The organism is Micromonospora palomenae (assembly GCF_007829925.1).
In the GTDB taxonomy this organism is placed as follows: domain Bacteria; phylum Actinomycetota; class Actinomycetes; order Mycobacteriales; family Micromonosporaceae; genus Micromonospora; species Micromonospora purpureochromogenes.
The window spans coordinates 169,621-284,963 of the sequence record NZ_VIXA01000005.1; the positions used below are offsets into that span (position 1 = coordinate 169,621).

Below are 115,343 nucleotides of genomic sequence, written 5' to 3' on the forward strand. Positions count from 1 at the left end.
CAGGCCGAGGGGTACACCGGGCCGGTGAAGATCCAGGCGGCCGGACCGTTCACCCTGGCGGCCTCGCTGGAGCTGCCGATCGGCGGGCGGCTGCTGCGTGACCCGGGCGCGGTGCGCGACCTGGCCGGTTCCCTGGCCGAGGGGTTGCGGCTGCACGTCGAGGCGGTGGCCCGCCGGCTGCCCGGGGCGTCGGTGCTGCTCCAGCTCGACGAGCCGTCCCTGCCGGTGGTGCTCGCCGGACGGGTGCCCACCGAGAGCGGCTTCGGCGCCCACCGGCCGGTCGGGTCCGAGGTGGCCCGCGACCTGCTGCGCACCGTGATCGAGGCGGCCGGGGTGCCGACCGTGGTGCACTGCTGCGCGCCGGACGTGCCGCTGGAGCTGATCCGCACGGCCGGGGCGGTCGCCGTGGCGCTGGACCTTGGCCTGATCACCGACCTGGACCCGCTCGGCGAGGCGCTCGACGCCGGGCTCGGGCTGTTCGCCGGCGCCGCGCCCACCCAGCCGCCGTCCGCCGGTCGCGCGCCGACCTCGGCCGAGGTCGCCGACCGGGTACGCGTGCTCTGGGACCGCCTCGGCTTCCCGCGCCGGCAGCTCGCCGAGCAGGTGGTGGTCACCCCGGCCTGCGGCCTGGCCAACGCCACCCCGGGGTACGCCCGGGCGGTGCTGGCCGCCTGCCGGGACGCCGGCCGGCGACTGCACGAGGAGTGAGGTTTTCCGTCGTACCCGGTGGGCAGGATGGCCGTCATGATTGGACAGCTGCGTTCCACGGTGATCGACTGCCCGGATCCCCGGGCCCTGGCCGGCTTCTACGCCGAGCTGCTCGGCCTGCCGCTGGTGGAGGAGAACTCCGACGGCGACGACTGGGTGGTGCTCGGCGGCTCGCCGGGGCACCAGCCGCGGCTCGCCTTCCAGAAGGCGCTCAACCTGCGGGCCCCGGCCTGGCCGGACCCGGAGCGGCCCCAGCAGTTCCACCTCGACGTCACCGTCGACGACATCGAGGCGGCGGAGAAGGCGGTGCTCGCCCTCGGCGCGCGGCGGCTGCCGGGCGAGGGGGACGGCTGGCGGGTCTACGCCGACCCGTCCGGTCACCCGTTCTGCCTCTGCTGGGACTGAGCCGGCGGCGGCCGGCCGGGGGTTGCGGCCGGGCGGCATGATCGCGGGCGTGATCGACTCCTCGCCCCGCCGTGCCTCCGGTTCGCTCTTCGGCCTCGCCTACGGCGACGCCCTCGGCAAGCCGACCGAGTTCCTGACCGTCGCCGAGATCACCCGTCGCTACGGCCCGGGCGGCCCGCGTGCGCTGGTCGGCGATCCGGCGCTGGTCACCGACGACACGCAGATGGCCCTGGCCGTGGCGTGGGCGCTGCACGACGCGTCCGCGTACACCCCGGAGGTGGTCGAGCCGCTGCTGCGGCAGCGCTTCGGCGAGTGGGCGGTCAGTCCGGACAACAACCGCGCCCCGGGTATGACCTGCCTGCGGGCCTGCGCCGAGCTGGGTCGTGGGCTGCGCTGGCAGGAGGCGACCGTGGCCGACTCGAAGGGCTGCGGCGCGAACATGCGGGTCACCCCGGTCGGGCTGCTCGACGTCGACCTGGACACCCTGGCCGGGCTGGCCCAGCTCCAGGCCGGTCTCACCCACGGTCATCCGACCGGCCTGGCGGCCAGCGAGCTGACCGCGTACGCGGTGTGGCTGCTGCGCGGCGGCGCGGGCCTGGCCGACCTGCCCGGCCTGCTGATCGCGCGGGCGGGGGAGCAGCGGCGGGTCTACCGCGCCGACTGGCTCGGCGACCTGTGGCAGCGGTGCGGCGCGACGTCCCCGGAGCAGTTCGTCGCCCGGGGCTGGGACGAGTGCCGGCAGGTGCTGGACCGGCTGGTCGCCGCGCTGGGCCGACCCGACGACGGCGGCGACCCGTGCCGGGACACCGGCGAGGGGTGGATCGCCGAGGAGGCCCTGGCCACGGCCCTGCTCTGCGCGCTGCGCCACCCCGACGACCCGGTCGCCGCGATCGCCCGGGGCGCGACCACCGCCGGCGACTCCGACTCGATCGCCGCCCTGGCCGGCGCCTTCGTCGGCGCCGCCCACGGCATGGCCGCCTGGCCGCAGGACTGGTCCACCCGGATCGAGTACGCCGACCAGCTCACCACCCTCGCCACCCGCTGGGACTGACCGGGCGGCCAGGATCGACCACCGCGGTCAACCTCATGGTCGACGCGGTGGGTGGGTCAGGTCGGGAGGTGGGGGAGGGACCGGAGGCGGTGCCAGAGGGACTGGTCGCAGGTGCCGGCGCGGTGGGTGAAGGCGCTGCTCGGAACGTGGACCGACTCGGCCAGGTCGAGCCAACTGTCGTGGTCGGCGTCGGGGTCCCACTCCCGGGTGGGGATGCGGACGTGGTCGTCGCGGTTGCTCTTGTCCTGACTGGTGATCTTCAGTACGTCGGCGCCCCGGTCGTCGGCGCGGAGCACCAGGCAGGGGCGCACCTTCGAGCCGGTCCCGTCGTGGAACGGGACGTCGGCCCACCAGATCTCGCCCGGCCGGGGCGTACCCGTCGGGGTGCGCGGGCGGGGCGGCGCGGTGGGGCGGGCCCGGTCGCGCGGCGGCGTGCCCCGCTCGGGCCGGGTGCGTTCGCCCCCCGCCGGGCGGCCGCCGCGCCGTCGCCACTCGTTCCAGGCCCAACCGGCGGCCACGGCCAGCACGACCAGCACCGCCCACCACACCCACTCGGGCATTATCACCCCTGCCTCTCCGGCGCCGATGCCGCCGACGTCCGGCGATCGTCGCACGGTCGGCGGGTCGCCGCCCGTCGGGCGCGGCGGGGGTGGCGGGGGTGGCGGGGGATTGTCCCACCGGCCCGATACGGTGCGGAGGTAGCGTGATCACGGGGAGATCCCACTGGTGTCCGGAGGCGGCAGGGTGTCCGAAGAAGCGATCCCTCAGCAGGTCAGCCCCGCGCAGGAGGCGGCGGCCGGCGGCGAGCCGACCCCCGAGGCGCGGGAACGGCACGCCACGCTGAGCCAGGAGCTCACCGAACACCAGTACCGCTACTACGTCCTCGACGCGCCGACCATCTCCGACGCCGAGTTCGACCGGCGGCTGCGCGAGCTGGAGGCGCTGGAGGCCGAGTTCCCGGCGCTGCGCAGCCCCGAGTCGCCCACCCAGCGGGTCGGCGGCACCTTCTCCACCGACTTCACCCCGGTCACCCACGCCGAGCGGATGCTCTCCCTCGACAACGCCTTCGCCGACGAGGAGCTGGCCGCCTGGGCCGAGCGGGTCGAGCGGGACGCCGGCGGCCCGGTTCCCTACCTCTGCGAGCTGAAGGTCGACGGCCTGGCCATCAACCTCACCTACGAGAAGGGCCGCCTGGTCCGGGCCGCCACCCGGGGCGACGGGCGGACCGGCGAGGACGTGACGGCCAACGTCCGCAGCATCCGCGACGTGCCCGGCCGGCTGACCCCGTCCGACGAGTTCGGCGACCTGCCCGAGCTGCTGGAGGTGCGCGGCGAGATCTACTTCCCGGTGGCCGCCTTCGCCGACCTCAACGCCGGCCTGGTCGAGCAGGGCAAGGCCCCGTTCGCCAACCCGCGCAACGCCGCCGCCGGCAGCCTGCGGCAGAAGGACCCCCGGATCACCGCCTCCCGGCCGCTGCGCCTGGTGGTGCACGGCATCGGCGCCCGGCGCGGTTTCCGGCCCACCGCCCAGTCCGAGTCGTACGCGGCGCTGAAGGCGTGGGGCCTGCCGACCAGCGACCGCTGGCGGGTGGTGCCCGACCTGGCTGGCGTGGCGGACTACATCGCCTACTACGCCGAGCACCGGCACGACGTCGAGCACGAGATCGACGGCGTGGTGGTGAAGGTCGACCCGGTCTCCATCCAGGGCCGGCTCGGCTCGACCAGCCGGGCGCCACGCTGGGCGATCGCCTTCAAGTACCCGCCGGAGGAGGTGACCACCAAGCTGCTCGACATCGACGTCAACGTCGGGCGCACCGGGCGGGTCACCCCGTTCGCCGTGCTCGAACCGGTGCGGGTGGCCGGCTCCACGGTCGCCCTGGCGACCCTGCACAACGCCCGCGAGGTCGAGCGCAAGGGGGTGCTGATCGGCGACACGGTGGTGCTGCGCAAGGCCGGCGACGTGATCCCCGAGGTGCTCGGCCCGGTGGTCGACCTGCGGCCCGCCGACGCCCGCCCGTTCGTCATGCCCACCACCTGCCCGGCCTGCGGCACCCCGCTGGCGCCGGCCAAGGAGGGCGACGTCGACATCCGCTGCCCCAACAGCCGCAGTTGCCCGGCGCAGCTGCGCGAGCGGGTGTTCCACCTGGCCGGGCGGGGCGCCTTCGACATCGAGGTGCTCGGCTACAAGGGCGCCGCCGCGCTGCTCGACGCCGAGATCATCACCGACGAGGGTGACCTGTTCCAGCTCGACGCCGAGCAGCTCGCCCGCTCGCCGTTCTTCGTCAACAAGGACGGCACCCTCGGCAGCAACGCCACCAAGCTGCTGGACAACCTCGCCGTCGCCCGTGAGCGCGACCTGTGGCGGGTGCTGGTCGCGCTCTCCATCCGGCACGTCGGCCCCACCGCCGCGCAGGCCCTCGCCCGGCACTTCCGCTCGATCGAGGCGATCGACGCGGCCAGCGAGGAGGAACTCTCCTCGGTGGACGGTGTCGGCCCGACCATCGCCGCCAGCATCAAGGAATGGTTCGCCGTCGACTGGCACCGCGAGGTCGTGCAGAAGTGGGCCCGGGCCGGCGTACGGATGGCCGAGGAGGCCGGCGAGGAGGGGCCACGCCCGCTGGAGGGCGTCACCGTGGTGGTGACCGGCACCCTCGCCGGGTTCAGCCGGGACCAGGCCTCCGAGGCGATCCAGAGCCTCGGTGGCAAGGTCAGCGGCTCGGTCTCCAAGAAGACCGGCTTCGTGGTGGTCGGCGACAACCCCGGTTCCAAGGCCGACAAGGCGGCCAGCCTCAAGGTGCCGGTCCTCGACGAGGACGGTTTCCGGGTGCTGCTCGACCGGGGGCCGGACGCGGCCCGGGAGGTCGCCCGCGTCGAGGGGTGAACGCGCGGCGGGGATCTTGGGGTCGTATACCAACTTAATTACGACTACGACCGATTCGTGACTGTCGCCTCGGGCCACGGCCACTCAGGGCGTTTCATTGGGGCACGGTGCGCGACCGGCGCGCGCTGTGGACCGCATGCCCGGGAGGTGCGATGGAGACCGCCGACCCCCGCAACTCCATCCCACCCGGGCGGGAGGCGCGGTTCGCCGGCTTCGTCGCCGCGGTGGTCGGGCTGGCGCTGCTGGTCTCCGTCCTGCCGCTGATCGGGCTTCCCGACCGCCTGCCCCGGCTGCCGGCGGCGTTCTGGGCGATGGCGGCGCTCGCCGTCGCCTGTGACGCGCGGCCCTTCGTCCCGCCGGGCCGGCGGCACACCTCGGCCGTCTTCCCGTCCACCTGCTTCACCTTCGCGATCCTGCTCGGCTGGGGGCTGGGCCCGGCCGTGGCGGTGCAGGCCGTCGCGGTCGCCGTCTCCGGCTGGCGGCTGCGCCACGCCCTCTGGCGGACCACCTTCAACGCCGCCCAGTACGCCTGCGCGCTCGGCGCCGCGTACCTGGTGCTCCGGCTCGGGCCGGGTGGACTCTTCGACGGCGGCCGGCTGGGCTGGACGGACGTGGCCGCCGTCGGTGGCGCCACCCTCACCTGGTTCGCCGTCAACTACGGCCTGGTCAGCGGTGCGCTGCGGCTGCGCTTCGGCGGCCGGTGGTGGCCGAGCGTGCGCCAGGCGCTGCCGTACGAGCTGCTCTCCACCGGCTCGCTGCTGCTGCTCGCCCCGGTGCTGGTCACCGCCGCCCGGGCCAGCGCCGCGCTGATCCCGCTGGTGCTGGTGCCGCTCTTCGCCGTCTACCGGATGTCCCGGCTCTCCACCGAGCAGGAACACCTCGCCGCGCTGGACCCGCTCACCGGCCTGCCCAACCGCAAGGCGCTGCTCGCCGAGGTGGCCGAGCAGGTGCACCTGCACGCCGAGCGGGTCGCCAAGGGCGACCGGGACGCCCACCTGGCGCTGCTCCTGATCGACCTGGACCGGTTCAAGAACGTCAACGACGCGCTCGGCCACGCCGTCGGCGACCGGCTGCTGGTCGAGGTGAGCGCCCGGCTGGTGGACGTCGTCGGCGGCCGGGACATGCTGGCCCGCCTCGGCGGGGACGAGTTCGCCATCGTCGCCGGCCGGCTCGACGGCGTCGACGAGGCCCGCGAGCTGGCCGACCGGGTGGTCACGGCGCTCACCGAACCGGTGTCGCTGGACGGGCTGCCGCTGGACGTCGGCGCCTCGATCGGCATCGCGCTCTTCCCCGAGCACGGCGAGGACTTCGCCACCCTGATGCGCCACGCCGACGTGGCGATGTACGACGCCAAGCACCGCAACGACACCGTCGCCGTCTACGCCGCCGAGTCGGACCACAACTCGGCCGAGCGTCTGGGGCTCCTGGCCGACCTGCGCCGCGTACTCGAGGCGGGGCCGCCCGCCGGGCGCACCGTGCGGGGCGGCGACGGCGCCGCGCTGCCCGCCCGGCTCGCCGCCGGGACGGACGCCGCGGGCACCGACGGCGCCGGGACGAACGGCGCGGGCGGGCGGTGGTGGCCCCGGCGCCGGCGTACGCGAATCGCGGTGGACGGCTCCGACGAGCTGCTGAACCAGATCCTGACCGGCGCCGACCCGACCCGCCGCCGCGCCGGGCAGCCCGCCGCCGAGCCCGAGCCGCCCGAGCTGCCGGCCGTTCCCGCCCCGGCGGAACGGGCCGAGGATGCGGCGGCCGACGTCGGCGTCATCACGATGTACTACCAACCGCAGATCGCCATCGCGACCGGCGAGGTCGTCGGGGTGGAGGCGCTGCTGCGCTGGCGGCACCCGCGCCGGGGCATGGTGGACCCGGAGGAGCTGATCCGGGTCGCCGAGCAGAGCGCGGTGATGCGGCTGCTCACCCAGCGGGTGGTCGACGACGTGGTGGAACAGCTGGCCAAGTGGTCGGCGGCCGGCATCCACCTGCGGGCGGCGCTCAACGTCAGCGTCCGCGACCTGCACACCGGCGAGATCGCCGACCGGATCGCCGACCGGCTGGCCGCCTTCGGGGTGGCCCCCGAACGCCTGCAACTGGAGATCACCGAGGGCGCGCTGATGGCCGACCCCCGCCGGGTGCTCACCACCATCTCCCGGCTGCACCGGATCGGGGTGGCCATCTCCCTGGACGACTTCGGCACCGGGTACTCGTCGTTGCAGCACCTGCGCCGGCTGCCGCTGGCCGAGGTGAAGGTGGACCGCTCGTTCGTCCTCGGGATGGCCGACGACGCCGACGACGCCGCGATCGTCCGGTCGATGATCGAGCTGGCCGGCGCGCTCGGCCTGCGGGTGGTCGCCGAGGGCGTGGAGGACGAGCGCACCTGGCGGATGCTGCACGCGGCCGGCTGCGACGTGGCGCAGGGCTGGTTCCACGCCCGGCCGATGCCGGCCGACGAGCTGGTGACCTGGCTGGCCCGGTACCGGCCGGTGCACCCGACCGGCGGCCCGGACGCCGAGGCGCCCCGCCGCCCCACCCGCTGACTTCGCCGTGGCGGGCCGACCGCCGGGACGGCCGTGGCGGGCCGACCGGCCGAGCCGGCGCAGGCGACGGACCGTCCCGCCGGGCGGCCGCAGGGGGAGTCGGAGGCGTCGGCGTGACCGCAGGACAATAGACTCGCTCCGGTCACCGCGCGTCATCTCCGATCGCGCGGCCGGCACACCGCAGACGCAGCAGGACAGCCACGAAGGGGGCACCGATGGCCGCCATCTCCCGCGAGGAGGTCGCGCACCTGGCGCGACTGTCGCGGCTCGCCGTCACCGAGGAGGAGTTGGACGTCTTCGCCGGCCAGCTCGACGTGATCCTCCAGTCGGTGGCCCAGGTCGGTGAGGTCGCCGCGGCGGACATCCCGCCGACCTCCCACTCGGTGCCGCTGACCAACGTGCTCCGCGAGGACGTGGTGACGCCGTGCCTGACCCCGGAGGAGGCGCTGTCCGGCGCGCCGGACGCCGACCAGCAGCGGTTCCGCGTCCCGCGGATCCTGGACGAGGATGTGGCCTCATGAGCGAGCGCAGCGAGCGAATCATCAGGCTCAGTGCGATGGTGCCTCATGACGGCACGGAGCGAAGCGGAGTGCCGGCATGAGTGACCTGACGAAGCTGACCGCGACGGAGATCGCCGGTCTCGTCGCCAGCGGGGAGACCTCCGCCGTCGAGGTGACGCAGGCCCACCTGGGCCGGATCGCCGCCGTCGACGACCGGGTGCACGCCTTCCTGCACGTCGACACCGAGGGCGCGCTGGCCGCCGCCCGCGCGGTCGACGAGCGTCGGGCCGCCGGTGAGGAGCTGGGACCGCTGGCCGGCGTGCCGGTCGCCGTCAAGGACGTGCTCACCACCAAGGGCGTGCCGACCACCGTCGGGTCGAAGATCCTCGAGGGGTGGCGCCCGCCGTACGACGCGACGATCGTGCAGCGGCTGCGCGCCGCCGGCACGGTGATGCTCGGCAAGACCAACATGGACGAGTTCGCGATGGGCTCCTCCACCGAGTACTCCGCGTACGGCCCGACCCACAACCCGTGGGACCTGGACCGGATCCCGGGCGGCTCCGGTGGCGGCAGCGCCGCCGCGCTGGCCGCGTACGAGGCGCCGCTGGCGATCGGTTCGGACACCGGCGGCTCGATCCGCCAGCCCGGCGCGGTCACCGGCACCGTCGGCGCGAAGCCCACCTACGGCGGCACCTCCCGCTACGGCCTGGTGGCGTTCTCCTCGTCGCTGGACACCCCCGGCCCGTGTGCCCGTACGGTGCTCGACGCCGCGCTGCTGCACCAGGTGATCGGCGGGCACGACCCGCGCGACTCGACCTCCATCCCGGCCCCGGTGCCGGACGTGGTGGCCGCCGCGAAGCTCGGCGCCACCGGCGACCTGACCGGCGTGAAGCTCGGCATCGTCACCGAGTTCACCGGCGAGGGCGCGGAGCCGGGCGTGATGGCCGCCTTCCGCGAGTCGGTCGACACCCTGGCCAAGCTGGGCGCCGAGATCGTCGAGGTGTCCTGCCCGCACTTCCGGTACGCGCTGCCGGCGTACTACCTGATCGCGCCCAGCGAGTGCTCCTCCAACCTGGCCCGGTTCGACGGCGTCCGGTTCGGCCTGCGGGTCGGCGACGACGGCAACCGGTCGCTGGAGGAGGTCATGTCGCTGACCCGGGAGGCCGGCTTCGGCGCCGAGGTCAAGCGGCGCATCATGATCGGCACGTACGCCCTCTCCTCGGGCTACTACGACGCCTACTACGGCCAGGCGCAGAAGGTCCGCACCCTGATCACCCGGGACTTCACCGCGGCCTTCGAGCGGGTCGACGCGCTGATCTCGCCGACCACCCCGTTCGTGGCGTTCCCGATCGGCGCGCGCACCTCGGACCCCTACCAGATGTACCTGGCGGACCTGTTCACCATCCCGACCAACCTGTACGGCGGCCCGGGCATCTCGGTGCCCTGCGGCCTCTCCGACGGGCTCCCCGTCGGCCTGCAGGTGATGGCCCCGACGATGGCCGACGACCGGATGTACCGGGTCGCCGCCGCGCTGGAGTCCGTGGTCGGCACGTTCACCCCACCGGCGCTGTGAGGCAGGAGCTCAGATGACCACGACACTGCCCGCGTACGACGAGGTCGTCGCGCGCTACGAACCGGTGATCGGCCTGGAGACCCACGTCGAGCTGGGCACGAACACCAAGATGTTCTGCGGCTGCCCGACCGACTTCGGCGGCGAGCCGAACACCCGGGTCTGCCCGGTCTGCCTGGGCCTGCCCGGCTCGCTGCCGGTGGCCAACAAGGCGGCCATCGAGGCGACCATCCGGATCGGCCTGGCGCTGAACTGCTCCATCGCCGAGTGGTGCCGGTTCGCCCGGAAGAACTACTTCTACCCGGACATGCCGAAGGACTTCCAGATCAGCCAGTACGACGAGCCGCTGTGCTTCGACGGCTACCTGGACGTCGAGGTCGGCGGCGAGCTGGTGCGGATCGGCATCGAGCGGGTGCACCTGGAGGAGGACACCGGCAAGACGCTGCACGTCGGCGGCGCCACCGGCCGCATCCACGGCGCGACCGAGTCGCTGGTCGACTACAACCGCGCCGGCATCCCGCTGGTGGAGATCGTCACCAAGCCGGTGCCGGGCACCGGCGCGCTGGCGCCGGAGGTGGCCCGCGCGTACGTCACCGAGCTGCGCGACGTGCTCCGCTCGCTGGGCGTCTCCGACGTGCGGATGGAGGAGGGCTCGCTGCGCTGCGACGTGAACACCTCCCTCAACCTGCCCGGCGAGGAGTGGGGCACCCGCACCGAGACCAAGAACGTCAACTCGCTGCGCTCGGTGGAGCGGGCGGTCCGCTCGGAGATGCTGCGGCAGGCCGCCGTGCTCGACGCCGGCGGGAAGATCACCCAGGAGACCCGGCACTTCCACGAGGACACCGGCGACACCACGCCGGGCCGGTCCAAGGAGACCGCCACCGACTACCGGTACTTCCCGGAGCCGGACCTGGTGCCGCTCGCCCCGGACACCGCCTGGGTGGCCGAGCTGAAGGCCGCCCTGCCGGAGCTGCCCCGGCTGCACCGCCGCCGGCTCCAGCAGGAGTGGGGCCTGTCCGACCTGGACATGCAGTCGGTGCTCAACGCCGGCGCGGTCGAGCTGATCGAGGCCACCATCGCCGCCGGCGCGACCCCGGCCGCCGCCCGCAAGTGGTGGCTGGGTGAGCTGTCCCGGCGGGCCAACGAGGCCGGCATCGAGCTGGCCGACGTCGGCGCCACCCCGGCGCAGGTCGCCGAGCTCCAGGGCCTGGTCGACGCGGGCAAGCTCAACGACAAGCTGGCCCGTACCGTCCTGGAGGGCGTGGTGGCCGGCGAGGGCTCGCCGACCGAGATCATGGCCAACCGGAACCTGGAGGTCGTCTCCGACACCGGCGCGCTCACCGCCGCCGTGGACGAGGCCATCGCCGCCAACCCGGAGGTCGCGGACAAGATCCGCAGCGGCAAGGTCGCTGCGGCCGGCGCGCTGGTCGGCGCGGTCATGAAGACCACCCGCGGCCAGGCCGACGCCAAGACCGTCCGCGAGCTGATCCTGGAGCGCCTCGGCGCCCAGGGCTGAGCCCGACCCGTCGAAGGCCGCCGTCGCAACCCGGCGGCGGCCTTCCCGCTTCCCCCGAGTACGCGCGATCCGCGCCACCCCTCGCGAGGGCGTCAACGGCGACGCCCGGATGGAGTCACCGTGAACCAGCACGACCTCGACGTCCTCGACGAGATCCAGCGGCGGGTGCTCTGGCTCGCCACCCGGATCGTGGACGCGGCCAACCACGACCGGGACACCGGCGACGGGGTGAAGGTCGGCGGCCACCAGGCCTCCAGCGCCTCCCTGGTCACCGCGATGACCGCGCTCTGGTTCGCCCACCTCGACGCCGAGGACCGGGTCGCCGTCAAGCCGCACGCCTCGCCGGTGTTCCACGCCATCCAGTACCTGCTGGGCAACCTGGACCGGTCGTACCTGCCGAAGCTGCGGGCGCGGGGCGGGCTCCAGTCGTACCCGTCGCGGACCAAGGACCCGGACGAGGTGGACTTCTCCACCGGCTCCGTCGGGCTCGGCGCCGCCGCGCCGCTGTTCGCCGCGGTCACCCGCCGCTACGTCGACGCGCACTTCGGGGCGCGTCCGCACTCCCGGTTCGTCGCCCTGATCGGCGACGCCGAGCTGGACGAGGGGAACATCTGGGAGGCCGTCGCCGACCCGGCCACCACCGGGCTGGGCAACGTGATGTGGCTGGTCGACTTCAACCGCCAGTCGCTGGACCGGGTCGTCCCCGGCATCCGGATCAACCAGTGGCGGGGCCAGTTCGAGGCCGCCGGCTGGCACGTCGTGGAGGTCAAGTACGGCCGCAAGCTCGCCGAGGCGTACGCCCGGCCGGGCGGCGCGGCGCTGCGCGACTGGATCGACATCATGCCCAACGAGCAGTACCAGTCGCTGTTCGGGCTGGCGGGGCCGGCCCTGCGCAAGCAGTTCCTCGACGGCGCGCCGGCCGAGGTGGGCGCCTTCGTCGCGGACATCTCCGACGACGAGCTGGGCCCGCTGGTGACCGACCTGGGTGGGCACGACCTGGAAGCCATGCTCGACGCGTACGCCCAGTGCGACGCGGTGACCGACCGGCCCAGCGTGGTCTTCGCGTACACCGTCAAGGGGTGGGGGCTGCCGATCGCCGGCAACCCGCGCAACCACTCCGCGCTGCTCAGCACGGAGCAGGTCGACGCGCTGCGCGCCGCCAACGGCCTGACCGCCGAGACCGAGTGGGACCGCCTTGACCCGGCGTCGCCGGCCGGCATCCGGGCCGGCGAGCGCCGGGAGGCGCTGTCCCGCGCGCCCCGCGAGCGGTCGCTGGGGGTCACCGTTCCGGAGACCACCCGGGTACGCGCCAACAAGCCCGTCTCCACCCAGGAGGTCTTCGGCCGGGTGCTGGTCGACCTGGCCCGGGATCCCGCCGTCGCGCCGTACCTGGTGACCACCGCGCCGGACGTGGCCACCTCCACCAACCTCGCCGGGTTCATCAACAAGACCGGCGTCTTCGCCCCCACCGAGCAGCGCTCGTGGACCGAGGACCGGATGCTGCGCTGGACGGAGAGCCCCGCCGGCCAGCACATCGAGCTGGGCATCTCGGAGATGAACCTGTTCCTGCTGCTCGGGCAGCTCGGCCTGTCGTGGGACCTGTCGGGGCAGCCGCTGCTGCCGATCGGCACCGTCTACGACCCGTTCGTGCTGCGCGGCCTGGACGCGTTCCTCTACGGCACCTACTCCGGCTCCCGGTTCGTGGTCGCCGGCACCCCGTCTGGCATCACCCTCGCTCCCGAGGGCGGCGCCCACCAGTCGACCATCACCGCCTCCGTCGGCCTGGAACTGCCCGGCGTCACCTTCCTCGAGCCGGCGTACGCGGCCAGCCTGGACTGGCTGCTCTGCGACGCGCTCGGGCAGATCGCCGGCGGGTCGACGCCGGCCGCCACCGCCGCGCCGGCCGAGGACGGGGCGTACTACTTCCGGCTGAGCACCCGGCCGATCGACCAGGCGCCGTTCGAGGCGGCCCGGGCCCGGATCTCCGACGCGGTGCTGCGGCGGCAGGTGGTCGCCGGGGCGTACCGGCTGGTCGACGCGCACCAGGCGTACCCGCAGCTGGCGGACGCCCCGGTGGTCACCCTGGCCGGCTCCGGCGCGGTGCTGCCGGAGGTGCTCGCGGCGGCCGCGGAGCTGGCGGAGGAGGGCATCGCCGCGCACGTGGTGGACGTGACCTCGCTGGACCGGCTCTACCGGGCCTGGCAGCGGACCCTGCGCCAGGGTGTGCGGACCGCGACCGTGCCGAGCGTGCCCGGCGCGCTGCGGGCGGCGTTCGGCGACCGGACCCCGGTGGTGACCGTGCACGACGCGGCCTCGCACGCGATGGCCTGGCTGGGCTCGGCGCTCGGCGTGCCGGCGGTGCCGCTCGGGGTGGACGAGTTCGGCCAGTCCGGCAGTGTCCGCGAGCTGTACGAGCTGCACGACCTGCTGCCCGGCAGCATCGTCAACGCCGCCCTGGCCGCCCTGTCCCTGCGCTGAGGTCAGCGGGTCGGGGTGGGGGTGACGGGGGCCGGGGCGCCCTGCGCCGGCTCCTTGACCACGTGGCGTTCCAGGTTGACCTGCGCCTGCCCGGTGCCGCCGACGGTGATGTCGTCGTAGGCCTGGAGCAGTTTCCGCTGGTCGAAGTAGAGCACGGTCATCGACAGCGGGGTCGGCTTCTCGCCCTCCAGGCCGCGCAGCCCCGCCCCGCCGGTGGAGCCCTCCACCATCAACTGGGTGGGTTGCTTGCCGGGCTGCTGCGGCAGCTTGGACACCTGGCGGGCGTGGGTGTGCCCGGCGAGCACCAGGGGGCAGGTCCCGGAGAGCGGGCCGGCGGAGGCCGGGTCGTGCACCAGCGCGATGTTCACCGGTCGGGGTGAGCGCTGCACGGTGGCCGCGAGCTGCTCACCGGCCCCGATCACCTGCTCGGCGACCTGCTTGGTCAGACCGCTGCCGGCCGGCGAGGTCTCCTTGTCGGGGGTGAACCGGGGGTCGCCGATCCCGGCGATGGTCAGCCCGGCGACCGTGGTGGTCGAGTTGTTGAGCACGATCGCGTTGGGTTGCCGGGCCACCGCCGCGGCGGTGCGCGAGGAGTCGTGGTTGCCCCGGATGTAGACGTACGGCTTCTTGAGCAGGCCGATCGAACCCACGAAGGAGGCCTCCGGCTCGCTGCCCCAGTCGGTGATGTCGCCGGTGTCGATCACCACGTCGATGTCGAACTGCTCCACCACGGTGCGGATCAGCTGCCAGCCGGTCGGGTTGAGGTGCATGTCCGAGACGTGCAGCACCCGGGTGGTGCCGGGCGCCGGCTCGTACACCGGCAGCGCCGAGACCGTGGTGTAGAGCTGACTCACGTTGCCGACGATGCGCTGCAGCTGCTCGGCGTAGCGCGAGTAGTCGTTGGCGATGCGGCGGGCGTCGCCGACGATCGCCGGGGCGTTGACCAGCAGCCCCTCGTACCGTGGCTCCTCGATCGCCTGGGGGCGCAGGGTGCCCGCGGCGAGTCCCAGGCTGCCGGCGGTGACCGCCAGCGCGAGCCCGGTGGACCACGCGGTGCGGCGGACGTCCCGGAAGACCAGCCCGGCCAGCAGCAGCGTGGCCAGCACGGCCGACCCGGCGGTACGCAGCCCGAGCCGCATCACGCCGTCGCGGACGTCCTCGACCGCCGACAGGCTGGCCCGGTTGATGCTGGCGGGGTCGTCGATCAGCGCCTCGGTCTTGCGCTGGTCCAGCGCGCCCAGCCGGACGGTCAGGTGGGTCGGCCCGTCGTGGCTGTCGAGCTGGAGCGCGCCCAGCGGCGGGACGTCGACGGTGGTGCTGCCCTTGACCGCCGGGGCGAGGGTGAGGTTGGCCCGGAACGGGCCGATGTCGGTGTTCACCCGGCCGCCGGCCAGCACCCCGATCACGGCCCCGGCCAGCGCGACCGTCAGGACGGCGAGCACCACGCCCACCCGCCGGACCCACCCCGACCGGCCCGCCCGGCCGGCCCGGTCCCGCCGGGGCCGCCAGCGTCGCTCACGCCGGGCCGGGGGAGTGTCCTCGTCCCCGGGCCCGCGCTGCTCGTTCTCCCCACCGTCCATGCTGAGATTCTGACCTGCCCAATGATGGATCTTGGCAAACCCCACGGACGGCGGCGCGTTCCGCGCCGAAACTCCCGGTGTGTCGCGCCTCCCGGCGGCTCGTGACAGCCGTTCGGCCGGTGCTCAGCTACGCCCGGCGCCACCGTCGGCGAAGACCAGCCGCAGCAGGCGGTCGTCCTCCGGCGCCGGCTCACCCCGCCCGTCGTGGTTGGACGTGGAGACCCAGAGCGAGCCGTCCGGGGCGGCGGCCACCGCGCGCAGCCGACCGTACCGGCCGGTCAGCAGCTGGCGGGGCTGCCCGAGCACGGTGCCGGTGTCGGTCAGCTCGAGCAGCCACAGCCGCTCGCCGCGCAGGCAGGCGGTGACCAGCAGCCGGCCCGTCGCGGCCAGCCCCGAGCAGGACGCCTCCGCGGTGCGCCACTGCACGATCGGATCGGCGTACCGCTTGTCGCCGGCCTGCCCCTCGACGGTGGGCCAGCCGTGGTTGGCGCCCTTGTCGATCCGGTTGACCTCGTCCCAGGTGTTCTGGCCGAACTCGGTGGCGTACATCCGCTTGCCGGCGTCCCAGGCCATGCCCTGCACGTTGCGGTGCCCCAGCGACCACACCGGCGAGCCGGGGAACGGGTTGCCGGGCGCCGGCCTGCCGTCCGCGGTGATCCGCAGGATCTTGCCGCCGAGGCTCTTCCGGTCCTGCGCGAAGTCCCGGTTGCCGGCGTCACCGGTGCTCACGTAGAGCTGCCCGTCCGGGCCGAAGGCCAGCCCGCCGCCGTCGTGGTTGCCCGCCTTCGGGATGCCGGTGAGGATCGGCGTCGGCGTGCCGCCGAGCTTCAGCCGGGCGACCCGGTTGTCCCGCTCGGTGGTGTAGTAGACGAAGACGGTCCCGTCCTTGGCGTACGCGGGGGAGACCGCGATGCCGAGCAGCCCCGCCTCGCCGCCGGCCGCCACGTCCGGCACGGTCTGCACCGGCGTGACCCGCAGCCCCTCCGAGCCGGACTCCGGGCCAACCTTGAGGATCCGCCCGCTGTCCCGCTCGGTGACCAGGGCGCCGCCGTCCGGCAGGAACGCGATGCCCCACGGCACCCGCAACCCCTTGGCCAGGACCGTGGCGACCACCTCCTGACCGGCGCCGCCGGCGCTCGCCGACGCGGACGGGGTGGGCAGGTTGGGGGGCTCACCGGCCGGGTCCGGCTCCGGCGGGCCGAAGCTGCACCCGGAGGTGGCCAGCAGCAGCGCCGCGCAGGACGCCACCAGCGCCGCGCGACGGCGGCCGGTGCGGGGGTACGGGGGACGGGCGCTCACCCGGCCCAGCCTAGCCCGCGAATCCGGACTCCCCGGCCCACCGGCGACGGTCGAGGACCTCGCGAGCCGCTCAGCGGGCCCGGACGGCGAGCAGCGCGACGTCGTCCTCGCGCCGGTCTGAGGAGGTGAGCAGCAGGTCGCACAGCTCGGCGAGGGGGAGCGGACCGGCGCCGGAGAGTCGGCTCAGCAGCTCGGCCAGCCCCTCGTCGATGGAGCGGTCCCGGCGCTCGATCAGGCCGTCGGTGTAGAGCAGCAGGGTGTCCCCCGCCGCCAGGATGGTCTCCTGGCTGCTGCGGGCGATCGGCCGGGCGAAGCCGAGCAGCGGCTCGCGCCGGCCGCCGAGGACCCGGACCACGCCCTCGGCGTCGACCAGCAGCGGCGGTGGATGCCCGGCGTTGCACCAGCTCACCGTCAGGCCCCCGGCCGCGCGGGGACGCAGCCGGGCCAGGGTGGCCGTGGCGGCGGCCGGGATGCGCAGCCCGGAGATGGCGCGGTCCAGCCGGGTCATCAGCTCGTCCACCGGGTCGGTCCGGCCGAAGGCGTTGCCCCGGACCAGGTTGCGCAGCTGGCCCATGGTCGCGGCGGCCTCGATGTCGTGGCCGGCGACGTCACCGATCGCCACGACCAGGTCGCCGTCGGGCTGGACGAAGGCGTCGTACCAGTCCCCGCCCACCTCGACCCGGTCCGCCACCGGCTGGTAGCGGGCGGCCAGCTCGACCCGGGGGCTCTCCGGCAGGACCGGCAGCATGCTGTGCTGGAGCACCTCGGCCACGTGCCGCTGTTCGTCGTACATCCAGCTGTTGCCGAGCGCCTGGCCGGCCCGACGGCCGATCTCCAGGGCGATGTGCAGGTCGCTGTCGTCGAAGGGCCGCCGCCCCGGGGCGTTGATCAGCGTCACGCAGCCGACCACCGCCCGGCGCCCGGGCGCCGGCACCGGCACCGACAGGTGCGACGCGAAGCCGAGCCGGTCGGCGAGCGACACCATCTCCGGGTCGGTGGTGGCCCGCCGGACGTCGTCCAGGGTGGCCGCGCTGCCCAGCACGGGCTGGCCGGTGCGCAGCACCGTACGGGTGATCGACTGCGGGCCGAGGCCGGTCGTCATCAGCTCGGCGAAGCGGTCGACCTGGGCGGCCCGCCCCGGGTCCCGGTGCAGGGCGGTGACCCGGCGCGGCGCACCCGCCCGGTCGACCAGCGTCACCAGCGCCCAGTCGGCCAGCAGCGGCACCACCGCCGCGGTCAGCCGGTCCACCGCGGTGGCCACGTCGAGGGTGCCCGTCAGGGTCTCGCTCAGCGCGGAGAGCAGCTTGAGCCGCTCGTGCGCCTCCTCGGCCCGCCGCCGGGCCTCCTCCGCGCCGTCGAGCGCGATCCGCAGCCGCAGCTCCGACGAGCACGCGGCGGCGAGGTCGGCCAGGGTACGCAGCTGGTCGGCGGTCCAGGCCCGGGGCTTGCTGTCGATGGCGCAGAGCGAGCCGAGCACCCGGCCGTCCAGGTCGGTCAGCGGCATCCCCGCGTACGCGACCACGCCCAGTTCCGCGATGGCCAGGTTGTTCCACACCCGGGGGTAGAGCCGGGCGTCGGGCAGCACCATCGGGATCTCGATGTCCACCACGTGCTGGCAGAACGAGTGGCTCAGCGGGGTCTGCCGACGGGCGGCCCACGGCTCCGGCAGGCCGACCGCGCCCGGGAAGAACTGCCGTTCGCCGGTGACCAGCGACACCAGCGCGACCGGCACCTCCAGCAGGTCGCTCACCAGCCGGGCGAAGCGGTCGAACGCCTCGTCGGGTTCGGCGTCCAGGCCCGTCTCGGCGAGCGCGCGCAGCCGCGCCGGGTCCGTCAGCGCGGGGATGTCCACCGCGGGCAGCGGACCGCGACGGTGCGGGGAGCGCTCGGTCATCGGCCACCTGTCTGCGGACGTGCGGGGCACCGGGTTGCGCTCCGACCCTCGGTTATACCCGGCAGGCGGCGGTGACGCCCACGGACGGTGACGCCCGCCGCCCGCCCCCGGTGAGCCGGTCCGCCGGACCGGGGCGGGTCGTGGTCGCTATCGTCGGCGGACGTGAAGGTATGGATTCCGCACGAGGCCGGGGTCGGGTTGCTCGGCGAGGCGCCCGCGGGCGTCACCGTCCAGGCGTGGACGGACCCGGGACGCCCGCCGTCGGACCCGGCCGGGGTCCGGTTCTGGGTGCCGCCGTTCCTGGCCGCCGGGGACACCGCCGGGATGCTGGCGCGGCTGCCGGACCTGGCGGTGATCCAACTCCTCTCCGCCGGGGCGGACGCCTGGGTCGGCCAGGTGCCGGACGGGGTGACCCTCTGCGACGCGCGGGGCGTGCACGACGCCGGCACCGCCGAGTGGGTGCTCACCGCGATCCTGGCCCAGCTGCGCGGCTTCCCCGCGATGGCCCGGGCCCAGGCCCGCCGGGAGTGGGCGTACGACGAGGTCGCGCCGACCGACGAGCTGACCGGCAAGCGGGTGCTGATCGTCGGCGCCGGCTCGATCGGCGCGGCGGTGCACGCCCGGCTGGCCCCGTTCGACGTCACCGTCACGCTGGTCGCCCGCACCGCCCGCCCGGCCGACGGCGTGCACGGGGTGGACGAGCTGCCCCGGCTGCTGCCCAAGGCGGAGGTGGTGGTGCTGCTCGTGCCGCTGACCGAGCAGACCAGGGGCATGGTGGACGCGGCCTTCCTCGCCGCGATGCCCGACGGCGCGTTGCTGGTGAACGCGGCCCGGGGCCCGGTGGCCCGGACGGAGGCGCTGGTGGCGGAGCTGTCCAGCGGCCGGCTGCGGGCCGCGCTGGACGTCACCGATCCCGAGCCGCTGCCCGCCGACCATCCGCTGTGGGAGCTGCCCAACGTGCTGCTCACCCCGCACGTCGCCGGCTCGGTACGCGGCCTGCTGCCGCGGGCGTACCGGCTGGTGGGTGCGCAGCTGCGGCGGTTCGCCGCGGGGGAGCCGCTGGTCAACACGGTGACCGACGGCTACTGACCGGGCTCAGCGCTCGCCGGGCAGGTGCTGCCCGGTGGCGGAGACCAGCCGGGGCAGGTCGGTGCCGCGCACCGCGGGCAGCATGACCTCCTGCCCGTCGTCGAGGCGGGCGACGGCGCGGCCGCGGGGGTCGGCGGTCAGCTCGACGACCCGGTCCCAGGCGATCCGGCGGCTGCCGGCCAGGGCCCGCAGCCGCAGCTCCCGCCCGTTGGCGTCGGTGCCCGCCCGCCACGCCCAGACCGCGACGGCCAGCGGGATCAGCAGCACCGGCAGCAGGTACCACTCGGCGGTGGCCAGCGGCAGGGCGCCGATGAAGGCGACGATCGCCGCGACCAGGATGGCCTGGTTGTACCGGAAGCGGATGGTGTCGGCGCTACTCACCCTCCGATGATCCCACCCCGGCACGGCCCCGCTCCGCCCGGGCGGTGGACGGTGACCGGCGCCATCCGGCAGTGACATGAGTCACTGCGTACGGCCGTAACCGACCCTCCGATCCGTCGTTGGCGGGGGTGGTGGGTGTCGGATATCTGTCCTGTGTCCCGTCCCACCCGCATCGCCGCACCGCCCCGTGTCCCCCTCACGAAGGCGACCGTCGTGCCTCACGCGTACCTGGTCCACCGCCCCGCGCCCGCGGTGGCCGCCCTGCTGGCGGCGGCCGCACTGCTGGCCACCGCCGCCCTGGCCGGCGTGCTGCCACCGCTGGCCGCCACGACGCTGGCCGGCGCGGCCGGCTGCGCCCTGGCCGGTGTCCGACTCTCCCGGGAGGCCGCCGCCGGTGGCGGCCGGGACCGGCGGGCGCCGCGTCGCCGGCGGGCCGCCGCGCTGCTCGACGCCGCCGTGCTGGTGGTCGGCCTGACCGTCGGCGTCCTGCCGCTGGCCGCCGCGGAGCAGCGCGCGAACGTCGCGGCCCACGGGCTGGCCGCCGCGACCGTGCTGTACGCCGGCGGCCTGCTCCTGCTCCCCGGCCACTCCCGGCTGGCGCCCCGGGTCCGGCTGCGCCGGACCGTCGACGTGCTCGGGCTCGGCACCGCCCTGCTGTTCGCCGGTTGGGTGCTGTTGCCGCCGGGTGACGTCCCCCCGCTGGCCCGCGCCGTCACGGTGCTCGGCGCGGGCGGGCTCGCCGCCCTGCTGGTGAGCGCGCTGGCCGAGCGGCGCCGCCGGCCCGGCGCGGCGCTCTGTCGGGCCGGGGCGGCGACCGCCCTGCTCGGCCTGGCCGACCTGGTGGTGCTGCTGGCCTACCGGGCGCCGGCCGTGGCGACGCTGACCGCGGTCGCGCCGCTGCTGGCGGGTGCCCTGTTCACCGCCGCCGGGATGGCGCGGGTGTCGGCCGGGGATCCGGCCCTGGGCACCGGTCCGCCGCCGGCCTGGCCCCGGGTGACCGCGCCGGCCGCGGTGGCCACCCTCGCCGCCGGGTACCACCTCTGGGCGGTCGGCAGCTTCACGCCGACCGCCGTCCTGCTCGGACTCGCGGTGATCCCGCCGCTGGTCGGCCGGGAGCTGATCACCGCCGCCGACAACCGGCACTGGGCCAGCCGGCTGGCCGCCCGGGAGGCGCACTTCCGGGCGCTGGTCTCCGGTGGCCGCGACCTGATCCTGCTGCTCGACGACGAGCTGCGGGTGCGCTGGCTCTCCGCGGCCGGCGCCCGCTGGTTCGGGCTGCGCGACGACGAGGTCCGCGGCCGGCGGCTGATCGAACTGCTGCACCCCGACGACGCGCCGGGCGCGCTCGGCCGGCTCGCCGCGCCCCGGGGCGGCCAGGAGCCGCTGCTGCTGGTGGCCCGGATGGCCACCGGCGACGGTGGCTGGCGGGAGACCGAGTCGACCGTGAGCGACCTGCGCGGGGTGCCCGAGGTCGACGCGGTGGTGCTGCACGTGCGCGACATCGGCGAGCGGCGCCGGTTGGAACGCGAACTGCACCGGCTGGCCGCCACCGACCAGCTCACCGGCCTGGCCAACCGGCGTGAGCTGATGCGGGCGCTCAGCGCGCGGGGCGACGGCCCGGGCGCGCTGCTGCTGGTGGAGGTGCACGGCCTCGGCGCGGTGACCGACGGAGCGGGGCCGTCGGCGGCGGACGGCCTGCTGCTCACGGCCGCCCGCCGGCTGCGCGACGTGGTGGGCCCGCACGACCTGGTCGCCCGGGTGGCCGGCGAGGAGTTCGCCGTGCTCACCGACGCCGGTCCGGTGCCGGCGTACGCGCTGGGTGGCCGCCTGGTCGCCGCGCTCGCCGAGCCCTGCCCGACGCCCGGGTCGATGGTGCGGCTGCGGGTGAGCGTCGGCCTGGCCGAGCTGGCCGGCACCGGGCCGGAGGACGCGCTGCGCCAGGCGGACCTGGCCCGGCGGCGCGCCGTCCAGCTCGGCCGCAACCGGGTCGAGTGGTACGACGCCTACCTGGAGGAGCAACTGGTCCGCCGGCTGGACCTGGAGCGGGAGCTGCCCGGCGCGGCGACCCGGGGTGAGCTGGACCTGGTCTACCAGCCGGTGCTGGGGCTGGCCGACCGGCAGCCGGTCGGCACGGAGGCGTTGCTGCGCTGGCGCAGCCCGGTGCTGGGTACCGTGCTCCCGGCCGAGCTGCTGCCGGTGGCCGAGGACCTGGACCTCGTCGGCGAGCTGGGACGCTGGGTGCTGGACCGCGCCTGCCGGCAGCTCCTCAGCTGGTCGACGGGGGGCCGGGAGCTCTGGATGGCGGTCAACGTGACCCCCCGGGAGCTGCTGGCCCCGGATTTCCTGCCCGGGGTGGCCGCCACGCTGGCCGGGCACGGGGTGCCGGCGCACCGGCTGGTGGTCGAGGTGGCGGAGCCCCGGATCGGCCGGGACCTGCCGACCGTGGTGGCCCGGCTGGCCGGCCTGCGGTCGCTGGGGGTGCGCACCGCGTTGGACGACTTCCGCGCCGAGCACGCCTCCCTGGCCCAGCTGCGCCGGCTCCCGATCGACCTGCTCAAGGTCCGGCCGCAGCTGGTGCGATCGGCGCACGACCCGCAGCGACCGCTGATCGACGTGGTGGTCAGCCTCGGCGAACGGCTCGGCCTGTCGGTGGTGGTGCAGGAGCTGGAGTCCGACGCCGACGTCGACCGGGCGCAGCGGGCCGGCTGCCCGTACGGGCAGGGCTTCGCGCTGGCCCGGCCGGCCACGGCGGAGCGGGTGGAGGCGTACTTCGAGGAGTTCCCGTCCGCCTCCCGCTGACCGCCCCGTTCAGGAAATGCTGAACCGGTTCATCTGATCCGGGGCGGTGCGGTGCTGCCGCGCGGGGTCAGGTGGGCGGTCTCGTCCTGCAGGCCGCTCACCGCCTCGCCGGCGATGACCGCCAGCAGCTGCCGCGCGGCGTGCGCGCCGTACGCCGGGATGTCCCGGCCGAGCGCGGTCAGCGGCGGGTGCACCAGCTGGCAGAGCGGCGAGTCGTCCCAGGCCACGATCGAGAGGTCGCCGGGGACGGTCAGCCCCATCTCCTGCGCGACCGAGAGCCCGGCGATCGCCATGACGTCGTTGTCGTAGATCACCGCGGTGGGGCGGTTGGCGGAGCTGAGCAGGCGGCGGGTGGCGCGGGCGCCCTCCTCGCCGGTGTAGTCGGACCAGACGGTGACGGCGTCGGCCAGCCCGAGCCGCCGGCACACCTCGGCGAAGGCGTCGGTACGGATCTCGGTGTGCAGCAGCGAGGGCAGGCCACCCACCCGGGCGATCCGCCGGTGCCCGAGGGCGACCAGGTATTCGACCGTCTCCACCAGCGCCGCCGCGTCGTCCGACCAGACGCTGGCCAGGCTGCCGGTGTGGCCGGGTCCGCCGATCACCACGGCCGGCAGTTGCAGCTCCTCCAGGGCCGGCACCCGCCGGTCGTCGGTGCGCAGGTCGCAGACGAAGACGCCGTCGACGCGCCGCTCCGCCCACCAGCGGCGGTAGACCGCGATCTCGGCCTCCTGGTCGGCCACCACCTGGAGGGTGAGCGCGTACGACCGGGCGGAGAGTTCCGCCTCGACGCCGCTGATCAGCTCCATGAAGAACGGCTCGATGCCCAGTATCCGGGCGGGCCGGCACAGAGCCAGGCCGACGGCGTTGGCGGTGGCGCCGGAGAGCGCGCGGGCGGCGCTGCTCGGGCTGAACCCGATCTCGGTGGCGATGGCCAGGATCCGTTGACGGGTGGCCTCCGAGACGCCCGGCTGCCCGTTGAGCGCGTACGACACCGCGCCCTTGGACACCCCGGCACGTCGCGCGACGTCGGCGATGGTCGGCCGCTTCACCGGCGTGCTCCTCAATCCTCGCGGCCCCCCGGGCCGGTCCCACGGCGCCGGGATCACCGGCGGCCCTCACGCTACCCCGACCCGGTCGGGCGAACGCCCCGCCGGATCGGCGGCCAGCGGACCTGCTGAACGATCACTTGTCCGGTTAAGCGTACGGCCTGACCCGCCCGTCTCCGCCACCCCGAGGCGCGTCCAGATGCGTGAGAGAGCGCTTAACCACGCATGGTCGCGCTCCCAAAGGCGCCCTTCGGATACCGGACAAGCACCCCGTTAACCGGCCGTTGACACTGCTGGACCCGGACCGTACGGTGGCCTCACTTATCCGGTTCAGTCAACGTCTCTCGATACCGGGAGCGTTCCCATTTGGCGCGGAGGATGACATGAAACGGTCCTGGTCCCACTGGGCCCGCGCGGCGGTGGCCGGCGCCGTCGGCCTGGTCATGGTCGCTGGCTGCAGCGGCAAGAGCACCACCGACTCCGACGCCGGGGACGGCGTCGTCACGCTGAAGATCAACTTCTGGGGCGACTTCGGTCTCCAGGACCTGAAGACCCGCTACGAGGCCGACCACCCGAACGTCCGGATCCAGCTCAACTCGGGCGAGTACAACGCCCAGCACGAGGACCTGCAGAAGAAACTGGTGGCGGGCTCGGGCGCGGCCGACATCGCCGCGATCGACGAGGGCTTCATGGTCCAGTTCCGCAGCCAGTCCGACAAGTTCGTCAACCTGCTCGACAAGGGCGCCGGCTCCTACGAGACCAAGTACCTGCCCTGGAAGTGGAAGCAGTCGCTGTCGGCCGACGGCAAGACCCAGATCGGCCTCGGCACCGACGTCGGCGGCCTGGCGATGTGCTACCGGACCGACCTGTTCAAGGCCGCCGGGCTGCCCACCGAGCGGGACCAGGTCTCCGCCCTCTGGCCCACCTGGGACACGTTCATCGAGGTCGGTCAGCGGTACACCGGCAAGACCAACAAGAAGTTCATCGACTCCGGCACCAACCTGTTCAACCCGATCCTCGGCCAGCAGCCGGTCGGGTTCTACAACGAGCAGGACCAGCTCCAGATGGAGCAGGGGCCGAAGGTCGCCTTCGACTACACGGTCAAGGCCATCCAGGCCGGGCTGTCGGCCAACCTGGCCAGCTTCCAGGCCGACTGGGACAAGGGCTTCACCAGCGGCTCGTTCGCCGTGCTCGCCTGCCCGGCGTGGATGCTCGGCCACATCAAGGACACCGCGCCCGGCACCCAGGGCAAGTGGGACATCGCGGCGGTGCCCGGTGGTGGCGGCAACTGGGGCGGCTCGTTCCTGACCATCCCCAAGCAGGGCAAGCACGTCGACGAGGCGTACAAGCTGCTCGAGTGGCTGGTCCAGCCGGAGCAGCAGATCGAGATCTTCAAGAAGGTCGGCAACCTGCCCTCGCAGCCGGCGCTCTACGCCGACCCGGCGATCGCCGACTTCAAGAACCCGTTCTTCAACGACGCCCCGGTCGGGCAGATCTTCCCCAGGATGGCGCAGGGCCTGACCCCGCAGTACCTGGGCCGGAAGAACGGCCCGACCCGGGTCGCCGTGGAGAACGTCATCACCCGGGTGCAGAACAAGACCTTGAAGCCGGAGGCCGCCTGGGCCGAGGCGGTCAAGGAGGCCGAGCAGGCCGGCACCTCCTGACGGGCCGGTGACCGGTGACGGAGCGGGCACGACCGGCCGCTCCGTCACCGCCCCGCACCGCCCGTACCCCCGTCACCTCTTCGGCCCTGGAGCGTGTCCCATGTCCACCACCCGTGCCGCGCCCGCGCCGTCGGGCCACCGAGCCGCGCCGGGCCGCGGCGGCTCCGGACCCGGCGAGCGGCGGCTCACCTGGCGCAACCGGCTGTACCGCTTCGACATGCGCTACATGCCGTACCTGATGATCGCCCCGTTCTTCCTGCTCTTCATCGTCTTCGGGCTCTTCCCGCTGGTCTTCAACGGCGTGGTCTCGCTGCGCAACTACCGGTTGGACGACCCGACGCTGCCGCCCTGGGCCGGCGTCGACAACTTCACCCGGCTGGTCGGCGACGACGACTTCTGGAACGCGCTGTACAACACCTTCGGCATCTTCCTGCTCTCGTCGGTGCCGCAACTGCTGCTGGCGCTGGTGGTGGCCGCCCTGCTCAACCGCCGGCTGCGCGCGCAGACCTGGTGGCGGGTGGGCGTCCTGCTGCCGTACGTCACCCCGATCGTCGCCTCGACGATGGTGTTCAGCGTCTTCTTCTCCCGCGACTTCGGCATGGCCAACTGGATGCTGGGCCTCTTCGGTCTCGGTGGGGACGAGCCGATCGACTGGCGGGCCGACAAGCTGCACTCCTGGATCGCCATCGCCACGATGGTCAACTGGAAGTGGATCGGCTACAACGCCCTGCTCTACCTGGCCGCCATGCAGTCGATCCCGCGCGACGTGTACGAGGCCGCGGCGATCGACGGCGCCGGCCCCTGGCGCCAGCTCTGGCGGATCACCGTGCCGATGATCCAGCCGGTCATCGTCTTCACCGTGGTGCTCTCCACCATCGGCGGTCTCCAACTCTTCACCGAGCCGATGCTGTTCGACCTGAACTCGCAGGCCGCCACGGGCGGGCCGAACGGCGAGTGGCAGACCATCGCCCAGCTCATCTACAAGGTCGGCTGGAAGGACCTCAACCTCGGCTACGCCGCCGCGATGTCCTGGGCGCTCTTCCTGATCATCCTGCTGGTGGCCGGCCTCAACACCCTGCTGACGAACCGACTCTCCGGAGGCCGTCGGTGAGCACGAACGAAAGGAGGCTCGGATGAGCGCGCTCGACACCGCGCCGTCCCGGCCCGGGGCGGTCCGGCGGAACCGGCCCACCCTGATGGGCCGGGCGCCGCAGGACACTCCGGCCTCGGTGTGGACCTATCTGCTGCTGGCGGTGACCATCCTGTTCGCCGCGTTCCCGCTGTACTGGATGTTCGTCATCGCCACCAGCGACGACGAGGCGCTGGCGAAGATCCCGCCCGCGGTCGTCCCCGGCGACCAGTTCGTGGTCAACGTGCGGGAGGTCTTCTCCCTTCAGGACGTCTACTTCGCCGCCTCGCTGGTCAACAGCGTCATCGTCTCCACCGTGGTGACCGCGTCGGTGCTGTTCTTCTGCTCGCTGGCCGGCTTCGCCTTCGCCAAGCTGCGCTTCAAGGGCAGCCGGGCGCTGATGCTCTTCGTGGTGCTCACCCTCACCGTGCCCAACCAGCTCGGCATCGTGGCGCTCTACATCGTGATGGGCAAGCTCGGCTGGAACGGCACCCTGCTGGCCGTCATCGCGCCGGGCCTGGTCACCGCGTTCGGGGTGTTCTACATGCGCCAGTTCATCGTCAACACCGTGCCGGACGAGCTGGTCGAGTCCGCCCGGGTCGACGGCGCCACCACCATGCGCGTCTACTGGAACATCGTGCTGCCGGCGATCCGCCCGGCCCTGGCGGTGCTCGGCCTGCTCACCTTCGTCGCCACCTGGAACGACTTCCAGTGGCCGCTGATCACGCTCAGCGGCACCGACTACCCCACCTCGATGGTGGCCGTCTCCGACCTGGCCAGCGGAAACTACGTCATCTACCGTCGGGTGCTGGCTGGCGCGTTCATCGCCACGGTGCCCCTGCTGGTCATGTTGTTCATCGGCGGCCGGCAGATCGTCCGCGGAATCATGGAAGGCGCGGTGAAGTCGTGACCCGGCAGACCTTGCACGAGGGCTGGACGCTGCGGGCCCTACCGGGGCCGCAGGTGCCGGCCGGGATCGCCGGCCGGGCGGTGCCCGCCACCGTGCCCGGCTGTGTGCACACCGATCTGCTGGCCGCCGGGCTGATCCCCGACCCGTTCGTCGACGACAACGAGACGGCGCTGGCCTGGATCGGGCGCACCGACTGGGTCTACGAGACCACCTTCGACCGGCGGGCCGGCGACGACGAGCGGGTCGACCTGGTCTGCGCCGGCCTCGACACGGTCGCCACGCTCACCCTCAACGGCGTCGAGGTCGGCCGCACCGAGAACATGCACCGCGGCCACCGGTTCGCCGTCGGCGCGCTGCTGCGCCCGGGGGCGAACACCCTGACCGTCCGGTTCGACTCCGCGTACCGCTACGCGCAGGGGCACCGGGACGCCCTCGGCGACCGGCCGAACGCCTACCCGGAGCCGTTCCAGTTCATCCGCAAGATGGCCTGCAACTTCGGCTGGGACTGGGGACCGACCCTGGTCACCGCCGGCATCTGGCAGGAGATCGGCCTGCACGCCTGGTCCACCGCCCGGCTCGCCACCGTCCGTCCGCTGGTCACCGTCGCCGACGGGGTGGGACGGGTCGAACTGCACGTCGAGGTGGAGCGGGTCGCGGCCACCCCGTTGACCGTCCGGGCCGCCGTCGCCGGCGCGGCCGTCGAGGCAGTCGTCCCGGCGGGGGAGCGCACGGCGGTGGCGACCCTCACCGTCCGCGACCCCGAGCTGTGGTGGCCCCGGGGGTACGGCGAGCAGGCGCTGCACCGGCTCGACGTCACGCTCTGCGCGCCGGACGGCCGGACCCTGGACGCCTGGTCCCGCCGGATCGGCTTCCGGTCGGTACGTCTCGACACCACCCCGGACGCCCACGGCACCCCCTTCGCCCTGCACGTCAACGACACCCCGGTCTTCGTCCGCGGGATCAACTGGATCCCCGACGACCCGTTCCCCAGCCGGATCACCCGGGACCGGCTGGCGCACCGGCTCGGCCAGGCCGCCGGAGCCGGGGTGAACCTGCTGCGGGTCTGGGGCGGCGGCCGGTACGAGTCGGAGGACTTCTACGACCTCGCCGACGAGCTGGGGATCCTCGTGCAGCAGGACTTCCTCTTCGCCTGCGCGGCGTACCCGGAGGAGGAGCCGTTCGGCACCGAGGTGGCCGCCGAGGCCACCGAACAGGTCACCCGGCTGGCCGGCCACCCGTCGCTGGTGCTCTGGACGGGCAACAACGAGAACATCTGGGGCTGGCACGACTGGGACTGGCAGGAGCCGCTGGCCGGGCGTACCTGGGGGCGGGGCTACTACCTCGACCTGCTGCCCCGGATCGTCAGGGAGTTGGACCCGACCCGGCCGTACTGGCCGGGCAGCCCGTGGTCGGGCAGCGAGGAGCTCCACCCCAACGACCCGGCGCACGGCACCATGCACATCTGGGACGTCTGGAACACCGACGACTACACGAAGTACCGCGAGTACGTGCCCCGCTTCGTCGCCGAGTTCGGCTACCAGGCGCCCGCGGCGTACGCGACGCTGCGCCGGGCGCTGACCGACGAGCCCCTCGCGCCCGACTCGCCCGGCATGGCGCACCACCAGAAGGCCACCGACGGCGACGCCAAGCTCCAGCGTGGACTCGACGCCCACCTGCCCGAGCCGGCCGACTTCGACGACTGGCACTTCCTCACCCAGCTCAACCAGGCGCGGGCCATCCAGCTCGGGGTGGAGCACTTCCGTTCACACCGGGACGTCTGCGCCGGCACCATCGTCTGGCAGCTCAACGACTGCTGGCCGGTGACCTCGTGGTCGGCGATCGACGGCGACGGCCGCCGCAAGCCACTCTGGTACGCGCTGCGCCGGGCGTACGCCGACCGGCTGCTCACCGTCCAGCCCCGCGACGGCGGGCTGGCCCTGGTGGCGGTCAACGAGACCGGCGAGCCGTGGCGGGCCCCGGCGACCGTCACCCGGCTGACCCTGGCCGGTGAACCGAGGGCGAAGACGGCGTACCCGCTGGACGTCCCGGCGTACTCGGCGGTGGTGCTGGCGTTGCCCGCGGACCTGGCCGGGCCGGAGGAGGCCCGCCGCGAGCTGCTGGTCGCCGAGGCCGGCGACACGGCCGAGCGGGCCCTCTGGTTCTTCGCCGAGGACCGGGAGGTCGACTGGCCGGCGGCCCGCTTCGACACGACGGTCGCGTCGGGCGAGGACGGCCAGCGGGTCCGGGTGACCGCCCGGACGGTGCTGCGCGACCTGACCCTCTTCCCGGACCGGCTCGACCCGTCCGCCGAGGTCGACCGGGCGCTGGTCACCCTGCTGCCGGGGGAGTCGGCGACCTTCACCGTGCGGGCCGACACGGCGCTGGACCCGGTGGCGTTGACCGCCCGCCCGGTGCTGCGCTGCGTCAACGACATCGACGCCGCGACGCGGGCGGTCCCGGCCGCCGCCACGGAAGGAGCCACGGCGTAGGGCGCGACGGGCGGCGGCTGGTCGGCATCCTCCGACCAACCGCTACCCAGCGTGGTCCGGGCGGAACCGGACCCGGCGGTGAGCGATATACCGCTGAGTCATATTTATGCCTCCCAGGTATATCGCTCATCGGGCATACGCCCTCCCCGCCGCGACACGCCTGCTGGCGTTCACCCGATCGCGGGCGTGGCGCGACCGCAGTCACCCGAAAGAGGTCACCGCTGCGCCGGGGGCGCCGCTTACTCCGGCACCCGCCGATACGCGCCGTCGCTGGCCGACGTCGCCATCGAGGCGTACGCGCGCAGCGCCGCCGACACCGGCCGCTGCCGGTCGACCGGGGTGTACGGCCGCTCCCGCTTCTCCTCGGCGACCCGGCGCGCCTGGAGCACGTCGTCGGGCACGTTGAGCTCGATGGACCGGCCGGGGATGTCGATGACGATCTCGTCGCCCTCGGCGACCAGCGCGATCAGGCCGCCCGAGGCCGCCTCGGGGGAGACGTGCCCGATGGAGAGCCCGGAGGTGCCGCCGGAGAAGCGGCCGTCGGTGAGCAGCGCGCAGGCCCGGCCCAGTCCCCGGCCCTTGAGGAACGAGGTGGGGTAGAGCATCTCCTGCATGCCGGGGCCACCCTTCGGGCCCTCGTAGCGGATCACCACGACGTCCCCGGCGACGACCTGCTTGGCCAGGATCGCCGAGACCGCGTCGTCCTGCGACTCGTAGACCTTCGCCGGACCGCGGAAGGTCAGGCACTCCTCGGGCACCCCGGCGGTCTTCACGACGCAGCCGTCCGGGGCGAGGTTGCCGTACAGGATGGCCAGCCCACCGTCGGCCGAGTACGCGTGCTCCCGGTCCCGGACGCAGCCGCCGGCCGCGTCGGTGTCCAGCGACGACCAGCGGTTGGTGGTGGAGAACGGCTCGGTGGTGCGCACCCCGCCCGGGGCGGCGTGGAACAGCTCGACCGCCTCCGGCGTCGGCGAACCGCCCCGCACGTCCCAGTCGGCCAGCCAGCGCTCCAGCGAGGGGGAGTGCACGGCGTGCACGTCCCGGTGGAGCAGGCCGGCCCGGTCCAGCTCGCCGAGGATGGCGGGGATGCCGCCGGCCCGGTGCACGTCCTCCATGTGGTACTGCGGCGAGTTCGGCGCGACCTTGGCCAGGCAGGGCACCCGGCGGGAGATCGCGTCGATGTCGGCCACCTGGAAGTCCAGCTCGGCCTCGCGGGCGGCGGCGAGCAGGTGCAGGATCGTGTTGGTCGACCCGCCCATCGCCACGTCCAGGGCGACCGCGTTCTCGAAGGCGGCCCGGCTGGCGACGGCACGGGGCAGCACCGAGGCGTCGTCGCCGTCGTACCACCGCTTGGCGATCTCCACGGCGGTGCGGCCGGCCTCGACGAAGAGCGACCGGCGCGCGGCGTGGGTGGCCAGCGTCGAGCCGTTGCCCGGCAGCGCCAGGCCGATCGCCTCGGTGAGGCAGTTCATCGAGTTGGCGGTGAACATCCCGGAGCAGGAGCCGCAGGTCGGGCAGGCGGAGCGCTCGATCTCGCCGAGCTGGTCGTCGGTGACCGCCTCGTTGGAGGAGGCGATCATGGCGTCGATCAGGTCGATCTTGGAGTGCACGACTCCCTCGATCGCCACCGTCTTGCCGGCCTCCATCGGCCCGCCGGAGACGAAGACGGTCGGGATGTTCAGCCGCAGGGCGGCCAGCAGCATCCCCGGGGTGATCTTGTCGCAGTTGGAGATGCAGACCAGGGCGTCCGCGCAGTGCGCGTTGACCATGTACTCGACCGCGTCGGCGATCAGCTCCCGGCTGGGCAGCGAGTAGAGCATGCCGCCGTGGCCCATGGCGATGCCGTCGTCGACGGCGATGGTGTTGAACTCGCGACCCACCCCGCCGGCCTCGGCCACCGCGTCGGCGACCAGGCCGCCGAGGTCCTTCAGGTGTACGTGACCCGGGACGAACTGGGTGAAGCTGTTGGCGATGGCGACGATCGGCTTGCCGAAGTCGTCGTCGGTCATCCCGGTGGCCCGCCAGAGGGCCCGGGCACCGGCCATCATCCGACCGTGGGTGGAGGTCCTCGACCGCAGCTCAGGCATGGATACCAGTCTTGCACCGTCCCGGCGGTGGGCCCCGGCGGTCCGAGCGTGTCCCAACAGATGCACACCCGGTTCCCCGCGCGGGGCGCGGATCCGGCACAGTTGAGGACGTGCGTTTCCCCCCGGGCATGGTCGCCGTCGCGCTCCCCAGCGCCCTGGTCGCCGTGACCGCCACCCTGCTGCTCGTCGGGTCGGTCCGGCGGCGCAGCGGCCCGGACCGCCGGCCGTACGCGCTGCTGGCCGCCGCCGGCGGGTTCGCCCTGGTCGGCCTGCTGGTCGGGGTGGGACTGGTGCTCGGTGACCCGCACCACCCGCCCCACCCGGCGCGACTCACCGGGTGGCCCGTCCTGATCTCCGTCGCGGTGACGCTGAGCGGCCTGGCCGCCGCCGCCGGGCTGCTCCGGCTGCCGGGGGCGGTGGTGTCCCGGCCGGCGACCGCCCGGCTGCTGCTGGACGCGCTGATCGTCGCGACGGCCCTCTGGTTCGTCGGCTGGGTGCTCTTCTCCGCGCCGACCCGGCTGCTCGGGTCGGCCACCCCGGTGGCCTGCCCGGCGATCCTGCTGGCCACGGTCAACGCCGCGCTGACCGTCGGGGTGACCCTGACCGTGCTGCTGCGCGCCGCTCCGCCCCGGGGCCGGTTCGGGCTGCTCGGCGCCGGCATCACCGGCAACGCCGCCGGCGGCCTGGGCGTCGCCGGCGGGGTCTGCCAGGGCGGCGCGGGGATGACCCTGACCAGCGCCGCGCTGCTCGCCGTGGGCCTGCTGGCGGTCGCGCTGGCGGTGCACCGGGTGGAGGCGCCGGGGCAGGTCGACGTCGACCTGATCCGCCGGGACGGCGCGTACGCCTTCGTCCCGATGTTCGCGATGGCGGCCTCGGCGATGTACCACCTGGCCCAGGGTGGGCGCTTCGACGCGCTCGCCATCGTCGCCGGCAGCGTCGAGGGATTCGCGCTGGTGGCCCGGCAGTACCTCACCCTCAACGACATGCGCGGGTACGCCGGCCGGCTGGCCGAGCGCGAGAAGCACTTCCGCGAGCTGGCCCACACCGACCCGCTGACCGGGCTGGCCAACCGGCGGGGCCTGCTGCGGGAGTTGCAGCGCTGCGCCGACGAGGGCGTCGGGTGCGTGCTGCTCGGGCTCGACCTGGACGGCTTCAAGAACGTCAACGACATGCGCGGCCACGACGTGGGCGACATGGTGCTGGCCGAGGTGGGCCGGCGGCTGCGGGGCAACCTGCGCCCCGGCGACCTGGCCGCCCGGCTCGGCGGCGACGAGTTCGCCGTGCTGATGCGCGGCCGGCCGGCCGACGCCGACGTGGTCGCCGAGCGGCTGCTCGGGGTCCTCGGCCGGGCGTACGAGCAGTCGGACGGGCCGGTCTTCCTCTCGGTGAGCATCGGGGTGGCCGGGCAGTGCGGCGAGCCCGACTCGGTGGCCCTGCTGCGCCACGCCGACCTGGCCCTGCGGTACGCCAAGCAGCGCGGCAAGAACCGCATCGAGCGCTACGACGGCACCCACGACCAGCTCCTGCTGCGGCGGACTCGGCTGGAGCACGAGATGCGCGGCGCCATCGAGCGCGACGAGCTGCGGCTGGTCTTCCAGCCGGTCGCCTCGCTGCCCTCGGTCCGCCCGGTCGGCGCCGAGGCGCTGCTGCGCTGGCACCACCCGGAGCTGGGCAACGTCCGCCCCGACGAGTTCATCCCGCTCGCCGAGGAGTGCGGGATGATCGCCAAGCTGGGCGCCTGGGTGCTGCACCAGGCCTGCTGGCAGCTCTCCCGCTGGCTGGCCGACGGCCACGACGTCTGGGTCTCGGTCAACGTCTCCCCGCGGGAGCTGCACGCCCCGGAGTACGTCGTCCAGGTGGCCGAGGCGCTGCGCGCCCACCACGTGCCGCCGCAGCGGCTGGTGCTGGAGGTCACCGAGCACGCCGTCGCCACCGACCTCGACGAGCTGATCCGGCGGCTGACCGCGCTGCGACGCACCGGGGTGCGGATCGCGCTGGACGACTTCGGCGCGGGTTACTCGTCCCTCGGCCAGCTGCGCCGGCTGCCGATCGACATCCTCAAGATCGACCACAGCCTGGTCGCCGAGCACGAGCCGGTCCGCCCGGTGGACGCCGACGGGCCGGCCTTCGCCCCGATGGTCGACATCGTCATGCGCCTCGGGCACCAGCTCGGGCTGGAGGTGATCGCCGAGGGCGTCACCACCCCGACGGAGCTGGCCGCGGTGGTCGCCGCCGGCTGCCGGTTCGGCCAGGGCGCGCTCTTCGGCTGGGGCGTGCCGGCCGAGCACCTGGAGGCGATGCTCGACGCCGCCACCTCGCCCGGCGCCCGCCCGGGGCCGCTGCCGGCCACCCCGTTCGCCGGTGGGCGGTCGGTGCCGGCGCCGCGCGTCGGTGGGAGCGGATCCGCGCAGGTCGGGCCGGTCGCCAAGCCCGCGACGGGAGACGGTGTCCCCCGTTCGTGAACCAACATGTGGGATCAGTTGACTCATCGCGTGAGATGCGTCAGGCTGGTCCACATGTCGTCGATCCCGTCGCAGCGAGTACTTACCTGAGCGCACTCTCCTCCACCGAGAGTGCGCTGGCCCCGTGCATCTGCACGAGGGCCGTTTTTATTGCCGTCGGACTCCACCGGGCGGGCCCCGCCCGCGTCGCACGTGTCGAAAGCCTCCACCCTCCAGCCGAAGGCCTGAACCGCCATGACGAGACCCACGCCAGAGACCCTCGCCCACTCCGCCCGGCGGGCGCGCACGGCCACCGAGCCGGCCGCCGACGCCGACCACACCCCCGCGCCGCGCGGGGCCGCCGCGGCCACCCCGGCCGTACGGCAGCCCGCCCCCGCCCAGGTCTCCGGGGCCGGCTCGCTCGTGCGGTCCCTCGAGGCGCTCGGCGTCGACGTCGTCTTCGGCATCCCCGGCGGGGCGATCCTGCCCGCGTACGACCCGCTCTACGACTCGACCGTGCGCCACATCCTGGTCCGCCACGAGCAGGGCGCCGGGCACGCCGCCACCGGGTACGCGCAGGCCACCGGCCGGGTCGGCGTCTGCATCGCCACCTCCGGCCCGGGCGCGACCAACCTGGTCACCCCGATCGCCGACGCGTACATGGACTCGGTCCCGATGGTCGCGATCACCGGTCAGGTCGCGCGGCCCTCGATCGGCACGGACGCCTTCCAGGAGGCGGACATCCAGGGCATCACGCTGCCGATCACCAAGCACAACTTCCTGGTCCAGACCCCGGAGGAGATCCCGCAGGTGCTGGCCGAGGCCTTCCACCTGGCCTCCACCGGGCGGCCCGGGCCGGTGCTGGTCGACATCCCCAAGGACGTCCTGCAGGCGCCGACCACCTTCGCCTGGCCGCCCACCCTGGACCTGCCCGGCTACCGGCCGACCCTCCACCCGCACGGCAAGCAGATCCGCGAGGCGGCCCGGCTGATGGCCATGGCCCGCCGGCCGGTGCTCTACGTCGGCGGCGGCGTGCTCAAGGCCGGCGCCACCGAGGGCCTGCGCAAGCTGGCCGAGCTGACCGGCATCCCGGTGGTCACCACGCTGATGGCGCTGGGCGCGTTCCCCGACTCGCACCCCCAGCACCTGGGCATGCCCGGCATGCACGGCACCGTCGCCGCGGTGTACGGCCTGCAGAAGTCCGACCTGATCGTGGCGCTGGGCGCCCGGTTCGACGACCGGGTCACCGGCCAGCTGGACTCGTTCGCCCCGGACGCCACGGTGGTGCACGCCGACATCGACCCGGCCGAGATCGGCAAGAACCGGCACGCGGACGTGCCGATCGTCGGTGACGCCAAGCACGTCATCGACGAGCTGATCGCCGCGGTCACTGCCGAGCGCAAGGCCGGCCACCGGTCCGACCTGGCCGACTGGTGGACCCAGCTGGACGACCTGCGCCAGCGTTACCCGCTGGGCTACGAGGAGCCGGGCGACGGCACCCTCTCCCCGCAGTACGTGATCAAGCGGCTGGGCGAGATCGCCGGCCCGGACACGGTCTACGTGGCCGGCGTGGGCCAGCACCAGATGTGGGCCAGCCAGTTCATCTCGTACGAGAAGCCGGGCACCTGGCTCAACTCCGGCGGCCTCGGCACCATGGGGTACGCCGTGCCGGCGGCGATGGGCGCCAAGGTCGGCCGGCCGGACACGGTGGTCTGGGCGGTGGACGGCGACGGCTGCTTCCAGATGACCAACCAGGAGCTGGCCACCTGCGCGCTGGAGGGCATCCCGATCAAGGTCGCCGTGATCAACAACGGCAACCTCGGCATGGTCCGGCAGTGGCAGACCCTCTTCTACGGTGAGCGGTACTCCAACACCGAGCTGGGCACCCACAAGCACCGCATCCCGGACTTCGTCAAGCTCGCCGAGGCGCTCGGCTGCGTCGGCCTGCGCTGCGAGACCCCCGAGGACGTCGACAAGACGATCGAGGCGGCGATGGCGATCACCGACGCGCCCGTCGTGATCGACTTCGTGGTCGGCAAGGACGCGATGGTCTGGCCGATGGTGGCCGCCGGCACCAGCAACGACGAGATCATGTTCGCCCGTGGCGTCCGCCCGGCCTTCGACGAGGACGAGATCTGATGACTCTGCACACCCTTTCGGTCCTGGTGGAGAACAAGCCGGGCGTCCTGGCCCGGGTCTCCGGCCTGTTCTCCCGGCGCGGGTTCAACATCGACAGCCTCGCCGTCGGCGAGACCGAGAACCCGGACGTCTCCCGGATCACCATCGTGGTCAACGCCGAGTCGTCCCCGTTGGAGCAGGTCACCAAGCAGCTCAACAAGCTGGTCAACGTACTGAAGATCGTGGAGCTGGACCCGCAGGTCTCGGTGGCCCGGGAGCTGCTGCTGGTCAAGGTCCGCGCGGACCGCAACGCCCGGGCGCAGGTGCTGGAGACGGTCAACCTGTTCCGGGCCCGGGTGGTCGACGTCGCGCCGGACACGCTGACCATCGAGGCCACCGGCACCCCCGACAAGCTGGACGCGCTGCTGCGCGACCTCGAACCGTTCGGCATCAAGGAGATGGTCCAGTCCGGCACGGTGGCGATCGGGCGCGGCTCGCGCTCCATCACCGCCGGGCCCGCGCTGCGCGCCGCCTGACCACCGCACAAGTCCACGACGGGCCGCTCGGACCGCCGTACGAAAGGGAAGTCAATGAGCGTTGAGGTGTACTACGACGACGACGCCGACCTGGGCCTGATCCAGGGCCGCAAGGTCGCGGTGATCGGGTACGGCAGCCAGGGCCACGCCCACGCGCTGTCGCTGCGCGACTCCGGCGTCGACGTGGTGATCGGCCTGCCGGCGGGCTCGAAGAGCCGGCCGAAGGCCGAGGAGCAGGGCCTGCGGGTGCTCACGCCGGCCGAGGCGGCCGCCGAGGCCGACGTGATCATGATCCTGGCGCCGGACACCGCGCAGCGCGGCCTGTACGCCGAGGCGATCGCCCCCAACCTCGCCCCCGGCAAGGCGCTCTTCTTCGGCCACGGCTTCAACATCCGGTACGACCTGATCAAGCCGCCGGCCGACGTGGACGTGGCGATGGTCGCCCCGAAGGGCCCCGGTCACCTGGTCCGCCGCCAGTACGTCGACGGCAAGGGCGTGCCCTGCCTGGTCGCCGTCGAGCAGGACGCCAGCGGCACCGCGTTCCAGCTCGCCCTGTCGTACGCCAAGGGCATCGGCGGCACCCGGGCCGGCGCGATCCGGACCACCTTCACCGAGGAGACCGAGACCGACCTCTTCGGCGAGCAGGCGGTGCTCTGCGGTGGCGCGGCGGCGCTGGTGCAGACCGGGTTCGAGGTGCTCACCGAGGCCGGCTACGCCCCCGAGGTGGCCTACTTCGAGTGCCTGCACGAGCTGAAGCTGATCGTCGACCTGATGTACGAGGGCGGCATCGCCCGGATGCGCTACAGCGTCTCCGACACCGCCGAGTACGGCGACCTCTCCCGTGGCCCACGGGTCATCGACTCCCGGGTCAAGGACGAGATGCGCAAGATCCTCGGTGAGATCCAGTCCGGCGAGTTCGCCCGCGAGTGGGTGGCCGAGGACGAGGCCGGCCGGCCGAACTTCGCCAAGTGGCGGGCCGAGGGCGCGGCCCACCCGATCGAGGAGACCGGCCAGAAGCTGCGCGCGATGATGAGCTGGGTCGACCGGCCCATCACCGAGACCGCCTGACGCGCGGCCCCGCCCCGGCGGGGCCACCGCGACGCGGCCCGCGACCCGACGCTCTCCCCGGCGTCGGGTCGCGGGCCGCGTTGGTCCGCGACCGTCGGAAAGGGAACCGCGTCGCCGCCGGGCCGGCGTGTCACCCCGGAAACCCCGATGCCCGTCGAGCCGTATGCCGCACAGTCATATTCATGCCGCTGAGGCATATCGCTCACACTGTGTCCCGCGTCGGCGGCCGTCCCGCTGCGGTCTCATGCGGGGGGAGTCGGTCCGGGTCGGGCGGAGCGAACCGCCTCGGCCTCGGCGGCCGTCCGGTCCGCCTCGTGCTGGCGGCCGAGGTGCGCCAGGATCGCGGCGAGGTCGCCCAGCGCCCGGGCCAGCGGCAGCCGGTGGGTGTCGGGGTCCACGGCGAACAGGTCGCGGCGGACCGTCACGCCCTCCCGCAGCAGGTCACTCGCGCCGAGCGGGTCGCCGGCGGCGCCGACCGCCCGGCCCAGCTCCACGAGAGAGTCGGCGAGCAGGTCGCGATACCGGGGGTCGGCCCCGGCCAGCTTCCGGGCCAGCGCCACCGCCTCCCGGCCGGCGGCCAGGCCCGCCTCCGCCTCCGCCACCTCACGGGTCGCCGCCAGGGCGCGGACCAGCCGGGGCCACCACACCTCCGGCAGCTCCTCGGCGTACGCCCGGCAGACCGCGACCGCCTCCGCGACCGGCGCGCCGGCCGACGCCCGCTCGCCGGCGGCGAACCGCAGCTCCGCCAGGTCGAGCAGGGCCCGGACGAACACCTCGTCGTCGACGTCGCGGGCCAGCTCGACCGCCTCGGTGAGCCGGTCGGCCGCCTCGTCCCGCCGGCCCGCCCGGGCGAGCAGCGCCGCGAGGGTGAGCAGCGCGTCGGCCAACCCAGGTCGGCCGCGCGGGCCGGCCGCCACCGTCGTCCGCCAGTGGGCGACCGCCTCCTCGGCGGTCCGGCAGGCCTGTCCGGGGTCGCCCAGGGCGTCCTGACAGCACGCCAGCAAGCTCAACACCCGGGCCAGTCGCGGCCGGGACGGCGGGTGCAGCCGGAGCCAGAGCGGCGACGCCAGCTCGGTACGGACCTCGGTGACCAGCTCCGACGCCTCGCCGTGCCGTCCCGCCGCGACCAGCGACTCGGCCAGGCCGATCGCCAGCTGGTGGCCGGCCGGGGCGTACCGGGCCCGGCGCAGCAGGGGCAGCGCCCGATGCCGCGCCAGCGCCTCCCGCCGGACGGCCAGCGCCTCCTCCTGCCGGCCCAGCCTCGCCCGGCAGTCCCCGATCACGCCCAGCGTCAACGCCGAACGCACCTGCTCGTCGGCGCCCCGGGTGCCGATCCGCCGCCAGATCGCCCGGGCGCCCACCGCCAGCGGCAGCGCCTCGCGCACCGCGCCGCAGGTGTGCAGGTGCACGGCCGCCAGCCGGCGGGCCTCGGCGAGCACGAGCAGCGCGGCGCGGTCGGTGGCGTCCTCGACGTACCCGATCGCCTCCCGGCACTGCGCGGCGGCCGACGCCGCGGTGCGGTCGTCCGGGACGGCGGCCTGCGCGACCAGGGCCCGGGCGAGGCCGGTGCGGTGCCGGCCGGGCTGCTGCCGGTCCAGCCGGCGGTAGAGCGCCACCGCCTCGTCGGCGGCCGCCGTGCGCCGGGCCGTGGCGGCGGCGCTGGGCCGGCTGCCCACGTGCTGGGACCGGGTGACCAACGCCTCGGCCAGCGGCGGGCCGAACCGGAGCGGCGCCCGCCGGGCGAGCCGGCGCAGCAGGGCGATGCGGACGGTGGGCGACACGGCCGGCTCCCTCCCTCAGAAGGTGCTGCGCTCCGTTGTAACCGGGCCGCGCCACCGGGCGCGCCGGGTGAACGCGGGATGACGGGCGGGCGACGACGCTGTGTGAGGGCCCTCACCCCGCCGTCCGGGACACGTCGGGCATCGGGCCACCTACGATCCCTGGTAGGTGCGTAGCCGGCACCTGACCCGGCCATGGCACGGATCAGCGCAGGGCGCAGCGCGGCGTCCCGACGCCCCAGGCCGACCGCATACGACGTCTACGAGGACCGATGAATCCTGTCGTACTGATCGCCGAAGAACTCGCCCCCGCCGCCATCGAGGTGCTCGCCCACGACTTCGACGTACGCCACGTCGACGGCACCGATCGCCCGGCCCTGCTCTCCGCGCTCTCCGAGGCCGACGCGGTGATCGTGCGCAGCGCCACCCAGATCGACGCCGAGGCGATCGCGGCCGCGCCGCGGCTCAAGGTGGTCGCCCGGGCCGGCGTCGGGCTGGACAACGTCGAGGTGCCGGCCGCCACCGCGCGGGGCGTCATGGTCGTCAACGCTCCCACCTCCAACATCGTCTCCGCCGCCGAGCAGGCGGTCGCGCTGCTGCTCGCCGTCGCGCGCAACACCGCCGCGGCCAGCGCCGCGCTCAAGGCGGGAGAGTGGAAGCGGTCCAAGTACACCGGCGTCGAGCTGCAGGGCAAGACCGTCGGCGTGGTCGGCCTGGGCCGCATCGGCGTGCTCTTCGCCCAGCGCATCGCCGCCTTCGGCACCCGGCTCATCGCGTACGACCCCTACATCCAGCCGGCCCGGGCCGCCCAGCTCGGCGTCCGCCTGGTGGGCCTGGAGGAGCTGCTGCGGGAGAGCGACTTCATCTCCATCCACCTGCCGAAGACCCCGGAGACCGTGGGCCTGATCGGTGAGAAGGAGCTGGCGGTCGTCAAGCCCGGCGTCCGGATCGTCAACGCTGCCCGCGGCGGCCTGGTCGACGAGCAGGCCCTGGCCGACGCGATCGCCGAGGGCCGGGTCGCCGGCGCCGGCGTCGACGTGTACGCCAAGGAGCCCTGCACCTCCTCGCCGCTGTTCGCCTTCGACAACGTGGTGGCCACCCCGCACCTGGGCGCCTCCACCCACGAGGCGCAGGACAAGGCCGGGCTGGCCGTGGCGAAGAGCGTCAAGCTGGCGTTGCAGGGCGAGTTCGTGCCGGACGCGGTCAACGTGCAGGCCGGCGGCGTGGTCGCCGAGGACGTCCGCCCGCTGCTGCCGCTGGCCGAGAAGCTGGGCCGGGCCTTCACCGCCGTCGCCGGCGGGGTGGCCGCCAGCGTCACCGTCGAGGTGCGCGGCGAGATCGTCAACCACGACGTGTCGGTCCTCAAGCTCGCCGCCACCAAGGGGCTGTTCAGCTCGGTGGTGGAGGAGCAGGTCACCTACGTCAACGCGCCGCACCTGGCCGCCGAGCGGGGCGTCGAGGTGACCCTCGCGACGCAGGCCGAGACGGTCGACCACCCCAACCTGGTCACCGTCCGTGGGGCGCTGCCCGACGGACGCACGGTCAGCGTCTCCGGCACCGTCACCAACACCGGCACCCGTGACGTCATCAAGCTGACCGAGGTGGACGGTTTCGACGTGGAGATCGGCGCGGAGGGCATCCTGCTCTTCCTGCGCTACGTCGACCGGCCCGGCGTGGTCGGCACCGTCGGCACGCTGCTCGGCGAGGCCGGCGTCAACATCGCCGCCATGCAGGTGGCCCGTCGGGAGGCCGGCGGCGAGACGCTGATGACCCTCACCGTCGACCAGGCGCTCGGGGCGGACCTGCTCACCTCGGCGGCCGACTCGATCGGCGCGACCTCGGCCAGCGCCGCCGACCTGCGCGACGAGTAGTACCGGTAGGCACGACGCAGGGGGGCCCGGCCGTCTCGGCCGGGCCCCTCGCCGTACGGCCGGTCAGCCTGCGACGCGGGACGGCGGCGGGTAGACCGAGCCGTCCTGGGCGTCGAAGAGCATCAGGTCGTGCTGGCCGGCCAGCCGCTCGATGTCGAGCAGCACCTGGTCCTCGCAGGTCGGGACGAGGTTCAGCTCGATGTGGTCGTTGGCCGCGTGCAGCGGTGCGACCTCCCACGGCGTACCCGGCCCGGCGTGCCGATCCGGGTAGCTGGCGGTGATGGCCCGGTAGAAGCCGACGACGCGCGGGTCGGGGTGCCGGTCATCGTGGCGTCCCTCGCGGCACCGCCGCACCGCCGCCCGGACGTCCTCCGGTGTGGCCCCGGCAGGCAGGGCCCACACGCTCAGATCGAAACTCACGGCGGACAGCGTGCCATCCGCCGTTCACCTTCCTGCAGCGGACCCGCCGACGAGCGACTCCGAGGTGACGCGAGGTCCGTCCAAGAGGGTCCGCTGTGGAGACTCTTGCGTCGAGTTGCGTCGATTCGCTAGCGTACCGGTGCGGTCGCCGGCCGAGTGGAGCGTTCGGCCCGTCTTCGGGTGACGAGGTCAGGCGTTCCGGCCGACCGGTCCGCACCCCTCGATTGCGCGAGCCACGCGCACTCGTCGCTGACCGGCCCCCACGGTCGTTGCCGAGACCGTGGGGGCCGATCGCGGGCCCGCCGACCGCGCCACCCGATGGACCCCCTCCACCGGTCGGCCGACGTGCCCCCGCCGTGCTCAGCGACGCCGGTGGGCGAAGAGCGCCTGATATCCCGAGCCGTTGCGGAACCAGGCCAGCCCGGTCGGGCCGGCCGCGTACAGCGCGGTGGCGTAGGCGTCCGCCACCGCCAGGTCGGGCCCGACGACGGTGGCGGCGACCAGCTGCTCGGCCGGTTCGCCGGTGTGCGGGTCGACCACGTGGTCCCGGCGGCCCGTCACCCCGGAGGTGCCGACCGCGCCGGCCGTCATCTCCAGGACCAGCGGCGGGCGACGCCCGTCGGTCGGGTGGTGCACCGCGACCCGCCAGGGCCCGCCGTGCGCGGCGTGACCCCGGACGGTGAGGTCCGCGCCGGAGAGCACGGCGTAGTCGTGGATGCCGGCGGCGCGCAGCCGGGCCGCCGCCCGCTCCACCGCCCAGCCGTTGAGCAGGCCGCCGGGATCGAAACCGCCGGGTACGGCCCAGGCGTCGAACCAGCCGTCGGTGGCGGCGCGCATCGCCGCGCAGCGGTCCACCAGGTCCGCCAGCGGCGGGTACGACTCGGGTGCGATCTCGCCGCGGCGCAGCCGGGAGACCAGGCTGTCCGGCCGGCCGGGGCCGTAGGTGAGGTCGATGGCGCGCAGTTCGGCGACGGCGTCACGCAGCGCGTCCCCGACCAGCCGGCGCCCGACGTGCTCGGGGGCGTTGAGCAGGAGCGAGTACTCGGCGGTGCTGGTGCGTACGGTGTGCCGGACGGCGATCCGGTCGACGGCGGCCTCGCCGGCGCGGTCGACCCGGTGGCTGCTGGTGCCGAGCCGCAGGTCCGCCCGGCGCCGGCCGAACGCCGCCTGGTCCACCCACCGGGTGCGGGGCTGCTCGTTCGTCCCGGCCGGTCGGTACCGCTGGTCGATCCGCATGACACCGCTCCTTCACCGACGGCGCCGCGGCACCGCGGCGAATCCCGTCACGGGCCCCCGTGACCCGTTCGCCATCGACCATAGGCAGCGGACATGACCGCACCATGAATGTCACCTGGGAGCCTCCTGAGCATCCGTATGTCCCGAATGTTGGAAGACGCGTACCGGGAGGCGGGACGGCGACGTACCGTGCACGAGAACGACGAGGTGAGGAGCGCCAGGTGGCACGGATCGCGGTGGTGGCCGGGGACGGTATCGGACCCGAGGTGGTCGCCCAGGCCCTCAAGGTCCTCGACGCCGTGCACCCCGGGATCGAGACCACCCGCTACGACCTCGGCGCGGCGCGGTACCACCGCACCGGCGAGGTGCTGCCCGACGCGGTGCTGACCGAGCTGGCCGGCCACGACGCCATCCTGCTCGGCGCCGTCGGCGACCCCTCGGTCCCGCCGGGCGTGCTGGAGCGCGGCCTGCTGCTCAAGCTCCGCTTCGCCTTCGACCAGTACGTCAACCTGCGCCCGTCGCGGCTCTGGCCCGGCGTGCCGGGCCCGCTGGCGAACGTCAAGCCCGGCGAGGTCGACCTGGTGGTCGTCCGGGAGGGCACCGAGGGGCTCTACGCGGGCGCCGGCGGCGTGCTGCACCGGGACACCCCGGCCGAGGTGGCCACCGAGGAGAGCCTGAACACCCGGCACGGGGTCGAGCGGGTCGTCCGGGACGCCTTCGCCCGGGCCGCCCGTCGCGAGCGCCGCAAGGTCACCCTGGTGCACAAGACCAACGTGCTGACCCACGCCGGCTCGCTGTGGGCGCGCGCCTTCGAAGCCGTGGCCGCCGAGCACCCGGACGTGACCACCGAGTACCAGCACGTCGACGCCGCCGCGATGTTCCTGGTGACCCAGCCCCAGCGCTACGACGTGGTGGTCACCGACAACCTCTTCGGCGACATCCTCACCGACATCGCCGCCGCCGTCACCGGCGGGATCGGGCTCGCCGCCAGCGGCAGCATCAACCCCGACGGGACGTACCCGTCGATGTTCGAGCCGGTACACGGCTCGGCGCCGGACATCGCCGGCAAGGGGCTCGCCGACCCGGTGGCCGCGGTGCTCTCCGCCGCGCTCCTGCTCGACCAGCTCGGCGACGCCGACGCCGCCGCGCGGGTGACCGCCGCGGTCGCCGTGGAGCTGGCCAACCGCACCCCGGGCGTACCGCTGCGCACCGAGGAGGTCGGCGACCGGCTCGCCGCCCACGCCGTGGCCTGACCGGCCGCCGGCACGCTGAACCGGTCCGCCTCCCGGGTCCGCCGGGCCCGGGGCGGACCTTCTCAGGCCCCGCCGTCGTCGCTGCTCCGCAGGCCCCCGCGGCGTCCCATCCGGGGCGTTCGATCCGCCGGGGCGGAGCTATCCGCTGAACGACCGTTCGGGGTAAGTTTCTGGCACCAGTGATTCGGTGTGCGATCCCGCACGCCGTCGACCCGCAGGGAGGTCAGCGCGATGAGCGGTGGTGACAAGCTCGATTTCGAGATCCGTCCGAATCCCGCACCGGTATCCGCCGCCGACCGGGCCGCCCTGCTGGCCAACCCGGGTTTCGGCCGGGTCTTCACCGACCACATGGTCACCATTCGCTACGCCGAGGGCAAGGGCTGGTACGACGCCCGGGTGGAGGCGCGCGCGCCGATCCCGATGGATCCGGCCAGCGCCGTGCTGCACTACGCGCAGGAGATCTTCGAGGGGCTCAAGGCGTACCGGACGGCGGACGGTGCGGTCACCATGTTCCGCCCCGAGGCCAACGCCGACCGGTTCATCGCCTCCGCCCAGCGGCTGGCCATGCCGGAGCTGCCGGCGGAGACGTTCGTCGAGTCGCTGCACCGGCTGGTCGAGATCGACCGGGAGTGGATCCCGGACGGGCCGGACGCCAGCCTCTACCTGCGGCCCTTCATGTTCGCCAGCGAGGTCTTCCTCGGCGTCCGCCCGGCCAACGAGTACCTCTACTGCGTGATCGCCTCGCCGGCCGGGGCGTACTTCGCCGGCGGGGTCAAGCCGGTCACCGTCTGGGTCTCCCCGGACTACACCCGCGCGGCGCCCGGTGGCACCGGCGCGGCGAAGTGCGGCGGCAACTACGCCGCCTCGCTGGCCGCCCAGGCCGAGGCGATCGAGGCCGGCTGCGACCAGGTGGTCTTCCTCGACGCGGTGGAGCGCCGGTTCGTCGACGAGCTGGGCGGCATGAACGTCTTCTTCGTCTACGACGACAACACCCTGGTCACCCCGCCGCTGACCGGCACGATCCTGCCCGGTATCACCCGCGACGCGGTGCTCACCCTGGCCGCCGCGGCCGGGCACCGGGTGGAGGAGCGGCCGGTCAGCTTCGCCGACTGGCAGGCGGACGCCGCCAGCGGCCGGCTGCGTGAGGTCTTCGCCTGCGGCACCGCCGCGGTGATCACCCCGATCGGCCGGGTGCGTTTCCCCGACGGGGAGTTCCTGATCGGCGGGGGCGAGCCGGGCCGGTCGACCATGGCGCTGCGGGAGCAGCTGGTGTCGATCCAGCGCGGCGAGGCCGAGGACCCGCACGGCTGGGTGCAGCGCGTCCTCTGACCACTCGTGTCGACCGCCGGCCCGCCGCCGTCACGCGGCGCGGCCGGCGGTCGGGCATCGGGGCGCGACGCTCCGTCGGCTGGCTAGTCGAGCAGGTGGTCGCGGAGGGCGGTGAGCTGGTCGTCCGTCACTCCGGCGTGGCGCAGGTAGTCCTCCACCGAGCCGTGCCCCTCCCGCAGCTCGGTCAGGAAGAGCGCCATCGCCTCGGCCGGCGAGGCCAGGAACGGCGGGGGCGGTTCCTCCGTCTGCGGGGCGGTGGCCGCCAGCCAGGCGCTGAACCGGGCCGACGCCTCGCTGCTCAGCGCGTAGTCCTCGGCGATGTCGGCGTCGCTCACGCCGAGCACCGAGAGGGTGAGCGCGCAGACGATACCGGTGCGGTCCTTGCCGGCGACGCAGTGCACGACCACCGGGGCGGTCGCGCTGTCGGCGATCAGCCCGATCGCCTCGGCCAGCCCGGCGGTGCCGGTCTGGGCGAGGTCGGCGTACCGGTCGGCGAGGTAGCGGGCCAGGCTGGCCCCCGGCTCGTACCGGCGCTGTGCCCAGTCCGCGTGCTCCGGGTGGATGTGCCGGTAGGTGAGCCCGTCCAGCTCCGGCACCCGGCCGTCCCGTTCCACCTCGGACGGTCGCCGCAGGTCGATCACGGTCCGGATGCCGAGGGCGACGAAGGCGTCCCGGTCGGCCCCGTCGAGCCGGTGCGGTGAGTCGGAGCGGTAGAGCCGGCCCCAGCGGACGGTACGGCCGTCGTGGCCGGGGTAGCCGCCGACGTCGCGGAAGTTGAACATGGCGGAGAAGGGGATCCTGCGGTTGACCTCGATGGCGTCCACCCTGACACGGTAACGGCCGGTGGGTCACCCCACCGGCCGTCAGTTTCTCGCCTCGGTCAGCGTGCGGTGCCCGGGGGGAGGTTGCCGTAGCTCTCGTCGTAGTAGCCGCCCAGCTTGTCCCGGTAGGCCGGGTCGCTGTGGCTGGTCTCGTCGTACTCCGGCGCGGCCTTGATCTGGTCCTTGCTGCGGTCGACGTAGACCTTGCGGTCGTCGTGGTCGACCTGGTTGACCATGCCGGCCGGCAGCATGACCTTCTTGCCGAAGATCCACGGCCCGGTGTCGACGACCAGGTAGCTGCCGCCGACCTCGTGACTCGCGCTGTCGATCTTGCCGATGCCGCCGTCGGTGGCCTCGACCTTGTAGCCGACCAGGTCGGCCTCGGCCACTCCGGCCTCGTCGCGGTAGCTCCACGGGTTGAAGGCGCCCGTGGGCGCACCCCCGGCGAAGGCTCCCTGACCGCCGTCGAGCACCGGCTCGGTGGTGCCGTGCGTGCTGTGCGGGTCGAGCCTGTCCATGGGTAACTCCTGTCCCGACTGTTTCCGTCGTTGTGGAGGGATCGTCTTCCGTGTCCAGAAAACAGGTACCCGGACCGGACCCCTCCCACACCACGGGACCCGCAACGCCGGTGGGCCGGCACCGCGGTCGCGGCACCGGCCCACCGGGGCGGACCAGGTCAGGCCAGCGCGGCCTGCGCGTCGAGGGCCACCGCGGCGGCGTGCACGACGGCGGCGATGCGCAGCCCCTCGTGCACCTGCTCCCGGGTGAACCCGGCACCACGCAGCGCCTTCTCGTGCGACTCCAGGCAGACGCCGCAGCCGGTGATCGCCGAGACGGCGAGGCACCACAGCTCGAAGTCGCCCTTGTCCACGCCCGGCCGGGCGATGATCTGCATCCGCAGCCGGGCCGGCATCGAGGCGTACTGGTCGTCGCCGATCAGGTGCTTGGCGCGGTAGTAGACGTTGTTCATCGCCATGATGGTGGCGGCGCCCTTGGCGGCCTCGATCGCCTCCGGCGTGAGGTGGGCGGTCGCCTCGTCGGCGATCTCCTTCAGCACGACCGGGTTACGCGCCGCGACCGCGCAGGCCAGGGCGGTGCCCCAGGCCTGCTCCGGCTTGAGGGTCGAGGTGCCGACGGTCGACCCGAGGTTGAGCTTGATGTCCTTGGCGTACTCGGGCAGAGCCGCCTTGACCGCGTCCAGACCCATCTCAGGCACCGGCGCCGGCGAGCAGCGCGTTGGCGTCCAGGGTCTCGCCGCCCTTGTTCCAGTTGCACGGGCACAGCTCGTCGGTCTGCAGGGCGTCGAGCACCCGCAGCACCTCGGAGACGTTGCGGCCGACCGAGCCGGCGGTGACCATGGCGAACTGGATCTCGTTGTCCGGGTCGACGATGAAGGTGGCCCGCTGCGCCACGCCGTCCTCGCCGAGCACGCCGCAGGCGGCGGTCAGCTCGCGCTTGATGTCGCTGAGCATCGGGAAGGGCAGCTCGCGCAGGTCCGGGTGGTCCTTGCGCCAGGCGTAGTGGACGAACTCGTTGTCCACCGAGACGCCGAGCACCTGGGCGTCGCGGTCGGCGAACTCGCCGTTGAGGCGGCCGAACTCGGCGATCTCCGTCGGGCAGATGAAGGTGAAGTCCTTCGGCCAGAAGAAGACCACCCGCCACTTGCCCTCGTGGGACTTGTGGTGGATGGTCTCGAACGCCTTGTCGGCGTCCAGCGAGACGCAGGCGGTGAGTTCGTACTCAGGGAAGCGGTCACCGACAGTGAGCACGGGTCCTCCTTGGCAAGCGGTTGTCAACGGCGCGGGGCCGGTAACTGGATCGGTTCCAGATACTTCCGCAGCGTTGTTCGCGCCTGGTGGCGGCCGGGTGACTTGTGAAGTCGATCACGAGCGGCGTGTTCCGCCCCGGTCATGGTGATTGCTCGGGTATCACCACCCTGAGTCACCGTCCCGAGATGTGGATTGTGCCTCCCAAAACCGGGGGTGGGGTGGCAGAGTGGCGATCGTGACCAGCACCGTCCTGATTATTGGCAGCTAGCGCGCCGGCTTCCCCTCCGCCGAGCGCGCAGACCTCCCGCATCCGCGGGGGGTCTTTTTGTTGCTCCCCAGCTCCGAGGTTCGTGAGGAAGGCACTCCCATGACGTTCCAGGTGTACGACACGACGCTGCGCGACGGTGCCCAGCGTGAGGGGCTCAGCTACTCGGTGGTCGACAAGCTGGCCGTGGCGCGGCTGCTCGACGAGTTCGGGGTGGGCTTCATCGAGGGCGGGTGGCCGGGCGCGGTGCCGAAGGACACCGAGTTCTTCCGCCGGGCGCGGACCGAGCTGGACCTGCGGCACGCCGTCCTGGTCGCCTTCGGCGCCACCCGCCGGGCCGGGGTGCCGGTGGCGGCCGACCCGCAGGTGCGCGGGCTGCTCGACGCCGAGACCCCGGCGGTGGCCCTGGTCGCCAAGGCCGACCTCCGCCACGTTGAGCGGGCGCTGCGCACCACCGGCCCGGAGAACCTGGCGATGATCCGCGACACCGTCGCCCACCTGGTCGCCGAGGGCCGGCGGGTCTTCGTCGACGGCGAGCACTTCTTCGACGGCTACCGGCACGACCCGGCGTACGGCGCCGCGGTGGTGGAGACCGCGCTCGCCGCCGGCGCCGAGCGGTTCGTGCTCTGCGACACCAACGGCGGGATGCTGCCGTCCATGGTGACGGCCGCGATCGCCGACCTGACCGCGCGCACCGGCATCGCCCCGGAGCTGTTCGGCATGCACGCCCAGAACGACACCGCCTGCGCGGTGGCCAACACCGTCGCCGCCGTCGAGGCCGGGGTCCGCCACGTCCAGGGCACCGCCAACGGGTACGGCGAGCGCCCCGGCAACGCCGACATCTTCGCGGTCGTCGCCAACCTCCAGCTCAAGCTCGGGCTGCCCGTCCTACCCGAGGGCTGCCTGGAGCAGATGGTGCGGGTCGCGCACGCCATCGCCGAGATCGCCAACATCGCCCCCGACACCCACCAGGCGTACGCCGGGGCCGCCGCCTTCGCCCACAAGGCCGGGCTGCACGCGAGCGCGATCAAGGTCGACCCGTTGCTCTACAACCACGTGGACCCGTCGGTGGTGGGCAACGACATGCGGATCCTGGTGACCGAGATGGCCGGCCGGGCCAGCGTCGAGCTCAAGAGCCGTGAGCTGGGCCTGGACCTGGCCGGCCATCCGGAGGCGTTGTCGAAGGTCACCAGCCGGGTCAAGGAGCTGGAGGCGGGCGGCTGGTCGTTCGAGGCGGCGGACGCGTCGTTCGAGCTGCTGGTCCGCTCGGAGCTGCCGGACGCCGCGCCGCCCCGGCCGTTCGCGCTGGAGTCCTACCGGGTGCTGGTCGAGCACCGCGAGGACGGCGCGGTGGTCTCCGAGGCCACCGTGAAGATCCGGGTACGCGGCGAGCGGGTGATCGCCACCGCCGAGGGGAACGGCCCGATCAACGCCCTCGACGAGGCGCTGCGGGTCGGCCTGTCCCGGCACTACCCGGAGCTGCGCGACTTCGAGCTGGCCGACTACAAGGTGCGCATCCTGGAGGGCAGCCACGGCACCGGCGCGGTGACCCGGGTGCTGGTGGAGACCGCGGACGGCCGCGGCCGGGACTGGACCACCGTCGGCGTGCACCCCAACGTGGTCGAGGCGAGCTGGCACGCCCTGGTCGACGCGCTCACCTTCGGCCTGGACCGCGCCCGGGTCTGAGCCGCCCGTCGGCGCGGTCGGGCCGGGTCGGGGCCCGCCGGGGTCAGGCCGTCGGCAGGCGCAGCTCGGCCAGCACCGCGCGGTGGTCGCTGCCGGGCACCGGGTGCACGGCGACGGACCGGACGGCGATCCGCCGGTCGACCAGCACGTGGTCGATGGTGACCGGTGGGATGAGGTCGCCGTCGTACGGGCCCCAGGTGCCGGCGAGCCCCGCCCCGGCGGCGTCGGCCGCGTCGACGTACCCGGTGGCCAGCAGCGCGCGCAGCGGGGCGTGGTCGAGGGTGGCGTTGAAGTCGCCGGCGAGGATGCGCAGCGGCCCGTCCGGCGTGGCCGGGGGCTGCGCCCGCAGGTCGGTGAACCACTCGTCGACCACGGCGACCGCGTAGGGCGCGGCCGGGTGCGCCGACTCGACCCGCACCGGGGGCGCCCCCGGCACCGCCACGACGGCGTACGCCTGGGTGAACTGGAAGCCGGCGTTGCGCCGGAAGCCGCCCTCGGCGAGCGGGAGCCGGGAGTAGAGGGCGGAGCCGGTGGTGCCGACCTCCGGGTTGAGCTGCCGGTGGGGCAGCAGCCCGGCCAGGCCCTGCCGGTCGAGCGCGTCGCGGGCCTCCGGGGTGAACTCCTGCACGGCCAGCAGGTCCACCCGGTGCCGGCGCACCAGCTCCACCAACGTCCGCGCGTCGGCACCGCCCTTGAGCAGGTTGGCGGTGAGCACCCGCAGCATCGGCCCGCCGGCCGCCGGCTGGTCGGCGGCGACCGCCCGGGGGGCCACCACGCCGAGCAGCGCCAGCGCCACCACCGCCGCGGCCACCGCCGGCCCGCGGCGCCGCAGGGCGAGCGCCAGCACCAGCGCGACCAGGCTCCCGCCCGCGACGTACGGGGTGAAGGCGACCGCCTGCACCAGCGGCCCGCGCTCCAGCCCGGCGAGGCGGACCAGCGCCCAGGCGGCACCGGGCACGACCGCCAGCCAGCAGAGCAGGGCGCGTACCGGCGGCCGGGTCCGGGCCGGCGGCTCCGTGGTGATCATGGACGTCAGACTAGCGCTCACGCCCGCGCCGCAGGCTCCCCGACCCGTTTCATGAATGGTGCAGCCCACGCCTCTCACAATTATGTAAATCATCCGGAAAGAATGCCGAACGCCTTGATCGACTATTGACGCTCAGCTTTTTCCGGTGCTACCTTCCTGCTGGTTGTGGCGCCACAACACAGCGTAGTAACCCCAGCTCAAGCCGGGTAGGAAGCGTTGAGGAGTCAGCGTTTCAGGTGCGGTCGAAAGCGTAATGCTTTCGTCAACCCGGCTCGCCCGCAACAATCACCCGGCTCGCTGAAAATGCGGGTCGGCCGTATCACCACGGTCAGAAAAAGGGGAGACCTGTCATGACCACATTCTTCAGGCGCAAGGCGGCGGCGGTGACGCTCGGCGTCCTGGCGCTCACCCTGGCCGGCGGGGGAATCGCCGCCGCCCAGCCGACGACCAGGGCCGGGGCGGAGGTCGGCCAGCCCGGCGTCCGGCAGCCCGGCGGCAACACCCAGCCGCCGGTCTCGGCCGCCGACGCGCGTGCGGCCAAGGCGGCGATGCGGCAGGGCGCGACCCTGGCCGCGCCGCCGGCCGCCGGCGCCGTCGCCTTCGCCGTCGTGGCCGCCAACGGCACGCTGCTCCACCACTCCGCCAACGTCGTGTCCGTCACGAAGTACGGGGCCGGGCAGTACCAGGTGCTGCTGGACTACAACGTCGTGCTGAAGGCGCACGTGGCGACGATCGGCACCAGCGACCCGGGTAACGTCCCGCCCGGTGGTGAGGTGGCCGTGGCGCCGCGCTACCTGACTCCGAACGCGGTCTTCGTCCAGACCCGGACCTCCGGTGGCTCGGCGGCCGACCGCCCGTTCCACCTGGTCGTCGCCAACTGAGCACCGCCCGCTACGGTGCCGGCCCTCACGTGGGGGTCGGCACCGTCTGGTGTGGAACGCGCCGTCGTCGCCTGCTAACGAGGTAACGACTGCCTCGTCCCGCTCCGGGTGGGAAAGTGCCTGCCAGGGGGTGATATTCCGACGTTTGTCCGCCCGGTACCCCGGGAAGCAAGCACCGTGACGGACATCTCGGACACCCTGGCCAGCCTGCCCAGCCCGGCCGATCCCGACGCGGCGGCCACCGAGCTGGAACAGACCCTCTTCGAGGTCAGACGCGTGATCGTCGGGCAGGATCGGCTCGTCGAGCGCCTGCTCACCGCACTGATCGCCGACGGGCACTGCCTGCTGGAGGGCGTACCCGGCGTGGCGAAGACCCTCGCCGCGCAGACCCTCGCCACCGTCGTCGGCGGCACCTTCTCCCGGATCCAGTTCACCCCCGACCTGGTCCCCTCCGACATCGTCGGCACCCGCATCTACCGGGCGTCGAAGGAGAGCTTCGACGTCGAGCTGGGCCCGATCATGGCCAACCTGGTGCTGGCCGACGAGATCAACCGGGCCCCGGCCAAGGTGCAGTCCGCCCTGCTGGAGGCGATGGCCGAGCGGCAGGTCTCCATCGGCGGCCGGAGCTGGCCGGTGCCGGTGCCGTTCCTGGTGCTCGCCACCCAGAACCCGATCGAGTCCGAGGGGGTCTACCAGCTCCCCGAGGCGCAGCGCGACCGGTTCCTCATGAAGATCGTCGTGGACTACCCGAGCGACGCCGACGAGCTGGCCATCCTCTACCGGATGAGCACCGACCGGCCCCGCGCCCACCAGGTGCTCGACCCGGGTCGGCTGCGCGGGCTGCAACAGCGTGCCGAGCACGTCTTCGTGCACCACGCGCTCGCCGAGTACGTCGTCCGCCTCATCCTCGCCACCCGCGACCCGGGCCGCTTCGGGCTGCCGGAGATCGCCCCGATGCTGGCGTACGGGGCGAGCCCTCGGGCCACCCTCGGCCTGGTCGCCGCGGCCCGCGCCCAGGCGCTGCTGCGCGGCCGGGAGTACGTGCTGCCGGAGGACGTCCGCGATCTCGCCGTGGACGTGCTGGCCCACCGGCTGGTGCTCTCCTTCGACGCGGTCGCCGACGGGGTCTCGCCCGAGGCGCTGGTGCACCGGCTGGTGCAGGCGGTACCCCCGCCCGTGCTGGCCACCGGGCAGCCCGAGCACGCCGCCGACCTGGCTGCCGCATGAGGCGCCGCACCGCGCCGGCCCCCGCCGGACCGGGCCTGGCCGACCTCGCCGGGGACCAGCGGCTGCGCCGGCTGGAACTGACCGTCACCCGTCGGCTGGACGGGCTGCTCCAGGGCCAGCACCGGGGTCTGCTGCCCGGGCCGGGCAGCGAGATCGCCGGCAGCCGGGAGTACCGCCCCGGCGAGGACGAGGTGCGCCGGATGGACTGGGCGGTGACCGCCCGGACCACCGTGCCGCACGTGCGCGAGGTCGACGCCGACCGGGAACTGAGCACCTGGCTGCTGGTGGATGCCAGCCCCAGCATGGAGTTCGGCACCGCCGAACTGGACAAGCGGGAGCTGTCGGTGGCCGCCGTCGCGGCGATCGGCTTCCTCACCGCCGGCACCGGCAACCGGCTCGGCGCGCAGTTGCTCACCCCGACCGGGCTGCGCCGCTTCCCGGCCCGCAGCGGCCGTACCCATCTGCTGGGCGTGCTCCGCACGCTGCTGGCCGCGCCGCGTACCGGTGACCACGACGAGCGGACGGTCCCGCCCGACCCACCCGACCTGGCGGAGGCGCTCGCGGCCGTGCAGCGGGTCGCCACCCGGCGCGGCCTGGTGGTGGTGGTCTCCGACTTCCTCGACGGCCTGCCGGAGCACCACGACGAGCCCACGCCCTGGGAGCCGGCGCTGCGCCGCCTCGCCGCCCGGCACCAGGTGCTCGCGGTCGAGATCACCGACCCGCGCGAGCTGGAACTGCCCGACGTCGGCCTGATCACGCTCGTCTGCCCGGAGACCGGCCGGCGGCGGGAGGTCTGGACCGGCGACGAGGCGCTGCGCCGGCGCTACGCCAGCGCGGCGGCCGCCCAGCGCGAGCAGGTACGCCGGGCGCTGCGCCGCTCCGGCGCCACCCACCTGCCGCTGCGCACCGACCGGGACTGGACCGCCGACGTGGTACGGCACGTGCACGCGCAACGCCGCCTGGCCGCCGCGCCGGCCGCCGCCCGGGGAGGTGTCGCGTGACCTGGCAGTCGCCCGTCCGGCTCCTGCTGCTGCTCGGCGTGTTCGCGCTGGCGGGCGGCTACCTGCTCGCCCAGCGCCGGCGCAGCCGGTACGCGGTGCGGTTCACCAACCTCCGGCTGCTCGACCGGGTCGCGCCGAGCCGGCCCGCCTGGCGGCGGCACGTGCCGGCCGGTCTCTTCCTGGCCATGCTGGCGCTGCTGGTGGTCGGCTTCGCCCGGCCGACGGCCGAGGTGCGGGTGCCTCGCGAACGGGCCACCGTCATGGTCGCCGTCGACGTCTCCACCTCGATGCTCGCCACCGACGTGGAACCGGACCGGCTCGCCGCCGCCAAGCAGGCGGCCCGGCGGTTCGTCGACGGCCTGCCCGACGAGTTCAACGTCGGCCTGGTCGCGTTCGCCGGCAGCGCGGCGGTGGTGGTGCCGCCCGGCACCGACCGGGAGGCGCTGCACGAGGGGATCGACCGGCTCGCCGAGGGCATCACCGGGGTGCAGGGCACCGCGATCGGCGAGGCGATCAGCGCCTCGCTCGGCGCGGTCAAGAGCCTGGACTCCACGGCGGCGAAGCAGCCACCGCCGGCCCGGGTCATCCTGCTCTCCGACGGGGCGAACACCTCCGGCATGGACCCGATGGAGGCCGCTGCGGCGGCCGTGGCGGCCAAGGTGCCGGTGCACACCATCTCCTTCGGCACCCCCGGCGGATTCGTCGACCGGGGCGGCCGGCCGATCCAGGTGCCGGTCGACGGGCACACCCTCAAGGCGGTGGCCGAGGACACCGGAGGCGGCTTCCACGCCGCCGGCAGCAGCGAGGAGCTGCGCGACGTCTACGAGGACATCGGCTCGTCGGTCGGCTACCGCACCGAACGCCAGGACATCTCCGCCCGGTTCATCGGCCTCGGGCTGATGTTCGCGATGGGTGCCGCAGCCGGGTCGATGCGGTGGTTCTCCCGCCTGCCCTGAGCCCGCCGAAGCGACAGTGAGGAGCGCACGCATGGCAGTGCAGACCGGACTGGGCGAGCCCCGGGGACCGTGGTTCGTCTCGCCCGAGCTGGGGCCGGACGGGCGGCCCCGGTGGGACGTACCGGGGGCGGGGGAGGGCTCGTCGCGGCGGCGCTGGCGTGGTCGGCTGCTGACGGCGGCGGCGGTGGTGGCGCTCTCCACCGTCTCCGGCGCGGCGGCCGGGGGCTGGGTGGCCGGCCGGGACGGCGGCGCGGGGCCCTCGGCGGCGTCCGCCGCGCCGGTGCCGGCCGAGCTGGTGACCGCGGCGCAGAAGACCGTGCCGGGCGTGGTGTCGGTGATGGTCGGCGGCGGCGCGGCCAGTTCGGCGTCCGGCTCCGGGTTCGCCATCGACAACCAGCAGCACATCGTCACCAACGACCACATCCTGGCCAAGGGCGGTGGCGGCGAGGTGACCGTGGAGACCTCCGACGGCCGTCGGTACGCCGCCGAGGTGGTCGGCCGGGAGCCGGGCAGCGACCTGGCGGTGCTGCGGGTGCCGGCGGTGGCCGGGCTGGCGCCGCTGCCGCTGGCCAAGCCGCGCTCCACCAAGGTCGGTGAGCCGGTGCTGGCGGTCGGTTCGCCGCTCGGCCTGGCCGGGACGGTCACCGCCGGCATCGTCAGCGCCCTCGACCGCCAGGTACGCCTCGGCACCACGCGGCGCAGCGCGGTGCAGACCGACGCCTCGATCAACCCGGGCAACTCGGGAGGGCCGCTGGTCAACGCCCGGGGGGAGGTGGTCGGGGTGAACACCGCGATCGCCACCATCGACGGCAACGGCTCGATCGGCATCGGGTTCGCCATCCCGATCGAGCAGGTGCAGCAGACCGCCGACACCATCATCGGCAAAGGCGGCTGAGTCGGGCGCGCCCAGGATGCGGCGGTCGTAACGGGTAATACTGTCGGATTCCTGGCGCGAACCCATCGGGCCATAGAAATATCACGCTGAGTATGGATACTGGCGTGGGTGGAGCTTCCTCTCATAGCGGTCCTGCTGGCGGTGGGACTCTTCGTCGGATGGGGCGTGGGCGTGCAGTACGCCCGGGCCAAGCGCGGCTGGACCGACTACAAGGCCGCCAAGAACGCGGTGCCGGGCGCCCGGAAGACAGCGTGGCTGCTGGTCCGGGCCGTCACCACCAAGGTCGGCGTCATCGCGCTGCTGCTCGTCGGGGCGGTCGCGTACGCCGCCGTCGGCCCCGACCACGAGCGGGCGGAACCGGCGCCCAGCCCGTCGCCGAGCTCGTCCGCCACCCACGGTGCCCCGAAGGGGCGCTAGCCTCGGGGCGTGGACGACGGACTGCGGGTGACCGACCGGTGGATCGTGCCCGCCGCCGAACTGCGGGAACGGTTCTCCCGCTCGTCCGGGCCGGGCGGGCAGGGGGTCAACACCGCCGACTCCCGGGTGGAGCTGAGCTTCGACCTGGCCGCCTCGCCCAGCCTGCCGCCGGCGCTGCGGGCGCGGGCGCTGGAACGGCTGGCCGGCCGCCTGGTCGACGGGGTGGTGACCATCGCCGCCAGCGAGCACCGCGCCCAGCTCGCCAACCGGGAGGCGGCCCGGGAGCGGCTGATCGCGCTGCTGCGCGAGGCCGTCGCGCCCCCGCCACCGCCCCGGCGGCCGACCCGCCCGTCGCGCGGCGCCAAGGAACGCCGGCTGGCGGAGAAGAAGCGCCAGTCGCAACGTAAGCGGGACCGCCGGGTCGACGGCGACTGAGCGGGAAATCCGGTGTGCCCGCGGGGAAGCGGTGCCTAGGCTGCCAGCATGTCCACCGACACCCTCGTCACGCTGCACGGTCGTTCGCTGCTCGCCTGCGCCCCCGACGGGCCCCGGCTGTGCGGGGGCGGCGACGCGCTGGACGTGATCGGCGAGGCGCTCGGCCAGCGGGCGGAGCTGGTGGTGCTGCCGGTACGGCGGCTCGCCGACGAGTTCTTCACGCTGCGCACCGGGGTGGCCGGTGAGCTGGTGCAGAAGTTCGTCAACTATCGGCTGCCGGTGGTGGTGGTCGGCGACATCTCCGCGCACGTCGCGCGCAGCACCGCCCTGCGGGACTTCGTCACCGAGTCCAACCGCGGTCGCCAGCTCTGGTTCGTCGGGACGATGGCGGAGCTGGAGGAGCGGCTGCGCCCGGCGGCGTGAACCGGCCGGCGCCCGACCGACTGGCGGGAGGGCGTTGAGCCGCGCCCGGCCGGTGCCGCCGGGTCAGTGCCGCACGGCCTGCCGCATCGGCGCGGCGCCGAGCGTCTCCACCACGATCAGGGTCAGGCAGGCGGCCACCAGCAGTGCCAGGGCCAGCAACGGCCCGACCCCGACGGTCAGCGGGATCAGCGCCAGCAGCGCCAGGGTGGCGACCGCCCGGATCCGCCGTAGCCCACCGGTGAGCCGCCACCAGAAGAGCTGGTCGGCCAGGAGGAAAAGTGCCACGCCGCCGAAGAGGGCGAGGTGCGCGGGCCATCGGAGGGGCGGGGTGGCCGTCAGCAGGCCGTGGGTGCCCAGCACCGACATGGTGGTGCGCAGCCCGAGGGAGACCAGCACGATGCCGGCGATCATCGGCAGGTGCAGGTAGCCGTAGCCGATCCGGGCCAGCGTCGTCCGACGCTCGCCCGTGGCCCGGTCCAGGGCGTGCTCCCCGGCCGTCGAGTCGACGTCGAAGTACCACCACCAGAGCGCGGCCAGCAGCGCGGTGCCGAGCGCCGAGGCCACCACGATGCGCAGCGAGATCGGCGTGTACATCACCGCCGCGCCCATCGAGATGACCGCCCCGCCGAGCGCGATGATGACGATCAGGCTGTACCGGTCCGCGCAGTGCGACGCGGACGGGATCCGCCAGGGCGGGGGGAGCAGCGCCACCCCGGCGGACAGGTCGATCGCGATGGCGAGCAGCCAGAGGCCCGCGCGGACGGGGCTGAGCAGCCGGACGTCCCCGACCGGCTCGGGGACCAGCGCGGCGGCGATCAGCAGGGCCAGCGCGGTGAGGGTCGGCACGGCCATCGGCAGCACCCGGCCGCGCAGCGCCGGTTCGCCGCGGGTGACCGCCCAGAACGACCCGAGGTGCAACAGCCGGATCACCGCGTAGCAGCCGACGAAGACCACTGGGCCGGAGAGACCGCCGACCGCGTCGTTGAATGCCTGCGGGATGGCGATGGTGATGACCGCGGTCACCGCGACGGTCAGCAGCATCACCCCCCGCACGGCGGGGGTCTCGGCCCGGACCGTGTTGGACAGCCAGGCGTACGCCGCCCAGGCCCACCACAGCACGGTGAGCACCAGCAGCCCGCGCAGCAGCCCCGGCCACGTCGGGTCCTCCGCCATCACGGCGGCGACCTGGAGGAACGCGTACACGAAGACGAGGTCGAAGAAGAGCTCCTTCGGGCTGACCCCCGGCGGTTCCCGGCCGGCCGGCCCGAGTGCCGCGTGCAGGCGCCGGTGCTTGTGCCGGAAGACCGTCACGTCGCTGAGCGCCATCGCCGCGGTCGCGGCGGCGACCAGCGCCAGCTTGGCCAGCACCGGAGCGCCGGCCGCCAGGGGCGCGGCGGCCACCACCAGCGCGACGCCGAGGATCGGGGACCGGCCCAGCAGGCGCAGGGTACGCAGCTCGAAAGCGATCAGCCCGGCCAGGTAGAGGACCACGCCCCCGTACAGGGCGGCCAGCCCGAGGGTCGGCGACTTGTCCGACGGCACCCGCAGCTCGCCCAGCACGTACTTCAGGCCGAGCGACACCAGGATCAGGCCGCCGACCATCGGCAGGTGCAGATAGCTGTACGCGTCCCGGGCGAGCAGGGTCCGCCGGGGGCCGGTGACGTCGTGCAGCGCCTGCTCGGCGGCGAACCGGGCCACGTCGAAGTAGGTCCACCACAGGGTGCCGACCAGCATCACGCTCAGCAGCACGCCGGCGATCACCGGCCAGGTGAGCGGCTGGGCGATGGCGGCGCCCTGGCTCAGGCCCACCGACAGGATGGTCTCGCCGAACGCGATGAGGATGATCAGGCCGTGCCGCTCGGCCCAGTAGGTGATCGAACGGATCCGCCAGCTGCCCACCCCGACCAGCGCGAAGCCGACGTACTCGACCACGACGGCGGCCACCACCAGCGCGAAGCGGATCCACTCCCGGGCGGGGTCGTAGGCCGTACCGCTCGGCACCAGGGCCGCGGCCAGCAGCAGCACGATCCCGGTGCCGGCGGGCAGCCAGACCCGACGGAACTGCTGCCGCGACCCCGGGTCGGACCAGCGGGCCCAACTGCCCAGCGCCAGGCCGCCGCCCTGCACGAGGGCGTAGCCGACGGCGAAGACGAGCGGCCCGGACAGGCCGCCCGGCTGGTCGCCGAACGCCTCCCGCACGGTCAGGCTCATCACCAGCAGCGTCGCGCTGACCCCGAAGATCAACCCCGGCACGAAGCCGCGGTCCAGCCGGACCGCGCTGCCCAGCCAGGCGTACCGGGCCCAGCACCACCAGAGCAGCACCAGGATGAGCAGTCCACGGGGTACGCCGGCGGGGTTGAACTGCTCGGAGATGACGCCGGTGACGTTCAGGAAGGCGTACACGAAGATCAGATCGACGAAGAGCTCCAGGCGGCTGACGCCGTCGCCCTCGCCCGCGAGTTCGATCCGCCCGAAGCCGCCCACCCCATCACTGTGTCAACCGGCGAGGGTCCGTGCGGCCGATCCGGGTCGGTCGTCCGATCCCGCGTAGCGGGCGGACCGGAGGCGGCCAGGTCGCCCGGGGCTGGCCCGCATGCCCAGCGCCCGGATCTCCCTGGCCAGCGCTAAGCAGTCCGCCACCAGCTCGGAGGCGACCAGCGGCAACAGCTTGTACGACCACTTGTAGAGGTCCATGTTCAGTCAGATCAGGTGCGTCTACTCACCGCTCGCGGTCGAAGTCCTGACCGGCGCCGATCACGAACACATCCAGCGAAAGGGCAGCTCCAGCGGCGGGATCGAGCGAGGGCATGGATCCGTGGGAGCCCTCCAGGAGCGCCCACGCGACCTCGGCCGTCGTCGCCGGGGCCATCGTCGCCGCCGATTCGATGTGGGTCCAGATCACCGCGATCAAGGATCCGGCATTCTCCAGCACGTAGTCGCCGAAACAGTCGTTGAAGGCATCCCAGTTCTTCCCGTAGTACCCAGGGAAGCCGAACGCCCGGCTGAGTTCGGTGTGCGCTTCGGTGCGGGAAGTCATCCGCCGCCCGTCCAGCTTGACCCTCCGGTACGACCAGCGATCGAGGAATGCGTCGAGTGCCGGGACCGCCTCCAAGTGGACCCGGAACAGCGGCCCCGAACGGATCCAGGGAAGTTCGCCGCGTACCCAGGGTCGTGCGCTCGTCATGGGTTCGCAGCCTAGGTTCTCCGAGGCGGCGCGGGTCACCCGTCCGAGGCGGCAAGGAGTCGGTCGCACTCGGCGACCAGACGCGTGCGCAGCGGCGCGGCCCGTTCGGCGAACGACCGCTGCGCCAGCACGTACTCGTGCCGGCCCTCGATGGTTTCGACTCTGACGGGCGAGTAGCCCAGCTCGGAGAGGTCGTACGGGCTGGCCCGCATGTCCAGGGTCCGGATCTCTCTCGCCAACTCGAAGCAGTCGGCTACGAGTTCCGAGGGAACCAGCGGCGAGAGCTTGTACGACCACTTGTAGAGGTCCATGTTGGCGTGCAGGCAGCCGGGCTGCTCCAGCGCGTGCTGGCTCTCCCGGGTCGGGCTGAGCAGGTTCAACGGCCGGGCCGGCGGGGTGAAGAACCGGTACGCGTCGAAGTGGCTGCACCGTACGCCCCGCTCCTCGACCACCGCGGCGGTGCGCTCCGGGCTCAGCCGCAGCGGCCAGGAGTTGTGCCGGACCTCCTCCTGGGTCTGCCGGTAGACCATCGCCCACTCGTGCATGCCGAAGCAGCCGAGGTGCGCCGGCCGGCCGGCGGTCGCGGCCAGCAGGTCGCGGATCCAGGTGATCGACTCGGCGCGGCGGGCGCGTACCCGATGGGTGTCGAGGGTGACCCCGGCGGCGTCGGCGCGGTAGTCCGGGCCGAACTCCGTTGGCTCCGCGTCGCGCAGCACCACCCCCGCGCCCGGGTGCCAGCGGCGCAGCTGGGCCGGCCGGTGCGAGTAGTAGGTGAAGAGGAAGTCCTCGACCGGGTGCCGGCCCCCACTGCGGCGGCGGGCCAGGTGCGGCGCCAGCCACGCGTCGACCCGGGCGACGTGCGCGGCCCGGCGGGCCTGCCAGTCGGCCGCGTCGAGGGCGGCGGGTGCGAGGGCGGCGGTCACGGACCCAAGGGTACGACCGCCGCCCGGCCGCCGGTCAGGGCACGTCCACCCGGACTCCGGCGGAGAAGACCCCGCTGCGCAGCTCCAGCTGCTTCGGCTTCTGCGGTCCGTTGAGCGTGAACACCAGCGGCAGCACCACCCGGTTGCCGGCCGCGACCGGCTGGGCGAAGACGTCCCGGCCCAGGTTCGCCAGCCGGGTGGCCGGCTCGTCGGTGCTGACCCAGTTGCCCCCGGGCAGGTAGGCGCGCTGGAGTTCGCCGTGCCAGGCCTGCTGCTCGGGCGTGAGGTTGCGCACCCCGACGGTCGCGTGGCACCGGCGGCCCGTCCCGCCGGCCGTCTCGCAGGCCACCCGGTAGACGGTGAACTCGAACGCGTTCTCGCGCAGCGGCACGCCGACGCTGCCGGTGGCGCCGCGACCCATCCAGGCGCCGCTGGTCGGCTGCTTGGTGGTGTCGATCGCGGCGACCCGCTGGGTGGCCGTCCACCCGGCGGCGAAGACCACCCCGGCCAGGATCGCCGCGGCCACGCCGACGATCATCCAGACGGGTGGCGTCCGCCGTCGCCCCGACCCGCCCGGGGCGGCCGGGCGCGGGTAGACGGTGCCACCGCCGGGCGCGGCGGCGCCGCCCGCGTACGTGGGATTGCCGACGACCGTCGGGGCGGTGCCGGTCGGCTCGACGCCGCTGCGCCGCCGCCGGGTCCGCTGCCCCCACCAGAGGCCGGCGCCGGCGATCACCAGCAGCGCGGCCAGCGCCGCCGCCAGGATCGGCGGCCGTCGCCAGGCCGGGGCCGCCTCCTCCACCCGGGTCGCCGGTGCCGCCGCGGCCTGCCAGGTGGCGGTCGCGCAGTCGTACGGCCGGTTGCCGTCGCTGGTGAACGCGCAGGCCGGCGCGGTCACCGAGGTGCCCGGCGGGGTTGCCGCCAGGGCGGTGTCCAGCGTCGTCGTGCTGCGGGCGGGCAGCCGGAGCCGCCAGGTCACCTCGGCCGTGCCGTTCCCGGCGGACCGGACGGCCCGACCGCCCGCACTGACCGCGGTCGGCGACGCGCCGGCCGGCAGCTCCTGCCGGACCGTGGTGTCGAGCGGGAAGCCGCTGTCGTTGCGCAGCTGGATCCGGTAGCCCGGCACCGGCGTCCCGGCCGGGGCCACCGTCACGGTGACCGGCTGGGCCGGTCGGGGCGAACCCGGATTCGCGGTGGTGGCCATCCCCGGCGCCGGCATCCCCGGGGGCACTGGGATCACGTTTCCGGTCGCCGCCGCCCCGGGCGCCGCCGGCGACGCGTGCCCCGCCGGCTGAGGGGTGGCCATCGGCGTGGCCGGACCCGTGGGCAGGGGTGCGGCGGCCGGGCCGGTGGGCGTGGCCGTGGCCGGCGGACTGGCCGGCGTGGTGACCGCCGGTGCCGCTTCGGCCCTGGTCGTGTGCGTCGCCGTCGGCAGCGCCGGTACGGCGGCGAGGATGCCCAGGCCGTTCACGAACACGGCGAGGGCCCTGTGGTGTCGTCTCGATGCAGGCATACGAACCGAACCTCCGGAGCCGACGGTAGGGGCGCGGACACTCCGGCCGGGTACGAAGTGCCGAAGCCCGCCCCGACCGGTGGCCGATCGCCTACCCTGCACCGACGCCGCTGGCGCGGTCCGGCGTCGACGGGGTGCCACCACGTGGGCGGGAGCTAGATTGGCCAGGTGCGTATCGCTCGTTTTGCTCATGCCAAGGGAATGTCGTTCGGGGTCGTCGAGGGCGAGCCGGGGGTGGGCCCGGAGGGCCTGACCATCGCCGAGATCGAGGGCCACCCGTTCGGTCAGGTCACCTTCTCCGGCGCCCGCTGGGCGCTCTCCGACGTCCGACTGCTCTCGCCGATCCTGCCCAGCAAGGTGGTCTGTGTCGGTCGCAACTACGCCGAACACGCCGCCGAGCACGGCAGCGAGGTGCCGAAGGAGCCGCTGCTCTTCCTGAAGCCGTCCACGTCGGTGATCGGCCCGCGGGACGCCATCCGGCTGCCCATCTTCTCCAAGCAGGTCGAGCACGAGGCGGAGCTGGCGGTGGTGATCGGCGCACCGGGCGCCCGTCGCGCCGACCGGGCCGCCGCGGCGAAGGCCATCTTCGGCTACACCTGCGCCAACGACGTGACGGCGCGGGACCTCCAGCGCTCGGACGGGCAGTGGACCCGGGCCAAGGGCTTCGACTCGTTCTGCCCCATCGGCCCCTGGATCACCACCGGGCTGGACGTCTCCGACCTGGAGATCCGGTGCGAGGTGGGTCGCAACCCGGACGAGATGGAGGTACGCCAGCTCGGCCGGACGAAGGACATGGTCTTCGACGTACCGGCCCTGGTGTCCTACATCTCGCACGTGATGACGCTGCTGCCCGGCGACGTGGTGCTGACCGGCACGCCGGCGGGGGTTAGCCCGCTCACGGAGGGGGATACGGTCACCGTGCGGATCGAGGGGATCGGCGAGCTCACCAATCCGGTGGTGCCGGTCGCCTGACGCGTCCGACGCCCCGTTTTCGCAGCTCACAGGCGCTTCGGGGGGTTGGATTTGGCCTGCCGGCGCGGGGAGGGTAAAGTTCATTCCCGGCGCCGCAAGGGGCCAATGGGGTATGGGGTAATTGGCAGCCCGACTGATTCTGGTTCAGTTAGTCTAGGTTCGAGTCCTGGTACCCCAGCGCAACCGCGGATTCGCGAGAATCCCGGACGCTGGATTCTGGCGGAGTTCCGCTCCGCCCCTCCCGAGGGGCGGCAGATGATCTCTGATAGAGTGCAGCTTCCCCGCCCGCGAGGGTGGGGAAGCAGGTGAAGTTCTGGCCCCGTCGTCTAGCGGCCCAGGACGCCGCCCTCTCAAGGCGGTAGCGCCGGTTCGAATCCGGTCGGGGCTACAGTGCTGACAGCCCGTTCCACCTCGGTGGAGCGGGCTGTTTCGTGTTCCCGGCTCCTTGTCCGCCCGGCTTCCGGAGCCGCCGGACCCCCTCGTCGTCGGACGCTGGTGGTGCCGCTAGACTACAGCCGCACCGCCCACCAGGGCGGTGAAGCAGGAAAAGTGCCTGGCCCCGTCGTCTAGCGGCCCAGGACGCCGCCCTCTCAAGGCGGTAGCGCCGGTTCGAATCCGGTCGGGGCTACACCGTCGAACGGCCCGTCTCGCGACAGCGAGGCGGGCCGTTCACCTTTCCCGGCCGCGGCCCCAGCCGGGTGCGTGCCTGCGGTGGGCCGACGCTCAGAGCCGCCCTCAGGAAGCGTCGGCCGGGTGCCGCCGGGCGGAGGTCCAGTGAGTCAGGTGCCGGAGGCTGCGGCTCACCGACTGCCGGCCCGCCCGGCGCGTGTCGCGGAGGCGGCGACCCGGCGAGCGACTGGTTCCGTGAAGTCGGCCCCCCGAGCGGGAGCCACAGGCATGTCGCAGACGCTGTGGAGCTGATGTCGTAGACGAATCACCGGTCCGGGGCCGGCCGGCGGCACCCCATCCCACCCGTGATTCGTTCACGACATCAGCTCCACAGCGAGCGACCCCTGCCCCGACCGCCCGACCGGATCGATCGAGGCCACCCCCCCGCCGCCGGCCTCGGTGATCAAGAGGTTTGCGTCACGCCGGAGGCGCCTGCGGACGCAAACTTCTTGGTCAACTTTCAGCCCAGGTGGGCCGAGCCCGGGTCGGGCGGCGCTGGCCAGGGGGAGGCCAGCGCCGGGTTGAGCGGGTGCAGGGCCAGGCCGGGGGTGGCGAGACCGGTGCGGGGTCGGGGGAGGGGCGGGGCAGGGACGGGGTCAGAGGCCGGAGAGGCGCTGGCCGGCTCTGACCACGGCCATGGCGTGGCGTTCGCCGGGGCGGCGGCCCAGGCGCTCGATGGGACCGGAGATGCTGATCGCGGCGATCACCCGGCCGGTGCGGTCGCGGATCGGGGCCGAGACGCTCGCCACACCCGCCTCCCGCTCGGCGACGCTCTGCGCCCAGCCACGGCGGCGTACCTCGGCGAGGGTGCGGCCGGTGAACTTGGCGCGGGGCAGTAGCGGCATGACCGCCTCCGGGGGCTCCCAGGCGAGCAGGATCTGCGCCGCGGAACCGGCCGTCATCGGCAGCACCGAGCCGACCGGCACGGTGTCCCGCAGGCCGCTGGCCCGCTCGGCGGCGGCCACGCAGACCCGCTCGTCGGCGCGGCGCAGGTAGAGCTGGGCGCTCTCCCCGGTGGCGTCGCGCAGCGCGGCCAGCAGCGGCTCGGCGGCGGTCAGCAGCACGTCGGGGGCGGCGTTGGCCAGCTCGCCGAGCCGGGGCCCCGGACGCCAGCGCCCCTGGGTGTCCCGGACCAGCATGCGGTGGATCTCCAGCGCCTGCGCCAGCCGGTGCGCGGTGGCCCGGGGCAGCTTGGTGCGTTCAACGAGTTCGGCCAGGCTGGCGCCGTCGACACAGGCGGCCAGGATGACCACCGCCTTGTCGAGGACGCCGACACCGCTCATACTGTGTCCCACAAGCCGAAACTTACCTCCCAGAATTTAGGATGTCCAGATGGTGGGAGTCACTCGACCGAGGACCCTGGCCGAGAAGGTCTGGGACGCGCACGTGGTACGGACCGCCGAGGGTGAACCGGACCTGCTCTACATCGACCTGCACCTGTTGCACGAGGTGACCAGCCCGCAGGCGTTCGACGGGCTGCGTCTGGCCGGTCGTCCGGTTCGCCGTCCCGATCTCACGCTCGCGACCGAGGACCACAACACCCCGACCGGGTACGACGACCCGAGCTTCCGGTCCCGCCGCGGTGACCTGCTCACCATCGCGGACCCCACCTCGCGTACGCAGATCGAGACGTTGCGCCGCAACTGCGCCGAGTTCGGCGTGCGGCTGCACCCGCTCGGCGACGAGAACCAGGGCATCGTGCACGTGATCGGCCCCCAGTTGGGCGTCACCCAGCCCGGCATGACGATCGTCTGTGGCGACTCGCACACCGCCACCCACGGCGCCTTCGGCGCGCTCGCCTTCGGTATCGGCACCAGTGAGGTCGAGCACGTCCTGGCCACCCAGACGCTGCCGCAGGCCCGCCCGCGCACCATGGCGGTCACGGTGACCGGTCAGCTCGGCCCCGGCGTCACCGCCAAGGACCTGGTCCTCGCGCTGATCGCCCAGGTGGGCACCGGCGGCGGGCGCGGCCACATCGTGGAGTACCGGGGCGAGGCGATCCGCGCGCTGTCCATGGAGGGGCGGATGACCGTCGCCAACATGTCCATCGAGTGGGGCGCCAAGGCCGGCCTGATCGCGCCGGACGAGACCACGTTCGCGTACCTCAAGGGGCGGCCGCACGCGCCCCGAGGCGCCGACTGGGACGCGGCGGTGGCCTACTGGCGGACCCTGCCCACCGACGAGGGCGCGACCTTCGACGCCGAGGTGACCCTCGACGCCAGCCGGATCACCCCGTTCGTCACCTGGGGCACCAACCCGGGGCAGGGCGTGCCCCTCGGCTCGGCCGTGCCGGCCCCGGAGGACTTCGGCACCGACGCGGAGCGGACCGCCGCCCGCCGGGCGCTGGAGTACATGGCGCTGACCCCGGGCACGCCGCTGCGCGACCTCTCGGTCGACGTGGTCTTCGTCGGCTCCTGCACCAACGGGCGGCTGGAGGACCTCCGCGCCGCCGCCGACGTGCTGCGCGGGCGCAAGGTCGCCGACGGCGTACGCATGCTCGTGGTGCCCGGATCCGCGGCCGTGCGGGAGGCGGCCGAGGCGGAAGGGCTGGACAAGGTCTTCGCCGACGCGGGCGCCGAGTGGCGTTTCGCCGGCTGCTCCATGTGCCTCGGGATGAACCCCGACACGTTGAAGCCCGGCGAGCGCTCGGCCTCGACCTCCAACCGCAACTTCGAGGGCCGCCAGGGCCGGGGAGGGCGCACCCACCTGGTGTCCCCGCCGGTCGCCGCCGCCACCGCCGTGGTCGGCCGGCTCGCCGCCCCCGCCGACCTGTAGAAGGGCAGCCGAGAGATGGACAAGTTCACCACCCACACCGGCACCGCCGTGCCGTTGCGGCGGTCCAACGTGGACACCGATCAGATCATTCCGGCCGTGTACCTCAAGCGGGTGACCCGGACCGGTTTCGCGGACGGGCTCTTCAGTGCGTGGCGGGAAGATCCGGCATTCGTGCTCAACGATCCGGCCCATTCCGGAGCGTCGATTCTCGTGGCCGGTCCGGAGTTCGGCACCGGATCATCGCGGGAGCACGCCGTCTGGGCGCTGCGCGACTGGGGCTTCCGCGCGGTGATCTCGCCGCGATTCGGTGACATCTTCCGGGGCAACGCGCTCAAGGAAGGCCTCCTTCCGGTGGAGCTGGAATTGAAAGCCGTCGAGGAGATCTGGGACCGGGTCGAGTCCGATCCGACCGCCGAGGTCATCGTCGACCTGGTCGCCCGTGAGGTCCGGGTCGGCCCGGCGAGCTGGTCCTTCCCGCTGGACGACCACAGCCGCTGGCGGCTGATGGAAGGCTTGGATGACATTGGACTCACCCTCCGGCACGCCGCCGAGATCAGCGCGTACGAGGCGTCCCGGCCGTCGTTCAAGCCCGCCGTGGCATAGCCGTACGCCCGACCGCTCATCGGTTTTCGCCCCCACCGGTCCGCCCGGTGGGGGCGAATCCGTTACGACACAAGGGCTTTTTTCCACCGAATGTTTGTGTCCCGGCAGCACAGGGCATACCGTGCGCGCAGAATGGCTCGCGTCGAGTCAGTTGCACAATCGGGAGGAAGTCGTGAACAAGGCCGAGCTCATCGAGGCGCTCGCCGCTCGCCTGGGGGACCGGAAGACGGCGACGGCGGCGCTCGACGCGGTCATCGCCGAGGTCCAGGGGGCGGTAACCAAGGGCGAGAAGGTGGCGATCACCGGATTCGGAGCGTTCGAAAAGCGCGTCCGGGGCGCCCGAACAGCGCGCAACCCGCGTACCGGTGAGGCGGTGAAGGTCAAGAAGACATCCGTGCCGACCTTCCGCGCCGGCGCCGGTTTCAAGGAGATGGTGGCCAGCGGCAAGGTGCCGAAGGCCGCCGCGCCGGCGAAGAAGACCACCGCGGCCGCCGCCAAGGCCACCGGCGCGAAGGCGACGGGGGCCAAGGCGACCGGCGCCAAGGCCGCCGCCGCGAAGAAGACCACCACCACGGCGGCCAAGAAGACCACCGCGGCCAAGGCCGCCGCCACCAAGAAGGCCGCCGCCACCAAGAAGGCCGCGCCGGCGAAGAAGACCGCCGCGGCCACCAAGACCGCCGCGGCCAAGAAGGCCGCGCCGGCGAAGAAGACCACCGCCGCCAAGACCACGGCGGCCAAGAAGACCACGGCGAAGAAGGCTCCGGCGAAGAAGACCGCCGCCCGGCGCTGACCTGCGCAGGTACGCCCGTGAGGGGCGCCCACCGTACGGTGGGCGCCCCTCACGCCGTTTTTCCGCCCGTTGACCCGGGGCCCGCCGGCTGCGCAGAATCGCCGCACCCCCACCGGTCGGCGAGGAGGCCTCGTGCGCTACCGCCACCGCACCACCGTCGTCACCGCCCTCGGCCTGGTCCTGCTGACCGACGTGCTGCGGGTCTTCCTGCCGTCGGTCATCACCATCTTCGGGCAGGCGGCGTCCACTCCGGCCGAGCTGCTCGGGGCGTTCGCGCTCGGCTGGTTCGTGCTCGCCCTGGCCGTGCCGCCGCTGCTGCGCCGGGTCGGCGTCCGGCCCGTGGCCCTCGTCGCCGCGGTGGTGCTGGCCGGCGCCCGGCTCGCCGTCACCGGCTTCCCCGGCGGGCGGGCACAGCTCTGGCTCGCCACCGCCGGCCTGGTCGCCGGGCTCTGCTGGCTCACCGCCGTGGCCGCCGGGTCGAACCGGCCGGTACCCGGGCTGGCGCTCGGCCTGGCTGGCGCCGCGGTCCTGCACACCGTCTCCGACACCTACCGCTCGCCCTGGCTCGGCGGCGCGGAGGTCTGGGTGCTGGGCGTCGTGCTGGCCGTGCTCTTCCTGGCCGGACAGGCACTGCCCGCGCCGCCCGCCGGCGCCGGTGGTGCGCGTGCCTGGCTGCTGGCCGGGCCGGTGCTGCTGCTCGCCGGCACGGTGGCGCTCTCCCCGGCGGTGGCCCGCACGGCGATGTCCTACCAGTTCGGGCTGCTGGAGTCGTCGCCCGCGCAGGGCTCGGGAGCGGCCGTCGCGCCGCTGTTCGGGCCGCTGCCGGTCGCGGTGGCGGTCGGTGGGTTCCTGCTCGCCGCGCTGACGCCGCCGCGCCGGCCGGCCGCGCGGTGGATCGGGCCGGTGGCCCTGCTCGCCGGGGCCGTGCTGGTGGCCCTGGGCCGGGGCGAGCTGCTGCTGCCGGCCGTCCTGCTCACCGCGGTCGGCCTCGGTGGCTGCCTTGCCCACTGCGACACCGCCGGGGAACCGGCGGCGACGATCCCGACGACCAGCATCGCGCCAGTGACCGTGTCGGCCGGCGCCTCGTCGGCGACGGCCGCGACCGGCGTCACGCCGACGGCGCCCGCCGGCGTCGCGCCGGCCGTGGGGGACACCGGCGTCGAGCCGTGGGCGGGGGAACCGGGCGAGGGCGAGGCGAGCGGATTCCACCGGGAGGCGGGCCGCCGCGGGTACGCCGCGGTCGGCGGGATGCTGGTCTTCGCCGTCGCGGCGGTGCTCTACTACGCCGCCTACGACCTCGGCTACCCCAACGGGTGGGTGCCGGTGGCCGTGGCCGTCCTGACGGCTGTCGTCGCGCTGTCCGCCGCGCCCGTGCCGGCGCGTACCGGGCCGTCGCTGCCCCCGGTGCGGACCGCCGCGTGCGCCTTGGCGCTGGCGCTGGTCGCCGCGCTGACCGTCGACGAGACGCTGGTGGCCGGCAACCGCGAGGGACCGCCGGCGACGGTGCGGGTCGCGGCGTACAACATCCGGATGGGCTTCGGCATCGAGGGCCGGTTCGATCCGGACGCCCTGGCTCGGGCCGTCGGCCGGGCCGACGTGGTGGTGTTGAGCGAGGTGGACCGGGGTTGGCTGCTCAACGGCGGCCACGACACCCTCGACCTGCTGGCCGAGCGGCTGGACATGCCGTACGTCTTCGCCCCGGCGGCCGACCCGCTCTGGGGCGACGCCGTGCTGAGCCGGTGGCCGTTGGCTGAGGCGCGCACCCGCCGGCTGCCGGCGGTGGGCGCGCCGACCGGGGCGCAGGCGCTCGGCGTCACCGTCGACCTCGGTGCCGACGTACGCCTCGCGGTGGTGGCCACCCACCTGCAACCGCCGCCCGGGCGGGAGCCGGTGGTCCAGGCCCGCGCGGTGGCCTCGTTCGCCCTCGGGTACGCCGCCGGCCGCCCGCTGGTGGTGGCCGGCGACCTGAACACCGAACCCGGCGCTCCCGGCTTCGCGGAGTTCACCCGCGCCGGCCTGGTGGACGCGCTGGCGGCGGCCCGGCCGTTGCCGACCAGCCCCGCCGACGACCCGCGCGAGCAGATCGACCACGTCCTCGTCTCGCCCGGGCTCACCGGCGCCGACGCCGTCGCGCCGCGCGGCACCGCCAGCGACCACCTGCCGGTCGCGGTGACCCTGACCCTGCCGCCCGCCTGACCGGGACAGCGCACCCGCCGGTCTTAGAGCCGGTCGGCGGCGACCAGCCGGTCGGCGGCGAAGGCGAGCAGCCAGCCGCCGCCCTTCGGGGTGGTGAAGTCGTCGGTCCGCCCGGTCAACCGCTCCAGCGCGCCCGGGATCACCTTGCCCTGGCTGCACACCGCGACCGGTTCGCCGGCGGCGGCCAGCTCCGCCAGCCGGCCGGCGGCCGCCAGCGCGCACTCGTCGCCGAGCTGGCCCGGCCGCGGCTCGTCCAGGTCGCCGTCCACCTCGATCGGCAGGTCGAGCAGGGCGGCCGCCGGGTCGAGGGTCTGCACGCAGCGGCGCGCCGAGGCGGACAGCAGCCGGGTGGGGCGGATCAGCGCCACCAGCGGGGCCAGCCGCTCGGCCTGGGCCCGGCCGGTCACGTCCAGCGGGCGCCCGTCGTCCGGGCCGGACCAGGTGGCGCGCTTGCCGGCGCGGCCGTGCCGGACCAGCGCGATCGTCCCGGTGACCCGGGGCAGCGCGGCGAACGCGGCCAGCACCTCCGCGTCGTGCGGGTAGCTGACCAGCCGGATCGCGTCGTCGACCGCGAGCCAGCGCACGTCGTCGACCTCGGTGCCGGGCTGGAAGCCGCCCTCACCCACCGCCTGCATCGACCAGTAGTCGACCGTCTTCGGCCGGCCCTCGCTGCGGTAGTGCACCGTGGGGAGCCGGACCTGCGGCACGGCCCGGACGTCGGTCTCCTCGGCCACCTCGCGGACGGCGGCCAGCAGCGGGTGCTCGCCGGGCTCCAGCTTGCCCTTCGGCAGCGACCAGTCGCCGTAGCGGGGCCGGTGCACCAGGCAGACCCGGAGGCCACCGTCGGCGTCCGGCTGCCAGGCGACTCCACCGGCCGCCCGGATGTCGACCGGTTGCTCCTGCGCCATCTGATCACCCTACGTCCGGGCGACCCGCCGTACGGGCCGCTCAGCTTCGTCCGACGGCACCGCGCCGCGCCCGCCGGACCCGGCCGGCGGGCCGGCGGCGGCGGGGCGTCCCGGTCAGCCGGCGGTGCCGCCCACCCGGCGCAGCAGCAGCTCCTGCAGGGCCGTCAGCGGCTCCTCCGGGGTGCCGGCGCGGCGGGTCCAGGTGCCGTCGCCGGCCAGCTCGAACGAGTCCACCTCGGGGCTGAACGCGGCGGCCAGCACGTGGTCGAGTTCGGCCCGGGCGACCGGGTCGCTGACCTGCACCAGGGCCTCCACCCGGCGGTCCAGGTTGCGGTGCATCAGGTCGGCCGAGCCCATCCAGAACTCGGCGTCGCCGTTGTTGCCGAACCGGAAGATCCGCGAGTGCTCCAGGAACCGGCCGAGGATCGAGCGGACCCGGATGTTGTCCGACAGCCCCGGCACCCCCGGCCGCAGCGTGCACATGCCCCGGATCAGCAGGTCGACGTGGACGCCGGCCCGGGACGCCCGGTAGAGCGCGTCGGTGATCTCCTCGTCGACCAGCGCGTTCACCTTGAACTGCACCAGTCCGGGCATGCCGAGGCGGACGTGGTCGATCTCCCGCTCGATCCGCTCGATCAGGCCGCTGCGGATCCCCTGCGGCGCCACCAGCAGCCGCCGGTACGCGGTCTGCCGGCTGTAGCCGGTGAGCACGTTGAACAGGTCGGTCAGGTCGGCGCCGATCTCCGGGTCGGCGGTGAGCACGCCGAAGTCCTCGTAGAGCCGGGCGGTCTTCGGGTGGTAGTTGCCGGTGCCGATGTGGCAGTAGCGGCGGATCTGGTTGCCCTCCTGACGTACGACCAGGGCGGTCTTGCAGTGCGTCTTGAGCCCGACCAGGCCGTAGACGACGTGGCAGCCGGCCCGTTCCAGGGTGCGCGCCCAACCGATGTTGGCCACCTCGTCGAAGCGCGCCTTCACCTCCACCAGCACCACCACCTGCTTGCCGGCGGCGGCCGCGTCGACCAGCGCGTCGACGATGGGGGAGTCGCCGCTGGTGCGGTAGAGGGTCTGCTTGATGGCGAGCACGTTCGGGTCGGCGGCGGCCTGCTCGATGAAGCGCTGCACGCTGGTGGCGAACGAGTGGTACGGGTGGTGCACCAGCACGTCCCCGTCGCGCAGGGTGGCGAAGACGCTGCGCGGCACCTCGCCCTCGGCGAGCCGGGGATGGGTGGCCGGCACGAACGGTGGGTCCTTCAGGTCGGGGCGGTCGGCCTCGCCGTAGAGCTGCCAGAGCGCCGAGAGGTCCAGCAGCCCGGGTACCCGGAGCACGTCGTGCCCGTCCATGTCGAGTTCCCGGACGAGCAGCTCCAGCATGTGGTCGGAGATGCTGGCGGCGACCTCCAGGCGTACCGGCGGGCCGAAGCGGCGCCGGGCCAGCTCCCGCTCCAGCGCCTGGAGCAGGTCCTCGTCGCGGTCCTCGTCGACCTCTACCTCGGCGTTGCGGGTGACCCGGAACAGGTGGCACTCGACCACCTGCATGCCGGAGAAGAGCTGCCCCAGGTGCACCGAGATGAGTTCCTCGACCGGCAGCATCCGCAGCCCGGGCTGCTCCCGGGCGACCCGGACGAAACGCGGCACGTTGTTGGGCACCTTCACCCGGGCGAACAGCTCGGAGCCGCCGTCCGGGTCGCGAACCGCCACCGCCAGGTTCAGCGACCGGCCGGAGATGTACGGGAACGGGTGCGCCGGGTCGACGGCGAGCGGGGTGAGCACCGGGAAGATGTGCTCCCGGAAGTAGGTGCGCAGCCGTTCCCGCTCGGGGTCGTCCAGCTCCGCCCAGCGCAGGATGCGGACGTCCTCGGCGGCCAGTTTGGGCAGCACGTCCTCGACGAAGCAGGCGGCGTGCCGGCCGACCAGTTCGGCGGTCTTCTCGGTGATCAGCTCCAGCTGGGCGCGCAGCGGCAGCCGGTCGCCGCCGCGTACCGGCAGGCCGGCGGAGAGGCGGCGCTTCAGCCCGGCCACCCGCACCATGAAGAACTCGTCGAGGTTGCTGGCGAAGATGGCCAGGAACTTGGCCCGCTCCAGCAGCGGCGTGCCGGGGTCCTCGGCGAGCGCCAGCACCCGGGCGTTGAAGTCCAGCCAGGAGAGCTCCCGGTTGAGGAACCGGTCCTCGGGCAGCGGCGCGACGGCCGGCGGCTCGCCGTTCGGACCGGTCGGCGGGGTGGGCCGGTCGCCCGGGTCGAGCACCTCCTCCAGCCCGGCGGAGGCCCCGGCGGCGCTGGCGCCGGGGGAGTCGGGTGCGGTGGTGACCTTCTCCTCGGGAGCGCGGGTGCCGCCGCGGCGGCGGGCGCCGTTGCGGGGGCCGGTCGGGTCGGCGGCGTGGGGCGGGCGGGCGGGGTGCTCGCGAGGGGTGCTCACCCGCTCATAATCACCCGATCCGGGTTAACGCAAAATGAACTCGGGCGGGTCGGCTCAGGCCATCGTCGGCAATGTCACCCGGACGACCTCGCCGTCCGGACCGAGGTCCACCCGCAGCCGCTGCCCGAGGCGGAGCAGCCGCAGCCCGGAGGCGTCGAAGGCGGGCGCCGGGAAGGCCAGCTCGGTGCCGTCGTCCAGGAGCAGCACGCCGGTGCGGGTCTGCGCGTCGAAGGTCGCCACCGTGCCCTGCATGCCAGCACCGTACCCCGACGCGCTCGCCCTGCGGGCCGCGGCGAGCGCGGCGGTGCGCGGCCCCAGCCCGAGGTGCCGCGCCGCCGCCAGGTCGGCGGCGGTGTCCACGTCGCGGCGCAGCGAGGGCCACGGCCCGGCCAGCGGCAGCGCCCCGCTCGCGGCGTGCGCCGCCGCCGAGCCGACCCCGAACCGGGGCGCCAGCGGCACGCCGGGCGGTGTGGTGAGCAGCACGGTGCCGCTGCCCGGGGCGTCGGCGACGAAGCGGCGTACCCCCGGGTCGCCGGCGGCGGCCCGCAGCGCCGCCGCCAGCTCCGCCGGACGCAGCGCCGGCAGGTCGGCGGTGAGGCCCGCCACCCAGGCGCCCGCGGCGGCGGCCGCGGCGCCGTGCCGGAACGCGGCGTTCAACCCGGCCTCCGGCTCGTCCGGCACGATCCGGGCGCCGGCCGTGCCCAGCAGCGCCGCGGCCCGCTCGTCGCCGGTGACCACCAGGACCTCGGCGACCGTGGGGCAGGCCCGCACCGCGCGGACCGTGTCGGCCGCCAGGGCCAGGGCCAGCTCCTCGTGGGGTACGGCCGGCAGCGCGCCCCGCAGCCGGCTCTTCGCCGCGCCCAGGCGCTTCACCGGCACCACCACGGTCCACCTCGGCTGACCCACGCGACAATCCTGCCAGCGTCGACGGTGGTACCCGCACTGGCCGTACCCGGGGCGAGCAGGCATGATTTCCGCTGCGGGCCGCACCGGTGGGTGCGGCGCGCGGGGTTGGGCGACGAGGAGGCAGGGTGACACGGCGCAGGCTGGGTTTCTGGCAACGTTTCGCCGTGGCGCTGGTCAAGCCCGTGATGCTGGTCTGGACCCGGCGTACCTGGCGCGGCGCCGAGCAGTTGCGCCGCGACGGCGGCATCATCATCGTGCCCAACCACCTCTCGCACGCCGACCCGCTGGTCTCGGCGCACTTCATCTACGAGGCCGGCCGCTGGCCGCAGTACCTCGGCAAGGCCAGCGTGTTCCGGGTGCCGGTGATCGGGTGGATCCTGCACCGCTGCCGGCAGATCCCGGTGGAACGCGGCACCGCCGACGCGGTCAAGTCGCTGGACCAGCTGATCGCCGCGCTCGACGCCGGCGGCGCGGTGGTGATCTACCCGGAGGGCACCACCACCCGCGAGCCGGAGCTGTGGCCGATGAAGGGCAAGACCGGGGCGGCCCGGCTGGCGCTGGCCACCGGCGCGCCGGTGATCCCGCTGGCGATGTGGGGCCCGGAGAAGCTGTTCGACCCGCGGACCACCCGCTTCGGCCTGCGCCCCCGCACCCCGGTGACCGTGGTCGCCGGCGAGCCGGTCGACCTGAGCCGCTGGGCGGGCGCCGCCCCGAGCCGGGTGGTGCTGGAGGAGATGACCGACGAGATCATGTTGAGCCTGCGCGACCTGCTCGCCGACATCCGGGGTGGCACGCCGCCCCCGCTGTGGGAACGTCCCACCCGTCCGCGTACTCCCGAGGTGACCGAATGAGCGAGCGGATCGACCAGCTCAGTGTGGTGGCGCCGGGCGCCGCCGATCGTGTGGAGGCGAGGGCATGAGCGGCCACGTGGCGGTGCTGGGGGCCGGGTCCTGGGGGACCGCCTTCGCCAAGATCCTCGCCGACGCCGGCCGGGACGTGACGATCTGGGCCCGGCGGGAGTCGGTCGCCGACGCGATCCGGGTCCACCGGCGCAACCCGGACTACCTGCCCGACCTGCGGCTGCCCGAGCGGGTCACCGCGACCGGCGAGGCGGCCAAGGCGATCTCCGGCGCCGAGCTGGTGGTGCTCTCGGTGCCGTCGCAGACGCTGCGCGGCAACCTCGCCGACTGGGCCGGCCACCTCGCCCCGGACTCGACCCTGGTCTCCCTGATGAAGGGCATCGAGCTGGGCACCACCCGGCGGATGAGCGAGGTGATCGTCGAGACCGCCGGGGTCAGCCCGGACCGGGTGGTGGTGGTCTCCGGGCCCAACCTGGCCCCCGAGATCGCCGCCGAGCAGCCCGCCGCGACCGTGGTCGCCGGCACCGACGCCCGCCGCGCCGCGCTGGTGCAGTCCTCCATCCGGACGCCGTACTTCCGCCCGTACACCAACGACGACGTGATCGGCTGCGAGCTGGGCGGGGCGGTCAAGAACGTGATCGCCCTGGCGTACGGGATCGCCACCGCGATGGGGTTCGGCGACAACACCCGGGCGATGCTGATGACCCGCGGGCTCGCCGAGACCGCCCGGCTGGGCGTCGCGCTCGGCGCCGACCCGATCACCTTCGCCGGCCTCGCCGGCATGGGTGACCTGGTCGCCTCCTGCTCCTCGCCGCTGGCCCGCAACCGCACCTTCGGCGAGCACCTCGGCCGGGGGGAGACGCTGGAGCAGGCGCAGGCGGCGACCCGGCAGACCGCCGAGGGCGTGAAGAGCTGCCTGGCGATCCGGGACCTGGCCCGGGCGCACGGCGTGGAGATGCCGATCACCGAGCAGATCGAGCGGATCTGCCACGAGGGCATGGACCCCCGGCTCGCCGTGGACGCCCTGATGAGCCGCACCGCCAAGCCCGAGTCGTACGAGTGAGCGCCGCCGAGCCGCAGTGGCGGGACGGCACCCGCTGCGTCCGGGCCGGGCTGCCGGAGCCGGTGCCCGGCGACCCGTTCCTGCCCGGGCCGGTCTTCGCCGCGCCGTACCACCTCGACCCGTGGGCGGGGCCGGCCGCCGCGGCGAACGGCTACGGCCGGCCGGACAACCCCACCCGGCGGCTGCTGGAGTCGGCCATCGGCGAGTTGGAGGGGGGCGACTGCCGGGTCTTCGCCAGCGGTCAGGCCGCCATCACCGGGCTGCTGCTGGCCGTGCTGCGGCCCGGGGACACCGTGCTCCTCCCCGCCGACGGGTACTTCCCGGTGCGCGCCTTCGCCACCGCCACCCTGGAGGGGATGGGGGTGCGGGTCGGGTTCGTGCCGACCGTCGGGCCGTACCCGTCGTTCGAGGGCGTCCGGCTGCTGATGCTGGAGACCCCGGCGAACCCCGGCCTGGACGTGGCCGACGTGGCCGCGCTCGCGCGGGAGGCGCACGCCGCCGGCACCCTGCTGGTGGTCGACAACACCACCGCCACCCCGCTCGGGCAGCGCCCGCTGGACCTCGGCGCCGACCTGGTGGTCGCCTCCGGCACGAAGGCGCTGACCGGGCACTCCGACCTGCTGCTGGGCTACGTGGCGACCCGCTCGGCGGAGCTGGTGGAGACGCTGACCGCCTGGCGCACCACCACCGGCGCGGTGCCCGGGGCCTTCGACGCCTGGCTGGCGCACCGGTCGCTGGGCACCCTCGACCTGCGGCTGGCCCGGCAGTCCGCCAACGCGGCGGCGGTGGCGGAGCTGCTTGCCGGGCGCGCCGACGTGACCGGCCTGCGCTGGCCCGGACGACCGGAGGACCCGGCGTACCCGGTGGCCTCGGCGCAGATGCGGCGGATGCCCGGCGTGGTCTCCTTCGACCTCGGCGCCGCCGACCGGGTGAGCCGGTTCGTCGAGGCCGCCCGGCTGGTCGTCGCCGCGACGTCCTTCGGCGGCCTGCACACCACCGCCGACCGGCGGGCGCAGTGGGGCGACGACACCGCGCCGGGCTTCGTCCGGCTCTCCTGCGGGGTGGAGGACACCGCCGACCTGGTCGCCGACATCGCCGCCGCGCTGGACGCCGCCGGGCCGGTCCGTCCGCTATCGTGATCCCGGCCCGCGCGGGCCCCGACCCGAGGAGGTGAGTCCGATCCGCCAGACAGCAGGAACGGCGCTCCCCTCCGAGTCCCCGTCGCACCGCTAGGCGACGGCCGGGAGCGCCGACGAGCGTTCCCGAAAGGCATCCCATGGCACCGACCGCGTTCCACGTCGACCGTCCTGCTCTCGTCTCGCGGCTGCGCGCCGCCGGCTGCGTCTACGCCGAGGACGAGGCGGAACTGCTCCTCACCGCGGCCGACTCCGCCGAGACGCTGACCGCGCTCGCCGACCGCCGGGTCGCCGGCGTTCCCCTGGAACACCTGCTCGGCTGGGCCGAGTTCTGCGGGCTGCGGGTCGCCGTCGACCCCGGCGTCTTCGTGCCGCGGGGCCGTACCGCCCTGCTGGTGGAGGCCGCGGCCGCGGTCGCCGGGCCGGCGCCGGCGGTGGTCGACCTCTGCTGCGGCTCCGGCGGCACCACGCTCGCCCTCGCCGGGCGCCTCGCCCCGCGCTGGCTCGCCGCCGTCGACGTGGACCCGGCCGCGGTGGCCTGCGCCCGGCGCAACCTCGCCGGCCACGACGTGCCGGTGCTGACCGGCGACCTGTACGACCCGCTCCCGTCGGCCTGGCGGGGACGGCTCGACCTGGTGGTGGCCAACGCCCCGTACGTGCCGACGGAGGCGGTGGCGCTGCTGCCGGCCGAGGCGCGGCTGCACGAGGCGCCGGTGGCGCTGGACGGCGGGGCGGACGGGCTGGCCGTGCTGCGCCGGGTGGCGGCCGGGGCGGTGGACTGGCTGGCGCCCGGTGGCCACCTGGTGGTGGAGGTCAGCGAGACCCAGGCGGACGCCCTCTGCGCGGCGATGAGCGCGCTGGGGCTGGTGCCGGCGGTGGTGCGAGAGCCGGAGTGGGACGCCACCGCGGTCACCGCCCGCCGGCCGGACTGACCGCCCGGCCGCCGATCGGCGGGCGTGATGGCCGTTCGCGGCATGGCGGGGGCGAAAGACGGGAACTAGCCTCGTTCCAAGGTCGGGCGGGAGGCGGTGGCAGCGTGGACGTGCCGGTGGTGGTCGGTCTGGACAACGGTGGCACGAGCGACAACGCCACCGTGCTCACCCTGGACGGCCGGTTCCTGGTCGACGGGCTGCTGGAGATCCCCAGCGAGGTCCAGGCCGGCCCGGAGGCGGCGATCGAGGCGCTGGCCCGCGCGCTGGACGGCGTCCTGGCGCACACCGGCGTGCCCCGCGAGCTGGTGCGGGCGGTCGGGCTGGACACGCCGGGGCCGGCCAGCGCGACCGGCGTCATCTCCTCGCGGGGGTCGACCAACTTCGCCCAGCCGGCCTGGCACGGGTACGACGTGCGCGGCGCGCTGGAGCGGCGGCTCGGCCTGCCGGTGGTCTACCACAACGACGGCAACGCGGCCGCGCTCTACGCCCACCACGTCCACTTCGGAGCGGAGGCGATGGTCCGCTCCTCGGTGTCGGCGATCGTCGGCACCGGGCTCGGCGGCGGCGTGGTGGAGAACGGTCGGGTGGTCACCGGCGCGGCCGGGATGGCCGGCGAGTTCGGGCACGTGCACATCCCGCTGACCGGGCTGCTCGCCCCCGGCCAGCCGGAGCCGACCTGCGCCTGCGGCTTCGTCGGGGACGCCGAGAGCATCGCCTCGCTGACCGGGATCCGGCGCAGTTTGCTGCCGTTCTGGCTGGGGCGCCACCCCGCCCACCCGCTCGCCGCCGAGCCGGCCGACCGGGCCGCCAAGCTGCTGCGGGCGTACGCCGAGCGCGGCGACGAACTGGCCCGGGAGGTCTTCGCCCAGCAGGCGGCGGCGCTCGGCCGGCTGTTCACCATCGCGGCCAACTTCACCGACCCGCACGCGTACTTCGTCGGGGGTGGGGTGGTGGAGGCGGCGCCGGAGTTCCGGGAGTGGTTCCTGGCCACCGTGCGGGAAAACACGGTGCTCCGCGCCGAGCAGGCGGCGGTGGCCACCTTCGCCCTGGTGCCCGACCGCGACATGGCCGGCGCGCGCGGCGTGGCCATCGCCGCGTTGGAGGCGCTGCGCGCCGCTCCCGCTCCCCAGCCCACCCTGGCGGCCTGACCCGGCCCGGCGGCCCACCGGGTTGACCACGGAGTCCGCGTCCCGGGTCGGGCCATCCGGGACGCGAACTTCGTGACCAACCCGATGGGTGGGGCCGGGGTCAGGGGCGGGGTGGGGCGGTGGCGAAGGCGGCCCAGGCGGCCGTGGGGAAGAGCAGCACCGGGCCGGCCGGGTCCTTCGAGTCGCGGACCGCCACCAGGTCCGGCACGGTCGCCAGCTCCACGCAGGCGCCCTGGTCCCCGCTGTATGTGCTCTTGCGCCAGCTGGCCGTCGCCAGCGCCGCGCTGATCGTCGGTGTCATGGTCCTACCGTCCCTTCAACAGTTGCAGGAGCTGGTCGCGGCTGTCCGTCGGGCTGAGCGCGACGGTCCGCAGGTGTTCCATGATCTTGGTGCAGGTACGCAGGTCGCCCGGCCGGTCGAGGACCATCTGCCCGGCGACCGTCTCCACCGAGGCGATGATCGGGTCCTCGGGGTCGGCGAACTCCAGGATGTGCAGCGAGCCGCGGGTGCCCCGGTGGTAGCCCGCCGCCAGCGGGATGACCTGCACCGTGACGTTGGGCAGCTCGGCCATCTTGAGCAGGTGGTGCAGCTGCCGCTCCATCACCGAGCGGTCGCCGACCGGGCGCAGCAGCGCGCCCTCGTCGATGATCGCGTCGAAGATGGGCGGGTCGTCGGCGGTGATCCGCTGCTGCCGGTCCAGCCGTAGCTGCACCCGCTGCTCGACCTGGTCGTCGCCGAGGGTGTGCGGCCCGCCGCGCATCACGCCCCGGATGTAGTCCGCGGTCTGCAACAGGCCGGGCACCACCGAGGGCTCGAAGTTGGCGATGCCGGTCGCCTCCGCCTCCAGGGCGATGAAGTCGATGGTGCGTTTGTCCAGCAGGTGCGAGTACGGCACCCACCACCCGGGCTTACGGGTGTCCTTGGCCAGCTGCACCGCCGCCGCGATGTCGTCCGACCCGACGCCGTAGAGGCTGAGCAGCGCGCGCACGGTGGCCGGGCTGACCAGCGTCTGGGCGTTCTCGTAGCGGGACAGGGTGCTGCGGGTGCTGTTGATCTCGTCGGCGGCGGCCTCGAGGGTCAGGCCGGCGGCCTCGCGGTGGGTGCGCAGGGCGATGCCCAGCCGGCGGGCCCGGGCGGTCTTCGGAGCCATACGTCGATGGTGACATATCTTTCCGGGAACGCGTGCATGAGAGAACGTCGATGAGAGTTGCATTCACGCGTGTCCACCTGTCAATCTGTGATGGCGTCCTCACCAACGGTTGTCGTGGCGACGGCGGTGGTGAGCGACCGGAGGGGATGGGGCGCGTGGCGATCGGGTTTACTCCCCCGTACCCGATCGCCACGTGCCACCGCCACCGTCCATCGCGGAGGGACTGCGGGATGAGGCTGACCGGATGGCAGGGCGAGCGGCGATGACCCGTTTCCTCGTGGTGCTCACGGACGTCCGCCCCGTCGAGGGCGAGGTCCGGGACGAGCGACGGGCCCCCGAGCGCCGCCGCCAGGTGGTCGGTGCGAGCAGCCGGGAGGCCGCCGACCGGATCGCCGGGGCGTTCATGGCGCTGGGCATGGTGCGCGCCGGGCGGCAGCGGGTGAAGGTCATCGCCGTCGGCCGCCGGCACGGCGCCGTCAGCGTCGGAGGCGACTGAGTCGACTACGCACCGTATCGGTACGGGTGACCGTTTGCGAGGGAGGTACGCGTCCTCCCGGGTATCGCCTTCGGCGCGCCGCCACCCACAGTAAGGTCGACCGGGTGAGCGCCGCTGGCGGCTCCGCAGTCGCGTACCGAGAGGTGACCCAGTGACCACCCCAGGCAAGACCCGCGTGGCGATCGTCTTCGGCGGCCGCAGCCCCGAGCACGGCATCTCCTGCGTCAGCGCCGGCAGTGTGCTCGGCGCGCTGGACCCCGACGAGTTCGAGGTGGTGCCGGTCGGCATCACCCGCCAGGGGCAGTGGGTGCTGGCCAGCGGTGACCCGGCCCGGCTCGCCATCAGCGACCGCAAGCTGCCGGAGATCACCGCCGGCTCCGGTGCCGAGGTGGTGCTCCGCGCCGACCCGACCGCGGGTGGCCTGATGGTGCTCGACCCGACCGAGGGGCCCCGGGCGCTCGCCGACGTGGACGTGGTCTTCCCGGTGCTGCACGGCGCGTACGGCGAGGACGGCACCATCCAGGGCATGCTGGAGATGGCCGACATCCCGTACGTCGGGGCGAACGTCTTCGCCTCCGCCGCCGCGATGGACAAGGAGTTCACCAAGAAGCTCTGCGCCGCCGAGGGCATCCCGGTCGGCCCGTACGCGGTGCTGCGCAACGGGATGACGCTCAGCGAGCAGGACAAGCAGCGGCTCGGCCTGCCGGTCTTCGTCAAGCCGTCCCGGGCCGGCTCGTCGTTCGGCATCACCAAGGTCGACGACTGGGCGCAGCTCGACGCGGCGGTCGCCACCGCCCGCGAGATCGACACCAAGGTGCTGGTCGAGGGCGCCATCGTCGGCCGCGAGATCGAGTGCGGCGTGCTGGAGGGCGAGGCGGGCGGCGCGCCCGAGGCGTCCGTGCTGGCCGAGGTGCGGGTGGTCTCCGGCCACGACTGGTACGACTTCGAGGCCAAGTACATCGACGACGCCTGCGAGTACGACATCCCCGCCGGGCTGCCGGACGAGGTGACCCGGCAGGTGCGCGAGTACGCCACCCGGGCCTTCACCGCGCTGGACTGCTCCGGCCTGGCCCGGGTCGACTTCTTCGTCACCCCGGAGCTGGACGTCTACCTCAACGAGATCAACACGATGCCGGGCTTCACCCCGACGTCGATGTTCCCCCGGATGTGGGCGGCCTCCGGCCTGGAGTACCCCAAGCTGGTCAACCGCCTCATCCGCACCGCCCTGCACCGCAACGCCGGCCCCCGCTGACCCGCGCCCCCCTCAAGATCCGCCCACTTTCACGGAAAGAGTGGCCATCCGCGCGCGAATGGCCACTCTTGCTCAGAAAGTGCACCCGAGTCCGGGCGTGGGCCCGGGCGGGGGGTCAGGCGGTGCAGCCGGCGGGGGTGTCGCCGGCGGAGGGGACCGAGGCGACCACGGCGTCGGCGAGCGGGGCGATCCACTGCAACGGCTGCTCGTACGCGCGGGGGACGGTGACCCGGACGGCGGTCTCCCGGTCGACGGTGGTGAGCACGGTCGCGCCGGCCTCCTCGGCCGCGTACCAGCAGACCTTGTTGACCGTCCAGACGTCGCCGGTGGCCGGGACGGCCGGCTCGGCGCCGCCGCAGGCCACGGTGAGGGCCGGGTCGCCGTACGCGGCGTTCTGCTCGGCGCCGGCGGTCACCGGCCGCTGGGCCAGGTCCCGCACCGACGGCGGGAGCTGTGACATCAGCGCCCGGCAGACGGTGGCCGGCCGGGCGGCCAGCGCCGGGGCGGCCATCTCGACCGGGGTGGTGGACTGCGGGCGGGCGGTGGTGGCGGTGGGGCTGGGCGCGGCGGCCGGGGTGTCCGGCGCCAGCTTGGCGAAGGTGAACCCGGCCACGGCCACCGTCACCGGCACCGCGACCAGGGTGGCGACCAGCGCGGCCCGGCGGGTCGACCGGTCCCAGCCCGGCTTGCGGGCGGCGGTCGGCGCGGCCGGCTTCGGGCCGGCGGTCTGCTCGGCCGGCTCGGCGCCGGCGGTCGGGGAGGAAGTCATCTCGTCCACTTACAGGCGCACCACCGAACACGTGAGGGTGCGGGTGATGCCGGGCACCATCTGCACCTTGCTGACGATGAGTTTGCCGAGCTCGTCGACGGTGTTCGCCTCGGTGAGCACCACCACGTCGTACGGCCCGGTGACGGCGTCGACCCGTACCACGCCGGCAAGGTCCGCGATCAGCCCGGCCACGTCACGCGCCCGGCCGACCTCGGTCTGGATGAGGATGTACGCCTGTACCACGACTCGACCTCCGTCCGTCGCCGCCCGTGGGCGGCCCGAAGGGTGAAAGTACCTTACGGAGCAGGCGTGATCCCTATCGGTGGTCGAGGGGAAGCAGTGAGCGAGCGCGGCGAGGGAGTGGCATGAGTGTCGGGGGTGTCGGGGAGTTCGGCCTGATCGACCGGGTGACCGCGCGGCTGACGTACGGATCGGGCTGCCTGCTCGGTCCGGGCGACGACGGCGCGGTGGTCGCCGCCCCGGACGCGCGGGTGGTCGCGTCGACGGACGTGCTGGTCGAGGGGCGGCACTTCCGGCGGGACTGGTCCGGCGCGCGGGACGTCGGCCACCGGGCGGCGGCGGCCAACCTGGCCGACATCGCCGCCATGGGGGCCACCCCGACCGCGCTGCTGGTCGCGCTCTGCATGCCGACGGACCTGGAGACGGCCTGGGCGGAGGAGCTGGCCGACGGGCTGGCCGCGGAGGCGGCCAAGGTGGGGGCGAGCGTGGTGGGCGGGGACATGTCCGCCAGCCCGACCCTGACCATCGCCGTCACCGCCCTCGGCGACCTGGGCGGCCGGGCGCCGGTGGTGCGCTCCGGGGCGCGGCCCGGGGACGTGGTGGCGGTGGCCGGGCGCAGCGGCTGGGCGGCGGCCGGGCTGACCGTGCTCTCCCGTGGGTTCCGCACGCCCCGGCTGCTGGTCGAGGCGTACCGGCGGCCGGAGGTGCCGTACGCCGCCGGCCCGCACGCGGCCCGGCTCGGCGCCACCGCCATGATCGACATTTCGGACGGGCTGCTGGCCGACCTGGGGCACGTGGCGAAGGCCAGCGGGGTCGGCCTCGACGTGCACCGGGACGCCTTCGAGGTGCCCCGCCAGATGCGCGACGCCGCGCAGGCGCTCGGCGTCGACCCGTACTCGTGGATCCTCGCCGGGGGCGACGACCACGCGCTCGCCGCGACCTTCCCGCGCTCGGTGGCGCTGCCCGACGAGTGGCGGCCGGTCGGCCGGGTGGTGGAGGGCGCCGGCGTCACCGTCGACGGTGAGAAGTACGACGGTCGGGGCTGGGACCACTTCCGGTAAGGGGTGGTCGTACCCTTCACCCGTGAGTGAGATCGAGATTCGCGCGCTGGCTTTCGACTCGCCGGTGGCGCGGTCGCTGATCCGCGCGGCCCTGGCCGACCTGGGCCAGCGGTACGGCGGCAGCGGCGACGAGACGCCGGTCGACGCGGCCGAGTTCGTCCCACCGCAGGGCGCCTTCCTGGTCGCGTACCTCGACGGCGAACCGGTCGGCTGCGGCGGCTGGCGCAGCCACGGCGACGACACCGCCGAGCTGAAGCGGATGTACACCGCCCCGACCGCCCGGGGCCGCGGGGTGGCCCGCGCCGTGCTGGCCGCCGTCGAGGAGTCCGCCCGCTACCACGGGCGCAAGCGGATGATCCTGGAGTGCGGCGACAAGCAGCCCGAGGCGATCGGCATGTACACCTCGGCCGGGTACGAGCGGATCCCCAACTTCGGCTTCTACGCCGACGCGCCGGGCTGCCTCTCCTTCGGCCGTACCCTCTGACCCGGTCCGGCGGGGTCGGTCTCAGCCGACGCTGATCTCCACCAGCCCCGCCGCGTGCCGGGCGGCCCGGGTCGCCTCGGCCGGGTCGTCGCCCCAGGCCAGCACCAGACCGCTGCGCCGGGCCGAGCAGACCACCTCGCCGAGGGTGTCGCCGACCGCGACGTCCACCTGCGCGCTGAGCACCCCGGGCGCCCGCAGCGCGGCGCGCACGCCCGTCACGGCGGTCACCGTGCCGGGCGGGGCGAGCAGGAACTCCACCGCCGCCGCGCCCGCCGGCCGGGCCGGCAGCGCGGGCCGTTCGCCGCGCAGCAGCCGCAGGTACGCGGGGATGAACCCGCAGTCGTACGCGACCGAGACCAGCGCGGCGATCATGTCGCCGGGCAGTCGGGCGGCGCACTCCACCAGGGTCGGCACCCCGTCGGCGACGATCCACTCGCTGTGCAGCACCCCGGTGCGGAACCCGGCCGCCGCCGCCAGCCGGCTGGCGACCTCGACCAGCTCGGCCCGGGCGGCCGCGGGCAGGGCGGACGGCACGGTGTGACCGGTCTCGACCGGTCGGGGGCCGGGCAGCACCCGCTTGTCGGTGACGTTGGCGAAGCACACCTCGCTGTCGGCGACCAGCAGCTCGACGCTGTGCTCGGGGCCGACGACCAGCTGCTCGACCAGCACCTCGGTGGGCAGGCCCCGGTCGGTGGCCTCGGGCGGCTCCTCCGGCGCGGCGGTCGTCGCCCAGGCCGAGGCGATCGCCGCCGGTTCGGTGATCAGCTGCACGCCGAGGCTGCCGGAGCGCCGGGTCGGCTTCAGCACGCACCGGCCGCCGAAGCGCTGCGCGAAGGCCGCCGCCCGCTCGGGCGTGCCGACGAGCTCGTACGCCGGGTTGGGCAGCCCGGCCCCGGCCGCGACCTGCCGCATCCGGTGCTTGTCGGCGAAGATCTCGGCGGCCTCCGGGCCGGCGCCGGGTAGGCCGAGCCGGTCGGCCAGCCGGGCGGCGGCCGGGACGGCGTACTCGATGCCGGGCACCACCAGCCGCGCGGTGGCCAGCCCCGGTTCCCGGGTCAGCAGCGCGTCGACGTCCAGCCCGGTCTGGTACTCGGCGGGCACCACCCGCGAGACGACGGGCAGGTCGGCCGCGAGCGCCGCGACGTCCCGGCGGCGGATGACGTCGGGCTCCTCGACCAGCACCACGGCGCCGGGCGGGAGTTGCTCGTCGAGCCAGCGCAGCATGCCGAGCGCCGCGCCGATGAAGATCAGCTCGTCGCGGCCCAGGTCCAGGTCCACCGGTCGTCCTCCGTACGGCGTCGGTGCGCCGAGGCCGGAGACCGGTCGGTCGGGCGGCGCACGCAGACCGTAGCCGGGCGCCGGGGGCGGGTCGAGAGAGTCGTCGGGGACCGGTCACCGGTGCGGCGATCGGCCCCGGACACGACAGAACCGGCGGACCGTCACGGCCCGCCGGTGCTGGCGAATGTTCGAGCTGGAGGCGTTACCGCGTCAGGCGCGGGTGACCTTGCCGGCCTTGATGCACGAGGTGCAGACCTGCATCTTCTTGGTGTTACCGCCACCGGCCGGGGTACGCACCGACTGGATGTTCGGGTTCCAGCGGCGGTTGGTCCGCCGGTGCGAGTGGGACACGTTGTGGCCGAAGCCCGGTCCCTTGCCACAGACGTCGCACACGCTAGCCACGGGATACTCCTGGGATTGATACGTTCATGAGGTCGCCGGCAGGCGCTGCCCGGGCAACCTGGCCAGGTTACCCGATGACCGGGGTGTCGGACCAACCGCCCCGGAGGGACCGGCCGGCTGTGAGCCGGGCCACCGTCACGGCGGGCGCGGGAGACACGCCGGGGCGGGCCGTCCGGCCCGGGCGGGTGTCGGTGCGCGACAGTAGGCTTCTGGCCGTGCTGGACACCCTCGACGCCGCCGCGGTGCGCCGCTGGTGCGCGGGTGGGCTCACCGCGCTGCGGCGCCACCAGGGCGAGATCGACGAGCTCAACGTATACCCCGTCCCCGACGGCGACACCGGCACCAACATGGTGCTCACTCTCACCTCCGCCCAGCAGGCGCTGGCGATGGACCTCGACACCCTCCCGGGGGACGGGCCCACCGCGCACGGGCACGCGCTGCGGCTGATGGCGCGCGGGGCGCTGCTCGGCGCCCGGGGCAACTCCGGGGTGATCCTGTCGCAGATCCTGCGCGGCCTGGCCGACGCGCTCGCCCCCGTCCCGGCCGTCGCCGGCCGGGAGCTGGCCGTCGCGCTGCGCGCCGCCGCCGACGCGGCCTACGCGGCCGTCGCCCGCCCGGTGGAGGGGACCCTGCTGACGGTGGTCGCGGCCGCCGCGACGGCCGCCGAGCAGGCCGACAGCGACAACCTGCGCACGGTGGCCCGGGCGGCGGCGGGCGAGGCCGCCCGCGCCCTGGCCCGCACCCCGGAGCAGCTGCCCGAGCTGGCCCGGGCCGGCGTCGTCGACGCCGGCGGCCGGGGTCTCTGCCTGCTGCTCGACGCGCTGGTCGAGGTGGTCACCGGGGAGAGCCCACCCCGGCCGGCGCCGGTGACCCGGGCGGTCCGCCCGCCGCTCACCACCGTCCGCGAGGCCGGCTCCGACGAGTACGCGTACGAGGTGCAGTTCCTGCTCGACGCCGACCACGAGGCGGTGGCCCGGATGCGCGCCGAACTGGCCGGGCTGGGCGACTCGCTGGTGGTGGTCGGCGACGGCGCATCACCGGCGGCCTCCACCACCTGGAACGTGCACGTGCACGTCAACGACGTGGGCGCCGCGGTCGAGGCGGGCGTGGTCGCCGGCCGGCCGTACCGGATCTCGGTGACCCGCTTCGCCGACCAGACCGCGCCGGCGCCCCGGCCCGGCCCGTCCGCGGACGGTCGGGCGGCCGTGGTGGTCGCCGCCGGCGCGGGCATCGCGGAACTCTTCGCCGGCGAGGGGGCCACGGTCGTGCCGGGCAACCCGTCCACCGGCGAGCTGCTGGACGCGATCCGTGCCACCGACGCGGCCCGCGTGGTGGTGCTCCCCAACGACCCGAACACCCAGGCCGTGGCGAGCGCCGCCGCGAAGGAGGCGCACCGGCTGGGCATCAAGGTCAGCGTGGTGCCGACCCGCTCGCCGGTGCAGGCGCTGGCCGCGCTCGCGGTGCGCGACCCCCGGCGGCGCTTCGAGGACGACGTGATCGCGATGGCCGAGGCCGCCGGCGCCTGCCGGTACGCCGAGGTCTGCCACGCCAGCCGGGAGGCGCTCACCGTGGCCGGCCCCTGCCGCCCCGGCGACGTGCTGGCGCTGGTGGAGGGGGAGGTGCACCTGATCGGCGCCGACCTGGTCGACACCTGCGCCGCGGTGGTCGACCGGATGCTGGGCGGCGGTGGTGAGCTGGTCACCCTGCTCACCGGCGCGGACGCCCCGGACGGTCTCGCCGACGCGGTGCGCGCGCACGTCGGCCGGCGCTGGCCGTTCGTCGAGGTGCAGGCGTACCCGGGCGGCCAGCCGCACTATCCGCTCCTGGTGGGGGTCGAATGACGTCCGAGGCGTCCACGGTGGACACGCCGCTGAAGAAGCTGGTCGGGGAGAAGACGGCCAAGGCCCTGGCCAGCCACCTCGACCTGCACACCGCCGGCGACCTGGTCTACCACTTCCCCCGCCGGTACGACGAGCGCGGCGAGCACACCGACATCCGCTCCCTCGACGTGGGCGAGCAGGTCACCGTGCTGGCCCAGGTGCAGCGCACGGCGGTGCGGCCGATGCGCCAGCGCCGGGGCAACCTGCTGGAGGTGACCGTCGGCGACGGCTCCGGCGGCGTGCTCACCCTGACCTTCTTCGGCAACCAGGCGTGGCGGGAGCGGGAGCTGCGCCCCGGGCGCTGGGGGCTCTTCGCCGGCAAGGTCACCGAGTTCCGGGGCAAGCGGCAGCTCAACGGCCCGGAATACCAGCTCCTCGGGGATTCGACCGACGGCGAGGCGGCGGCGAGCGAGGAGATCGAGGAGTTCGCCGGCGCGCTGATCCCGGTCTACCCGGCCGCCGCGGCCGTACCGACCTGGGTGATCGCCCGCTGCGTCCGGGTGGTGCTGGACACCTTCACCCCGCCGGAGGACCCGCTGCCGGCGTCCGTGCGAGCCGGGCGCAACCTGGTCGGCATCGGCACCGCCCTGCGGGAGATCCACCGCCCCTCCAGCAAGGAGGAGCTCTACCGGGCGCGCCGCCGGCTCAAGTGGGACGAGGCGTTCGCCGTCCAGCTCACCCTGGTGCAGCGCAAGCACCGGGCGGCGTCTTGGCCGGCCCGGCCCCGCCCGCCGAAGCCCGGCGGACTGCTCGACGCGTTCGACGCCCGGCTGCCGTACGAGCTGACTCCCGGGCAGCGCGACGTCGGCGTCGAGATCGCCGCCGACCTGGCCACCCCGCACCCGATGCACCGGCTGTTGCAGGGCGAGGTGGGTTCGGGCAAGACGGTGGTGGCGCTGCGGGCCATGCTCCAGGTGGTCGACGCCGGGGGGCAGGCGGCGCTGCTCGCCCCGACCGAGGTGCTCGCCGCGCAGCACTACCGGGGCATGCTCGACCTGCTCGGCCCGCTGGCGATGGCCGGTGAGCTGGGCGCGGCCGACGACGCCACCCGGGTGGAGCTGGTCACCGGTTCGCTCGGGGCGGCGGCCCGGCGGCGGGCGCTGACCGAGGTCGCCGAGGGGCGGGCCGGCATCGTGCTCGGCACCCACGCCCTGCTCTACGAGGGGGTGGACTTCGCCGACCTCGGCCTGGTGGTCGTCGACGAGCAGCACCGGTTCGGCGTCGAGCAGCGCGACGCGCTGCGGTCCAAGGCCGACCAGCCTCCGCACGTGCTGGTGATGACCGCGACCCCGATCCCGCGCACGGTGGCGATGACGGTCTACGGCGACCTGGAGACCTCCACCCTGTCCCAGCTGCCGCAGGGCCGCTCGCCGATCGCGTCGCACGTGGTGCCGGCGGCGGAGAAACCGGCCTTCCTGGACCGGGCGTGGCGCCGGCTGCGCGAGGAGGTCGCCGCCGGCCACCAGGCGTACGTGGTGTGCCCGCGGATCGGCGAGGGGCCGCAGAGCGAGGAGGAGCCGCCGCGGGAGGACGACAACGGGCGGCGGCCGCCGCTGGCCGTGACGGAGGTGGCGCCGCTACTCGCCGAGGGGCCGCTGCACGGGCTGCGGATCGGCGTCCTGCACGGGAAGCTGCCCGCCGACGAGAAGGACGCGGTGATGCGCTCCTTCGCCGACGGCAACCTGGACGTGCTGGTCGCCACCACCGTGGTGGAGGTCGGCGTCAACGTGCCGAACGCCACCGTGATGATCGTGCTGGACGCCGACCGGTTCGGTGTCTCCCAGCTGCACCAGCTGCGCGGCCGGGTGGGTCGGGGCACCGCCCCCGGGCTCTGCCTGCTGGTGACCGAGGCTGCCGAGGGGTCCTCGGCCCGCGAACGCCTGGATGCGGTGGCCTCCACCACGGACGGTTTCAAGCTGGCCGAACTTGACCTCGAACAGCGCCGGGAGGGCGACGTGCTCGGCGCCACCCAGTCGGGGCGCCGGTCGCACCTGCGGCTGCTGTCGCTGCTGCGCGACACCGACCTGATCCGCGACGCCCGCGCCGAGGCGATCGCCCTGGTCGAGGAGGACCCGGAGCTGGACCGCCACCCGGCGCTGGCCGCGTCGGTCGCCGCGCTGGTGGACGAGGAACGCGCCGAGTACCTGGAAAAGGGCTGACCGACCGGACGTCGCGCGTCGTGCCGCTGCGTCCGGCGCGGCCGCCCGCCGCCCCGGCTGCGCCCCGCCCGGCCGCGCGCCGCCCCGGCTGCGCGCCGCCCCGGCGGGGCGTGGGGGGCCGGGCGTCGCCGAATCGTCGGGCTGTCGGTCCGTCCCGCCGTGCGAGGCCACGTCACCCCCTGCGCGTCCTTTCGAGCTGATGACGTAGACGATTCACGGCGGCCTGCCTCGCCCCCGTCCCGCGCGCCTCTTGGCGGCCACCTCCGACCACCCCCTGCCGTGCCATGGGGTTGCTGATGGACCGGCGGGGTGAGCCGCGCCCCGTGCCGTTCCCACGCCGGTCCGCGGGCATCGTTCCGCACTCGCCCGCGCTGAATCGTTCACGTCATCAGCTCGAAAGGACGCGCAGGGTGGTGACGTAGCCCCGCACGGGTGCGGCAGGCCGCGCGGACCACGCGCCGCCCGCGCCGCCCGCGCTGTGCGCTGTCCGCGCTGGCCGGCGCAAACACCGGTCGACCTGAGCCGCCGGGCCGGGCCTCCCGCAGGTCCAGCGGCGCGGGCGGGAACGGCGCGAGGGCGCGCCGACCAGTCGGTCGACGCGCCCTCGGCTTCAGGCAGGTGGTGCTCAGGCGGTGAAGCGCACCCGGCGGCGGCGGGCCACCACGAACAGGATCGCGCCCGCGGCCAGCAGCACGACGGCACCGGCGGCGATGCCACCGGTGGCGGCGCCGGTGACCGGCAGGCCGCCACCCTCACCCTCGTCGCACTTCTTCGGCTGGGTGTACTCGATGGTCTCGGAGCCCTCGACCACGTCGTAGGAGACGGTGACCTTCAGGCCCTTGTACGCGTCGAAGGTGACCGAGCTGGTCTTGCCCGGGGTCGACTCGAGCTTCTTGGTGACGCCCTTCTCGGTGGTGAACGTGGCGGTGAAGGGGATGCCCTTCGCCGGGTTCTCCACGATGAAGGTCATCTCGTCGCAGGTCTCCTCGAGCCGGAACACCGGCTCCTCCGGCGCGCTCGGCGTGCTCGACGGCGTCGCGGTCGGGCTGGTGGTCGACGGCGACGGGGTGACCTCGGGGGACTTGGTCGGCTCCGGGGACTTCGTCGGCTCCGGCGTGGTCGGCGCGCTCGGCGACGGCGACTCGGTTGCGGCGCAGTCGCCGGCCGGCTGCGCGGAGACGGTGCGCTCCTCGGTGATGATCCGGTCGCCCCGCTCCCAGCGGGCCTCGACGGTCAGCTTGAGCTCCGGCAGCGCGCCGGTGAAGGTGTGGGCCTGGGTGCCGGTCAGCGGGCCGTCACCCTTCTTGGGCAGCACCGCGTTCAGCGCCAGCGCGCCGGTGAAGCTGCCCGGCACGGTCGAGTCGAGCTTGGTGATGGTGCCCTCGAGGTCGGTCTCGCTGTTGCCGACGGTCCAGCTGACGATGATCTTGCCGTCCGGCGCGGCGCAGTAGGTGCCCGAGGGCTCGGGGTGGTGGGCCATCGCGGGTCCGGCGACCGTCGCGACGCCGGCGAGGCCGATCAGCGTGCCAGCGGCGATCGCCGCGACGCGCCGGAACTTCAGGCGGTTCACGTGTACTCCTGACGGGGGGAGATTCGCGGGGTGTGCGGCCGGGGAGGCGGGAGCCGGCGGGACCGAGCGGTCATGGCTCAGCGCGACCTCCTCGGGGCCGCGGCGCGTCCGCGCGAGCGCGAGCGCGCCGGGTGACTGTACCGACGGGTAGTGGGCCGTCCCGCCGCCGAGGGCGGTTGTTGCCGTTTCGAGATCATCGATGGACCGAGCGTCACCGGACGACTGCATCTCCACGATGGACGGTCGGTACGCGAAGGGCGCGCCGACCGGTCGGTCGGCGCGCCCTCAGGCGACCACAGTGGATCAGGCGGTGAAGCGGATCCGTCGGCGTCGGGCCACGACGAAGAGCGCCGCGCCGGCCGCCAGCAGGGCGAGCGCGCCCGCGGCGATGCCGCCGGCCGCCGCACCGGTCACCGGCAGGCCCTCACCGGGCTCGCCGCCGCCCGCGCCGCCCTCGGCGCAGTCCTTTGGCTGCTTCCAGGCCAGCGGCCCGCCGGAGTCCAGGTCGCCGGTCACCGTCACGGTCAGGCCCTTGTCGGCCTTGAAGCTGACCGAGCCGGTACGGCCCGGCTCGACGGTCAGCGTCTTCGCCTCGCCCTTGCTCGGGGTGAAGGTCGCGGTGACGGTCGCGCCGTCCTCCGGGTTGCTGATCCGGAAGGTCATCTCGTCGCAGGTCGACTCGTACTCGGCGTCCGGCGCGCCGACCTCGGGCTGCTGGCAGTCCTCGGGCTTCTGCCAGCCGCCGGTGAAGTCCTTCATGCCCGCGGCCGTCACGGTGATCTCCTGCGCCTGCCCGGGGTTGAGCTTCCGGGTCTCGATCTTGCGCATGGGCACGGTGACGGTCTCGGTGAAGCCGCCGCTGCCGGTGATGGTGAAGGTCGCCGCGGCGTTGCCGGTCCGGTTGACCAGGGTCAGCTCGACGCCGCCCGCGCAGTCGGACTCGGCGATCACCTCGGGCGCCGCCGAGCAGCTGCCCGAGCCGCCGTTGTACCAGCCCTTCGGGCCGGTGGACCGGGCGCCGATGCCGGAGGAGCTGCCGACCTTGCGGTCGCCGTACCGGTCGCTGGTGTCGGTGAGCGGGTCGATGATCGTGCTGCCGAAGAGGAAGTCGACCTGGGTGTGGCAGTTCGGCACCTCGACCCGGAAGTCCAGGGTGGCCACACCCAGCTCGCCGTCGGCCACGCCGACGAACTTCTTGATCGACTTGTCGAGCACGTACTGCGGCACGGCGAAGGTGGCCGACGGCGTCACGTACGACACCAGGGCCAGCTCCTGCTGCTCGCCCGCGCAGAGCGGGCCGTTGGTCAGGGTGATCGAGGCCGTGCCCTTCGGGCCGTCGAAGGTGTGCGTGTACTTCGCGTCGCCGGCCTTGACGCAGTTCGGCGCCGGCTGCGTCGGCGTGCTCGGCGAGGCCGTCACGGTCGGGGAGGCGGACGGCGAGGGCGACGTGTTGGTGGCGCTCGCCGGCGCCGCGAAGGCGAATGCCGTGGCGAGGCCGGCCAGCGCGGCGGCGGCCACGGCGAGCGGTCGCCGGAGCGACGGCTGGGGACGGATCACGCGTACTCCCGGGGTGAGGATGCGTCAGGGTGCGGCGTGGGGTGGCGGTGACTCTGGTCCCGGTCGCATTGCGGCACGTCCCGTGACGGCGCTCCCCGGCGCCGCGCAGCCGGCGGAGCATCGCCGGCACCCGGCCGACCCTAAACGGATCGCCGTCGGCGTTACAGCGCTCAGGATGGGCTAAGGATCATGTTATGAATCTGAGATCATTGATATACCGGCAGTGATCATGAGAGCACCCGTGCGGGACGCACCGTGTCGGCCGGGCCGGCCCGGCCGTCGCGTAGCGTCATCTGCATGAGCAGGGGTAGACCGTGACCCGGATCGTCGCCGGCACGCTCGGCGGCCGGCGGATCGCCGCGCCGCCCGGCGCCGGTACCCGACCCACCTCCGACCGGGTCCGCGAGGCGTTGTTCAGCGCGGTGCAGACCGAGATCGACCTGGCCGGCGCCCGCTTCGCCGACCTGTACGCCGGCTCCGGCGCGGTCGGGCTGGAGGCGCTCTCCCGGGGCGCCGAGCACGTGCTGCTGGTCGAGTCCGACCCGCGCGCTGCGCGCGTGATCAGGGAGAACGTCGCCGCGCTCCGGGCCGCCCCGGCCGCCCGGCTGGTCACCGGCAAGGTGGCCGGCGTGCTCGCGGCCGGTCCGGGCGGCGAGCCGTACGACGTGGTCTTCGCCGACCCGCCGTACGCGGTGCCCGACGTTGACATCACCGCCATGCTGGCCGCCCTGGTGGAACACGACTGGCTGGCCCCCGGAGCCCTGGTGGTGGTGGAGCGCTCCAGCCGCACCGGCCCGGTCGAGTGGGTGGAGGGCGTCACCGCGGAGCGCAGTCGCCGTTACGGCGAGACCACCCTTTGGTACGGTCGCCGATCATGAGACGTGCGGTCTGTCCCGGCTCGTTCGACCCGGTCACCAACGGACACCTCGACATCATCGGACGGGCCAGTCGGCTCTTCGACGAGGTGATCGTCGGCGTGCTGGTGAACCAGGCGAAGAGTGGCCTGTTCACCGTCGAGGAGCGGATCGACATGCTCCGCGAGGTGACCTCCTCGTACGAGAACGTCCGGGTCGAGTCCTTCCGTGGCCTGCTGGTCGACTTCTGTCGGGCGCAGGAGGCCAGCGTGTTGATCAAGGGCCTGCGGGCGGTCAGCGACTTCGACTACGAGTTGCAGATGGCGCAGATGAACATCGGCCTCGCCGGGGTCGAGACGCTGTTCATGCCGACCAACCCGCTCTACTCCTTCCTCTCCTCCAGCCTGGTCAAGGACGTGGCGAAGTGGGGTGGCGACATCTCCGCGCACGTGCCGGACGTGGTGCGCCACGAGCTGGTCGCCCGGCTCGGCCCGGAGCACCGGGCCTGACGTTCGCCGCCCACCGCCGCCCGCCGAGACCGACGGGCGGCGCGTCGCGACGCGCCGCGCCGGGGTGGATCGGGCGGGGCTCGCCCGCGCAGGACATCATGTGTGGAGCGGGAACCCGGCCGTAACCCGCATCATGTAGGTCGGCCGACGAACGACAGGAGTGAGGTACCGGTGGACCCGCTCGATCGCATCGACGAACTGATCGCCATGGTGGAGCAGGCCCGCTCCGTCCCGATGTCGCGGAACAACTGCATGGTCGACCGGGGCGAGATGATCGCGGTCCTGGACGAGCTGCGCGCCGAACTCCCCGCCGACCTGCGCCGGGCCGCCGCCCTCCTGGAGGAGCGGGACAAGATCATGGAGGCCGGCAAGCGGGAGGCCGACCGGATCATCAGCGAGGGTGAGGCGGAACACGCCCGCCTGGTGTCGGTGAACGAGATCACCGTCTCGGCGGAGCACGAGGGCGCCCGGATCATCGCGGAGGCCCGGGCCGAGGCGCAGCGGCTGCGCGACGAGGTCGACGACTACGTCGACACGGCGCTGGCCAACTTCGAGCAGTTCCTGACCCGGGCGCTGGCCTCGATCGAGCGCGGCCGGGACAAGATGCACGCGCTGCGCGAGATCGGCACCTTCGGTGGGGACGAGGCCGAACGCCCGCTACCCTTCTGAGCGGCACCTCACCAGCCGACACTCTCAGGTGGGCGTCGCCCCCGGTTCGACGCTGGGGTGGTCGCCCAGGTAACCTTTTTTGTCGGCCTCTCACCGGCCGGAGTCTGACTATGCCCAAACACTCGCCATCGACACTCAATCCCAGGTCGCCGCTGGTCCTCGACACGAGGGACCTGCCGCGTCGGCCTGGTGCGTTGCGTACGGTCAAGCGGGTCGCCTCGGCACCGGCGGACCTCGGCGTGGAGTTGATCGGCGTGCCGGAGGGCGCGGACCTCGACCTCGACCTGAGGTTGGAGTCGGTGTCCGAGGGCGTGCTCGTCTCCGGGACCATCAGCGGTCCCGTCCGGGGCGAGTGCGGCCGGTGCCTGCGCGAGATCAACGACTCGGTGGTCGTGAACGTCCAGGAGCTGTACGCGTACGAGAACAGCGCCACGGACGAGACGACCGACGAGGACGAGGTGGGCCGGATGCAGGGCGATCTGATCGACCTGGAGCCGGCGCTGCGGGACGCGGTGGTGCTGACGCTGCCGACCAACCCGCTCTGCCGGGAGGACTGCCCTGGACTGTGCCCCGAGTGCGGGGTGCACTGGGACGATCTGCCGGCCGACCACAGCCACCAGCAGATCGACCCGCGTTGGGCGAGCCTGTCGCAACTGAACCGTACAGAGGAGTAGGAACCGTGGCCGTCCCGAAGCGCAAGATGTCGCGCAGCAACACCCGGTCCCGCCGGGCGAACTGGAAGGCGGCCGTGGTCGCGACCGTGGCCTGCCCGCAGTGCAAGTCGGCCAAGCTGCCGCACGCCGCGTGCTCCGTCTGCGGCACGTACAACGGCCGCCAGGTCCTCGAGGTCTGAGACCTGGACGCCGAGTGACGCCCCCGACCACGGGTCGGGTGGCGCGCGCACCCTGGCGATCGCCCGGTGCCCCGGCTCCTTCCGACGCCGGCCGGCCTGCTCCGGCCGGCGTTCCGATGGAGCCGGGCACCGCGCGGATCGCCGTTGACCTCCTCGGCGGGGACGATGCCCCCGCCGTCGTGGTTGACGGCGCTCTGCGAGCCGTACGCGCCGATCCGGACCTGCACCTGCTGCTCGTCGGCCCGACCGAGGTCGCGGCCGCGGTGACCGACGCCCTCACCCCGGCGCAGCGCGCCCGGACGACGGTCCGCCCGGTGCGGGCCGCCGCCGGCCCGGCGCACCACGCGCCGCGCGCCGACAGCACCGTCCGCGCGGCCGTCGCCGCCATCCGCGACGGCGCCGCCGACGCGCTGGTCTCCGCCGGTTCGACCGGCGCCACCGTCTCCGCCGCCGCGCTCGGCTTCGGCCGCTGGGCCGACGTCCGCCGGCCGGCCCTGGTGGCCACCCTGCCGGCCGTCGCCGGCCCGGTGGTCCTGCTCGACGTCGGCGGCTCCCTGGAACCCCGCCCGCTCACCCTCGCCCGGCACGCCGTGCTCGGCGCCGCCTACGCCGCGGTCGCGCACGCCGTCGACCGGCCCCGGGTCGGCCTGCTCTCGGTCGGCACGGAGGCCGGCAAGGGCGACCGTCCCCGCAAGGCCGCCGACGCCCTGCTCACCGCCGCGTCGCTGCCCTGCGGGGCGCGCTACGTCGGCCTGGTCGAGGGGTACGACGTCGCGCTCGGCGCGCGCGCCGACGTGGTGGTCACCGACGGGTTCACCGGTAACGTGCTGCTCAAGGCGATCGAGGGCGCGTACGCGATGGCCGGCGGCCCGCCCGCCGGCGGCGGTGCCCCCCGCGCGGCGGCCCTGCTCGGGGTGGCCGGGACGGTGGTGGTGTGCCACGGCGCCGCCGGGGCCGAGGACGTGGCCTCCGGCATCGCCCTCGCCGCCCACCTGTGGCGGCGGGGCGCCAGCGACCGGGTCCGCGCGCTGCTCGACGGCGCCGCCGTCGGGTCGCCGGCCGTGGACCGCATCGACGAGGTACGCCCGTGAGCGCGAGAACGGGGTTCGCGCCCCCGGCAGTCCCGAACGAAGAGGTAGGCACATGACGAACGACAAGCGGCGGCGTGCACCCGTCGGTCACCTCGAGGCGGCGTTCGGTGTGACGCTCGACCCCGAACTGCTGGAGCGCGCGCTCACCCACCGCTCGTACGCGTACGAGAACGGTGGTCTGCCCACCAACGAGCGGCTGGAGTTCCTCGGCGACTCGGTGCTCGGGGTGGTGATCACCACCGCGCTCTTCCGCAACCACCCGGACCTGCCCGAGGGGCAGCTCGCCAAGCTGCGGGCCAGCGTGGTGAACATGCGCGCGCTGGCCGACGTGGCGCGCGGCCTGGGGCCGGACGGGCTCGGCGCGTACCTGCTGCTGGGCAAGGGCGAGGAGAGCACCGGCGGCCGGGACAAGGCGAGCATCCTCGCCGACACCCTGGAGGCGCTGCTCGGCGCGATCTACCTCCAGTACGGCCTGGAGACCGCCGCGATCGTCATTCACCGGCTCTTCGACCCGCTGATGGCGGAGTCGGCCGGCCGGGGCGCCGCGCTGGACTGGAAGACCAGCCTCCAGGAGCTCACCGCCGCGCTGGGGCTGGGCGTCCCGGAGTACCGCATCGAGGGCACCGGACCGGACCACCTCAAGACCTTCACGGCCTGGGTGGTGGTGGCCGGCAACCGCTACGGCGGGGCCGAGGGGCGCAGCAAGAAGGAGGCCGAGCAGCGGGCGGCCGAGGCGGCCTGGCGGGAGCTGACCGAGCAGGCCGAGAAGGAGCAGGCCGAGCGGGCCGAGCAGGAGCGGGCCGAGCGGGCGGCGGCGGAGGCCGGGGCGGCCACCGACCCGGCCGAGGCGGGGCTGGGCCGTGCCTGAGCTGCCCGAGGTCGAGACGGTCCGGCAGGGCCTGGCCCAGTGGGTCACCGGCCGCCGGATCACCTCGGTCGAGGTACGCCACCCGCGCGCCGTCCGGCGGCACGTCCCCGGCGCGGGTCACTTCGCCGACGTGCTGACCGGTCGTACGGTCACCGACGTGCGCCGGCGCGGCAAGTACCTCTGGCTCCCGCTGGACAGCGGCGACGCCCTGATCGGCCACCTCGGGATGTCCGGCCAACTGCTGCTCCAGCCGATCGCGGCGGCCGACGAGCTGCACCTGCGGGTCCGGTTCCGGTTCGCCGACGACGGCCCGGAGCTGCGCTTCGTCGACCAGCGCACCTTCGGTGGCCTCTCGGTCAGCGAGGGGGGCGCCGAGCTGCCCGCGGAGATCGCGCACATCGCGCGGGACCCGATGGACGAGGAGTTCTCCGACGCCGGGTTCGTCGCGGCGCTGCGGCGACGGCGTACCGAGGTGAAGCGGGCGCTGCTGGACCAGACGCTGATCTCCGGGGTGGGCAACATCTACGCCGACGAGGCGCTCTGGCGGGCGAAGCTGCACGGCGCCCGCCCGACCGACGCGCTGACCGCGCCGGCGGCCACCCGGCTGCTCGGCCACGTCCGCGACGTCCTCGGCGAGGCGATCAAGCAGGGCGGCACCAGCTTCGACGAGCTCTACGTCAACGTCAACGGCGAGAGCGGCTACTTCGACCGGTCGCTCAACGCGTACGGCCGGGAGGGTGAGCCCTGCCGCCGGTGCGGTACGCCGATCCGGCGCGAGTCGTTCATGAACCGGTCGTCGTTCAGCTGCCCGCGGTGTCAGCCGCGGCCCCGGGGCGCCCTGAAGGGGTGACCCCGAGCCGGCTCGGGGTTGCGCCGGTGTGCCGTCCCCCGGCGTCCCGCAGATCCGCCCGGTTTGCCCGGCCGTCCGCTCCGATCACCCGCACGGGCGGCTTTCGCCGCGTCCGGGACGAGCCGGGGCCGATCCCCGATGTCCGCGCCCGCCGTTGTCCCTAGCGTCGACACGGTCGGCAGGGGGCCGACGCGTGGAGGGGGGCCCGGGAGATGGGCAGGAGACCGGTGACGGTGCGGGTGGCGCGGTGGAGCGCCGAGCACCCGTGGCGCGCGATCGCGCTCTGGGTGGTGTTCGTGGCGGTGTGCTTCGTCGGGGGCAACGCCGCCGGCATGAAGGAGGCGACGAGCGCCGACCAGGCGGTGGGGGAGTCCGGCCGCGCCGAGGCGATCGTCACCGAGGGGGACTTCGCCGACCCGGCGGTCGAGAACATCCTGATCACCTCCCGGGCCGGGGCGCTGGACCAGGCCGCGGCGCAGCGCGCGGCGGCCGACGCCGCCGACCGGCTCCGGCAGGTCGCCGGGGTCGCGTCGGTGGGCACCCCGGTGCCGTCCCACGACGGCGACGCCCTGCTGCTGCCGATCACCATGTCCGGCGAACGCGAGGACGCGTCCGACCGGGTGCAGCCGCTGCGCGACGCCACCGCCGAGGTCCAGGCGACCCACCCGCAGCTGCGCGTCGAGGAGGTCGGCGGGCCGTCGATCAGCCAGGCGCTGGACGAGACCCTGGGCAAGGACTTCAAGCGGGCCGAGCTGCTCAGCCTGCCGGTCACCCTGGCCATCCTGATCGTCGCGTTCGGCGCGCTGATCGCCGCCGGCGTGCCGGTGCTGCTGGCGCTCTCCTCGGTGGCCGCCGCCATGGGGCTGTCCACCCTGGCCTCGCACCTGGTGCCGGCCACCGACACCACGGCCAGCGTGATCCTGCTGATCGGCATGGCCGTCGGCGTCGACTACTCGCTGTTCTACGTCCGCCGGGAACGGGAGGAACGGGCCAAGGGACGCTCCGGGCTCGACGCGGTGGAGATCGCGGCGGAGACGTCCGGGCACGCGGTGGTGGTCTCCGGCTTCGCCGTGATCATCTCGATGGCCGGGCTGCTGCTCGCCAACGACGCGGTCTTCTCCTCCCTCGCGGTCGGTTCGATCCTGGTGGTGGCGGTCGCCGTGACCGGCTCGCTGACCGTGCTGCCGGCGCTGCTGGCCAAGCTCGGCCGTTGGGTCGACCGGCCCCGGGTGCCGCTGCTCTGGCGGCTCACCGCCCCGCGTACCGGGCCGGACGGCCGGCCGGCGACGCCGCGCTTCTGGCCCGCCGTGCTGCGCCCCGCGCTGCGGGCGCCGCTGGCCACCCTGGTCGTCTCGGTCGGGCTGCTGCTCGCCCTGGCCGCGCCCGCGCTGGGCATGAAGCTGAACTTCCCCGGCATGGAGGACCTGCCGCGCACCACGCCGGCGATGCAGGCGTACGACCGGCTCACCGCCGCCTTCCCGAGCACCGGCACCAGCCACCAGGTGGCCGTACGGGCGCCCGCCGAGCAGGCCGACCGGGTGCGCGCCGCGCTGACCGAGCTGGCCGGACGAGCCGGCGCCGACCCGCTGTTCGCCCCGGTCGAGGCGGACGGCCCGAAGATCGAGGTGTCGGCCGACCGGCGGGTGTCGGTGCTGGAGCTGGCCACCCCGTACGCCGGCCGGTCCGACCAGGCGGCGCGCTCGCTGGACGAGCTCCGCGACGACCTGCTGCCGGCGGCGCTCAAGGGCATCCCCGGCGTCGAGTACGCGGTCGGCGGCGAGGTCGCCGGCAACCAGGACTACGCCCGGCACATCGGGGAGAAGCTGCCGATCGTGATGGCCTTCGTGCTGGCGCTGACCTTCGCGGTGATGGTGCTGACGTTCCGCTCGGTGGTGGTCGCGCTCACCTCGATCGTGCTCAACCTGCTCTCCGCCGGCGCCGCGTACGGCCTGCTGGTGCTGGTCTTCCAGGGCACCTGGGCGGAGGGGCTGCTCGGGTTCACCTCGATGGGGGCGATCGTCTCCTGGCTGCCGCTCTTCCTCTTCGTGGTGCTCTTCGGGCTCTCCATGGACTACCACGTCTTCGTGGTCAGCCGGATCCGCGAGGGGGTCCGGGCCGGCATGTCGAACCGCGACGCGGTGGCGTACGGGATCACCTCGTCGGCGGGCGTGGTGACCAGCGCGGCCATCGTCATGGTCGGGGTGTTCGGGATCTTCGCCTCGCTCAGCACGATCGACATGAAGCAGCTCGGCGTCGGGCTGGCCGCCGCGATCCTGCTGGACGCCACGATCATCCGGGCGGTGGTGCTGCCGTCACTGATGACGCTGCTCGGCGACGCCAACTGGTGGGCCCCGCGCTTCCTGCGGCAGAAGCAGGCGGCCCCGCCGGCCGACCCGCCCGCTCCGACCCCGGAGCTGGTCGGCGCCCGCTGAATCCCCGCCGAGGGGCCCCTGCCGCAGCAGGGGCCCCTCGCGGCGTCAGGGGAGCTGGCAGGGGTCGCGCCAGGCGTCCAGCGACCGGTTCTTGCGGATGGAGGCGAAGCCGTACCCGAGGGTGGTCACGCAGAACGTCGCGGTGTGCCCGGTGTACTCGACGTGGAAGACCGGCTTGTCCGCGTCGGCGAACGGCAGCAGCTTGGCGCAGACCCTCAGCCGGACGCACTCCTCGACGACCGCGAAGTCGAAGTCGGGCGCGAGCGCGGCCACCTGGCCCACGTCGTTCATCAGGCCGGGCGAGAGGTCGAGGGAGCGGGCCAGCACCGCCAGCCGCCGGTTGAACGTCAGTTGTTCGTCGTAGCCGAGCGGGAAGCCGGAGCGGTGGGCGTACCCGTCGGCGTCGGCCAGCGCCACCGCGCCGAAGCCCTTGCCCCGGCAGAGCCGGAACCGGTCGGCCAGCACCGGCTCCAGCACGTCCCACCGGCGTACGTCGAGCCAGCGACGCTGCGCCCGGCCGGTGGGGTTGCCCCGCACCGCCGTCGGGAAGCGGGTGGCGTCCGGGTCGGTGCCGGCGTACGAGCCGACGTGCACCTGGCAGACCAGCCGGCGGTCCCGTCCGCGCAGCGCGGAGGTCTCGGCGGCGGTGGTCCGTACCGGGTCGAGCAGGAAGACGTCCGCCGCGACGTCCGTGTCGACCGGCCCCTCGAGCTGCCACTGCCACTGCCACCGGTGCGCGTACGCGGTCGGCCACGGCGTCGGCGCGCCCGGCGGGACCAGCGGGGTGTGGCAGGCGGGGGTCAGCAGGGTGAGCGCGACGGCGGCCGGCAGGGCCCGGCGGACGCCGCGCCGGGCCGGCGGTCGCCGGTGCGCGGCGCTCGGCAGCGGCCTGCTCCGCCGCGCGGACGCTGGCAGCCGGATCCGCATCGGCAGCTCCCGGGTCGTCGGGCGGCGCGACACCGCCCCGCGCCGTCCCGCACGGCGCACCTCACCCGGTCAAACGAGACGCCCCCGCCGACGACGCGGTCGCGTCGTGGACGGGGGCGCCCGCGGTACGCCTCAGCGCGGGGTGGCGAAGACCTGGGTCCAGTACGGCCCGTTGCTGCTGGCCACGCCGACGCCGATCTCGGTGAACGTGCAGTTGAGGATGTTCTCCCGGTGACCTTGGCTGTTCATCCAGGCCCGCATGACCTCGGCCGGGGTCTGCTGGTTCCAGGCCACGTTCTCGCCGTAGGTGCGCCAGGTGTAGCCGACCCGGTTCAGTCGGTCGCCGGCCTTGCTGCCGTCGCTGCCGGTGTGCGACATGGTCCGGTGGTCGGCCTGGTCCTGGCTGTGCCGCTGGGCGGCCAGCATCAGCTTGTCGTCGATGCTCACCTTCCCGCAGCCGGCCTTGGCCCGTTCGGCGTTGACCAGGTCGACGACCTGCTGCGCCTGGCTGCTGACGCCGGGGCTGACGGAGTTGGGGGTCGACGCGCTGCTGGTCCGGGTGCTCTGCCGGGACGCGGCCGTGGTCCGCTTCGGCGCGGGCGTCGGCTTGACCGTCCGGCTCGGCGACGGGGTCGGGCGGGCGGTGGTCGGCGAGGCGGTGGGGGAGGCGGTGGCGGTGCCGGCCAGCGCGTCGGCGGGGGTCCCGGCGTCCGGCGCCAGCGGGGCGGCGGCGACGGTGTCGTCGACGGAGGTCGGGTCGGCCGCTCCGCCGGCGCCATCGGCCAGCGCCAGGGCGCCCACGCCGAGGCTCACCACCAGCGTGGCGGCCGCGGCGGCGCCACCGATGACCAGCGGGCGCGGGAACCGGCTCCGCTGCCGGTGCCGGCCCTGCCCCTCGGCCGACGGCTCGGCGTCCACGGCCCGCAGGCCGCCGGTGGCGTGCCGCCAGTCGGCGGGCGGGGCGAACTCGGGAGCGGGCGCGAAGGGGGCGCCGGGCGCGTCCGGGTACGCCGCCGGGTCGAGGTGACCGCTCGGCGGGCCGGCCGGGGTCCGGTCGGTCCACGCGTACGGCCGGTCGTCCGGTTCGGTACGCCACTGCGCGGTCGGCGCGTCCGGTTCGGTACGCCACTGCGCGGTCGGGGCGTCCGCCAGGTCGTCGACCGGCTGCTCCGGCTCGTCGCCGAAGAGGTACGCCGAGCGCGGCTCGGGACGGTCGGTCAGCCAGGCCGGCGGCTCGTCGGTGGGCGGTTGCGGGCGCCGGGGGGCGCCGTCCGGGTCGATCGGGTCGGTCCAGCCGTACACGCCTGTCGCCTCCACGGGGTCGGTTGTGGGCCGCGCTGACGCTACGGGTGTGCCCTGAACTGCGGCAACGTGGCTAAGGAAGAGTTAAGGCGATGTCGACTCACGTAGTGACCGTACGCACATTTCCCGGCGTACAGTTAAGGAGTCCGGACAGAGCGTGTCCGAGCCTTGCGGCCCCCCGGCAAGTGGACAGGGTAGACGTGGAGATGATCTACGGCCTGCGTGAACTTGACGAAGAGGGGGGTGTCGGCTCAATATATAGGTGTCGCCAGTCGCGCCCAGTCATGCCCGGATTATGCCGGCGTGGCAGTCGCGGACAGTTATTGGGCGCGCGTTGGCCGGCCTTTCCGGCAGCGCATATCAAGGAGTCAGCATGGCGAAAGCCCTCTACGGCCACGTAGGTGCAGCGCCCGACCGGCGTCTGCTCGACGAGGTCACCCGTCTGCGGGCCAGGGTTCAGGCACTCGAGTTCGAGATCACGCGGCTGCGTGCCGACAACGATCGGCTCGCCGCGGCCGCCGCGGAGGCCGACGACCTCCTCCGGCTGGCCGAGCCGGCCCTGACCTGATCCACGGGATCCGGAAAAACTGAATCGCACCACCGCGAAAACGCGCGCCGACACTTATGTGCCGGCGCGCAGCTCTGTCTCCCGTGGTTTTCCGCCCGCAATTTCCGATCTTGTAGGCGTCGACTCCGCCATTCGCCGTCCGGTCCGCGCGCCGTGGCCGTCCCGCGGGGCGGGTCGCGTGCCGACGGGTCGCCGCCGAGGGGTTAGTCTGCGGGTTCACCAGGCTCGCGCAGCCGGCGACGGTACGGCGGCCACCGGACGAGGATCGAGAAGGTGCATCTCAAGAGCCTGACGGTGAAGGGTTTCAAGTCCTTCGCCTCCGCGACGACGCTCAAGCTGGAGCCCGGGATCACCTGCGTGGTCGGCCCGAACGGCTCCGGCAAGTCCAACGTCGTCGACGCCATCGCCTGGGTGCTGGGCGAGCAGGGCGCCAAGGCGCTGCGCGGCGGCAAGATGGAGGACGTCATCTTCGCCGGCACCGCCGGGCGGGCGCCGCTGGGCCGGGCCGAGGTCACCCTCACCATCGACAACACCGACGGCGCCCTGCCGATCGAGTACACCGAGGTCTCCATTACCCGCCGGATGTTCCGCTCCGGCGAGAGCGAGTACGAGATCAACGGCGACTCCTGCCGCCTGCTCGACATCCAGGAACTGCTGTCGGACTCCGGCATCGGCCGGGAGATGCACATCATCGTCGGCCAGGGCCGGCTCGACGGCATGCTGCACGCCAAGCCGGAGGACCGGCGGGCGTTCATCGAGGAGGCGGCCGGCGTCCTCAAGCACCGCAAGCGCAAGGAGAAGGCGCTGCGGAAGCTCGACGCGATGCAAGTGAATCTCAACCGCTTGACCGACCTCACCGCCGAGCTGCGCCGCCAGCTCAAGCCGCTGGGCCGGCAGGCCGAGGTGGCCCGGCGGGCCGCCGCCATCCAGGCCAACCTGCGCGACGCCCGGCTGCGGCTGCTCGCCGACGACCTCGCCACCCTGCGCACCACCCTCGACCGGGAGATCGCCGACGAGACCGCGCTGCGCGAGCGGCGCGAGCAGGTCGAGGCCGAACACACCGAGGTGCAGGCCCGCCTGGGCGAGCTGGAGGCGGCCCTGGCCGAGGACGCGCCGCTGCTCGCCGCCGCCCAGGACACCTGGTACAAGCTTTCCGCCCTGCAGGAACGGTTCCGCTCCATCGAGCAGCTCGCCCGGGAACGGCTGCGCCACCTCAGCGCCACCACCGACGACGAGCGGCCCGGCCGCGACCCGGAGCAGCTCGAGGCCGAGTCGCAGCGGGTCCGCGAGCAGGAGGAGGAGCTGCGCGCGGCGCTCACCGACGACCAGATCCGGCTGGCCGAGGCGGTGGAGCACCGGCAGGAGCTGGAACGGCAACTGGCCGCCGCCGAGCGGGAACTGGTCGCCGCCGCCAAGGCGATCGCCGACCGCCGCGAGGGCCTGGCCCGGCTCACCGGGCAGGTCAACTCGGCCCGGGCCCGCACCACCAGCGCCGGCGAGGAGATCGAGCGGCTCGCCGCCGCCCACGCCGACGCGCTGGCCCGCGCCGAGAAGGCCCAGGCCGACCTGGACGCGGTGGCCGAACAGTCCACCGAGGCGGACCGGGACAACGCCGAACTCGACGAGCGGCACGCCGAGGCGGTCGCCGTGCACGAGAAGGCCCAGGCCGCCGTGCGCTCCCTCGCCGACGCCGAGCGGGCCGCCGAGAAGGACGCCGCCACCTGGAAGGCTCGCGAGGAGGCGCTCGCCCTCGGCCTGCGCCGCAAGGACGGCGCGGGCGCGCTGCTGGCCCGCGCCGGCGACGTGCCCGGCCTGCTGGGCAGCCTGGCCGGCCTGCTCACCGTCGCTCCCGGCCACGAGGCGGCCCTCGCCGCCGCCCTCGGCGGGCTCGCCGACGCCGTCGCGGTCAGCGGGGTGGACGAGGCCGTCGAGGCGATGCGGCTGCTGAAGATCTCCGACGCCGGGCGCGCCGGACTGCTGGTCGGCAGCCCCGCCGGCCCCGGCATGGACGGCCCGGCCGACGCCCTGCGCCCGAAGCTGCCGGACACCGCTCGCTGGGCGCCCGACCTGGTGGAGTGCGCCGCCGAGATCCGCCCGGCCGTGCACCGGGCGCTGCGCGACGTGGTGCTCGTCGCCGACCTCGCCGCTGCGGCCGAGCTGGTCGCCGAAAACCCGGAGCTGCGCGCGGTCACCCCGGACGGCGACGTGGTCGGGGCGTACGCGGCGGCCGGCGGGTCGGCCAAGGCGCCCAGCTACATCGAGGTGCAGGCCGCCGTCGAGGAGGCCCGCACCAACCGGCTCACCGCCGAGCGGACCAGCGCCGAGCTGCGCGACCAGCTCGTCGACGCGCGGGCCGAGGTGGCCGCCGCCAAGGAGGCGGTGCAGCACGCCGCCGCCGCCAAGCGGGAGGCGGAGAGCCACCGCAACGCCGCCGCCCGCCGCCTCGCCGAGCTGGGCGCCGCCGCCCGCTCCGCGAAGGCGGAGACCGACCGGCTCGGCGAGTCCCGCTCCCGCGCCGAGGCGGCCCGCGAACGCGACCTGCTCGCCCTGGCCGAGCTGGAGGAGCGGCTGCGGCTGGCCGAGGACACTCCGATCGACGCCGAACCCTCCACCGAGGAGCGGGACCAGCTCGCCGCGATGGTGCCCCGGGCCCGGCAGAACGAGATGGAGGTCCGGCTGGCGGTGCGTACCGCCGAGGAGCGGGTCTCCTCGATCGCCGGCCGGGCCGACTCGCTGGCCCGGCAGGCCACCGCCGAGCGGGCGGCGCGCGAACGCGCCGCGGCCCGGCGGGCGGCGCGGACCCGCGGCGCGGCCATCGCCCGGGCCGTGGTGGGCGGCGCCCGCGAGGCCCTCACCCGGCTCACCGCCTCGATCGCCGCGGCCGAGGAGCACCGCGACGCGGTGGCGCGCGAACGCGCCGGCCGCGAGGCCGAACTCCAGGAGGTACGCGGCGCGGCCAAGCGCCTCGGCGCGGAGCTGGAACGGCTGACCAGCCAGGTGCACCGCGACGAGGTGGCCCGCGCCGAGCAGCGGCTGCGCATCGAGCAGTTGGAGGCGAAGGCCGCCGAGGACTTCGGCCTGGACGTGGAGACCCTGGTCGCCGAATACGGCCCCGCCCAGCTCGTCCCGCCCACCCAGGTGGACGTCGCGGCGGCCGAACGCGACGGCCTGCCGGTGCCCGAGCCGGTCCGCTACGAGCGGCCGGTGCAGGAGAAGCGGGCCGCCAAGGCGGAACGGGAGCTGGCCCTGCTCGGCAAGGTCAACCCGCTGGCGCTGGAGGAGTTCGCCGCGCTGGAGGAGCGCTTCAAGTTCCTCTCCGAGCAGCTGGAGGACCTAAAGGCCACCCGACGGGACCTGCTCACCGTGGTCAAGGACGTCGACGAGCGGATCCTGGAGGTCTTCGCCAGCGCCTTCGAAGACACCGCCCGCGAGTTCGAGCAGGTCTTCACCGTGCTCTTCCCCGGCGGCGAGGGCCGGCTGATCCTCACCGACCCGGAGGACCTGCTCACCACCGGCGTCGAGGTGGAGGCCCGTCCGCCGGGCAAGAAGATCAAGCGGCTGTCGCTGCTTTCCGGCGGCGAGCGGTCGCTGACCGCGGTGGCCATGCTGGTGGCGATCTTCCGCGCCCGGCCCAGCCCGTTCTACATCATGGACGAGGTGGAAGCGGCGCTGGACGACGTGAACCTCGGCAGACTGATCACGCTGCTGGCACAGTTGCGGGAGAAGAGCCAGCTGATCGTCATCACGCACCAGAAGCGGACGATGGAGATCGCCGACGCGCTCTACGGCGTGACCATGCGCAGCGGGGTCACCCAGGTGATCAGCCAACGGCTCAACCGGGCCGACGAGGACGAGCGGCCTGGCCGCGGCGAGGAGAACGGGTAGTGGCTCGGGAACGCGCGACGGCGCTCCTGCTGGACTTCGACGGCGTACTGCGCCGGTGGGACCCGGCGGTGGCCGCCGGTGTCGAGCGGGAGTACGGCCTCTCCGAGGGGGTCCTCGGCGAGATTGCCATGCAGTGGGGGCGGCTCCAGCCGGTGCTGACCGGCCGGGTCAGCCACGCCGAGTGGGTGGGCAGCGTGGCGGACGCGCTGGCCGATTCGGTGGGCAGCCCGGAGCGGGCCCGCGCCGCCGTCGAGCAGTGGCAGCGCTACCGGGGCGAGGTCGACCCGGAGGTGCTGGCGTTCGTCCGAGAGGTCCGCGCGGCGGGCGTCCGGGTCGGGCTGGGCACCAACGCCACCGACCTGCTCGACGCCGACCTCGCCGCGCTCGGCCTGGTCGGCGAGCTGGACGTGGTGGTCAACTCCTCGGTGATCGGCGTGCACAAGCCGGCCAAGGAGTACTTCCAGGCGGCCTGCGATGCGCTGCAGACCCCGCCGGCCCGGGTGCTCTTCGTCGACGACGAGGACTGGGCGGTCCGCGGCGCCCGCGCCGCCGGGCTGTCGGCGCACCGGTGGGGCGGCCCGGCCGACCTGCGCTACCTGCGGGCGGCGCTGGCGTACTGAGGCGGTGGATCGTCCGGCCGAGGTGGCGGCATCGCCCGCACGGTGATGGCGCCACCTCGACGGGCCGGGGGACGGGTGGGGCCGGTCAGCAGAGCCCCGGCACCCGGGTCACCGTGAACGGCGGCGTCGGCGCGGCCGCGTTGAGCTGACTGTTGACCCAGAGCAGCCGGTCGCCGTCCCGGGCGATGGTGGTCGGCGACTGCGCGAGGCCGGCCGTTCCCGACTGCCGCACCACCCGCGCCGTCCGGCGGTCGGTGTCCAGCAGCGCCACGTTCACCGCGAAGCTCCAGCCGCCCGCGCCGTCGGGGAAGTTCACCACCCCGTAGAGGCGGTCGCCGTCGAGCAGCAGCCCGTCGGCGCCCAGCTGGCCGCCGGCTACCTCGACCACCGTGGCCGTCCGGCCGACCAGGTCGACCCGCCAGAGCCGCTCGCTGCCCGGTTCGCCGGTGCCCTGGTCGGCGACGAGCGCGACCCGGCCGCCGGCGGTGACGACGATCCCGTTGAGAAAGCCCGGGGTGGCCGGGAAGGCCGACGCCGGGACCCACGGGGTGAGTTCCCCGACCCGTCCGTCGGCCAGTTCCGCGCGCCAGAGCCCGCCGCCCGTCGAGTCGGTGAGGTAGACGGCGTCGTCGGTCAGCGCGAGGTCGTTGAGGACCGCGCCGGCGGCCACTCGGCGGGTGACCAGCCTGCCGTCCGGGGCGTGCACGAACAGGGTGCCGGTGTCCCAGCCGGCGACGAAGATCCGGCCGCGCCGGTCCAGGTGCACCCCGGCGGCCCGGGTACGCCCGTCCGCGCCGGCCGGCAGGAAGGGGCGCAGCTCCCGGTCGCGGACGTTGCCGCGGTAGACCGCCCCGTCGGAGACGCTGGTGACGTACATGGTGCCGTCGCCGGCCACGGCGATCCCCTCGGGCCGCACGCCCGGGTCGCGGGAGACGACGTACGTGTCGGGGCGCGCTTCGGCGGCGAGCGCCGGCGCGGGGGCGGCGGTGGTCAGGACGGCGAGGCCGGCGGCGATCGCGGCGGGCAGGTTCTTCATGGACCGAGGGTCCGGGCCGGCCCGCACCGCGCTCCACCCCTTTCAGCCGGAGCCGAAAGGTGGCTAGCGTGCTGGACGTGATGACCCTGCACCTGAACGCGACGGACCTCAGCCGCACCGTGCTGCGCTCCGCGCCGTCGGTGCTGTTGGAGCTGGGGGCCGCCGGCCAGCGGCTCTTCGAGGCCGCCGTCCCGGAGCACCTCACCGCCTGGCGGGCGCGCACCCGCGCGGCGGTGCGCCCGCAGATGCGCCCCTACCTGGACCTGTGCCGGCTGCCGTGGTGGTTTCCGGACTTCCTCACCCCGCCGAGCCTCGGCAGCGACCTGACGGCCGCCCTGGACGAGGTCTCGGCCACCCCGACGGCGACGCTCGAAGCGGAGCTGCGGCCTCGGATCGAGGCCGGCGACCTGCCGGCGCGCGTCGGCGCCCTCGCCGCGGGGGAGCCGGTCGCCCGGCAGCGACTCCGGGCGGCGATGGTGGCGTTCCACGAGGTCGCGGTGGCGCCGTACTGGGAGACGATCACGGCGGCGGTGCACGCCGACCGGGCCGTGCGGGGCAACACCATGGTCGACGCCGGCATCGAGCGGGTGCTGCGCAACCTCAGCCCCTACCTGTACTGGAAGCCGTGCGGGGAGCGGTACGAGCTGTCGTACGAGTGCGGCTTCGCGAACGAGATCGGGCTGGCGCCCGCCGGCCGGGGCGTCACCCTGGTGCCGTCCTACCTCGTGCCGCGCCCGTGCGTGCTCGATGACCCGACCGGTCCACTCGTCCTGGCCTATCCGATCCGGCCCTCTCGGCGGGAGCTGGCCAGCGGGCAACCCCTGGCGGACCTGCTGGGCCGCACCCGGGCCGCGGTGCTGGGCGCGATCGCCGTCGGGCCGAGCACCTCGCAGGTCGCCCGGACGGTGGGCATCTCCGTCGCCTCCGCCAGCCAGCACACGTCGACTCTGCGCCAGGCCGGGCTGATCACCACGCAGCGGGCCGGCTCGGCCGTGCTGCACACGCTGACCCCGCTCGGGGAACACCTCCTGCGGGCCGGGCGCGGCAGCTGACCGACGCCCGGCGGCGGGAGGGGTCAGTCGCCGGTCACCCCGTCGAGGCGCTCGCGGATCAGGTCGGCGTGGCCGTTGTGCCGGGCGTACTCCTCGATCATGTGGAGGTACACCCAGCGGACGTTGAACTCGTCGGCGCTGCCGTCGCGGCGCGGCCGCGGGAAGGTCTGCTCCAGCGACAGGCCGGCGGCGGCCTTGCGGGCGGCCTCGACCTCGGCGGCGAAGGTGGCGAAGTCGGCCTCGGCGTCGGCGTCGGCGACGGCGTTGAAGTCGGCGTCCGGGTCCTCGTCCGTGCCGTAGATGCCGGCGATGTCCTGCCCGGCGGCCCGGATCCGGAACCACCAGCGCTCCACGTCCGCCATGTGCCGCACCAGCCCGAGCAGAGTCAGCCCGGACGGCTCCACGCTCGGCGTCCTGAGCTGCTCGGCGGTCAGCCCCGCGCACTTGAGCAGCAGCGTCTGCCGGTGGTAGTCGAGCCAGCCTTCCAGCATGGTGCGCTCGTCGCCGACGTACGGTTCGTTGGTCCGGTTGATCTCCGGTGCTCTCCAGGTCATCCGGACATCCTCGTTCCCGGGTGTGACACCGGCGAGTGGTTATCGCCCGGCGGCGGTCCGCCCGACCTGGCCCCGCCAGTGCGCCAGGCTCCTGACCACCATGCCGGTCAGCGGGTGGTCCGGGCCCACCACCCGCAGGCAGTCGGTGACCAGTTCCGCCAGGGCGGCGGCCGCGCCGGCCGGGTCGCCGGCCTCGCCCCGCCACCAGGCGAGGTTGCGGCGGGTGTCCAGTGTGTCGGGGTGGTCGACGCCGAGCAGCCGGACGTAGTCGTCGAGCAGCGCCCGCGTCTCCGCGATGGCGGCGGCGTGCTCGCCGGCCGCGCCGAGCTGCCAGGCCAGTCCGTTGCGGGCGTTGAGCGTGGTGGTGTGCTCGGGCCCCAGTACCCGCTGGCAGTCGGCGAGCAGCGCGCGCAGGGCGGTGACCGCGCCGGTCCGGTCGCCCGCATTGCCCCGCAGCCAGGCGAGGCTGCCCCGGGTGTTCAGCGTGTCCGGGTGCTCCGGGCCGTGCAGCCGGAGACGGTCGGTGAGGAGCTGGGCGGTGGCCTCGGCGGCCCCGGCGGCGTCGCCCGCCTCACCCCGCCAGTAGGCGACGTTGTGCCGGGTGGTGAGGGTGAGCGGGTCGTCCGGGCCGACCACCCGCATCATCACGGGCGGGTGCACCCCGGCCCCTCGGCGCTCCGGAGCGCAATTGCCGCCCCACGGACGGTGAGCGGATCCGAACAGGTGACCCGCCGGCGGGTCGTCCGGCCACAGTGGTGGCTCGGGGTGCCTTTCGCCGGGCGGGTCAGGGCACCACGACGACCGGCCAGCGGCCGGTGCGGACCAACCGGGTGGCGACGGAGCCGACGAGGCGGTGCCCCGCCTGCTCCGACGCCCCGACCACGACCAGGTCCGCCCGGGTCTCGTCGGCCGCCGCGCACAGCTCGGTGTACGCGTCCCCGCGCCGGCAGAGCAGGGTGACCGGTACGCCGAACTCGTCCGCGCCCCGCCGGCACTCCCGGCGCAGCTCGGCGACCAGCTCGTCGTGGGTGCGCTGCAGCGCGCCGGCGTCCACGCCGGGGATCAGCGTGGTGAAGCCGGGCGGTGAGCTGACGAAGACGACGACCAGGGCGGAGCCCTGCCGGCGGGCCAGGCCGGCGGCGTACCAGGCGGCCCGCTCGGCGGTGCGGGTCCCGTCCACCCCGACGAGCACCACCCGGGGCCCGTCCGTGCCGCGCTCGTACGGCAGCGGACGGGTCCGCGGGTCGTACTCCTCGCGGTCCACCGATGCGCTCACGGCGTCACTGCCCGATGCCGGTCCGTACCACGGCGGCCCCGCCGCCGACGGCGACGGTCGACTCCCGCTCGACCTCGGCGGCGATCGGGTCGCCGGTGTGCCGGCGCAGCGGCACCTCCCGGATGAAGCAGACCGCGATCAGGGCGATCAGTCCGAACGGCGCGGCGACCAGGAAGATGTCCCCGGCGCCGTGGCCGTACGCGGACTCCACCACCAGGCGGATCGGGGCGGGCAGCGTGTGCACGTCGGGCAGGGTGCCACCGCTGCCGGAGCCGGCGGCCGGGATGCCCAGGCCGGTCAGGCCCTCGGCGATGTAGTCCTTGACCCGGTGCCCGAGCACCGCGCCGAGCGCCGAGACGCCGATCGCGCCGCCGAGGCTGCGGAAGAAGGCGACGGTCGAGCTGGCGGCGCCGAGTTCGTGCGCGCCGACGGTGTTCTGCACGGCCAGCACGAGGTTCTGCATGGTCATGCCGAGCCCGATGCCGATCAGCGCCATGTAGCCGCCGAGCAGCCAGTACGGGGTGTCGTAGCGCAGCGTGCCCATCAGCGCGAAGCCGAGGGTGAGCAGCGCCGAGCCGGCCACCAGGTACCGCTTCCAGCGGCCGGTGTTGGTGATGATCCGGCCGGTGACCGTGGAGGACACCAGCAGGCCGAGGATCATCGGCAGGGTCATCAGGCCGGACATGGTCGGGCTCTCGCCGCGGCTGATCTGGAAGTACTGGCCGAGGAAGACCGACGCGCCGAACATGCCGACGCCGACCGCGATGCTGGCGACCACGGCGAGGGTGATGGTGCGGTTGCGGAACAGGTGCGGCGGGATCATCGGCTCGCTGGCCGGTG

General features: G+C 74.2%; 98 protein-coding genes, 3 tRNA genes and 2 pseudogenes (2 of these 103 only partly in view). 63 read left to right on the forward strand and 40 right to left on the reverse strand.

From position 1 onward, the window contains the following. The 3 genes in view from FHX75_RS27770 to FHX75_RS27780 are tightly spaced (at most 37 nt apart) and all read left to right on the forward strand, a layout consistent with a single transcriptional unit that may run on beyond the window. Positions 1–708, forward strand: the 3' portion of a protein-coding gene (locus FHX75_RS27770; protein WP_154943313.1) for a methionine synthase. Its footprint begins 297 nt before the window's first position; the window shows 708 of its 1,005 coding nt (coding positions 298–1,005); its start codon lies beyond the left edge, outside the window; the stop codon is at positions 706–708. 36 nt (positions 709–744) lie between these two features. After that, a complete protein-coding gene (locus FHX75_RS27775; protein WP_211364620.1) occupies positions 745–1,113 on the forward strand; it encodes a VOC family protein in 369 nt (122 codons plus the stop codon). Between the two features lie 37 nt (positions 1,114–1,150). Continuing rightward, on the forward strand, positions 1,151–2,164 hold the full coding sequence (locus tag FHX75_RS27780) for an ADP-ribosylglycohydrolase family protein (protein ID WP_154943315.1): 1,014 nt from the start codon (positions 1,151–1,153) through the stop codon (positions 2,162–2,164). Positions 2,165–2,220: 56 nt separating this feature from the next. Here the strand turns inward: FHX75_RS27780 and FHX75_RS27785 are convergent, their stop codons facing one another. Continuing rightward, on the reverse strand, positions 2,221–2,724 hold the full coding sequence (locus tag FHX75_RS27785) for a type II toxin-antitoxin system PemK/MazF family toxin (protein ID WP_154943316.1): 504 nt from the start codon (positions 2,722–2,724) through the stop codon (positions 2,221–2,223). Between the two features lie 184 nt (positions 2,725–2,908). Between FHX75_RS27785 and ligA the strand changes: the two genes are divergently transcribed. From ligA to FHX75_RS27815, 6 genes are all read left to right on the forward strand, one after another. Next, positions 2,909–5,044, forward strand: coding sequence for an NAD-dependent DNA ligase LigA (gene ligA / locus FHX75_RS27790; RefSeq protein WP_154943317.1), 2,136 nt, complete (start codon positions 2,909–2,911; stop codon positions 5,042–5,044). Positions 5,045–5,196: 152 nt separating this feature from the next. Continuing rightward, positions 5,197–7,581 carry a putative bifunctional diguanylate cyclase/phosphodiesterase gene (locus tag FHX75_RS27795; protein WP_154943318.1) on the forward strand — a complete coding sequence of 795 codons (2,385 nt, stop codon included), beginning with the start codon at positions 5,197–5,199 and terminating at the stop codon, positions 7,579–7,581. Between the two features lie 215 nt (positions 7,582–7,796). Continuing rightward, positions 7,797–8,102, forward strand: coding sequence for an Asp-tRNA(Asn)/Glu-tRNA(Gln) amidotransferase subunit GatC (gatC, locus tag FHX75_RS27800; RefSeq protein WP_088963593.1), 306 nt, complete (start codon positions 7,797–7,799; stop codon positions 8,100–8,102). Between the two features lie 76 nt (positions 8,103–8,178). Further along, the gene (gatA, locus tag FHX75_RS27805; RefSeq protein ID WP_154943319.1) at positions 8,179–9,654 is read left to right on the forward strand and encodes an Asp-tRNA(Asn)/Glu-tRNA(Gln) amidotransferase subunit GatA; all 1,476 of its coding nucleotides are present in this window, start codon (positions 8,179–8,181) and stop codon (positions 9,652–9,654) included. Between the two features lie 13 nt (positions 9,655–9,667). Beyond that, positions 9,668–11,167 carry an Asp-tRNA(Asn)/Glu-tRNA(Gln) amidotransferase subunit GatB gene (gatB, locus tag FHX75_RS27810; protein ID WP_154943320.1) on the forward strand — a complete coding sequence of 500 codons (1,500 nt, stop codon included), beginning with the start codon at positions 9,668–9,670 and terminating at the stop codon, positions 11,165–11,167. Positions 11,168–11,287: 120 nt separating this feature from the next. Continuing rightward, positions 11,288–13,645 (forward strand): transketolase-like TK C-terminal-containing protein, encoded by a 2,358-nt coding sequence (locus FHX75_RS27815; RefSeq protein WP_154943321.1) that lies wholly within the window; start codon positions 11,288–11,290, stop codon positions 13,643–13,645. Positions 13,646–13,647: 2 nt separating this feature from the next. Here the strand turns inward: FHX75_RS27815 and FHX75_RS27820 are convergent, their stop codons facing one another. The 3 genes from FHX75_RS27820 to FHX75_RS27830 form a co-directional block, all read right to left on the reverse strand. Continuing rightward, positions 13,648–15,225 carry a metallophosphoesterase gene (locus FHX75_RS27820; protein WP_154943322.1) on the reverse strand — a complete coding sequence of 526 codons (1,578 nt, stop codon included), beginning with the start codon at positions 15,223–15,225 and terminating at the stop codon, positions 13,648–13,650. Between the two features lie 123 nt (positions 15,226–15,348). Then, positions 15,349–16,524 (reverse strand): PQQ-dependent sugar dehydrogenase, encoded by a 1,176-nt coding sequence (locus FHX75_RS27825; RefSeq protein ID WP_154943323.1) that lies wholly within the window; start codon positions 16,522–16,524, stop codon positions 15,349–15,351. 70 nt (positions 16,525–16,594) lie between these two features. Beyond that, entirely contained in the window at positions 16,595–18,418 is a 1,824-nt protein-coding gene (locus tag FHX75_RS27830; RefSeq protein ID WP_154943324.1) for a SpoIIE family protein phosphatase, read from the reverse strand. Between the two features lie 162 nt (positions 18,419–18,580). Here FHX75_RS27830 and FHX75_RS27835 point away from each other — a divergent pair, with 162 nt between their 5' ends. Next, entirely contained in the window at positions 18,581–19,507 is a 927-nt protein-coding gene (locus tag FHX75_RS27835; RefSeq protein ID WP_154943325.1) for a 2-hydroxyacid dehydrogenase, read from the forward strand. A gap of 6 nt (positions 19,508–19,513) precedes the next feature. On the opposite strand, the gene FHX75_RS27840 is transcribed toward FHX75_RS27835, so the two are convergent. Continuing rightward, the gene (locus tag FHX75_RS27840; RefSeq protein WP_154943326.1) at positions 19,514–19,888 is read right to left on the reverse strand and encodes a PH domain-containing protein; all 375 of its coding nucleotides are present in this window, start codon (positions 19,886–19,888) and stop codon (positions 19,514–19,516) included. A 213-nt stretch (positions 19,889–20,101) separates the two neighbouring features. Between FHX75_RS27840 and FHX75_RS27845 the strand changes: the two genes are divergently transcribed. Then, positions 20,102–22,687 (forward strand): putative bifunctional diguanylate cyclase/phosphodiesterase, encoded by a 2,586-nt coding sequence (locus FHX75_RS27845; protein ID WP_246158748.1) that lies wholly within the window; start codon positions 20,102–20,104, stop codon positions 22,685–22,687. 29 nt (positions 22,688–22,716) lie between these two features. On the opposite strand, the gene FHX75_RS27850 is transcribed toward FHX75_RS27845, so the two are convergent. Then, positions 22,717–23,736 carry a LacI family DNA-binding transcriptional regulator gene (locus FHX75_RS27850; RefSeq protein ID WP_154943328.1) on the reverse strand — a complete coding sequence of 340 codons (1,020 nt, stop codon included), beginning with the start codon at positions 23,734–23,736 and terminating at the stop codon, positions 22,717–22,719. Positions 23,737–24,116: 380 nt separating this feature from the next. On the opposite strand from FHX75_RS27850, the gene FHX75_RS27855 reads away from it, so the two are divergent. The 4 genes from FHX75_RS27855 to FHX75_RS27870 all read left to right on the forward strand — a co-directional run bounded on the left by FHX75_RS27855 (position 24,117) and on the right by FHX75_RS27870 (position 29,925). Next, a complete protein-coding gene (locus FHX75_RS27855; RefSeq protein WP_154943329.1) occupies positions 24,117–25,397 on the forward strand; it encodes an ABC transporter substrate-binding protein in 1,281 nt (426 codons plus the stop codon). 100 nt (positions 25,398–25,497) lie between these two features. Beyond that, a complete protein-coding gene (locus tag FHX75_RS27860; protein WP_154943330.1) occupies positions 25,498–26,508 on the forward strand; it encodes a carbohydrate ABC transporter permease in 1,011 nt (336 codons plus the stop codon). A gap of 85 nt (positions 26,509–26,593) precedes the next feature. Further along, positions 26,594–27,436: a carbohydrate ABC transporter permease gene (locus tag FHX75_RS27865; RefSeq protein WP_154943578.1), complete on the forward strand. Its 843-nt coding sequence runs from the start codon at positions 26,594–26,596 to the stop codon at positions 27,434–27,436. Then, positions 27,433–29,925: a glycoside hydrolase family 2 protein gene (locus FHX75_RS27870; RefSeq protein WP_154943331.1), complete on the forward strand. Its 2,493-nt coding sequence runs from the start codon at positions 27,433–27,435 to the stop codon at positions 29,923–29,925. Before FHX75_RS27865 ends, FHX75_RS27870 begins: the two co-directional genes overlap by 4 nt. A gap of 239 nt (positions 29,926–30,164) precedes the next feature. Here FHX75_RS27870 and ilvD read toward each other — a convergent pair whose 3' ends face one another. After that, entirely contained in the window at positions 30,165–32,012 is a 1,848-nt protein-coding gene (gene ilvD / locus FHX75_RS27875) for a dihydroxy-acid dehydratase (RefSeq protein WP_154943332.1), read from the reverse strand. A 110-nt stretch (positions 32,013–32,122) separates the two neighbouring features. Between ilvD and FHX75_RS27880 the strand changes: the two genes are divergently transcribed. The 4 genes from FHX75_RS27880 (at position 32,123) to ilvC (ending at position 38,175) form a co-directional block, all read left to right on the forward strand. Next, the gene (locus FHX75_RS27880) at positions 32,123–34,474 is read left to right on the forward strand and encodes a putative bifunctional diguanylate cyclase/phosphodiesterase (protein WP_154943333.1); all 2,352 of its coding nucleotides are present in this window, start codon (positions 32,123–32,125) and stop codon (positions 34,472–34,474) included. 234 nt (positions 34,475–34,708) lie between these two features. Continuing rightward, positions 34,709–36,592, forward strand: a complete 1,884-nt coding sequence (locus tag FHX75_RS27885) for an acetolactate synthase large subunit (protein WP_154943334.1) — start codon at positions 34,709–34,711, stop codon at positions 36,590–36,592. Beyond that, positions 36,592–37,107, forward strand: coding sequence for an acetolactate synthase small subunit (gene ilvN, locus FHX75_RS27890; RefSeq protein WP_088963577.1), 516 nt, complete (start codon positions 36,592–36,594; stop codon positions 37,105–37,107). The genes FHX75_RS27885 and ilvN overlap by 1 nt, the downstream gene beginning before the upstream one ends. 54 nt (positions 37,108–37,161) lie before the next feature. Next, positions 37,162–38,175: a ketol-acid reductoisomerase gene (gene ilvC / locus FHX75_RS27895; RefSeq protein WP_088963576.1), complete on the forward strand. Its 1,014-nt coding sequence runs from the start codon at positions 37,162–37,164 to the stop codon at positions 38,173–38,175. Positions 38,176–38,417: 242 nt separating this feature from the next. Here ilvC and FHX75_RS31030 read toward each other — a convergent pair whose 3' ends face one another. After that, entirely contained in the window at positions 38,418–39,956 is a 1,539-nt protein-coding gene (locus FHX75_RS31030; RefSeq protein ID WP_170285489.1) for a hypothetical protein, read from the reverse strand. Between the two features lie 269 nt (positions 39,957–40,225). On the opposite strand from FHX75_RS31030, the gene serA reads away from it, so the two are divergent. Further along, entirely contained in the window at positions 40,226–41,824 is a 1,599-nt protein-coding gene (gene serA, locus FHX75_RS27905) for a phosphoglycerate dehydrogenase (RefSeq protein ID WP_154943335.1), read from the forward strand. 63 nt (positions 41,825–41,887) lie between these two features. Here the strand turns inward: serA and FHX75_RS27910 are convergent, their stop codons facing one another. Together FHX75_RS27910 and FHX75_RS27915 are read right to left on the reverse strand one after the other, a co-directional pair. Continuing rightward, positions 41,888–42,244: a hypothetical protein gene (locus FHX75_RS27910; RefSeq protein WP_088963573.1), complete on the reverse strand. Its 357-nt coding sequence runs from the start codon at positions 42,242–42,244 to the stop codon at positions 41,888–41,890. Between the two features lie 360 nt (positions 42,245–42,604). Continuing rightward, the gene (locus FHX75_RS27915; RefSeq protein WP_154943336.1) at positions 42,605–43,480 is read right to left on the reverse strand and encodes an FAD:protein FMN transferase; all 876 of its coding nucleotides are present in this window, start codon (positions 43,478–43,480) and stop codon (positions 42,605–42,607) included. Positions 43,481–43,701: 221 nt separating this feature from the next. Between FHX75_RS27915 and FHX75_RS27920 the strand changes: the two genes are divergently transcribed. Both FHX75_RS27920 and FHX75_RS27925 read left to right on the forward strand, forming a co-directional pair. Continuing rightward, positions 43,702–44,733, forward strand: coding sequence for a 3-isopropylmalate dehydrogenase (locus FHX75_RS27920; protein ID WP_154943337.1), 1,032 nt, complete (start codon positions 43,702–43,704; stop codon positions 44,731–44,733). Positions 44,734–44,964: 231 nt separating this feature from the next. Continuing rightward, positions 44,965–46,062 (forward strand): branched-chain amino acid aminotransferase, encoded by a 1,098-nt coding sequence (locus tag FHX75_RS27925; RefSeq protein WP_154943338.1) that lies wholly within the window; start codon positions 44,965–44,967, stop codon positions 46,060–46,062. 83 nt (positions 46,063–46,145) lie between these two features. On the opposite strand, the gene FHX75_RS27930 is transcribed toward FHX75_RS27925, so the two are convergent. From FHX75_RS27930 to FHX75_RS27945, 4 genes are all read right to left on the reverse strand, one after another. After that, positions 46,146–46,886 carry a tyrosine-protein phosphatase gene (locus FHX75_RS27930; RefSeq protein WP_281290845.1) on the reverse strand — a complete coding sequence of 247 codons (741 nt, stop codon included), beginning with the start codon at positions 46,884–46,886 and terminating at the stop codon, positions 46,146–46,148. A gap of 56 nt (positions 46,887–46,942) precedes the next feature. After that, positions 46,943–47,401, reverse strand: a complete 459-nt coding sequence (locus FHX75_RS27935) for a PRC-barrel domain-containing protein (RefSeq protein ID WP_154943339.1) — start codon at positions 47,399–47,401, stop codon at positions 46,943–46,945. Between the two features lie 158 nt (positions 47,402–47,559). Next, positions 47,560–48,090 (reverse strand): alkylhydroperoxidase, AhpD family, encoded by a 531-nt coding sequence (gene ahpD / locus FHX75_RS27940; RefSeq protein ID WP_154943340.1) that lies wholly within the window; start codon positions 48,088–48,090, stop codon positions 47,560–47,562. Position 48,091: 1 nt separating this feature from the next. Then, positions 48,092–48,652 (reverse strand): peroxiredoxin, encoded by a 561-nt coding sequence (locus FHX75_RS27945; RefSeq protein WP_154943341.1) that lies wholly within the window; start codon positions 48,650–48,652, stop codon positions 48,092–48,094. A 367-nt stretch (positions 48,653–49,019) separates the two neighbouring features. On the opposite strand from FHX75_RS27945, the gene cimA reads away from it, so the two are divergent. Next, complete coding sequence (gene cimA / locus FHX75_RS27950; protein WP_154943342.1) at positions 49,020–50,603, forward strand: citramalate synthase; 1,584 nt, start codon at positions 49,020–49,022, stop codon at positions 50,601–50,603. Positions 50,604–50,646: 43 nt separating this feature from the next. On the opposite strand, the gene FHX75_RS27955 is transcribed toward cimA, so the two are convergent. Continuing rightward, the gene (locus tag FHX75_RS27955; protein WP_154943343.1) at positions 50,647–51,630 is read right to left on the reverse strand and encodes an endonuclease/exonuclease/phosphatase family protein; all 984 of its coding nucleotides are present in this window, start codon (positions 51,628–51,630) and stop codon (positions 50,647–50,649) included. Between the two features lie 350 nt (positions 51,631–51,980). Between FHX75_RS27955 and FHX75_RS27960 the strand changes: the two genes are divergently transcribed. From FHX75_RS27960 to FHX75_RS27995, 8 genes are all read left to right on the forward strand, one after another. Then, a complete protein-coding gene (locus tag FHX75_RS27960) occupies positions 51,981–52,511 on the forward strand; it encodes a hypothetical protein (RefSeq protein ID WP_154943344.1) in 531 nt (176 codons plus the stop codon). Between the two features lie 177 nt (positions 52,512–52,688). After that, on the forward strand, positions 52,689–53,738 hold the full coding sequence (locus FHX75_RS27965; RefSeq protein WP_154943345.1) for an AAA family ATPase: 1,050 nt from the start codon (positions 52,689–52,691) through the stop codon (positions 53,736–53,738). Then, on the forward strand, positions 53,735–54,739 hold the full coding sequence (locus tag FHX75_RS27970; protein WP_154943346.1) for a DUF58 domain-containing protein: 1,005 nt from the start codon (positions 53,735–53,737) through the stop codon (positions 54,737–54,739). The genes FHX75_RS27965 and FHX75_RS27970 overlap by 4 nt, the downstream gene beginning before the upstream one ends. After that, a complete protein-coding gene (locus FHX75_RS27975) occupies positions 54,736–55,695 on the forward strand; it encodes a VWA domain-containing protein (RefSeq protein ID WP_154943347.1) in 960 nt (319 codons plus the stop codon). Before FHX75_RS27970 ends, FHX75_RS27975 begins: the two co-directional genes overlap by 4 nt. Before the next feature lie 31 nt (positions 55,696–55,726). Then, positions 55,727–56,590, forward strand: coding sequence for a S1C family serine protease (locus FHX75_RS27980; protein WP_154943348.1), 864 nt, complete (start codon positions 55,727–55,729; stop codon positions 56,588–56,590). Positions 56,591–56,698: 108 nt separating this feature from the next. Continuing rightward, positions 56,699–57,007 (forward strand): hypothetical protein, encoded by a 309-nt coding sequence (locus FHX75_RS27985; RefSeq protein ID WP_154943349.1) that lies wholly within the window; start codon positions 56,699–56,701, stop codon positions 57,005–57,007. A gap of 9 nt (positions 57,008–57,016) precedes the next feature. Next, positions 57,017–57,442, forward strand: a complete 426-nt coding sequence (gene arfB, locus FHX75_RS27990; protein WP_154943350.1) for an alternative ribosome rescue aminoacyl-tRNA hydrolase ArfB — start codon at positions 57,017–57,019, stop codon at positions 57,440–57,442. Between the two features lie 48 nt (positions 57,443–57,490). Next, positions 57,491–57,865: a DUF4180 domain-containing protein gene (locus FHX75_RS27995; protein WP_154943351.1), complete on the forward strand. Its 375-nt coding sequence runs from the start codon at positions 57,491–57,493 to the stop codon at positions 57,863–57,865. A gap of 63 nt (positions 57,866–57,928) precedes the next feature. Here FHX75_RS27995 and FHX75_RS28000 read toward each other — a convergent pair whose 3' ends face one another. From FHX75_RS28000 to FHX75_RS28020, 5 genes and pseudogenes are all read right to left on the reverse strand, one after another. Next, positions 57,929–60,349 (reverse strand): low temperature requirement protein A, encoded by a 2,421-nt coding sequence (locus FHX75_RS28000; RefSeq protein WP_154943352.1) that lies wholly within the window; start codon positions 60,347–60,349, stop codon positions 57,929–57,931. A 50-nt stretch (positions 60,350–60,399) separates the two neighbouring features. Next, a pseudogene (locus tag FHX75_RS28005) lies at positions 60,400–60,562 on the reverse strand (3-methyladenine DNA glycosylase); the annotation flags it as partial. A 22-nt stretch (positions 60,563–60,584) separates the two neighbouring features. Continuing rightward, positions 60,585–61,049 carry a barstar family protein gene (locus tag FHX75_RS28010; protein ID WP_154943353.1) on the reverse strand — a complete coding sequence of 155 codons (465 nt, stop codon included), beginning with the start codon at positions 61,047–61,049 and terminating at the stop codon, positions 60,585–60,587. A 35-nt stretch (positions 61,050–61,084) separates the two neighbouring features. Beyond that, positions 61,085–61,972, reverse strand: a complete 888-nt coding sequence (locus FHX75_RS28015) for a putative antibiotic biosynthesis monooxygenase (RefSeq protein ID WP_154943354.1) — start codon at positions 61,970–61,972, stop codon at positions 61,085–61,087. A gap of 34 nt (positions 61,973–62,006) precedes the next feature. Beyond that, positions 62,007–63,485, reverse strand: coding sequence for a hypothetical protein (locus tag FHX75_RS28020; protein WP_154943355.1), 1,479 nt, complete (start codon positions 63,483–63,485; stop codon positions 62,007–62,009). Between the two features lie 168 nt (positions 63,486–63,653). Here FHX75_RS28020 and FHX75_RS28025 point away from each other — a divergent pair, with 168 nt between their 5' ends. The 4 genes from FHX75_RS28025 to FHX75_RS28040 all read left to right on the forward strand — a co-directional run bounded on the left by FHX75_RS28025 (position 63,654) and on the right by FHX75_RS28040 (position 65,085). Next, positions 63,654–64,457: a fumarylacetoacetate hydrolase family protein gene (locus FHX75_RS28025; protein WP_154943356.1), complete on the forward strand. Its 804-nt coding sequence runs from the start codon at positions 63,654–63,656 to the stop codon at positions 64,455–64,457. A 106-nt stretch (positions 64,458–64,563) separates the two neighbouring features. Further along, positions 64,564–64,635 (forward strand) — tRNA-Gln (locus FHX75_RS28030). 137 nt (positions 64,636–64,772) lie between these two features. Next, positions 64,773–64,845 (forward strand) — tRNA-Glu (locus FHX75_RS28035). Between the two features lie 167 nt (positions 64,846–65,012). Next, positions 65,013–65,085, forward strand: a tRNA-Glu gene (locus FHX75_RS28040). Positions 65,086–65,722: 637 nt separating this feature from the next. Here FHX75_RS28040 and FHX75_RS28045 read toward each other — a convergent pair. Further along, positions 65,723–66,409, reverse strand: a complete 687-nt coding sequence (locus FHX75_RS28045) for an IclR family transcriptional regulator (protein ID WP_088963553.1) — start codon at positions 66,407–66,409, stop codon at positions 65,723–65,725. Between the two features lie 49 nt (positions 66,410–66,458). Here FHX75_RS28045 and leuC point away from each other — a divergent pair, with 49 nt between their 5' ends. The 4 genes from leuC to FHX75_RS28065 all read left to right on the forward strand — a co-directional run bounded on the left by leuC (position 66,459) and on the right by FHX75_RS28065 (position 71,490). After that, positions 66,459–67,901, forward strand: a complete 1,443-nt coding sequence (leuC, locus tag FHX75_RS28050) for a 3-isopropylmalate dehydratase large subunit (RefSeq protein ID WP_154943358.1) — start codon at positions 66,459–66,461, stop codon at positions 67,899–67,901. Positions 67,902–67,916: 15 nt separating this feature from the next. Next, entirely contained in the window at positions 67,917–68,504 is a 588-nt protein-coding gene (leuD, locus tag FHX75_RS28055; RefSeq protein WP_154943359.1) for a 3-isopropylmalate dehydratase small subunit, read from the forward strand. A 172-nt stretch (positions 68,505–68,676) separates the two neighbouring features. Continuing rightward, positions 68,677–69,294: an HU family DNA-binding protein gene (locus FHX75_RS28060; RefSeq protein WP_211364621.1), complete on the forward strand. Its 618-nt coding sequence runs from the start codon at positions 68,677–68,679 to the stop codon at positions 69,292–69,294. 132 nt (positions 69,295–69,426) lie between these two features. Further along, positions 69,427–71,490, forward strand: coding sequence for an endonuclease/exonuclease/phosphatase family protein (locus tag FHX75_RS28065; protein WP_154943363.1), 2,064 nt, complete (start codon positions 69,427–69,429; stop codon positions 71,488–71,490). 23 nt (positions 71,491–71,513) lie between these two features. Here the strand turns inward: FHX75_RS28065 and FHX75_RS28070 are convergent, their stop codons facing one another. The 3 genes and pseudogenes from FHX75_RS28070 to cofC all read right to left on the reverse strand — a co-directional run. Next, the gene (locus FHX75_RS28070) at positions 71,514–72,398 is read right to left on the reverse strand and encodes an NUDIX hydrolase (protein WP_154943365.1); all 885 of its coding nucleotides are present in this window, start codon (positions 72,396–72,398) and stop codon (positions 71,514–71,516) included. Positions 72,399–72,512: 114 nt separating this feature from the next. Further along, on the reverse strand, positions 72,513–74,813 hold the full coding sequence (locus FHX75_RS28075) for an RNA degradosome polyphosphate kinase (protein WP_154943367.1): 2,301 nt from the start codon (positions 74,811–74,813) through the stop codon (positions 72,513–72,515). Positions 74,814–75,083: 270 nt separating this feature from the next. Continuing rightward, positions 75,084–75,719, reverse strand: a pseudogene (cofC, locus tag FHX75_RS31820) (2-phospho-L-lactate guanylyltransferase); the annotation flags it as partial. A gap of 125 nt (positions 75,720–75,844) precedes the next feature. On the opposite strand from cofC, the gene FHX75_RS28085 reads away from it, so the two are divergent. From FHX75_RS28085 to FHX75_RS28105, 5 genes are all read left to right on the forward strand, one after another. Further along, a complete protein-coding gene (locus FHX75_RS28085) occupies positions 75,845–76,570 on the forward strand; it encodes a lysophospholipid acyltransferase family protein (RefSeq protein WP_154943371.1) in 726 nt (241 codons plus the stop codon). A 64-nt stretch (positions 76,571–76,634) separates the two neighbouring features. After that, entirely contained in the window at positions 76,635–77,642 is a 1,008-nt protein-coding gene (locus FHX75_RS28090) for an NAD(P)H-dependent glycerol-3-phosphate dehydrogenase (protein ID WP_088963545.1), read from the forward strand. Then, positions 77,639–78,781, forward strand: coding sequence for a cystathionine gamma-lyase (locus FHX75_RS28095; RefSeq protein ID WP_154943373.1), 1,143 nt, complete (start codon positions 77,639–77,641; stop codon positions 78,779–78,781). Before FHX75_RS28090 ends, FHX75_RS28095 begins: the two co-directional genes overlap by 4 nt. A gap of 137 nt (positions 78,782–78,918) precedes the next feature. Further along, positions 78,919–79,710: a putative protein N(5)-glutamine methyltransferase gene (locus FHX75_RS28100; RefSeq protein WP_154943375.1), complete on the forward strand. Its 792-nt coding sequence runs from the start codon at positions 78,919–78,921 to the stop codon at positions 79,708–79,710. A gap of 104 nt (positions 79,711–79,814) precedes the next feature. After that, positions 79,815–80,858 (forward strand): ROK family protein, encoded by a 1,044-nt coding sequence (locus FHX75_RS28105; protein WP_154943377.1) that lies wholly within the window; start codon positions 79,815–79,817, stop codon positions 80,856–80,858. A 100-nt stretch (positions 80,859–80,958) separates the two neighbouring features. Here FHX75_RS28105 and FHX75_RS28110 read toward each other — a convergent pair whose 3' ends face one another. Together FHX75_RS28110 and FHX75_RS28115 are read right to left on the reverse strand one after the other, a co-directional pair. Continuing rightward, positions 80,959–81,159 (reverse strand): DUF397 domain-containing protein, encoded by a 201-nt coding sequence (locus tag FHX75_RS28110; RefSeq protein WP_154943378.1) that lies wholly within the window; start codon positions 81,157–81,159, stop codon positions 80,959–80,961. A gap of 4 nt (positions 81,160–81,163) precedes the next feature. Then, a complete protein-coding gene (locus tag FHX75_RS28115; RefSeq protein WP_154943380.1) occupies positions 81,164–82,009 on the reverse strand; it encodes a helix-turn-helix domain-containing protein in 846 nt (281 codons plus the stop codon). Between the two features lie 262 nt (positions 82,010–82,271). Here FHX75_RS28115 and FHX75_RS28120 point away from each other — a divergent pair, with 262 nt between their 5' ends. Next, the gene (locus FHX75_RS28120) at positions 82,272–82,505 is read left to right on the forward strand and encodes a hypothetical protein (RefSeq protein ID WP_154943382.1); all 234 of its coding nucleotides are present in this window, start codon (positions 82,272–82,274) and stop codon (positions 82,503–82,505) included. 151 nt (positions 82,506–82,656) lie between these two features. Next, a complete protein-coding gene (locus tag FHX75_RS28125; RefSeq protein WP_154943384.1) occupies positions 82,657–83,757 on the forward strand; it encodes a D-alanine--D-alanine ligase family protein in 1,101 nt (366 codons plus the stop codon). A gap of 115 nt (positions 83,758–83,872) precedes the next feature. Here FHX75_RS28125 and FHX75_RS28130 read toward each other — a convergent pair whose 3' ends face one another. After that, positions 83,873–84,535: a DUF3515 family protein gene (locus FHX75_RS28130; RefSeq protein WP_425463541.1), complete on the reverse strand. Its 663-nt coding sequence runs from the start codon at positions 84,533–84,535 to the stop codon at positions 83,873–83,875. Then, positions 84,536–84,769, reverse strand: coding sequence for an Lrp/AsnC ligand binding domain-containing protein (locus FHX75_RS28135; RefSeq protein WP_013284547.1), 234 nt, complete (start codon positions 84,767–84,769; stop codon positions 84,536–84,538). A gap of 122 nt (positions 84,770–84,891) precedes the next feature. Here FHX75_RS28135 and FHX75_RS28140 point away from each other — a divergent pair, with 122 nt between their 5' ends. Together FHX75_RS28140 and FHX75_RS28145 are read left to right on the forward strand one after the other, a co-directional pair. Next, positions 84,892–85,827 (forward strand): thiamine-phosphate kinase, encoded by a 936-nt coding sequence (locus FHX75_RS28140; RefSeq protein ID WP_154943388.1) that lies wholly within the window; start codon positions 84,892–84,894, stop codon positions 85,825–85,827. Between the two features lie 22 nt (positions 85,828–85,849). Next, complete coding sequence (locus FHX75_RS28145) at positions 85,850–86,311, forward strand: GNAT family N-acetyltransferase (RefSeq protein ID WP_154943390.1); 462 nt, start codon at positions 85,850–85,852, stop codon at positions 86,309–86,311. Between the two features lie 21 nt (positions 86,312–86,332). Here the strand turns inward: FHX75_RS28145 and FHX75_RS28150 are convergent, their stop codons facing one another. Both FHX75_RS28150 and rpmB read right to left on the reverse strand, forming a co-directional pair. Then, positions 86,333–87,589 carry an ATP-grasp domain-containing protein gene (locus FHX75_RS28150; RefSeq protein WP_154943392.1) on the reverse strand — a complete coding sequence of 419 codons (1,257 nt, stop codon included), beginning with the start codon at positions 87,587–87,589 and terminating at the stop codon, positions 86,333–86,335. Between the two features lie 210 nt (positions 87,590–87,799). Then, complete coding sequence (gene rpmB / locus FHX75_RS28155; RefSeq protein ID WP_088963534.1) at positions 87,800–87,991, reverse strand: 50S ribosomal protein L28; 192 nt, start codon at positions 87,989–87,991, stop codon at positions 87,800–87,802. A gap of 215 nt (positions 87,992–88,206) precedes the next feature. Here rpmB and FHX75_RS28160 point away from each other — a divergent pair, with 215 nt between their 5' ends. After that, complete coding sequence (locus FHX75_RS28160; RefSeq protein WP_154943394.1) at positions 88,207–89,832, forward strand: DAK2 domain-containing protein; 1,626 nt, start codon at positions 88,207–88,209, stop codon at positions 89,830–89,832. Beyond that, a complete protein-coding gene (gene recG, locus FHX75_RS28165) occupies positions 89,829–92,030 on the forward strand; it encodes an ATP-dependent DNA helicase RecG (RefSeq protein ID WP_154943395.1) in 2,202 nt (733 codons plus the stop codon). The genes FHX75_RS28160 and recG overlap by 4 nt, the downstream gene beginning before the upstream one ends. Before the next feature lie 625 nt (positions 92,031–92,655). On the opposite strand, the gene FHX75_RS28170 is transcribed toward recG, so the two are convergent. Together FHX75_RS28170 and FHX75_RS31035 are read right to left on the reverse strand one after the other, a co-directional pair. Beyond that, positions 92,656–93,600, reverse strand: coding sequence for a cell wall anchor protein (locus FHX75_RS28170; protein ID WP_154943396.1), 945 nt, complete (start codon positions 93,598–93,600; stop codon positions 92,656–92,658). 303 nt (positions 93,601–93,903) lie between these two features. Continuing rightward, on the reverse strand, positions 93,904–95,157 hold the full coding sequence (locus tag FHX75_RS31035; protein ID WP_170285490.1) for a cell wall anchor protein: 1,254 nt from the start codon (positions 95,155–95,157) through the stop codon (positions 93,904–93,906). Positions 95,158–95,471: 314 nt separating this feature from the next. Between FHX75_RS31035 and rsmD the strand changes: the two genes are divergently transcribed. From rsmD to FHX75_RS28220, 9 genes are all read left to right on the forward strand, one after another. Beyond that, the gene (gene rsmD, locus FHX75_RS28180) at positions 95,472–96,035 is read left to right on the forward strand and encodes a 16S rRNA (guanine(966)-N(2))-methyltransferase RsmD (RefSeq protein WP_154943398.1); all 564 of its coding nucleotides are present in this window, start codon (positions 95,472–95,474) and stop codon (positions 96,033–96,035) included. Beyond that, a complete protein-coding gene (gene coaD / locus FHX75_RS28185) occupies positions 96,032–96,520 on the forward strand; it encodes a pantetheine-phosphate adenylyltransferase (RefSeq protein ID WP_154943399.1) in 489 nt (162 codons plus the stop codon). Before rsmD ends, coaD begins: the two co-directional genes overlap by 4 nt. Before the next feature lie 171 nt (positions 96,521–96,691). Next, entirely contained in the window at positions 96,692–97,189 is a 498-nt protein-coding gene (locus FHX75_RS28190; protein ID WP_154943401.1) for an SPFH domain-containing protein, read from the forward strand. Positions 97,190–97,299: 110 nt separating this feature from the next. Then, positions 97,300–97,863: a YceD family protein gene (locus FHX75_RS28195; protein WP_154943402.1), complete on the forward strand. Its 564-nt coding sequence runs from the start codon at positions 97,300–97,302 to the stop codon at positions 97,861–97,863. A gap of 5 nt (positions 97,864–97,868) precedes the next feature. Continuing rightward, a complete protein-coding gene (rpmF, locus tag FHX75_RS28200; RefSeq protein WP_088963525.1) occupies positions 97,869–98,042 on the forward strand; it encodes a 50S ribosomal protein L32 in 174 nt (57 codons plus the stop codon). A 116-nt stretch (positions 98,043–98,158) separates the two neighbouring features. Continuing rightward, entirely contained in the window at positions 98,159–99,133 is a 975-nt protein-coding gene (locus FHX75_RS28205) for a phosphate acyltransferase PlsX (RefSeq protein WP_154943404.1), read from the forward strand. Positions 99,134–99,185: 52 nt separating this feature from the next. Beyond that, complete coding sequence (gene rnc, locus FHX75_RS28210) at positions 99,186–100,001, forward strand: ribonuclease III (protein WP_154943406.1); 816 nt, start codon at positions 99,186–99,188, stop codon at positions 99,999–100,001. Beyond that, positions 99,994–100,851: a bifunctional DNA-formamidopyrimidine glycosylase/DNA-(apurinic or apyrimidinic site) lyase gene (gene mutM / locus FHX75_RS28215; protein ID WP_154943408.1), complete on the forward strand. Its 858-nt coding sequence runs from the start codon at positions 99,994–99,996 to the stop codon at positions 100,849–100,851. Before rnc ends, mutM begins: the two co-directional genes overlap by 8 nt. A gap of 212 nt (positions 100,852–101,063) precedes the next feature. Next, positions 101,064–103,283 carry an MMPL family transporter gene (locus FHX75_RS28220; RefSeq protein ID WP_154943409.1) on the forward strand — a complete coding sequence of 740 codons (2,220 nt, stop codon included), beginning with the start codon at positions 101,064–101,066 and terminating at the stop codon, positions 103,281–103,283. Between the two features lie 45 nt (positions 103,284–103,328). On the opposite strand, the gene FHX75_RS28225 is transcribed toward FHX75_RS28220, so the two are convergent. Both FHX75_RS28225 and FHX75_RS28230 read right to left on the reverse strand, forming a co-directional pair. Continuing rightward, complete coding sequence (locus FHX75_RS28225; RefSeq protein WP_154943410.1) at positions 103,329–104,210, reverse strand: endo alpha-1,4 polygalactosaminidase; 882 nt, start codon at positions 104,208–104,210, stop codon at positions 103,329–103,331. 132 nt (positions 104,211–104,342) lie between these two features. After that, on the reverse strand, positions 104,343–105,527 hold the full coding sequence (locus tag FHX75_RS28230) for a CAP domain-containing protein (protein ID WP_211364622.1): 1,185 nt from the start codon (positions 105,525–105,527) through the stop codon (positions 104,343–104,345). A gap of 358 nt (positions 105,528–105,885) precedes the next feature. Between FHX75_RS28230 and FHX75_RS28235 the strand changes: the two genes are divergently transcribed. The 3 genes from FHX75_RS28235 (at position 105,886) to FHX75_RS28245 (ending at position 110,585) form a co-directional block, all read left to right on the forward strand. Continuing rightward, on the forward strand, positions 105,886–106,080 hold the full coding sequence (locus FHX75_RS28235) for a hypothetical protein (RefSeq protein WP_007456482.1): 195 nt from the start codon (positions 105,886–105,888) through the stop codon (positions 106,078–106,080). 273 nt (positions 106,081–106,353) lie between these two features. Beyond that, positions 106,354–109,965, forward strand: a complete 3,612-nt coding sequence (gene smc, locus FHX75_RS28240) for a chromosome segregation protein SMC (protein ID WP_154943411.1) — start codon at positions 106,354–106,356, stop codon at positions 109,963–109,965. Next, a complete protein-coding gene (locus FHX75_RS28245) occupies positions 109,965–110,585 on the forward strand; it encodes an HAD family hydrolase (protein ID WP_154943412.1) in 621 nt (206 codons plus the stop codon). Before smc ends, FHX75_RS28245 begins: the two co-directional genes overlap by 1 nt. 85 nt (positions 110,586–110,670) lie before the next feature. Here FHX75_RS28245 and FHX75_RS28250 read toward each other — a convergent pair whose 3' ends face one another. Further along, positions 110,671–111,621, reverse strand: a complete 951-nt coding sequence (locus FHX75_RS28250; RefSeq protein WP_154943413.1) for an SMP-30/gluconolactonase/LRE family protein — start codon at positions 111,619–111,621, stop codon at positions 110,671–110,673. Between the two features lie 68 nt (positions 111,622–111,689). Here FHX75_RS28250 and FHX75_RS28255 point away from each other — a divergent pair, with 68 nt between their 5' ends. Then, on the forward strand, positions 111,690–112,673 hold the full coding sequence (locus FHX75_RS28255) for an ArsR/SmtB family transcription factor (protein WP_246158756.1): 984 nt from the start codon (positions 111,690–111,692) through the stop codon (positions 112,671–112,673). Between the two features lie 23 nt (positions 112,674–112,696). Here FHX75_RS28255 and FHX75_RS28260 read toward each other — a convergent pair whose 3' ends face one another. From FHX75_RS28260 to FHX75_RS32340, 5 genes are all read right to left on the reverse strand, one after another. Beyond that, a complete protein-coding gene (locus FHX75_RS28260) occupies positions 112,697–113,227 on the reverse strand; it encodes a DinB family protein (RefSeq protein WP_154943414.1) in 531 nt (176 codons plus the stop codon). Positions 113,228–113,266: 39 nt separating this feature from the next. Further along, the gene (locus FHX75_RS28265) at positions 113,267–113,887 is read right to left on the reverse strand and encodes a tetratricopeptide repeat protein (RefSeq protein WP_246158759.1); all 621 of its coding nucleotides are present in this window, start codon (positions 113,885–113,887) and stop codon (positions 113,267–113,269) included. 124 nt (positions 113,888–114,011) lie between these two features. Continuing rightward, positions 114,012–114,503: a universal stress protein gene (locus tag FHX75_RS28270; protein WP_211364623.1), complete on the reverse strand. Its 492-nt coding sequence runs from the start codon at positions 114,501–114,503 to the stop codon at positions 114,012–114,014. 4 nt (positions 114,504–114,507) lie between these two features. Continuing rightward, positions 114,508–115,326, reverse strand: coding sequence for an MFS transporter (locus FHX75_RS32335; protein WP_484213868.1), 819 nt, complete (start codon positions 115,324–115,326; stop codon positions 114,508–114,510). Beyond that, positions 115,323–115,343: the final stretch of an MFS transporter gene (locus tag FHX75_RS32340; RefSeq protein ID WP_484213869.1), read on the reverse strand. The gene runs 783 nt beyond the window's last position; 21 of the gene's 804 nt are visible here — the last part of the coding sequence; its start codon lies off the right edge, out of view — the gene reads right to left on this strand; its stop codon occupies positions 115,323–115,325. The genes FHX75_RS32335 and FHX75_RS32340 overlap by 4 nt, the downstream gene beginning before the upstream one ends.

Excerpts from the sequence above, each read along its gene's own strand:
- FHX75_RS27830 (WP_154943324.1), bottom strand. The coding sequence starts at position 18,418 with ATGACCGAGCGCTCCCCGCACCGTCGCGGTCCGCTGCCCGCGGTGGAC.
- ilvD (WP_154943332.1), bottom strand. The coding sequence starts at position 32,012 with ATGCCTGAGCTGCGGTCGAGGACCTCCACCCACGGTCGGATGATGGCC.
- FHX75_RS27995 (WP_154943351.1), top strand. The coding sequence starts at position 57,491 with ATGTCCACCGACACCCTCGTCACGCTGCACGGTCGTTCGCTGCTCGCC.
- ilvN (WP_088963577.1), top strand. The coding sequence starts at position 36,592 with ATGACTCTGCACACCCTTTCGGTCCTGGTGGAGAACAAGCCGGGCGTC.
- FHX75_RS28140 (WP_154943388.1), top strand. The coding sequence starts at position 84,892 with ATGAGTGTCGGGGGTGTCGGGGAGTTCGGCCTGATCGACCGGGTGACC.
- FHX75_RS28110 (WP_154943378.1), bottom strand. The coding sequence starts at position 81,159 with ATGACACCGACGATCAGCGCGGCGCTGGCGACGGCCAGCTGGCGCAAG.
- gatB (WP_154943320.1), top strand. The coding sequence starts at position 9,668 with ATGACCACGACACTGCCCGCGTACGACGAGGTCGTCGCGCGCTACGAA.
- FHX75_RS28115 (WP_154943380.1), bottom strand. The coding sequence starts at position 82,009 with ATGGCTCCGAAGACCGCCCGGGCCCGCCGGCTGGGCATCGCCCTGCGC.
- FHX75_RS27855 (WP_154943329.1), top strand. The coding sequence starts at position 24,117 with ATGAAACGGTCCTGGTCCCACTGGGCCCGCGCGGCGGTGGCCGGCGCC.
- FHX75_RS27775 (WP_211364620.1), top strand. The coding sequence starts at position 745 with ATGATTGGACAGCTGCGTTCCACGGTGATCGACTGCCCGGATCCCCGG.
- leuD (WP_154943359.1), top strand. The coding sequence starts at position 67,917 with ATGGACAAGTTCACCACCCACACCGGCACCGCCGTGCCGTTGCGGCGG.
- FHX75_RS28260 (WP_154943414.1), bottom strand. The coding sequence starts at position 113,227 with ATGACCTGGAGAGCACCGGAGATCAACCGGACCAACGAACCGTACGTC.
- FHX75_RS28120 (WP_154943382.1), top strand. The coding sequence starts at position 82,272 with ATGACCCGTTTCCTCGTGGTGCTCACGGACGTCCGCCCCGTCGAGGGC.
- ilvC (WP_088963576.1), top strand. The coding sequence starts at position 37,162 with ATGAGCGTTGAGGTGTACTACGACGACGACGCCGACCTGGGCCTGATC.
- FHX75_RS28195 (WP_154943402.1), top strand. The coding sequence starts at position 97,300 with ATGCCCAAACACTCGCCATCGACACTCAATCCCAGGTCGCCGCTGGTC.
- FHX75_RS27860 (WP_154943330.1), top strand. The coding sequence starts at position 25,498 with ATGTCCACCACCCGTGCCGCGCCCGCGCCGTCGGGCCACCGAGCCGCG.
- FHX75_RS27980 (WP_154943348.1), top strand. The coding sequence starts at position 55,727 with ATGGCAGTGCAGACCGGACTGGGCGAGCCCCGGGGACCGTGGTTCGTC.
- FHX75_RS28235 (WP_007456482.1), top strand. The coding sequence starts at position 105,886 with ATGGCGAAAGCCCTCTACGGCCACGTAGGTGCAGCGCCCGACCGGCGT.
- FHX75_RS32335 (WP_484213868.1), bottom strand. The coding sequence starts at position 115,326 with ATGATCCCGCCGCACCTGTTCCGCAACCGCACCATCACCCTCGCCGTG.
- FHX75_RS27960 (WP_154943344.1), top strand. The coding sequence starts at position 51,981 with ATGACCACATTCTTCAGGCGCAAGGCGGCGGCGGTGACGCTCGGCGTC.
- recG (WP_154943395.1), top strand. The coding sequence starts at position 89,829 with ATGACGTCCGAGGCGTCCACGGTGGACACGCCGCTGAAGAAGCTGGTC.
- FHX75_RS27915 (WP_154943336.1), bottom strand. The coding sequence starts at position 43,480 with ATGCGGATCGACCAGCGGTACCGACCGGCCGGGACGAACGAGCAGCCC.
- FHX75_RS28250 (WP_154943413.1), bottom strand. The coding sequence starts at position 111,621 with ATGAAGAACCTGCCCGCCGCGATCGCCGCCGGCCTCGCCGTCCTGACC.
- gatA (WP_154943319.1), top strand. The coding sequence starts at position 8,179 with ATGAGTGACCTGACGAAGCTGACCGCGACGGAGATCGCCGGTCTCGTC.
- FHX75_RS28100 (WP_154943375.1), top strand. The coding sequence starts at position 78,919 with ATGGCACCGACCGCGTTCCACGTCGACCGTCCTGCTCTCGTCTCGCGG.
- ahpD (WP_154943340.1), bottom strand. The coding sequence starts at position 48,090 with ATGGGTCTGGACGCGGTCAAGGCGGCTCTGCCCGAGTACGCCAAGGAC.
- serA (WP_154943335.1), top strand. The coding sequence starts at position 40,226 with ATGAATCCTGTCGTACTGATCGCCGAAGAACTCGCCCCCGCCGCCATC.
- FHX75_RS28070 (WP_154943365.1), bottom strand. The coding sequence starts at position 72,398 with ATGGCGCAGGAGCAACCGGTCGACATCCGGGCGGCCGGTGGAGTCGCC.
- FHX75_RS27925 (WP_154943338.1), top strand. The coding sequence starts at position 44,965 with ATGAGCGGTGGTGACAAGCTCGATTTCGAGATCCGTCCGAATCCCGCA.
- coaD (WP_154943399.1), top strand. The coding sequence starts at position 96,032 with ATGAGACGTGCGGTCTGTCCCGGCTCGTTCGACCCGGTCACCAACGGA.
- FHX75_RS27820 (WP_154943322.1), bottom strand. The coding sequence starts at position 15,225 with ATGGACGGTGGGGAGAACGAGCAGCGCGGGCCCGGGGACGAGGACACT.
- FHX75_RS28225 (WP_154943410.1), bottom strand. The coding sequence starts at position 104,210 with ATGCGGATCCGGCTGCCAGCGTCCGCGCGGCGGAGCAGGCCGCTGCCG.
- FHX75_RS27935 (WP_154943339.1), bottom strand. The coding sequence starts at position 47,401 with ATGGACAGGCTCGACCCGCACAGCACGCACGGCACCACCGAGCCGGTG.
- FHX75_RS27785 (WP_154943316.1), bottom strand. The coding sequence starts at position 2,724 with ATGCCCGAGTGGGTGTGGTGGGCGGTGCTGGTCGTGCTGGCCGTGGCC.
- FHX75_RS27885 (WP_154943334.1), top strand. The coding sequence starts at position 34,709 with ATGACGAGACCCACGCCAGAGACCCTCGCCCACTCCGCCCGGCGGGCG.
- rnc (WP_154943406.1), top strand. The coding sequence starts at position 99,186 with ATGACGAACGACAAGCGGCGGCGTGCACCCGTCGGTCACCTCGAGGCG.
- FHX75_RS27780 (WP_154943315.1), top strand. The coding sequence starts at position 1,151 with ATGATCGCGGGCGTGATCGACTCCTCGCCCCGCCGTGCCTCCGGTTCG.
- FHX75_RS28010 (WP_154943353.1), bottom strand. The coding sequence starts at position 61,049 with ATGACGAGCGCACGACCCTGGGTACGCGGCGAACTTCCCTGGATCCGT.
- FHX75_RS28090 (WP_088963545.1), top strand. The coding sequence starts at position 76,635 with ATGAGCGGCCACGTGGCGGTGCTGGGGGCCGGGTCCTGGGGGACCGCC.
- leuC (WP_154943358.1), top strand. The coding sequence starts at position 66,459 with ATGGTGGGAGTCACTCGACCGAGGACCCTGGCCGAGAAGGTCTGGGAC.
- FHX75_RS27970 (WP_154943346.1), top strand. The coding sequence starts at position 53,735 with ATGAGGCGCCGCACCGCGCCGGCCCCCGCCGGACCGGGCCTGGCCGAC.
- FHX75_RS28205 (WP_154943404.1), top strand. The coding sequence starts at position 98,159 with ATGGAGCCGGGCACCGCGCGGATCGCCGTTGACCTCCTCGGCGGGGAC.
- FHX75_RS27865 (WP_154943578.1), top strand. The coding sequence starts at position 26,594 with ATGGGCCGGGCGCCGCAGGACACTCCGGCCTCGGTGTGGACCTATCTG.
- FHX75_RS27795 (WP_154943318.1), top strand. The coding sequence starts at position 5,197 with ATGGAGACCGCCGACCCCCGCAACTCCATCCCACCCGGGCGGGAGGCG.
- cimA (WP_154943342.1), top strand. The coding sequence starts at position 49,020 with ATGACGTTCCAGGTGTACGACACGACGCTGCGCGACGGTGCCCAGCGT.
- FHX75_RS27955 (WP_154943343.1), bottom strand. The coding sequence starts at position 51,630 with ATGATCACCACGGAGCCGCCGGCCCGGACCCGGCCGCCGGTACGCGCC.
- FHX75_RS28045 (WP_088963553.1), bottom strand. The coding sequence starts at position 66,409 with ATGAGCGGTGTCGGCGTCCTCGACAAGGCGGTGGTCATCCTGGCCGCC.
- FHX75_RS28020 (WP_154943355.1), bottom strand. The coding sequence starts at position 63,485 with ATGCCTGCATCGAGACGACACCACAGGGCCCTCGCCGTGTTCGTGAAC.
- FHX75_RS28220 (WP_154943409.1), top strand. The coding sequence starts at position 101,064 with ATGGGCAGGAGACCGGTGACGGTGCGGGTGGCGCGGTGGAGCGCCGAG.
- gatC (WP_088963593.1), top strand. The coding sequence starts at position 7,797 with ATGGCCGCCATCTCCCGCGAGGAGGTCGCGCACCTGGCGCGACTGTCG.